We start from the raw sequence: 115,343 nt of genomic DNA, 5'->3' as shown, positions 1-115,343 counted from the left end.
GAACTTCTTATTCTTCTTCAGAATCCGAGTCATCCTTAGCTTCTTCAGTATCTACTTCTGTTTCAGCCAGTTCTTGAGTTTCTTCACCTGTCTTCATGATCTTGGTAATAGAACTTACCTTAGCTCCATCATCTAGACGAATCATTTTGACCCCAAGGGTAGCGCGTGAAGTAACAGAGATGCTAGCAATATTGAAGCGGATTACAACCCCTTGATCGGTCATCACCATGAGGTCTTCATCACCTTCAGTCGCTACAATACCAGCAAGCTGACCAGATTTAGCAGAAATATTAGAGGTCTTAATCCCTTTACCTCCTCGGTTCTTAACAGCATACTCGCTAGCTGGGGTTTGCTTACCATAACCACGCTCGGTTACAACTAAGACATTAGATTCAGGGTTTAAGACGGCCGCCCCAACAACATAGTCACCCTCACGCAGTTTCATTCCACGTACCCCGGTCGCTGTCCGGCCCATGATACGGGCATCTGTTTCTGCGAAAGTCATAGCATAACCATTGTGACTTCCGATAATAATATTTTGCTGACCATTCGTCACTAGGACGTTGATTAATTCATCGTCTTCGCGCATGTTAAGGGCAATCAAACCATTATTGCGGATGTTAGCGTAGGCGTTAACGTCAGAACGCTTCACAATCCCATTTTTAGTGACGAAGAAGAGGTATTGATTTTCCTCACTTGGATGAAGAGCAATGATTTCCTTAACGTATTCTTCCTTCTCGATATTGAGGAGGTTGACCACTGGAATCCCCTTGGCAGTCCGACCATACTCAGGAATATCATAACCTTTACTTTGATAGACTTTCCCTTTATTGGTGAAGAAGAGTAGGCTGTCGTGAGTCGAGCAGGAAACGAGGGTTTGGATATTGTCGTTATCGCTCATCCCCATGCCTTTAACCCCACGGCCACCACGGTTTTGAACTTGGAATTCATCCTGAGTCATCCGTTTGATATACCCATTAGAAGTCAAGGCAATCAAGACGTCTTCTTCTTCAATCAAGTCCTCATCTTCGATGCTGGTCAATTCACCAACACGTAATTCCGTCCGACGTTGGCCTGGGAAACGATTCTTGATATCTGCCAATTCGTCTTCAATAATGGCCATAATGTTGGCTTCTGAACTTAAAATTTCAGTTAAACGACGAATTAATTCCATCAAATCGTTATATTCTGCTTCAATCTTCTCACGTTCCAAACCAGTCAAGCGAGCCAGACGCATGTCTAAGATTGCTTGGGCCTGAATTGGCGAGAATTCAAAACGTTCAATTAACTGAACCTTGGCTACTTCTGTATCGTGAGAGCCACGAATAATGGCAATAATCTCATCAATAAAGTCTAATGCCTTACGTAAACCTTCTAAGATGTGAGCCCGGTCTTCGGCCTTACGTTTTTCAAATTCAGTCCGTCGACGAATGACTTCGATTTGGTACTCCAAATACTTGGTCAAGATTTCCTTGAGGCTCATGATCTTCGGAACGCCCTTGTCGATAGCTAACATATTGAAGCCAAAAGTAACTTGAAGGGCGGTGTATTTATAGAGATTGTTGAGCACGACATTGGCACTGGTGTCGCGTCGTACTTCTACAACAATTCGCATACCTTCACGACCAGATTCATCGGCCACATAGGTAATCCCTTCAATTTTTTTCTCCCGAGCTAATTCGGCAATCCGTTCTACTAACTTAGCCTTGTTGACCCCATAGGGAATCTCGGTCACAACAATTCGTTCCTTGTCATGAGCCATTTGCTCGATTTCAACGCGGCTTCGAACAATGATTTTGCCTTTACCAGTTTGATAGGCCTTGCGGATACCTGATTTCCCCATGACAATCCCACCTGTTGGGAAGTCTGGCCCAGGTAAAGCTTCCATTAGCTCATTAACGGACACATCTGGATTTTTCATCAAGAGGCTGAGGGCATCAATGGTTTCACCTAAGTTATGAGGCGGAATATTGGTTGCCATCCCAACCGCAATCCCGGCAGCCCCGTTAACTAAGACGTTAGGGAAACGAGAGGGGAGGGTTACAGGTTCTTTTTCTTCTTGAGAATAGTTATCCTTGAAATCAACTGTATCCTTATTGATATCCTTGAGCATTTCCATGGCAATCTTAGACATACGCGCCTCAGTATACCGCATTGCTGCTGCCCCGTCGCCATCGACAGAACCAAAGTTACCGTGCCCATCGACTAGTAGTTCCCGATAACTAAAAGGTTGGGCCATCCGGACCATGGCTTCATAAATCGCCGAGTCCCCGTGTGGGTGATATTTACCCATAACGTCCCCGACGATACGAGCCGATTTCTTATAAGGTTTATCCGGAGTAACTCCCATTTCATTCATCCCGTAGAGAATACGGCGGTGAACTGGCTTAAGTCCGTCACGTACATCAGGCAAGGCCCTAGAAACAATGACGCTCATAGCATAATCTAGGAAGGAAGTCCGCATCTCGTTAGAGAGATTGACGACCTCATAATTATGCGGTGTATGATCAAAGCTTTCACTCATACTATTAGTTCCTTTCTCCTTGTCGCAGCCTGCTAGATATCAAGGTTTTCGACATAGACAGCATTATCTTCAATGAAGGCCCGCCGTGGTTCTACATCGTCACCCATCAACATTTCCAGGACGGCTTCTGCTTCAATAGCATCTTCCACCGTCACCTGTAACATACGGCGATTTTCTGGATTCATGGTTGTTTCCCATAATTGGTCTTCGTTCATTTCCCCGAGACCCTTATAGCGCTGAATGGTGTAACGCGCGTTAGGATTTTCTTCTTGCCACTCCTTGAGTTCCACATCAGTATCTAGGTAAATAGCACGCTTACCTTGTTTAACTTGATAAAGAGGTGGTTTAGCAATATAAACATAACCTGCATCTAAAAGTGGACGCATATAGCGATAAATCAAGGTTAGGAGTAAGGTTCTGATGTGAGCCCCATCGACGTCCGCATCGGTCATCAGAATAAGTTTATGATAACGAGCTTTGGACACATCGAATTCCCCACCAAAGCCTGTCCCCATGGCAGTAAAGAGGGAACGGATTTCTTCGTTATTGAGAATCTTATCCATGGACGCTTTTTCAACGTTGAGGATTTTACCACGAATAGGCAAAATGGCTTGGTACATACGCGAACGACCCTGCTTGGCTGAACCGCCGGCTGAGTCCCCCTCGACGATAAATAATTCGCAGAGTTCCGCTTCACGGCTAGAACAGTCAGCTAATTTACCAGGTAGGTTACTAATTTCCATGACTGACTTACGTCTTGTCATTTCCCGCGCACGTTTGGCTGCCATACGAGCCTTAGCCGCTAAAATCCCTTTATCGACAATAATGCGTGCCACTTTAGGATTTTCCATAAGGTAAACATCAAACCCATTGGAGAAGAGTCGGTCTGTGATGGCCCGTACTTCGGAGTTACCTAATTTTGTCTTGGTTTGCCCCTCAAATTGAGGATCTGGGTGTTTGATAGAGAGAACCAAGGTTAAACCTTCACGGACATCTTCACCGGTTAGATTCTCGTCATTATCCTTGATTAAGTTCATCTTACGGGCATAATCATTGATAACCCGCGTTAAACCAGTCTTAAAGCCGGCTTCGTGAGACCCACCCTCATGGGTGTGAATATTGTTGGCAAAGGACAGAATAGTTGTATGATAACTATCCGTATACTGCATGGAAATTTCGACTTGGATATCATCGACTTCGCCTTCAATATAAATTGGTTCTTCAAAAATTGGCGTCTTATGTTGATTGAGATGTTGTACATAGCTCTTAATCCCACCTTCATAGTGGAAGCTATCTTTTTCTTCTTGATCCAGACGCTTATCTTCAATGGTAATCCGTAAACCCTTGTTAAGGAAGGCTAACTCGCGAATCCGTTTCTTCAAACGATCATATTCAAAGACCGTTGTTTCAGTAAAGATAGCAGGGTCTGGTAAGAAGTTGACCTTAGTCCCTGTTTCTGTGGCTTGACCGATCACTTCGAGGTCGCCTTCAACAGCTCCACGATGGTAACGTTGTTGATAGAGTTTCCCGTCACGCGAAACTTGCACGGTTAATTCAGTAGACAAGGCGTTTACGACAGATGCCCCCACACCGTGGAGACCCCCAGATACCTTATAACCGCCACCGCCAAATTTACCACCGGCATGGAGGACCGTAAAGACAGTCTCAACCGCTGGACGGCCTGTTTGAGGTTGAATATCAACAGGAATCCCCCGTCCATTATCTTGAACGGTAATACTATTATTGGCTTCAATGGTTACTTCGATATGGTCACAATAACCAGCCAAAGCTTCGTCGATTGAGTTATCCACAATTTCCCAAACTAAATGGTGTAAACCAACAATCGAGGTAGACCCAATATACATACCGGGACGCTTGCGGACGGCTTCTAAACCTTCTAAGACCTGAATCTGACCCGCATCATACTGTTGGGGTGCTTGCATTTGTTCCGTCATAGTGTTCTCCTTTACTGATGTTACCTGCTGAGATATAGAAAATCTCGGCATGAGGCAACTGATGTAGTTTAAGGCCCTTAATCGTTGCAGTCGTCAGGATGGTCTGGACCTTATCTTTAATATAAGACATCAAAATATGTTGGCGATCATCATCTAGCTCTGATAAGACATCATCTAAGAGTAGAACGGGATATTCGCCTCTTGCTTGTTTAATAAGCTCAATTTCAGCAAGTTTTAAACTCAAGACAATGGTACGTTGCTGACCCTGAGACCCGAAAAATTGGGCTTTTTTATCATTTACATAGGTCATAAAATCATCGCGGTGAGGCCCAAACAAGGTCGTTCCTTGATCACGCTCACGACTGGCATAAGTGCTAGCTTGATCGAGGAGTTGCTTGATTCTTTCCTCTAAGGATAAAGATTGATATACTTGGCTACCATTGACATATTCAAGATGCAACTGGTCACGACCATTGGATAGATTCTGATGGATAGGACTAGCGATTTGCCCTAATTTTTCAAGAAATTCCATGCGATATTGAATCAAATGTGCACCTTCTTGGCATAGTTGTTCAGTCAAAATTTCAAAGAAGACTTGATCGAATTTCTTGCCCCGTCCCTCCTGCTTGAGGTAGCTATTGCGCTGTTTAAGCAAACGCTGATAGGTTAAGAGGTGATTAAGATAAATGGGATTGGCCTGACCTAACTCGATGTCTAGGAAACGACGCCGTAAATTAGGTGCCCCCTTGATTAGTTGCATATCTTCTGGCGCAAATAGCACCGTATTGAATTGCCCCACAAAATGGCTAAGCTTCGATTGATCTAGGTAATTAACCTGAGCTACCTTGCCTTTTTTGGTCAAGGTTAAAGCCAGGGGAATTTCATAGTTTTTGGTCTCGATGACCGCTTCAATCCTTGCTTGTTCTTGGTCCCACTCAATCATTTCACTATCATGATTCGTTCGGTGACTTTTAGCCAAAGACAAGAGAAAAATCGATTCTAAGAGGTTGGTCTTGCCCTGGGCATTTTCACCTGTCAGAATAGTTAAACCCGGTCCTAGGCAAAGCTCAATCCCTTGGTAATTACGAAAATGGCTTAACTTTAAGATCTTAAGCTTCATCTGCAACCATCAAGGCATCAAAATCCAAAGCCGGAATGGTGACTTGATCCCCTGGATAGAGCTTACGCCCTCGGCGTGTTTCCTGCTCCTGATTTACCAAGACCTTTTCTTCTGACAGAAACCATTTGGCTTGGCCACCTGTTGCAATGATGCCTTCATTTTTCAATACCTGTCCTAGGGTAATGAAATCTGACTCAATGCTTATTTCTTGTCTTGCCATTTTATCACCTTAACCTATCTTGATTTTAGACCTTTACCCTCTAATTATACTCTTTTTTGTCGATTTAAGCAATTTTTCTGGCAAATAAGCCCCATAGTTAGCTAAATAAAAAAACGCCTAAAAAGGCGCTTTTTTTTAGTTTTAGATTTTTAAACGTGGTGAGTACGGATTGGCGTTAAAAGTTGGATCAAGTCATTATGACCTTCTTCAACTTTATCTTCGCGAAGCAATAATGGCCGTTCACCTGAGATAAAGCCTAATTTAATGGTGGTATCACCAAATGATTTGACGGCATCACGCATATAATCAGGGTTGAAGGCAATGGTTAAGTCGTCCCCTTCCAAGCTATCATAGCTTAACTCTTCAGTAGACTGACCAATTGAAATACCTTGTACTAGAAGCGCCACACTTCCTTGACTCATTTTAAGTTGAACCACATTAGACTTAGCCACATGAACTAAGAGCGCTGCCCGCTCCAAAGCTTGGTTGAAGGATTGGGTGTTGACGGTTAATTCTGTATTGTAAGTAGTTGGAATTAAGCGGCTAGTATCTGGGAAAGTTCCTTCTAGTAAACGAGAGTAAATGACTAGATTATCAAAATGGAAAACTAATTGCTGAGCCATAACATAGAAAGTCACGTTGGTTTCGTCATCTAAGATACGAGTCAACTCAATCACTGTTTTCTTAGGAATGGTAATATTAAGTCCCTTGAGACTTGGATTGAGATCCTTAATTGGAATATCGCGTTTACTCAAGCGATGACTATCAGTTGCAACCCCAGTCAAGTAACCATCATGGAAAGAAAGGTTCAAACCAGTTAAAATTGGACGGTTTTCTTGGTTGGAGGCAGAGAAGATGGTTTGGTTGATTAACTTCTTAAATAGTAGACCTGGTAAGGTGACAGGCTTATCTTCATCTGTTTCCGGTAAGACAGGGTATTGGCTACTGTCTACCCCTTGAATGGTAAAGACCGCTTTACCTGATGTTAATTGAACATTATAGTGGTCTTGCACTTCAATCTCTACCTGATTAGTTGGTAGCTTGCGCACAATATCAATGAAGAGACGTGCTGATAAGACAATACTACCTGGTCTAGTAACTTGAAGTTGAGCTGCCTCTTGACTTGTTTCAATGACACTTTCAATGGAAATGCTAGCGTCACTACCAGTTAAAATCAATCGATCTGATTTAAGCTCTAATTTCATACCAGTTAAAACAGGAATAGCTGCTTTACCTGGAATAGCCCGTGCTACATGGTTGAGTTGATTAATGAAGTAATCACGGTTAATCGAAAAATGCATGGGGGGTCGACTCCTTTTATTCATAAATATAATAAGATAAATATATATAGTCTTCTTCATCATAAGGCTTGTGGATTCTGTGGAAGACTGTCTTGAGTGGGAAGATAAAGGGATTTTCTCATGTGGAAAACCCTGTGCATAATTATCCACAAGTGTTTAGACTTATCAACAAGCTTACTGACCTAGTTTTTGTTTGAGCTCACTGAGCTCCTGTTTGAGTCGAGCATTATGTTGTAATTCGTCATTGATTTTCTCATAGGCATGGATAATGGTGGTGTGATTACGCTTGCCGAAGGCTTCGCCAATTTTTGGGAAGGAGACATCCGTTAATTCACGACAGAGATACATGGCAACTTGACGGGGATGAACGATTTCCTTGGTCCGTTTCTTGCCCTTTAATTCATCTATTTCGACATTATAGTAGCGTCCAACCTGGGTGACAATCTCATCAATGGATAGCTTATCGCTCATAGTTGGAGTTCCATTGAGGAGACTAGATAGGGCTTCGGCCGCTAAATTAGTGGTAATTTCACGGTTGTGGATAGTCGCATAGGCTGTGACCCGCGTCAAGGCACCTTCTAGTTCCCGGATATTGGTATTCACGTGGCTGGCGATATATTGCAGGGTATCGGCCGAGAATTCATTACTTGCTTTCTTACGTAAGATGGCAATCCGCGTTTCAAAGTCTGGCGGCGTAATATCAATCTGTAAGCCCCAAGCAAAGCGACTAATCAGTCGATCTTCTAAGCCACTTAAGGAACTTGGCAAGCGGTCACAGGTCATAACAATCTGTTTGCCGTGATTATAAAGCTCATTAAAGGTATGGAAGAATTCTTCGCGCGTCTTGTTTTTATTACTTAAAAACTGAATATCATCAATCAAGAGCACATCAATCTTTCGGTACATATGGCGGAATTCTTCGATTGTATTTTTCTCTAAAGCGGTAATAAAGTCATTAGTAAAGGATTCAGTCGTGGCATACTTAATCTTAGCATGTGGTTGGCGACTAAGGATTTCGTTCCCAATAGCCTGCATGAGGTGGGTTTTACCTAGCCCCACGCCCCCATAAATCAAGTAAGGGTTGTAAGTCTCTCCCGGGGCGTCACAGACGGTCAAGGCTGCTGCATGGGCCATTTTATTGGCCTCCCCGATGACAAAATTAGAGAAGGTATAGTTAGGATTTAATTGGGAGCGACTGTAAGAACTCGGTTCATTGGGTTCCATCTCCAAGGGAGAAATATGGACTGGTGTCTGGACTACTGGAGTATTTACCTGCTGCTTAGAAGGAGATACCACATATTTGGCTTGGTACTGACGTCCAAAGGTAGATAAGGAAAAATCTACTACGACATTCTTAAGCTTCCCCTGTTCCCAGAAGTTCCGAATAAGACTATTGGGAACGCGCAGTTTAAAGGAGTTTTCTGTTAATTCCATGATATCAGCACTAGAAACAAAAGCTTCAAAAGTCTTTTCGTCTAAACCACCATAATGGCGTATATATTCTAGGAGTTCTTGCCAAAAGAGCTCTTTCTCTTCCATTGACGGGGTCACCTCTTTCATAAGCAGAATCAATCACTTCTATTATAGCATAATCAGCTTGCTATCTCTAGTTTCTGTGGATAAGTCCCTCTATCCACATATGAACGGAAACTTATCCACAGGTGAATGAAAAGTGTGGATAAAGTCCATTTAGAGAGAAAATAACAGTTAGGTGTGCATAAGTGAAAGTCATACGAACCTTATTATATAAGCTTTTAGGGTAATTATCAACTTATTTCTGTGCATAAGTCGCTAAAATGTGCATAAGTTTAAAAATGTGGATAAGTTTAAAATAACTTGTGGATATAGTTGAGACTTATGCACAGTTTATTCTACTTATCCACATATTTGTGCACAGTAAGTCGGATTCAGTGCCCACTTGAGACAGAGAAAGTTTAGCAAAAGTTACAAAAATCCTTGACTTTCAGCTCTAACTTCATTAAACTAATCTAGTACTCTACACAAGAATGCAGCAGGAGGTGGATCGCATGAAGAGAACTTACCAACCAAAGAAACGTACACGTAAAAAAGTGCATGGTTTCCGTAAACGTATGAGCACTAAAAACGGCCGTAACGTCTTAAAACGTCGCCGCCAAAAAGGACGCAAACGTCTAGCTCAATAATTCTGAGACCTTAACAGGCCGCTTCTAAACCAGAAGCGGCCTTTCTTCTTAATATACAGTAAGCTACCTAAAGAAAGGACCCTATCATGACCCCAGAAGCTATTCGAGATTTACTTAAGCGACGTTATGCTTGTCGCGACTATGATCCCAATCGTAAGATTTCTGACCAGGATTTCCACTTGATTTTAGAAGCTGGCCAATTAGCCCCTAGTTCTTATGGGTTTGAGCCTTGGCACTTTTTAGTCATTGAATCGGAGTCACTCAAGCAAGCCTTGGCACCTATCGCCCTAGGTGCTCAGAAAGCTTTAGCATCAGCTAGCCATTTTGTCATCATTTTATCGCGCACGCAGGATAGTTTACGCTATGATGCGCCTTATATTGATTACATGATGCGGGAAATTCAAGGACTGCCAGAAGACCTCTGTGAATTTAAGCAACAACGCTTCGAGACCTTCCAGAAGGAAGATTTCGACTTATTGAGTTCTGAACGGGCCACCTTCGATTGGGCTAGCAAGCAGTCCTACCTAGCACTATCTCAGATGATGCAAGTTGCAGCCTTGAGAGGCATTGATTCTCTGGCTATGGAAGGCTTCAATCGCCAGGCAGTGACTGATTTGTTAACTGAACGTGGTCTATTAGAATCTAGTGAATGGGGTGTCTCTGTCATGGTGGCTTTCGGCTATGGACTTGGGTCAGTCCCTCAAAAAACTCGTCAGCCACTAAATCAATTAGTGACTTGGGTTAAATAAATGATGAACTTTTAAGGAGGGATGATAGTGGCTGGAATTTGGCTTTTGCTGCTATTCTTAATAGTAAGATTCGGATTATTAGCAATCATAAAGAGGGAAGCGATACAGCGAGCTACATATTTTGCTCCACTACAAAAATCAGAAAAAATAGCATATTACATTTATCAGATATCCAATATTGGATTGTTCATATGCTTAATGGTCTCATCAGTAAAAATTGATGATTCACTTTTATTTTATTGCGGAACTGTCTTTTTTATAGTAGGTATCCTATTATGTGCAATTTCTCTTGTATGCTTCGCATTGCCAGATGTTAATGGGTTAAATATTAACGGAATCTATAAAATTTCAAGAAATCCGATGTATGTGTCCTATTTTATTTGTTTCTTAGGAATGTCTTTCTTAACACAGTCTGTACCAATGTTGATAATAGTCTTAATCTTCCAGATTTCAGCACATTGGATTATTCTTTCTGAAGAAAGATGGTGTCTAGCAAAATTTGGAAAAAGCTATAAGGACTACATGAAAAGGGTCCGACGTTATATTTAAATAATTATGTATTATCTAATTTTAAAAAAGCCAGACTAGGGGGTTTATCCCTCCAAGTCTGGCTTTTTAAATTAATGGTGGGCAATCATTTCATTGATGATTTCATAGACATCAAGATTGCTTGGATAGTAGGTTGGCCAATTTTCCATCTCTTCCAACACTGGATCAATTAGTGACTTGGGTTAAATAAATGATATACAAAAACCTTATTCCTATCGATTTACTTGGGAATAAGGTTCTTTTTCGTATTAGACAATTATTATTCGAATTAGCCATATTTTAAAATATCAACCACGTGGAGGATATACTAGTGTCATATCAAGGTGATCGAATTTAAAAATCACTTATCTATTCATTGTGATTTCTAGTCTCACCTAATATATTGGAAGGAGGAAACCACAGTGAAGATTCGAGTGAAGTTAGAATTAGAAATCGGGTAATGAATAAAAGCTGTGAATGCAGTCATTCACAGCTTTTATTTTCTTCATAGAATTTCCGAAATTGATGACTAGTCTCCTCGAGCCCATATAGACTAAGGGAATCAATGATGCGTTCAATTTTGTCTGCATGTAAATAATGTGGTCTAGATCGGTAGGATAATAGTTCTTGGTAAAATAGCGCGTGTATTTTTTCTGGAAGATTTTCGTATAAAGTAACTTCTTTATCTATGATTGTTAGACAGTAGCAAGCTAATTCATCTTCATTCTCTCTGATACAAGTATAAATAAAATTATTAAGAATTGCTAATATCATCCTGCGTTGTTTACTTGTATAAGCATCAAGATTTTTTCGAAGTATAGAAAAAATCATTTGACGGTTAGCTTCTAGGTCATATAAATCCATAATATTAGTATATAAAGATAATTTATAGCTATCCCAGTTTTCAGCGCTGAAAAGCTTATCTTGCAGAAAATGTTTGGTATTTTCTGCAACCATGGATATATCATCGTTTAAGTCGGCCAGATAGACATCAACAATTGCCGTAAGTAAATCTTTTTCAAGTTGATTAAGACTCTTATCACCTTGAAATTGACTTTTCAACTGAGTTAGATTTTGACTTTGATAGCGTGTATAGTATTGAAGAATTTGATGCTGAGCGCGATCAAAACCAAGTGAATCGCTTGAAATATTAACAGACCTTACAAACTGCGTGATATCAATGCCATGTGTATTAAGAATATTAAATAAATCCTCAGCTGAAATACGGTGGATACCTTTTTCTACCTTCGAGTAAAAAGAAGGAGTCACGATACCGACGGTCATTTCTTCCATTGTTAGGCCCAATTTTTTACGATAATGATATAGAGCTTCACCAATTTCCATCTGTAATTCCCCTTTATGTCGTATACGACATTTTTATCTACGATTATAGTTTAAGCGATAGAATTAATAATGTAAATAAGGATTAGAGGTGATGATACTATGCGAAGACCTATTATTTTTGAATTTGAATCTGATTACTATTAGAAAATGTCATAACAGAAAGTAGGTAAAAATCAATGAAACAGCTCATCAAACATTTTTGGAAGGAAAATCTCCTGATGGTAATCATCTTGTTAGGCAATGCGCTCGCGCTAACGGCAACTAGCTTGATGCAAATTTTTATTTTAGATGCGCTCATTAGCTTAAATCTTATCAATTTTTTGCAGGCGATGGGCTATTTATTGATGGCCTATTTGATAATGTTAGGAATGACTTATTTAAAAATAAGATATCAGAGCAAATTAATTCAGCAGCAAACAACGTTTTTACGAATTAAAGTACTGAAAAAATTGAGCCAAATTGACTATGAAGATTTCAAGTCTAGGGAATCTCAATCATATGTTTCTTGGTTCACCAATGATATGGACTTAATCGAAAAACAGTCTTTGGTTCCCCTGTATGCCTTGATAGGAGGAATTATTAATGCCATTACATCTGGAATTGCTCTCCTAACCATGCATTGGTCATTAATTGCTTTAACGGCGAGTCTAGTTCTAGTGTTGCTTTTTATCCCCAAATTATTTTCCGGAAGGATGGAGCGTACTACTCGTCAAGTGGCTCAAGCAAATGAGGAATTCATACAGAAGATTGGCAACTATTTAATGGCCTATGATACAATTTTTTCTTATCGGAAGTTTTCTTATATTATCAAGAAGACAGAACAGGCATCAGATCATCTAGCTCAAGAAAAAAATAATTATCAGAAAGAGATTGGTTGGGTTACTGTTATAAGCGGTCTAGGAAATATATTGAGTCAGTTCTCTCTTTATGCTTTGACTGGTTATTTAGCAGTTCAACAAATCGTCACAATTGGTTCTTTATCAGCAACTGCTTCTTTAGCGGGTGATATTTTTAACACAGTAAGTAACATTAGCCAGTATCTTGCCATTATCAAGAGTAGCAAGCCTATTTTCGATAAATTTGAGGCATTAGAATCAGCTCATTATATTTCTCAAAATCTAACACCTATAGATGAATTAAGCTTAGAAAATATTAGTTTTGCATATCAAGAGAATCCATTATTTAATGGTTTATCATATCGGTTTAAGATGGGAGGAAAGTACGCCATTACTGGAAATAGTGGTTCAGGTAAATCTACTTTGTTGAATCTATTAGCAGGTAAAAATAGGCACTATCAAGGGACTATACGCTATGGAGAAAATAGTATTTTAGATGTAGATTATGATTCAATTTATCAAAATATTATTTATATTAATCAATACGATAGTCAAATTGAGGGTACTATTTTAGAAAATTTGACTTTTGGAGAAGAATTATCGGACGACTACATATATAAAATTTTAGAGGCTCTTGATCTAAAACAAGTAATCAATCAGCTTCCAGATGGATTAAATACAAAGATAGGTGACAAAGGCAGTCTATTATCTGGGGGACAACTCCAACGACTTTCTATTGCCCGTGCACTGTTACATAATAAACCTATTCTTTTATTGGATGAAAGTACATCTGGATTAGACCAAGAAACTATGCTAAAAATAGAAAATTTACTTATCCAACAAAAGGATAAAATGCTTATCATGGTTACACATCACTTACATCCAGAAATCCTTCAACAGCTTGATGGAGTTCTTCAACTAACTTAAAAAATAAACTAGGCTACGAGATGAATAAATCTCGTAGCCTAGTTTTATAATATTAATGGTGGGCAATCATTTCATCGATGATTTGATAGACATCAAGATCACTTGGGTAGTAGGTTGGCCAATTTTCCATTTCTTCCAATAATTTTTCGTGGTCTTGGTCACCAGCAAAAATATGGAAGTGTTCGGCTTTGGTAGGTCCAATCTCATGATCAGAGAATTGAATGTGTTTAGGTGCTCCTTGGCTATCGCCTTCGGCCGTGAAGAGATAACGGACCCCTTTCTTACCAGATTTATAGGTTAGAATCTTATAGCCATCGTAGCGGTAGGTTGCCGTGCTAGCTTGGTCACCTTTATAAAAGGTAATTTTGCCGCTATCGCCGTCAATCACGATTCGAGTGACATCTGTCTTGTAACCCGCTAGATAGTATTCCTTATATTCTTCGAAAGTTTTGGTTGCACCTTCTGCCTTAGATTTGTAGCGCATGACCATATCTAGTTCTCCGCTTTCCATATAAGGATAGACAGATTGCCAGTCACCACTATAGTCGCTTAAGGTCCGGTCAGAGACTTGGCTGTCTTCAAAAACCCCTTTCTGATGCGGTTTTACTTCGTGGTGGGAGTGGTTGCCATGGGCAAAAGCAGAGATGGGGCTCACTGCTAGAGCAAAGAGACTCAGTAATAAAAATAAAGTACGCTTCATATTCTTCTCCTTTATAAAAGTAATGATTACTTTTTATAGTATAAAGGATGAGGTTATAAAAAGCAACCATTACGTTTTATAAACTTAAGCAAATCGCCATAAGCTTACAAAAGATGAAAAGAAAAACCGCTCCAAAACACAATTATAGATGTAAAAGCTTGCAAAATACGGTATAATAGTAGGGAAATACTTTGCACTTGAGGCAGAATAAGGAGAGACCATGAAGAAAGCTTATCGAATCAAGAAAGAACGTGAATTTCAACATGTGTATCACCATGCCCAGACTTACGCCAACCGGCAGTTAGTGCTTTATGTCTATCCGAAACCTGAACAAGCACATTTTCGCGTCGGATTATCGGTTGGAAAACGTATCGGGAATGCTGTCATGCGCAATAAGGTCAAACGTTATCTCCGTCAATCCTTGCAGGATTTAGAGCATGAGATCCCCCACGAATATGATTATCTTCTCATTGCTCGACCTGATATTAAAGACAAGGATCAAGCTACGGTGCGTCAATCCCTGCGTCATGTCATGACCGTTGCAAAGTTATTATCATCCCATTCATAGGAGGTTTCAATGAAAAATTTATCGCGATGGATGAAAGCAGCTATGCTCTTGGCCTTGCCAATCTTCTTAGCGGGTTGCGGTGCCACATCAAATGTCGACGCCAACAGTAGTGGTGTCTGGGATGGCTACATCATCTACCCCCTCTCTCAATTCATTATTTGGTTATCCAATTTACTGGGAGGCAGTTACGGCTTAGGTATTATTCTCTTTACCATTATTATTTTGGTTGCGCTAACCCCTCTGACTAAGATGCAGATGGATTCGCAATTCCAAATGGCTGAAATCCAACCTGAAATTGAAGAACTGAAAAAACAATTCCCTAACCGAGATCGTGCGTCCATGGAAGCCCTCCAGCAGGCTCAACAGGATTTGATGAAGGAACGCGGTGTTAACCAATTTGCAGGATGTTTACCGCTTCTCATTCAATTGCCAGTAATGTTCGCCCTCTATCAGGTAATTGCTCGAACTGAAGTTTTACGGGATGGCCACTTCCTCTGGCTAGCCTTGGGTAAGGCAGACCCTTACTTCATCTTACCAATTTTAGCCGCAGTACTAACCTGGTATAGCTCATACCTAACAGTCAAGGCTAATCCTATCCAAAATGGCGCCAGCAAAGCCATGACTTATGTGGCACCTGCCATGATTCTCTTGGTATCCTTCAACTTCCCAGCAGCGGTTACCCTCTATTGGGTGGTGTCCAATGCAGTACGGGTTGTCCAAACCTTTATCTTCTATAACCCATACAAGATTATTGCCCAAAGAGAAGCAAAACGCCAAGAAGAAAAAGCCCGTCAGCGTCGTTTACGTAAAGCGCTGAAGAAGGTTAAATAGTTAGTATAAGTAAAGGAGCGTTCTTTTATGTTAGATAACAGTGTTACGATTAAAGCACCTAGCGTGGAACAAGCAGTCAAAATCGGCTTATCCAAACTTAATATCACTGAAGATCAAGCGGTGGTAACGGTCATTAATGAAGGTAAGAAGGGTCTCTTCGGCTTTGGTAAACAAGATGCCATTGTGGAAATTAGTGCCAAAACTAAAATCTCGCTCAACGACTTAGCTGAAGAAACCACAGAAGTTGAAGAAGTGGCAGCAGCTGTAGCGGTCGAAAGTCAAGTAGTCGCGGAGCCAGTTGTGCCAAGCCAAGAAGTGAGTCCACTTGTTGAAGAAGCTGCTCTTGTGGAAGAAACAGAAGAAGTGGTCGAGTCCGAAGATAAAGCCGAAGCTTCAGTTAGCCTCGAAGCAGTGGCGCGTTACCTTGAAGATGTCATTAAGGCTTTTGGCGCTGAAGCAAAGGTTAGTGTAGAAGCAAGTTCTCGCGAAGTTCATTTCAATATTGAAACAGACAAATCTGGTTTGATTATCGGGAAACATGGTAAAATCATTGATGCCTTGCAATCCTTAGCTCAAGTCATGGTTCACCGCGGACATCACCGTCGTGTAGCAGTTCTACTTAATGTGGGAGACTACCGCGATCGTCGCGCAGGAATTTTAGAAAGCATTGCAGAACGTACGGCTCGCCAAGTCCTTAAGACTAAGCAAGCTGTGATTTTAGATCCTCTACCAGCTTTCGAGCGTAAGCAAATTCACTCTCATCTTAGCCAAATCGAACATGTTAAGACCCACTCTGAAGGGGTCGAACCTAACCGATATTTAGTGGTTGAGTATGAAAACTAAATGAAAATAACAAAGTAAAATCAGCTGTAATTGACCCATAAGTCAGTTACAGCTGATTTATTGTGGAAGTATGTTTTCAAAACAAGAAAACTCTTACAAAAAAGGCTTGCATTCACTGTGATAAGTGATACAATGAGATTATAAATTTGTACAGACAAGTTTAAAAGGAGGAAAAAGGATGTCAAACTTCAAACAAGATGCGACGCAATTATTGTCCTTAATTGGTGGCAAGGAAAACATCTCAGCAGTGACCCACTGTGCAACACGGATGCGTTTTGCCTTGGTCGACCCTAGCCAGGCAGATGTCAAGGCAATCGAGGCGCTACCATCTGTCAAAGGTAGCTTTACTCAAGCGGGCCAATTTCAGGTCATTATTGGTAATGCAGTCTCTGAATTCTACAAAGAATTCCAAGCAGTTTCTGGTGTAGGTGAGGCTAGTAAGGATGAAGTCAAGGCTGCTGCTAAGAAGAACCAAAGTCTCTTACAACGTGCTATGACCACTATGGCAGAGATTTTCGCTCCAATCATTCCAGCTATTATCGTAGGGGGCTTGATTTTAGGGTTCCGTAACATCTTAGAAGGGGTACCGTTTGAGGCCTTAGGGCAAAAATTTGTTGAAGGCCAAGCTCAATTTAATCCAGATGGCACCATACTTTATAACTCAATTGTAGACGTTTCTCAGTTCTGGAGAGGGGTTAACGCCTTCTTATGGCTACCAGGTGAAGCCATCTTCCACTTCTTACCAGTAGGGATTGTCTGGTCGGTTACACGTAAGATGGGCACCACCCAAATTCTAGGGATTGTACTGGGTATTACTCTGGTATCTGGTCAGTTAACGAATGCTTATGGCTTTGCTGAGGCAGTTGAAAAAGGAACGCTTAAGTTCTGGGATTTTGGTTACTTCCGCCTCAATGCTATTGGTTATCAAGCTCAAGTCATTCCGGCTATTTTAGCAGGTTTGGCCCTGTCATACCTTGAAATCTTCTGGCGTAAAGTGGTGCCTGAAGTTCTGTCCATGATTCTAGTGCCATTTTTAGCTCTAGTTCCAGCTGTTATTTTAGCTCATACAGTTTTAGGTCCAATTGGCTGGACAATTGGTTCCTGGATTGCAGCGGTTGTTAAAGCAGGTTTGACCGGTACTTTTTCTTGGCTCTTTGGTGCTGTCTTTGGTGCCTTCTATGCGCCACTAGTTATCACCGGTCTCCATCACATGACCAACGCGATTGACTCTGAACTCATTGCTAATTTCAATGGGACAGGTCTTTGGCCAATGATTGCTCTCTCTAACATTGCCCAAGGTTCAGCTGTTTTAGCTGTCTGGTGGTTGACACGTAAGGATGAAGAGCAAAACCAAATTACAGTACCATCTGCTATTTCATGTTACCTAGGGGTTACTGAGCCGGCCCTCTTTGGGGTGAACCTTAAATATATTTACCCATTCCTAGCCGGAATGATTGGCTCTAGCTTGGCGGGCTTGATTGCGACAACTTATAAGGTGACCTCTAACGCCATTGGGGTCGGGGGGCTACCAGGCTTTATCGTCATTCAACCGGGCTCGATGGCGATGTTCTTCGTCTGCATGGCAGTCGCTTTAGTGGTACCATTTGTTGTAACACTTTTCTTCAATCGTCAATTCAAGTTCTTGGATAACAAGGCTGTTGACTTTGATATTCCATTCTTTAACAAGTAAAAGTAGAGGCTATGGGGCTAGGATGATTGTCTTAGTCCTTTTGAAAGGAGGTTCTTATGCGCTTATCGAAAAAGGTTGTCTATCAACTCTATCCTAAATCTTTCAAAGACACGACAGGGAATGGGATGGGAGACTTACGTGGTATCATCGAAAAACTAGACTACTTAGCGGGTCTAGGTATTGATTTAATATGGTTGAACCCTTTTTACCCTTCCCCACAACATGATAATGGCTATGATATTTCGGATTATTGTGCCATCGACCCGGCCTTTGGGACTATGGAAGATTTCGAAGAATTAGTGGCTGAAGCCGACAAACGAGGTATCGGCCTCATGCTCGACATGGTCTTGAACCATGTTTCGACAGAACATGAATGGTTCAAGAAGGCCTTGGCAGGGGACCCTAAGTATCAAGCTTACTTCTATTTAAGACCTGCTAAGGCTGACGGTAGTTTGCCAACCAACTGGGAGTCTAAATTTGGCGGACCTGCCTGGGAAAGGTTTGGCAAGACCGACTTATATTATTTACATCTTTATGATGTGACGCAGGCAGATTTAGATTGGCACAATCCTCAGGTTCGGCAAGAACTCCACCAAGTGGTGAATTTCTGGCGTCAAAAAGGGGTCAAAGGTTTCCGCTTCGATGTTTTGAATGTTATTGGCAAGTCAGAAGAATTGGTTGATAGCCAAGCACCCGGCTCTAGTCAGGAGAAGTCCCTCTATACAGATACGCCTATTGTGCATACTTGGATTCGGGAATTGAACCAAGCTACTTTTGGGCAGGATCAAGAAATCATCACAGTTGGGGAGATGTCTTCTACTACAATTGAAAATGGGATTAGCTATACCAACCCTAAAGATCAAGAACTATCTATGATTTTCTCCTTCCATCATCTCAAGGTTGACTATGAGAATGGGAAAAAATGGTCCAATCCAGCTTTTGATTTCTTAGAGCTCAAGCGGATTTTAGATGAGTGGCAAACAGGCATGTCTGACGGACAGGGATGGAATGCCCTCTTCTTCAATAATCACGACCAACCTCGATCTAACAACCGTTTTGGAGATGTGGTAAATTATCCTTATCAAACACAAACCTTGCTTGCAACAGTTACCCATTTATTGCGTGGGACGCCTTATATCTACCAAGGCGAAGAAATTGGCATGACTAACCCGGGCTACCAAGAATTGGCTCAATATAATGATGTGGAGACGCACAACAACTATCAGATTATGAGGGATAAGGGTTATTCCCATGAAAAAGCCATGGACATCATTCAGGCCAAATCCCGCGACAACAGCCGCACACCTATGCAATGGGATGGAACATCCCATGCAGGCTTTACCAAGGCCACGCCATGGCTAGAAGTTGCAGCTAACTATCCTACTATTAATGTTGAGAAGGAATTGGCGGAAGGTAAGATTTATACTTATTATCAAGAGCTCATTCGCTTGCGCAAGGACTATGATGTGATTTCGGATGGGACTTACGGTGGTTTATTCTTGGATCATCCTAGCATCATGGCCTTTGTAAGAGAATATGAAGGGCAACAATTACTGGTTCTAGGACATTTTTATGATGGAAATGTAGAAATTGAATTACCTCAGGCCTTTCGTGGTCGAATAGCGACTAAGTTGATTGGCAATGGACCAGTCCAATATGCTGATAGATTGACTTTAGGGGCTTATGAAGCCGTTGCTTTCTTATTTGAGACAGAATAGATTATGTGATATAGGGCAAATTCTTAGGAATTTGCCCTATTTATAGGCTTACTAATGGTAGATATAAATTGAAGCATGGTAAAATTATGGCGAGCATGGTAAAATAAGACGAATATGCTAGAGAAGAACACAAAAGAAAGGGGCAGCAGCATGAAAAGAGGGATTCTTCTTGTTGGATTTGTATTGCTATTAAGTGCTTGCAAGCAAGAACCTATGATTCACATTAGTCCAGATGTTCAGGCATCAATAGACAAGAAGGCTGCTGACCGGCAAGGAACAGCAACGAACGGATCGTCTGAAACTAGCTCTACTGTTGCAGAGAACACAGGAGAATACGACACGTCATCATGGCAAAAAGCACCGGATGGAACACAATATGAGATAAGTCATTATGTGCCTAATGGTATCAATCAACTTAAAGAGTTTGATACGCATGATGGTTTACAAATAGTGTACACAGATTATGTAGACACTAACCGTCAACTATGGCAAGTGCGGACCCTCTTACCTAATGGTCGGGCCAACGTGTCAGTTTATCAGCTGACAAAGGAAGGTTGGCAGATATCTTGGCAAGCTCAGGATACTTTGGATACTAGCAACCATCTAGAACAAATTAGTCACACCCACCGTATCCCTTATTTGATGGCTCCCCTTCAAGTGGGAACAATGTGGCAAGATAGCCAAGGAAGTCGTTCCACTATTACGAACCTCTACCAATCAGCCACAATAGGTTCTAGCAATTATGAAGATGTTATTGAGGTAACGACCTTTCAATCTGACCAAGAGTTACATACCTACTATGCCAAGAATCAAGGTTTGATTATGTCTAGTCAGAAAGCCATTAATAGTGGTGGGGAAAATATTACGCTCACACTTAAGTCTAACCAGCATCAGGTTAGCATCACGCAACCTATCAATATAGCTAAGCCAAGTAATCAGATGAATCCAATTTTGACCAAGGGGACGGGGCACTTAACTTGGCAGACTAATCAGAATCCAGGTAAAACTTTTACAGAATTGTTCCGCAAAGAAGGATGGATTAATTCATCTGTTGAAGTCAAAGATGTAAAAATTGAATCGCAAACTGCCCTCGTAGATTTCACTCCTGGTATAGTAGCAGCCATGAATCAGCATACAGCACGAGAAACGGCTGTTTTACCGGCTATTGTCCAGACAATCGCTGATTATTATGGGGTCAAACAGGTGAAGCTGACTGTAGGCGGACTTATTTTAACGCCAGATACCTTGCCAATGCCTGATAATGGTATTTGGGAAGTAAATTCGAACTGGTTAGGGACAAATCCTTAAAAAAATGCGAAAAAAAACTGGATAAACTCTTTCACAAAGTAACAGATTATGCTAGAATACGTATCGAGGTGTAAAAATGAATAAATTTGAAAGAGTCTATCTAGACATCAAACAAAAAATTGAAAATGGGACCTACCCCATTGGTGAACTAATCCCTACAGAACATGAACTAGCAGAAACCTATGATGTATCCCGTGAAACCATTCGTAAGGCGCAAAAACTCCTATTGGAAAACGGCTTTATTCATAAGAAACAAGGTCGTGGTTCTACCGTTTTAGATTTTAACCGTTTTGTCTTTCCATTTTCGGGTTTGGTCAGCTTCAAAGAGTTACAAGCTGATCAAAATATGAAAGCTGAAACCCGAGTAATCCGTAATGAAATCGTGAAGGCACCAGACTTTCTCATTGGTAAAGAAGGTGTAACTGAAAATGAACGCTTTATTTACTTATTGCGTACGCGAATTATCGCGGGCGAAGTCATGATTATTGATGAAGACTGGTTCCGTTGCAGCGTGGTGCCATCTATCCCGAGCCGTGTAGCTAAAAACTCCGTCTATGAGTACTTAGAAGGTCAGTTAGACTTAGATATTAGCTATGCTACCAAGGATATGCGGGCTGAGATTGTGTCTGAGCTAGGCTTGGAACTCATGAAGTTAACGCCTATGGACTATGTCATTAAGACAGACAGCTTTGTTTACTTAGAAGATACTACCTTCTTCCAATACAGTATTTCTCATACGCGACTGGAGAAGTTTCACTTCCAAGAATTCGCACGTCGTAGACACTCAATTAAATAATGAAAAAATGAGACAGGGTTTTAAGCCCTGTCTTTTTACTATATTATATAGAAGAAGAAAAGCCCCTTTAAGGGGCTTTTCTTTTAGTCTTGGGCTTGACGATCTTGCAGGCGGGCAATTTTGCCTTGTTGGATGTAGACTGACAAGATGGCAATGTCTGCTGGGTTAACACCACTGACCCGACTAGCTTGCGCTAAGGTAGTTGGCTGAATTAATTTCAGGCGGTCACGCGCCTCGTTAGCCAAATTCAAGATAGCGTCGTAGTCAATATCTTCAGGAATACGTTTTTCTTCCATAGCTTTGACTTTTTCAACTTTCTCGATGGCTTTTTGGATATAACCTTCATACTTAATCTGGATTTCAACTTGTTCAGCTTCCTGGCGTTCCAATGGCCCTTCTGGTCGCGGAATGATAGTCACTAAATCTAAATAGCGAATCTCTGGTCGCTTGAGCAGATTGAAGGCGCTGATTCCGTCTAAGAGGGACGAAGAGCCTACACGCTCAAAGAGTTCCTGAAGGCCAGGTGTCTTAGGTGTCAAGGTGATTTTCTTCAAACGTTTGATTTCGGCGTCAACCAGAGCTTTCTTAGCTAGATAGGTTGCATAGCGTTGGTCATCGACTAAGCCAATTTGGTGGCCAATTTCCGTCAGACGCAAGTCAGCATTATCGTGGCGTAGCAAGAGACGATACTCTGCCCGGGAAGTTAAGAGACGATAAGGCTCTGTGGTTCCTTTGGTAACTAAGTCGTCAATCATGACGCCAATATAGCCGTCACTCCGTTTGATGATGAGTGGGTCTTGCCCTTGGACTTGACGCGCTGCGTTAATCCCAGCAATGAGGCCTTGGCCGGCCGCTTCTTCATAGCCGCTAGTCCCGTTCATTTGGCCAGCTGTATAGAGGCCACGTACTAATTTGGTTTCTAAGCTAGCACGCAATTGATGCGGGATGACCACGTCGTATTCAATTGCGTATCCTGGTCGCATGAGTTTAGCATTTTCTAAGCCAGCTACGGAATGGAGCATCTGAAGCTGCACATCTTCTGGCATAGAGGTGGATAGGCCTTGAATATACATTTCATCGGTTGTGAGCCCTTCTGGCTCCACAAAAATCTGATGGCGAGGCTTATCGCTAAAGCGCACAATCTTGTCTTCGATAGAAGGACAATAACGTGCCCCTACCCCCTCCACGATGCCGGTAAACATAGGGGCGCGATGGAGGTTAGCCTTAATGACCTCATGCGTATCTTGGCTAGTATGTGTCAGCCAACATGGGACAAAGTCAGGTCGGTAGTCAGCATCTGGTGTTAAGAAGGAAAAATGGTTGGGTTGGCTATCACCAGGTTGAATCTCCATGGCGTCATAGTTAATGCTAGATTTATGGATACGCATAGGTGTTCCAGTTTTGAAACGAGCTAATTCAAAACCCAATTCCAAAAGGTGTTCAGAGAGTTTTTGAGATGGTAGGGTATTGTTGGGACCAGATGAATACTTGAGCTCACCAATAATGATTTGGCCGCGTGAAGAGGTACCAGCAGTTAGGACAACGGCATCTGCACTATAGCGGGCGCCAGTCGACGTGACAACGCCACGGACTTGTCCTTCTTCTACTACTAGTCGGTCAACTAGGCCTTGTTTAAGGTCTAGGTTAGGGCAAGCTTCAATGGTTTGTTTCATAGCGGTCGCATAAGCATGTTTGTCTGCCTGGGCGCGTAGAGCTTGGACGGCTGGTCCCTTCCCAGTGTTGAGCATGCGCATTTGGATGTAGGTCTTATCAATATTGCGGCCCATTTCGCCACCGAGGGCATCGATTTCGCGAACGACAACGCCCTTGGCAGGGCCCCCTACAGAAGGGTTACAGGGCATAAAGGCTACCATCTCTAAGCTAATGGTTAAGAGCAGAGTGCGACAGCCCATACGAGCTGCCGCCAATGCGGCTTCTGAACCGGCATGGCCAGCGCCGACAACAATGACTTCATAGTGGCCAGCAGAGAATTCTTGCATGGTTTTGACTCCTTTGCGATTTATGGATGAGTGTAAAAAATAACTTCGTGATCAAGTAGGCGATTATCAGAAGAATAGCTGAATTTGGCTGAAAAGAAGGGTTTCTGCTCTAAAATCCAGCTTAAGAAGATATGATCCCCTTCCCAACTAGGCCGGCTAAGGACTTGGTCATAGGGTACCCACTCTAGGGTGCCTTCATTGCAATCAATGACTTGACCCTCAAAATGGCGGGCCCGAAAGACATAGGTGTACCAGTCATTGCCGGGAGTAAATTCCGGAAAGACGATAATGCCTACCAATTGCGGCTGATGCAGGGTCAGGCCGGTTTCTTCTTTGGCTTCGCGAATGACACATTCCTCTGGGCTTTCGCCGGCTTCTAATTTACCGCCGACGCCAATCCATTTGCCTTCATGGACGTCATTGGGCTTCTTGTTGCGGTGAAGCAATAGCAGAGAATGGCCATTATCGATGTAACAGATAGTGGCGAGTTTTGGCATGATGTATCCTCCTTATTTACCTAAGCAGAATTGGCTGAAGAGCTTGGTTAAGAGATCATCTTGAACACTGTCGCCTGTGATTTCGCCCAGGGCATCCCAGGCACGGGTATAGTCTATCTGAATGAGATCCACTGGTAGGCTCATGGCACAAGACTGGATGACTTCATCTAAACTGGCTAGGGCTTGGTTGAGCAGATGGGTGTGGCGACTGTTCAAGAGATAGTTGAGGTCGGTAGACTGGAGATTACCGGATAAGAAGCGTGCCGAAATAGCATCTTCCAGGGCAGTTAAGCCGTCCTCAGTTAGGACAGAGGTTTTAATAATATCCGAATCATCTTGCAGATAACTTGCTAAGTCTTCAATGGTCCATTGGTTAGGTAAATCTTGCTTATTTAAGAGGATGATGCGGGCCTTATTTTGTGTCAGCTCTAAAAGTTCCAAATCCATAGGATCCAGGGCTTGGGCTTGATTCAAGATAAGGAGAATCAGGTCTGCCGATTCAATCATGGCGCGACTCTTTTCTACCCCGATTTGCTCGACTACTTCATCTGTATGGCGAATGCCGGCGGTATCAATAATATGGAGGGGGACACCTTTAATAGAAATATATTCTTCGATGGTGTCACGAGTCGTACCGGCAATATCGGTGACAATGGCCTTGTCTTCGCCAATTAAGTAATTAAGAAGACTGGATTTACCAACATTAGGGCGGCCAATGATAGCAGTTTTAATCCCTTCACGGAAAAGCTTGCCTTGGGTGGCCTGACGTAAAATTGCCCGGACTTCGCTTTGCACCAATTCTGCTGTGGAGGCAAGTTGCTGGAGAGAAAGTTCTTCAACATCATCGTATTCTGGATAATCGATAGTGACTTCGACCTGTGCCAAGGTGTTAAGCATGGTGTCTCGCAACTGGCGAATTTTGTGTTTGAGGCTTCCTTGGAGTTGGCTCATGGCCGCATCTTTGGCACGACTAGTCTTGGCGCTGATTAAATCCATGATGGCTTCAGCCTGAGATAGGTCAATCCGGCCATTGAGGAAGGCGCGCTGGGTAAATTCCCCAGCTTCAGCCAGGCGAGCTCCTTGGGCTAAGCAAGCATTGAGGATGGATTGAATGGCAACAATCCCGCCGTGGCCGTTGATTTCGACGACATCTTCTGTCGTATAAGAACGTGGGGCTTTCATGACGCTGGTCATGACTTCATCCAAGACTTGGCCTGACTGGGGATCTTGGATATGGCCATAGTGAATGGTGTGGCTAGCCACTTGGCTGAGGTCCTTTTCTGGAAAGAGCCGGTTGGCGATGGCGATGGCTTCTGGTCCAGATAGGCGAACTAGGCCAATAGCGCCCTCGCCTAGGGCAGTTGAGATGGCGACAATGGTATCTTGGGTGTACATGGCGGGCTCCTTTCTCTTGTCACAAAAAAAGTGCCTAGACTACCCCCTTGGATATGGCCAGTTGGGGTAGTAAGCACTTTGACTGCTACTATCAATTCATCTGTATTATATAGAATTTAAGGGGATTTTGCAAGGGCATATCACCCTACTTGAAAAGGGCTAAGACATTTAGTAAACTACATATGAGTAGAAAGAAGGGAACCTAGTGACAGAATTAAATCTTAATGAGCAACGAATAATGCCTCATAATATTGAAGCTGAACGTGCGGTACTAGGTGCTTTATTCCTAGATCCACGTAAAATCGGGACCGTCCAGGCCATTATCAGTGAAGATGACTTCTATAAACGATCCCACCAATTAATCTTTAATGCCATTGATGTGGTCTTCGACCGCAACGGGGCTTTGGACTTCGTCATGGTGGTCAATCAACTGGAAGCCTATGATGCCTTAGAAAACGCCGGAGGCGCTAGCTATCTGGCAGAATTAATCGAAGCGACGCCAACGGCAGAACACGTGGAGTATTATGCCAATATCGTCAAACAAAAATCAACCTTGCGACGTCTGATTGCGGCCACTACAACCATTAGTTCGGAAGCCTATGATGAGTCTGATAGCGTTGAAAATATTGTAGATCGCAGTGAGAAGCTGATTCTCTCAATCGGGGAAGGTAGCCAAGTCAATAAGCCAAAAGAAATGCGCCACCTAGTAGTGGAAGCCTATGACCGTGTGGTTAAGCTTTCTGAGGAAAAACGCGACATTACGGGACTAGCTACAGGCTATCATGATTTGGATAAGATGACTTCAGGCTTCCAAGGAGATCAGTTAATTATTATTGCGGCCCGTCCTTCCGTAGGTAAGACGGCCTTTGCCCTCAATATTGCCCAGAACGTGGCTACCAAATCCAAGGTGCCAGTTGCCATCTTCTCCCTAGAAATGGGGGCGATTGACTTAGTCTATCGGATGGTCTGCGCAGAGGGAAATATCTTTGCATCCAACATGAAGACGGGTCAACTAACCGAAGATGAGTGGTCTAGCTTCACTATTGCGACCGATACCCTTAAGAATGCCAAGATTTTCATCGATGATTCAGCGGGGATTAAGGTCTCCGAAATTCGGGCCAAATGTCGCCGACTCAAGCAGGAAAATCCTGACTTGGGCTTGATTGTCATCGACTACCTGCAATTGATTGAAGGCAATGGTCGTGAAAACCGCCAACAAGAAGTTTCTGAGATTTCACGCCAACTCAAAAAATTAGCCAAGGAATTGCATGTGCCAGTTATTGCCTTGTCTCAGCTTTCACGGGGCTTGGAACAACGCCAAAACAAGCGACCAATTTTAAGTGACATCCGGGAATCCGGGTCTATCGAGCAAGATGCGGATATCGTGGCCTTCCTCTATCGTCACGATTATCACCGCCATGACGAACCGGGCGACGAGCCAGACCATGACGATTCCTTGCCAGATAACACGATTGAAGTGATTCTGGCCAAGAACCGGTCAGGGGCCCGAGACACCGTTAACTTACTCTTTAAGAAAGAGTATAACAAGTTTTCTAACTTGTCTTATCGCCCAGAAGATCAAGTAAATTATCAATAAAAATAAGGCTGAGACTCAAGTCTCAGCCTTTTGCTTTCCCATTATATCATATATGATATAATGGGAAATTTATCTACTATTAATTGCTTAATCTGCTAAAATCCAGGCAGAGACAGATCCCCCGTGAACAGGGAAATCAGCCCAACCGTCTTCTTCGATAGTGATGCTGGCTTCATGATGTTCTAAGCCATCACGGAAAGTACGGCTAGCCCACTCAGGGCCCAAGAAGAGGCGCTTACTAGCATCGTCTTTGTTGGAGAGAATAACTGCCAATGGACGGCCATCATTTTCTTCATTACCAGCCCGCGTCCAAGCAATACAGTTAGGATCATCGAGATAGTCAGTTTCTTGACCATAGGCATGGTAAAGTCGTAGGTTGAGCAATTTATCGATGACTTCCTGGAAGGATTCTTGGGCAAAGTCCCCTTGGATACCCATGTAGTCGCCATAGAAGACACAAGGTAAACCGGATTGGCGCAAGAGAATCATGGCATAAGCCAGAGGCTTGAACCATTCTGCTACGGTCGATTCAAGGGCTTGACCCCGTTGGGTATCGTGGTTATCAACGAAGGTAACCGCCGATTCTGGGTAGTTTTGCATGAGCGTTTGGTCGAAAATCTTACTCAAGTCGTAATCTGCCCCGGCTTGACCCGCATCGAAAAAGTTCTGGTGGAGCTTGACGTCTACCAAGTCATAGTGGAAGTCAGTTTTCTCCAAATACTGGCTATTGGCTTCTTCGTCACCATTCCAGAATTCACCGAAGACATAGAAATCATCGCCATAGCGTTCGGTTAAGTCCCGGATAAAGTTCTTCATGAAGAAGGAATCGATGTGTTTAACGGCATCTAGGCGGAAGCCGCGAACTCCGGTTGTTTCAATAAACCAATGGGCCCAATCATAGAGATGTTGGACCACTTCCGGATGCTTGAAGTCGATGTCATCATACATAAGATAATCATAGTTACCGTTCTCGTCGTCAACGAGCGTGTCGTCAGCCCAACCCTTATTATCCCCTTGAATCAGATAAATACCGGATCGGTTACGGCCAGCGTCATAGTCGGTACCTGTAAAGTGATACCAGTGCCAGGTGAAATCATTGTAGGCTTTCTGGCGACCATCAAAGGTGAAGCAAGTCCAACCTTCAATTTCAAAGGGTTCAGAGATTGCCTCTTGACGATTATTAGGATTCATCTCAATGACCGTAAAGCGTTCCTTGTGGTCGGCGCCGGCCTTGTGGTTGAGGACGATATCAGCGATGGGGTCAATCCCATTAGCTTTCAAAGTTTCAATCAGAGCGAGATAGTCGTCTTTAGTTCCGTATTTAGTAGGAATAGTTCCCTTCTGGTCGAATTCTCCCAAGTCGAACAAGTCATAGACGCCATAGCCGACGTCGTCTTTGTTGGTGCCTTTGAAGGCAGGCGGGAGCCAGATTTTGCGAATGCCCTTGGCAGCTAATTCTGGAGCTAGTTGGGCAAGTCGATTCCAGTGCTGGTGGTCACTCGGCAGATACCATTCAAAAGCTTGCATTAAAGTCTGGTTTTGCATGGTGCGAGCCTCCTTTTACAATTTGTATGGCTCTATTCTAGGACGATGGCAGGCAAAAAGCAACTGATACCGGTCCCTAAATGACGGATGTTAGGGACTTGTCACAGATTTGAGGTGCAATTGTCGTCAGTTAGACGCTAAAAACCCTCCTCGGATGAGGAGGGTCGGAGTGGTAGACTAGTTAAGCTTAAGCTTCTTCTCGAATTACTAATTCGGTTTCTGGATCGAAGAAGTGAGCCTTGTTCATGTTGAAGCCGAGTTCTACGGTTTCACCTGGGTTGTGGTAGTCACGTGCATCCACACGAGCGATGAATTCAGTGTCCCCAACTTTAGAGTAAAGCATAGTTTCTGCCCCTAATAATTCAGATACGACAACTTCTGAACGAACTACTGATTTTGGATAGGAGTCTAAGAAGATTTGTTCAGATTGGATGTCTTCTGGACGAATACCAAAGATGACTTCCTTGCCTTCGTAACCACGTTCTACTAAGTAGCGACGTTGTGGATCTGTTACTTCTAAGGTTAAGTCGCGGCCATTGCTAATCATGCCGTTTTCGAATTTAACTTTGAAGAAGTTCATGGCAGGAGAGCCGATAAAGCCAGCAACGAAGACGTTGTTTGGAGTATCGTAAACTTCTTGTGGGCTACCGATTTGTTGGATAATCCCATCTTTCATGATGACAATCCGGCTAGCCATGGTCATAGCTTCGGTTTGGTCGTGGGTTACGTAGATGGTAGTGGTGTTCAAGCGTTGGTGTAATTTTGCAATTTCAGCACGCATTTGGACACGGAGTTTAGCATCCAAGTTAGAGAGCGGTTCGTCCATGAGGAAGACTTTAGCATCGCGGACAATAGCACGACCCAAGGCAACACGTTGACGTTGACCACCAGACAAAGCAGCTGGCTTGCGATCTAAGTATTGAGATAAGCCTAAGATTTCAGCTGCGTTCTCTACACGTTGTTTGATTTCTTCTTTTGGATATTTACGGAGTTTCAACCCGAAAGCCATGTTGTCGAAGACAGTCATATGTGGGTAGAGGGCGTAGTTTTGGAATACCATGGCGATGTCGCGGTCTTTAGGCGCTACGTCGTTCATGAGGCGGTCGCCAATCCATAATTCCCCTTCAGAAATATCTTCCAAACCGGCAATCATACGCAATGTAGTAGACTTACCACAACCAGAAGGACCAACGAAGACGATGAATTCGCGGTCTGCGATGTCTAAGTTAAAGTCAGTAACGGAATAGAAATCGGCATTATCATATTTTTTGTGGATGCCTTTTAATTTCATTTCTACCATAGGAAAATTCGCTCCTTATTGATTGATTTTATTTACAACTATAGTGTAATTGAAAACGGTTTACATTTCCATTGACAAACTGCACAAATTTCTTCGGCAGATTGTACAAAAAGTAAAAGGTTTTCTAAAAAGAGCAAGAAAGTGTGATTTTTCAAGCACTTTTATTGCTTTTATTACCCTATTAGCCTGGAAATTTGGTAAAATAGAGATGATTCAGTAGAAAAGGGGTGTCCTATGACCCAGGAAAGAAAACGTGGCTTCGAAGTCATCACTAGCTACCAAGATAAAGCCATCCAACTGCCACAGCGAGCGACCCATCATGCCGCTGGTTATGATTTGGAAGCAGCAGAAACCATTGTAGTTCCGTCCTACTGGCGACAAGTCTTCCGCTATTTAGCGATGGAAATGAAACAATGGATTCATGCCAAACCAACCCAAAAGGAGCCGGCAGAGGATCCTCAGCGTTTGTTGAAACCAACCCTTGTGCCAACTGGGCTTAAGGTTTATATGCAGGAAGACGAATACTTACAAATCGTTAACCGCTCTAGTAACCCGCTCAAGCGTTTCTTACAAGTGCCTAACGGGGTGGGCGTTATTGATGCAGACTACTATAATAATCCTAGTAATGAAGGGCATGTCTACGTTCAACTTAGCAACTTTGGGCTCTTTGACCAAACCATCCAAAAAGGTGAGCGCATTGCCCAAGCCATCTTCTTGCCTTTCTTGAAGGCAGATGGCGACCATGGTGGGCAGGCTGCCCGCGAAGGAGGCTTCGGCTCCTCTGGTCATCACCAACAATAGGCTCTAAGGACTAGAGCCAAAGAAAGAAGGAAAGCTATGGCCAAGAAAAAAGTAAGCTACGAATGTATGGCCTGCGGCTACGAATCGGCCAAGTATCTAGGCAAGTGCCCTAACTGCGGCGCTTGGAATCAGATGGAAGAGCAAATTGTCCAATCGACCATTAAGACCGAGAAAAGCCAGTTTAAAGTTTTGACCCAGCGTGGCGAAGACGCCAACCGGGCTCAACGTCTAGAAGAAATCACCTACAAGGCTGAAACGCGGACCCATACCAATTTCCAAGAGTTCGACCGGGTATTGGGTGGCGGGGTGGTAGCTGGCAGCTTGGTTCTGATTGGGGGCGACCCTGGGATTGGTAAGTCTACCCTCTTGCTCCAGGTCTCGATTCAACTGGCTAATCTAGGCCAGACCGTTCTCTATGTTTCTGGGGAAGAGAGTCTCTCCCAAATTAAAATGCGGGCGGAACGCCTATCACTCAAGGACAGTCATTTCTATCTCTTATCGGAGACGGACCTAGCAGTTATTGCTGGCGAAGTTCAGCGTATTGCTCCAGACATTTTGATTATTGACTCTATCCAGACCATGCAACTGGCAGATCATACTGGGGTGGCGGGAAGTGTTTCCCAATTGCGGGAAGCCACCGCTATCTTAATGCGGATTGCTAAGGATAATAATATTGCGACCTTTATTGTCGGTCACGTGACCAAGGAGGGCAATATTGCGGGGCCTCGGATGTTGGAACACATGGTGGATACGGTGCTCTACTTTGAGGGCGAGCGCCATAATCGTTTCCGGGTCTTGCGAGCCGTAAAAAACCGGTTTGGCTCCACACATGAGTTAGGGGTCTTTGAAATGCTGGAAGCAGGTTTGGAAGAAGTAACCAACCCTTCAGAGCTCTTCTTGGAAGAGCGTTTGGCTGGCGCGACGGGTTCGACTGTCGTGGCCTCCATTGAAGGGACGCGACCGATTTTGGCGGAAATCCAGTCCCTGATGACTCCAACTGTCTATGGGACAGCCAAACGCACCTCGTCGGGGATTGACTATCAACGCGTGTCACTGCTCTTGGCAGTTATGGAAAAGCATTGCGGTCTGCTGGTGCAAAATCAGGATGCCTTCTTCAAAATTACTGGCGGCGTTAAATTAGACGAGCCGGCAATTGATTTGGCCATTGCAGTCAGCATCGCGTCTAGTTATTGGAATCAGGCCACTAAGATTGAAGATTGCTTTATCGGCGAAATTGGTCTGACGGGGGAAATCCGACGGGTTAGCCAAATCAAGGAGCGCCTCAAGGAAGCTGCCAAACTGGGCTTTAAGCGAGCCTATATTCCCAAAAATAATCTAGCAGGCCTGGATCAGACACTAGCAATCGAAATTGTGCCAGTGGCCACTATCCAGGAAGCCATTCATAAGGTCTTCCCCCGCCAATAGGGGGAGGCCATCATTATAAAAAAACAGGAAAGGAGGAAGGTTTATGTTTAAACGTATTGTCTTAATGGTTTCAGCCATTATCGGACTGAGTTTTGGCGTGTCCTTTGGGGCTTCTATCTGGCCGTGGTTACATTTAACGCAAGATTTCTTGCAGAACACCTACTTTAACGGTTTATTATTCGCAATTATTTTCGCCCTCTTGGGAAATCTCGCCTCACCTTTGTTGGCTCGTTGGATTCGCAAGACACAAGAAATCTTAAACAAACAAACCGCCTCAACCATCTTCTTCGGGACTATTGGTGGGGTTGTCGGTCTGATTATCGGCTATCTCATCTCACTCCCCTTCTCTAATTTGCAAATTCCCTTTATCTCTAACGCCCTGCCCTTGGTCTTATCGGTCATCCTATCCATTGTTGGCTACCAGACCGCAACCAGTCGGCAGGATGAATGGCGGACGATTTTTAGTCGTTCTGCTAGCAAGCGGGAGAAACAGGAAAGCCGCATCTTAGAGCGCAAGGCGGGTGAGAATTTCCACCGCTACAAACTTTTAGATACTAGCGTCATCATTGATGGTCGGATTGCCGACATTGCCAAGACTCACTTCTTAGAAGGGGTACTCGTGATTCCTAACTTTGTGCTCAAGGAATTGCAATTCATCGCGGATTCAGCAGATTCGCTCAAGCGTGCTCGTGGCCGGCGGGGGCTGGATATTCTCAACAGTTTACAAAAAGAATCGCTCATCCCAATCGAATTTTATGATGGGGATTTTGACGATGTGCCAGAGGTTGACAGCAAGCTAATTCGTTTGGCAAAATTAATTGATGCAGCCGTCGTCACAAACGATTATAATTTAAATAAGGTCTGTGAATTTCAAAATGTCACCGTCTTTAACATTAATGCCTTGGCCCTAGCGGTCAAACCGGTCGTGATTCCTGGCGAAATCATGGAAGTCACGGTAGTTAAGTCCGGGACCGAGCGCAAACAAGGGGTTGCCTATTTAGATGACGGGACCATGATTGTGGTCGAAGACGGGCAACATTATATGAATGAGCGACTGAAAGTCATTGTCACCAGTGCCCTGCAAACTAGCGCTGGACGTATGATTTTCGCTAAGCCCGCTCACTCGCAAGATAAAATCGAAACCAAGCAGTCACATTACTAAGGAAAGAGGAAACTACATGACTTCAAAAGTACGTGTGCGTTATGCACCAAGCCCAACAGGAGAATTACACATCGGGAATGCGCGGACTGCGCTCTTCAACTATTTGTTTGCCCGTCACTATGGTGGTGACTTCGTCATTCGGATTGAAGATACCGATTTAAAACGTAACCTGGAGCACGGTGAGAAGAGCCAGCTAGATAACTTAACCTGGTTAGGGATGGACTGGGATGAAGCGCCTAATAAGCCAGGCCAAGTGGGTCCATACCGTCAGTCAGAGCGTCTGCATATTTACAACCCACTGATTGACCAACTATTGGCAGAAGGCAAGGCCTACAAGTGCTACATGACGGAAGAAGAATTAGAGGCAGAACGTGAAGCCCAACAAGCCCGTGGCGAAATGCCACACTATGGTGGCCAACACGCTCATCTAACGCCTGAAGAAGAGGCTGCCTTTGAAGCAGAAGGTCGTGTACCGGTTATTCGTTTCCGCGTGCCAGAAGATGTGACCTATGAATTTGAAGATTTGGTCAAGGGTCCGATTACCTTCGAATCACGCAGTGTCTCTGGTGACTGGGTTATTCGCAAACGTGACGGCATGCCAACTTATAACTTTGCGGTAACGGTCGACGACCACCTTATGGGCATTACTCACGTACTGCGGGGGGATGACCACATCGCTAATACACCTAAGCAAATGATGATTTATGATGCTTTCGGTTGGGACTACCCACGTTTTGGTCACATGACCTTAATCGTTAATGCTGAGACTCATAAGAAACTCAGCAAACGTGACGGTGCTATCCTACAATTTATCGAACAATACCGTAACCTGGGCTATTTACCAGAAGCGATCTTCAACTTTATCGCCCTTTTGGGTTGGTCTCCAGTCGGGGAAGAGGAAATTTTTGGTCGTGACCAGTTGATTGAACTCTTCGACTATGAACGTTTGTCCACCTCACCTGCTTCCTTCGACACCAAGAAATTGGAATGGATTAACAATACCTATATGAAGCAAGCGAGTCTTGAAGACGTGACGGCTCTAGCCTTGCCACATCTGATTGAGGCAGGTCGTGTATCGGCTAATCCATCGGAAGAAGAGTTAGCTTGGGTGACTAAGGTTGTCTCCCTCTTCCACGAGCAAATGTCTTACGGGGCAGAAATCGTCTCTCTGTCTAGCCTCTTCTTCAACGATAGTTTGACGATTGACGAAGAAAGTCGTGAGGTTTTAGCAGGCGAACAAGTGCCGGCTGTCTTGGCGGCGGTTCGCGAGAAGTTAGCGAACTTAGAAGACTTTGAGGCTGCAAACATTAAAGCTTGCATCAAGGAAGTGCAGAAGGAAACAGGCGCCAAAGGGCGTGGCCTCTTCATGCCAATCCGGATTGCTGTGAGTGGCCAAATGCATGGGCCAGAATTACCAGCATTAATCGAAGTCTTAGGCAAAGAAAAAGTTCTATCCCATATTGACCAAGTAGCAGCGCTCTTGGCATAAAATTCAAGATGACTAAAAGAGGCTGGGGCACTTGCCTCAACCTCTTTTGTTTTTAGGCATCTGCTATCTAAGGAGGCTCCCTATATGTCACACTCTGCCTGGCATCAAGCCATTAAGGATGAACTACCCCTAGGTTATTTCAGCAAAATTAATCATTTCATGGACCAAGTTTACGGCCAAGGAAGGATCTATCCGCCGCGTGACCGGGTCTTTAATGCTATCCAAACGACTGCCTTAGAGGATGTCAAGGTTGTTATTCTGGGGCAAGATCCCTACCACGGACCAGGCCAGGCACAAGGCCTCAGTTTTTCTGTGCCCAATGATTTGCCTGCCCCCCCTTCTCTCCAGAATATTCTTAAAGAATTAGCGGATGACATTGGCGTTAAGCCCAACCATGACCTAACGGCTTGGGCCCAACAAGGTGTCTTATTGCTTAATGCCTGCCTGACCGTACCAGCAGGTATGGCTAACGGCCATGCGGGACAGATTTGGGAGCCATTTACGGACGCGATTATTCGGGTCGTCAATCAACAGGAGCAGCCGGTTGTCTTCATCCTGTGGGGGGCCTATGCCCGCAAGAAGAAGGCTTTGATTAGCGCTAGCCAGCACTTGGTAATTGAATCGGCGCACCCTAGTCCCCTATCTGCCTATCGTGGTTTCTTTGGCAGTCGGCCTTTTTCACGAGCTAATGCCTTTTTAGAGGCTCAGGGGCAGACCCCAATTGATTGGCTTGCTTAGAGCTATTTACTTATTTTAATGAAAAGGAGCAATACTATGGCAATACAAGTCTATAATACCTTGACACGGCAGAAGGAAGTCTTCCGTCCCATTAAAGAAGGGCAAGTGGCTTTCTATGTCTGCGGTCCGACCGTCTATAACTATATCCATATCGGCAACGCCCGTAGCGCGGTAGCCTTTGACACTATTCGGCGTTACTTCCAGTATCGAGGTTATCAAGTCAATTATGTCAGCAACTTCACCGACGTTGACGATAAAATTATCAAGGCAGCGATTGCTGAAGGTTCAACTCCTGAAGCCATTGCTGACAAGTATATTGCGGCCTTCAAGGAAGATACTGGCCAGCTCAATATTCAACCGGCGACCGTCCACCCACGGGTTATGGAAAATATTGAGGAGATTATTGCCTTCGTCCAGACCTTAATCGAAAAGGGCCATGCCTATGAATCAGAAGGCGATGTTTACTTCAAGACGGATTCCTTCAAGGACTATGGCCATTTATCTGACCAATCGCTAGAAGATCTATTGGTTGGCGCTAGCGAACGTTTGGATCAGGTAGTTGCAGAACGCAAGGCTAATCCTCTGGACTTTGCCCTCTGGAAGACTGCCAAGCCTGGGGAGATTGCCTGGGATTCGCCGTGGGGGCCGGGCCGTCCTGGTTGGCATATTGAATGTTCAGTTATGGCCACTAAGTACCTAGGTGATACGATTGATATTCACGGGGGCGGGCAAGACCTCACCTTCCCTCACCATGAGAATGAGATTGCCCAGTCTGAAGCTTGCACCGGCCATACTTTTGCCCATTACTGGCTCCACAATGGCTTTGTGACCATTGGGAAGCAAGATGAGAAAATGAGTAAATCCCTGGGGAACTTTGTCCTTTTGCGCGACTTGTTAGGAGCCTACGACCCTATGGTCATTCGCTACATGTTGGCGACAACCCACTACCGTCGCCCTTTGCGCTATGATGAGGCTGTGATTACGGAAGCTCAAGCCAATGTTAACAAATTACGGGAGGCAATTCGTCGACTTAAGCACCGTCAGGAGCAAGCTAGCGCAGACCTTGAAGGTCATGAGGCTTGGTTAGCAGAGATTAGTGGCATTCAAGAGCAATTTGTGACCGCTATGGATGATGACTTCAATGCTTCTAATGGGATTACGGCTCTATTTGATTTGGTCAAGTCCCTGAATCGATACTTGGACCTAGAATTAGTCAGCCAAGCTGTTCTGTCACTTTATGACAAAGTTCTACATGACTTATTAGCAGTATTTGGCTTGGATTTAGAAGATAAAAGCAATAGTATTGATCAGGAAATTGAGGCGCTGATTGAAGAGCGACGTCAGGCTCGGGCCAATAAGGATTTTGCCCGTAGCGATGCGATTCGTGATCAACTCAAGGAGCAAGGCATTCTCTTAGATGACACGCCACAAGGTACGGTTTGGAAGCGAGTGAATCGATGAATCAAGTAGATCAATTAAATGGGGCTGCCCTGGCCTATATTGGGGATGCAATCTATGAACTTTATGTCAGACAGCATGTCATTGCCTCTGGTTTGACCCAGCCCAATCGTCTGCATCGGGCAGCGACCCGCTATGTAGAGGCCAAGGGCCAGGCCTATGCCATGCAGTGTCTGCGGGACCAAGAGACCTTAAATGAAGAGGAATTAACCATCTATAAGCGGGGGCGCAATCATAAGGCTAATACCAAGGCTAAGAATGCTAGCATTGGCGATTACCGCCAGGCAACAGGCTTTGAAGCCCTACTTGGCTGGCTTCATCTCTCCGGACAAAGTCAGCGTTTGGAGGAGTTGATCGCCCAGTCTCTAGCCCTGATCGATCAGAGAGGACAATAGAATGAAATATGATACAAGTCGGTCGCGCAAATCAACTAGCAAGCGACAAACGTATAAAAAGAAATATGATGAAACAACAGACAAGAAAATAGAAAATAATCCGGAAGTGTCTTCCCAAGAGGAAATTATCTTTGGCAAACACGCGGTAATGGAAACCCTTAAAAAAAATAAGGGGATAAATAAACTTTTTTATCAAAAAGGGCTGGCAGATTCTAAAATAAGTAGTATAATAGAATTAGTAAAAAACCACGGCGGAATTTTTCAAGAAGTTCCGAAAAGTAAACTGGATGAATTGACCCAAGGTGCTAATCACCAAGGGTTGGTTCTCACCGTGCCTCCTTTTGATTATCAGACCATAGAAGACTGTCTTGCCTTGGCCGAAAGCAAAGGTCAGCCTCCTTTCCTACTGATTCTTGATGGGATTGAAGATCCTCATAATTTGGGGTCCATTCTACGCACGGCGGATGCTTTTGGTGTCCACGGAATCATCATTCCTAAGCGTCGCGCAGTCGGTTTAACAGGCATTGTTGCCAAGACATCCACAGGGGCTATCGAACATGTGCCCGTTGTTCGTGTTGCAAATATCGCTCAGACCATTGAACTGCTACAAAATCAAGGGATCTGGGTCTTCGCCACGGATATGGCGGGAGAAGATGTGCGCCAGTGGAATAGTCAAGGGCCTTTAGCGATTGTCATTGGGAATGAAGGTCAAGGGGTCTCTCCTCTTGTGAAGCAAAAAGCAGACGGCATTGTCACCATCCCAATGGTGGGACATGTCCAAAGTCTTAATGCTAGCGTGGCAGCAGGCGTATTGGTTTATGAAGTTGCCCGGCATCGGATAAATTAGGGGAATCACTGATGAAAAGACAGGCCTACCTTTTGGTGGATGGCTACAATATGATTGGTGCGTGGCCACACCTGTCGCGTCTTCAAGTGGTTAATATCCAAGAAGCGCGGGATCGACTAATAGCTGAACTGGCCAGTTATGCCAGGGTGAGACAGGTCCAGGTGATTGTGGTCTTTGATGCCCAATTAGTGCCTGGACGAGCGACAAGGCTTGAGCAGTCTGGAGTGCAAGTGGTTTTTACCGAGGAGAACGAAACGGCAGACTCGTATATTGAGAGGGGAGTAGGAGCCTATATTCATCCGTTGAACCGCGTAACGGTGGCAACGAGTGATATGGCTGAGCAATGGACTATTTTTCAACAGGGAGCCCTTCGTATGTCGGCTCAAGAATTATGGCTTGATTTGAAGTTAGCCAAGGAAGAAATGACTGCAGATGTCGAACGTTACTATAGTAGACGGCTCCGCCGGCACAGCCCGTGGAGCGCAAGACAATTGGCGAAACTCGATCAATTGCGCAAAACACTTTAAACATATGGGATAAACCTTTTCCTTCTCCCCTATATTAACCTTTATAGAGGAGGAAACACCCATGGATTTTCATCAGTACGAAGACACGGAGTTGCCAGCACTAGATCAAGCAGTTGCAGCACTCAAGGCAGATTTTGATGGCCAAGAATTTGAACAATTGTTGCGCCAGTTCAGTCCTTTGATTAGAAGTTGTTATTTGATGAGTAAGTCTGCCTATCTTGATTATGCAGACTTCCAACAAGAAGCTAGAGTTACTTTGTGGAAGGCCATCTTCACTTATAATGGTGGAATTCCCTTCAAGAGTTACTTTAAAATTGTCCTTATCCGACATTTTAGCCATTTATATCGGTATGAATCGGCTCATAAACGCGTTCAAGCATCCGATTGTGTTTCTCTGGATGTGGATGACTATGTGAGAGAACAACTAGAGGCACATTTCGATCCTCTGAGTCCCCTAGCTCAAGGTCACGATATGGCACCAGAAGACTGGTGTCTAGCACGTGAGGCCTCCGATGGTTATTTTTCAAGTTTGTCTGATTGGGAAAAAGAGGTTCTCTTAGCTTGCCTAGATGGCATGAGTGTCGAGGAGATGTCTCAAGTCAAGGGCAAGTCCCAACGTTCTTGTCAAAGTGCCCTAAGCCGCTGTCGTAAAAAACTAGAAGATTTCTGCAAGAGGCTTGACAAATAGCCGAGAACTGCCTATCATTAAAAGATGATATAGCATCAAAAGGAGGTAGTTGCCTTGGCTCAAAAGAAAGGTGCCTTAGCCTGTAGTGAATGTGGTCAACGTAATTACCACATGACACCCACGCAGATGGGACAGTCGCAACGCTTAGAAATCAAGAAATTCTGCAAGTATTGCAACAAGCATACCTTGCATAAAGAAACTAAATAGAAGGGTATTAGAGCATGGGATACATTAAGAACGTCGGAAAAGAAATGAAACGCGTGACTTGGCCAAGCTTAGGCGAAGTCAACAAATACACATGGACAGTCATCATTATGGTCGTTTTATTAGGCCTCTACTTCGGTGGCATCGACTTTGGCTTGTCCAACTTACTCAACTACTTCTACGCCCTCTAAGCGAGCGAGAGGTAGGCACTTAGATAGAAAACCTCAATCCGCTTGGAGAATCTCTCTAGGCGGATTGATTTACTTTAGTGAAAAGGATGGTGGCTTCATGACACACGATGAACACTTAGAACAGCATATGTATGATCTCTTAAGCCAACGAGGCGTGACCATTAAGGATATTGCCCACATTGTCTACGACTTACAAGTGGATTATGCGCCCCATATTACGATTGAGCAGTGTCAATCTCACGTTCAAGAAGTCCTCAAAAAGCGCGAGGTTCAACACGCAGTGGTCACCGGCATTGAGTTAGATATGGCAGTTGAAGCGGGCCACTTCTCGCCTATTTTGCGAGACATTATTGCCCGGGATGCAGGGCTTTATGGCATTGATGAGATTCTGGCCCTGTCCATTGTTAATGTCTACGGATCGATTGGCCTGACCAACTTCGGCTATGTAGACAAAATGAAGACCGGCATCGTCAAAGAGTTGGATTCCAAGACACCTGGCCGTGTCAATACTTTCATTGATGACTTGGTAGGTGCCATTGCCGCGGCAGCAGCTGCCCGGATTGCCCATGCAGGTTTAGAGAGAAATCAAGACTAGCCACTAGGCCAAAAGCCCAGGGAAATTCCTTGGGCCGGGTCTTGTCTCAGTGGCCGCCCTTATGTTATACTAAGGCTAACGATAGCGACCTACCCAATGTAGGTTTTTTATTTTGCCGGTTCAAATAAAAGGAGTAGACAGATGAGTAAAGAATGGTATGTATTACACACGTACTCAGGGTACGAAAACAAGGTCAAAGAAAATATCGAGATGCGGACGGAAAGCATGAACATGCAAGACCATATCTTCCGCATTGCGGTACCTGAAGAAGAAGTGGTTGAGAAAACCGATGGCGTAGAGAAGAAGAAAGTCGAAAAGACCTTTCCTGGCTATGTCCTAGTAGAGATGGAAATGTCGGATGAGGCTTGGTTTATCGTCCGGAACACGCCAGGTGTGACTGGTTTTGTTGGCTCCCATGGGGCCGGCTCAAAACCATCCCCACTCTTGCCAGAAGAAATTGCGGCTATCTTGGGTGATGCGCCAATGCCAAGTCAACGTGTAGAACTCAATGTAGCAGAAGGCGACTATGTGTCCATTATCGATGGGGCTTTCTCCGGCCTATCTGGCCAAATTGAAGAAATCGACCGTGATCATGACAAACTCAAAGTAGTGATTGAGATGTTTGGTCGTGAGACAGTGGCGGAATTAGACTTCATGCAAGTTAAAAAAGAAGATATTTAATCTAGATAGAGACTAGGGCATAGGCTTCCTAGTCTCTTTTTTTGTGGGGGAGTGATGAGGTCTTAACAAAAATGGCTAAATGCCCAGCTTAGACTCGTCAAAGTTCTTAACTTGTGCTATACTATCTCCCAATAAGGGCTTTTAATTCCATCCCGTGAGGTGGAGAAGGCTAAATCATTTTACCGAGCCCTTGGAATAAAATCAGAGGGCTCTTTGTCATGTCTTGGAGTCCGGAAAAGAGGTTATGATGGAACTACAAACGTCCAAAGTGCGCATGCTGCTTGATGTCGAGCAGAAGCCGCCTTTCCTACAAGGGCTCTTATTGAGCGCCCAGCACGTCTTTGCCATGTTTGGGGCGACCATTCTGGTGCCCCTGATTCTGGGCATGCCGGTTTCGGTGGCGCTCTTTGCCTCAGGGATTGGGACCCTCATCTACATGGTCTCGACCCAGTTCAAGGTGCCGGTCTACCTAGGGTCGTCCTTCGCCTTTATCCAGGCCATGGCCTTCGCTAATAGTCAGATGAATGGCGATGTCTCTGCTGCCCAAACCGGGGTGGTGCTAGTTGGGCTAGTCTATGTTGGGGTGGCACTCTTGATTCGAGCAATTGGAACCACCTGGATTGATCGCTTATTGCCACCTATTGTGATTGGGCCCATGATTATGGTGATTGGCTTGGGCTTAGCCAACTCAGCGGTTAAGAATGCCGGTTTTATTGAGGGGGGCGATATCAAGCATATCGTGGTCGCCATTGTTACCTTCTTAATTACGGCCTTCATTAATACCAAAGCCAAGGGTTTTCTCAAAATCATTCCCTTCCTCTTCGGGATTATTGGGGGTTACTTGGTGGCCGTTGGCTTTGGCTTGGTAGACTTTAAGCCAGTCCTAGAGGCAGCTTGGTTTGAAGTGCCACATCTCTATTTGCCATTTGAAACCGGTGGCTTCTTCAGTCACTATCAACTCTACTTCGGGCCAGAGACTTGGGTGATTTTGCCGGTAGCGGTCGTGACCATTGCCGAACATATTGGGGACCATACAGTGTTAGGGCAAATCTGCGGCCGTAAGTTCTTGGAAAAACCAGGCCTCCATCGGACCTTGATTGGGGATGGGGTGGCGACTGCTGTGTCAGCCTTTATCGGTGGCCCGGCCAATACCACTTATGGCGAGAACACTGGGGTGGTAGGGATGACCCGTATTGCTTCCGTCTCTGTCATTCGCAATGCTGCCTTCTTTGCTATCGGACTCAGCTTTATGGGCAAATTCACTGCTATCATCTCCACTATTCCGAAGCCCGTCTTGGGCGGTATGGCCATCCTACTTTATGGGGTCATTGCTTCTAACGGTCTAAAAGTTCTGATTGAGAAGCAAGTCGACTTCCACCAAGTCCGCAACTTGATTATCGCCAGTTCCATGTTGGTGCTAGGCTTGGGCGGTGCGGTTCTCAAATTGGGGCCGGTGACCTTATCTGGGACTGCCCTCTGCGCCTTGGCTGGCGTCGTGCTCAACTTAATCTTGCCACACGAAGAAAAATTTCAAGACCAGAAGGTTGAAGAATTACTTGGTGAAGCCTAAATAAGGAGCTCCCTTTCCAGGGGGCTTTTCTTGTATGGAAAAAACAAAGCATGGGCAGAATCTTGCAGAGCAAAAAAATCTCTGAAAATCAGGCCTTAAGGCATTGCATATTTGCTGGAGTATGCTATAATAGTACGGTGCGCAAAGTACGCACACTGAGTGGGAGGAGGCTTAGGCTTCCATGAACCACATCACGAACCAAAAATTAAGGAGGAATGTTTCGTGGCTAAAAAAGTCGTAAAACAAGTTAAATTACAAATCCCAGCCGGCAAAGCAAGCCCTGCTCCACCAGTAGGTCCAGCGCTCGGTCAAGCACAAGTAAACATCATGGGGTTCTGTAAAGAGTTCAACGCTCGTACACAAGATCAAGCAGGCTTGATTATTCCTGTTGTTATCTCTGTATACGAAGACCGTTCATTTACTTTCATCACCAAAACTCCACCAGCTCCAGTATTGTTACTGAAAGCTGCTAAAGTTGACAAAGGTTCAGGTGTACCTAACAAAACTAAGGTTGCCACTGTAACCAAAGATCAAGTACGAGAAATCGCAGAAACTAAAATGCCAGACTTAAATGCAGCCAATGTTGAAGCTGCAATGCGCATGGTTGAAGGTACTGCTCGCTCAATGGGGATTACAGTCCAAGACTAAGCACAATGTAGCTTCTCAACCCGAATTCTATCGGGTGTGGGAGGTCAAACCGTTATAACCACAACATAGGAGGAAGAAAAATGGCTAAAAAGAGCAAAAACTTACAAGCGGCTCTTGCAAAAGTAGACCGCAACAAAAAATACGAAGCTAACGAAGCTGTTACCTTAGCAAAAGAAATCGACTTCGCTAAGTTCGACGCTACCGTTGAAGTTTCTTACAACTTAAACATCGACGTTAAGAAAGCTGACCAACAAATCCGTGGCGCAATGGTATTGCCACACGGGACTGGTAAAACCAGCCGTGTAGTTGTAATCGCGCGTGGCGAAAAAGCTAAAGAAGCGGAAGCAGCAGGTGCTGACTTCGTTGGTGAAGCAGACTTAATCCAAAAGATTTCTGACGGTTGGTTAGAATTCGACGTGATGGTCGCTACCCCTGACATGATGGGTCAAGTGGGTCGCCTTGGTCGTGTCTTAGGGCCAAAAGGCTTGATGCCAAACCCTAAAACCGGGACTGTTACCATGGACGTAACCAAAGCAGTTAACGACATCAAAGCTGGTCAAGTAACTTACCGTGCTGACAAAGCTGGTATCGTGAACGTGCCAATCGGTAAAGTATCTTTTGAAGACAACAAATTGGTTGAAAACCTCAAGGCGCTCCACGAGCAAATCTTGCGTGTGAAACCAGCCGCTGCTAAAGGTACTTACATCAACAACTTGACTTTGAGCACTACTTTTGGTCCTGGGATCAAGTTGGATGTTACTTCTCTCTAATTTTTAGCGAGAAATCCGCGAAGAGGCTTGACATGATGGCCCTTCTTCGCTACAATAACATACGTTAATATAACGACCGAAGACAGTAAGTGGCGCAGGCCTTAATTTCTTACCGAGGAAGTTCCACGAATGGAAGCTATCTCTATGTCTAAGGTGACATAGAGATTTTTTATGGCAACATAAAAATCTCTATATCAAACTAGCGGAGGTGAAATTATGACAAAAGCAATTCTCTTGAAAAAGCAAGAAGAAGTTTCAAAAGTTGCTGAAGAACTCAAATCTGCAGCATCTGTAGTCGTTGTTGACTACTTAGGCTTAACCGTTGAAGAAGTGACTAACTTACGTAAAGAGTTACGTGATAACGGCGTGCAAATGAAGGTTGTGAAAAACACCATCTTACGTCGTGCTGCTGCTCAAGCTGAAATCGAAGGTTTGGATGCTCACTTTGTAGGTCCAACTGCTATCGTGTTCAGCGAATCAGAAGTTGTAGCGCCAGCAAAAGTTATCGCAGAATTCGCGAAGAAAGCTGAAAAGCTTGAAATCAAAGGTGGCTTAATCGAAGGGAAAGCAGCTTCAGCAGAAGACGTGAAGGCTCTCGCAGCTCTTCCAGACCGCGACGGCATGCTCTCTATGCTCCTTTCTGTACTGCAAGCCCCAGTACGCAACACTGCATTGGCTATTAAAGCTGTTGCAGAAGCAAAAGAAAGTGCAGCTTAATTACATAATACTAAACTTAATGGAGGAAATTAATCATGGCATTAAACATTGAAAACATTATTGCTGAAATCAAAGAAGCAACAATCATCGAATTAAACGATTTAGTAAAAGCAATCGAAGAAGAATTTGGCGTAACTGCAGCAGCTCCTGTAGCAGTAGCAGCAGGTCCAGCAGCAGCAGCTGAAGAGAAAACTGAATTTGACGTTGAATTAACTAACGCAGGTGCAGGTAAGATCAAAGTTATCAAGGTTGTCCGTGAAGCAACTGGCTTAGGCTTGAAAGAAGCTAAAGAATTAGTTGACGGCGCACCATCTGTAGTTAAGGAAGGCGCTTCTAAAGAAGACGCAGAAGCTTTGAAAGCTGCCTTGGAAGAAGTTGGCGCAACTGTAACCTTGAAGTAATTTTCAAGCTAAGAAATAAAGCTAGAAACTCCGTTTTATCGGAGTCTCTAGCTTTTTTGTTTTGTCCGTGAATACGTTAATGAATAGCTTGCCCCTGGTTACATACGCTTAAGAGAGTTTATGAATTCAAAATGAGCCCTTTACTATCCTTTTATGGATATTGACAAACGGGAGTTTTAAGGATAAAATGCAAAACAAGATATCGCACTGAATATATATGGGCCTTATTAGGAAAGGGCGGGGTGACAGATGGGGAAAATAAGTAAATTGTTTGTTGGAAAGTTTAATTTAGTTCTGGCTTGCATCCTATTTTCTATTTTACTTTCCTTCGATGGTATCGGGGGACCATACTTTTTAGGGCGTTTTACCGACTTTCTGACAGTGGGAGATTACGTTTCCGGGACTTGGACAACAGTGCAGTGGCTTGCTTTTCTCATGCTAATTGCTCTTTCGCAGGCCTTACAGCGTTACTTCCTAGCTAAAATTCGGACCCAAGTTAGGATTGAGTTAAAAGCACAAGAATTGACTAAGGCCAGTGCTAGACCGCGATTGGGCGCTGCTAGTGGCTATCTGGCTAGTATTACGACCGAGGTGACGCAGATTGATGAGCGGATAGTCGCCAGCCTCTTGACATTTGTCTATTGTCTTTTGCAGACGGCGGTTACTTTTAGCTTCTTAATGATGCTTGATGTACCGGTAGGACTAATTTTTGTAGGGCTAGGATTTATACCTGTCTTGGTACCGCGCCTCAGCGCCAAGTGGCTCAAAGAGGCCACTCTAAACTGGCAAGGAGAAAACCAGCGTTTCATCAATCAATTGGATGATTTTCTTAAAGGGCGCAAGCTCCTAAGCCGTTTTCAAGCGCTGTTGCCGGGACAAACGCGTGTTATGTCCCAATTGAATCATTCAGAGGCAGCCTATCTCCAAATGGAGCTCAAGCAACAAATAGCCAATACCTTGGTTAGTTTACTCTATGTTGGTGCCCTTTTGGTGGGTTTACTACTTGGCATTCAATCTGTCATGGCAGGCCGTCTAACGGTGGGGGCGTTGATTACTATTTACATGGCGGCAGATCGGGTGATTTCTCCCCTAATGACCTGCATTCAACTTTATAATAATATGTCCGCAACACAGCCACTCCTAGACAAGATAATGCAACCAGTCCAAGCCGAAAAGTCGCATCTAGAGTTAGTGCGTGGTGAAAAGCAAACATTGATTCAGGTGCAGGATGGGACAGTTGGTTATCCAAATCGTCCTTTGATTAAAGGCTTGAATCTCCAGTTGAACTTGGGAGAAAAAATCCTCTTGCAGGCTCCATCAGGTTCGGGCAAGTCAACCCTTATCCAGACTCTGATGGGCGAAATTCCACTACTGGAAGGCAAAGTGAGTCTGAATCGAGATGCATTACCATCGGATGAAGAATCTTGGTTTGGTATGGTGGAACAAGCGCCTTTTGTTTTTAATCTGACTTTAGGGGAAAATTTAAGTTTAGGACTAGATTACAGGTCAGAGCAAATGGAGAGGGTCTTACAAGCTGTAGGATTGGCCAAGTTTGCTAATCCAGAATCTTTGGCTAGAGTTTTGGGTGGTGACCAACAAATTTTATCAGGCGGTGAACTCAAGCGATTAGAGGTTGCGCGTGCGCTTCTCTTCAAAAAGCCTATTTTACTAGTGGATGAGGCTCTTTCAGGACTTGATGCTCAGGCTGCAAAAGCCTTAAACCAAGTTTTACGTCAGTATCCCGGCTTGGTTATTGACATTGAGCACCATATTACGCCAGACCTCATTTCCCTATACGACCGCGTCCTTACTATACGCGATGGATACTTAGAAGAAATTAGCGCATAAAAAAATCCCATTATATCATATATGATATAATGGGATTTTTGTGTATGGATTATTTTTTGTATTGTGAGAGGCTAGCTTTTAGCATTGAAGCCAGGTGAATAACTGTAGTCGCGTCAAACATCCTGCCATTGGAAGGTTGAGGATGGCAGGCGTATGAGAAGCGCTTGGAGCGTCGCGACTTAGCGATTCCATAGCCTGACAAGGCGGAAGACTGGCGGATAGCCAGGCTAAAGCCGGTCCCCTTCCATGGGCATGACGTTTGCCTGAGCGACTAAAGTTATTCACCGTTGGAAAAGCTAGTATCTATTTCTAATCCTTAGAACAGTCGTTGTTGAATATTCTGGGTAACGTCGTTGCGCTCATTGTAATAAGCCGCCAGCAAGGTGGTCTGGTTCTCATTGACCTGGTCGGCTGCCGTATCCTCGGCTGTGGTCAAAATTTCTTTAGGGAAGTAGAGACGCAAATCGCCGCGCTGCTTGCCGGCTAGGGAATTGACTAGGGGACTAACTTGAGATAGCTCAACAATCTGCCCCATCTTGGTAATGAGCTCAATCTGGGTGCGTTTGCTAATCTGACCTACACGATAATAGTCATAAGGCAGGTCAAAACTAGAATTCTCCGCGAAATAATAGTAAGGGTCATAGCCCAGACGGACCAACTCTTGGTCGATGGCAATGGTCAGCTCAGTCTTCTCTTCTGGGCTAGTCAGGACGGATTTGAAGGGTTTGCGGGTCAGGAAGCGATTAGCCAAGTCTGCCAGCAAGACGTCCTCTTCGTCTAGCCAGTGGTTGAAGTAGCTGCTGAGGATGTGGTCGTCCAACCGCAAGTAATCAGATAGGAGCCAGTCCCCTCGTAGGAAGGGCTCTAGGAAGCTGATTTGGGTCTTCATCTGGTCCGCTTTTTCCAGATAACAGGTCTTAGCGCGGGTCAGTAGGCTGTGGAGGACCATTTCCATGCCGCGGGAGACGGAGTGGAAGTAGACCTGCATATACATTTGATAGCGACTGACGATATAGTCTTCGATGGCGTGCATACCCGAAAAGTCGAAGACAATGCCGTTTTTGAAGGGGCGAATCACCCGCAAAATCCGCGTCAAATCGAAAGTACCGTAAGAGACGCCAGCATAGTAGGCATCGCGAAGCAGATAGTCCATGCGGTCGGCATCAATCTGACTACTAATCAGTTGGACCACCTGTTGGTTAGGGTAGGTCTTATTAATGACACTGGCGACCTTAGCTGGGAATTCTGGGCCAAGTTGTAACAGGACCTGATGAATTTCAGTTTCAGGCGAGGTGATAATGCGTTGAGTAATCTCCTCGTGGTTGGTATGGAAGATCCCTTCAAAGGCATGGGAGAAGGGACCGTGGCCAATATCATGGAGTAAGGCAGCGCAGAGGGCGACCAAGCGCTCAGAGGCCTGCCATAGGCCGTCACCCGGCGTTTGGGACAGGTATTGGCGCTCGAATTTGTCGACTATGAGACGTGTGATTTCATAGACGCCTAGAGAATGACCGAAGCGAGAATGTTCGGCCCCGTGGAAGGTGTAGACGGAACCGCCCAATTGCTTAATACGGCGCAGGCGTTGGAATTCTCGCGTGTTAATCAGATCTAAGATAATCTGGTCTTGGATATGGATATAGCCATGTACCGGGTCGCGGAAGACCTTCTCACGGCTGAGTTTTTGGGCCGCAACGGCCCCATCAAAGTTAAACATGGCATAACCTCCTTAGCTATCTGGCTTGCTATTGACTTCTGGTTTTAGTGATTGGGTGCGGGCCAAGGATACTTGGCGCATTTTGGTAAAGATAGGAACTAGGGCAGGGTCTTGATAGTCGCCTGGGACTAGTTTTTGATAGTGGCTAATCAGCTGGATCAGCTCTTCTTGGTAGGTCTGGCGGTCAAGTGGTCGGCCACAAGCATGAGCCAGGGTCGTCATGACCGCTGGGTCTACCTTGGGATAGCTGTCGTCCGCCCCAGCTGCCTGGTAAAAGCCCGCCATGAGTTGGGCGCGAGCCGCTTGGTCGCCCGCTACACTGATATAAGCCGCAGTTGTCAGACCGGTCTTAAAGCGACGTTGGGCAATGCCCCCGATTTTCTGGCCCCCCACGACCAAGTCATAGGTACCAGGGCAGTAGGATTGGGCGATTTCATAGGCTTCAAGCTCAAGGCCATAAGACATCAGGGACAGTCCAATCAGGGCCACCATCTGTTCATAGGCGGCATCAATGGATAGAGGGAAGTGGGTCAGATCACTGGCCAGACCAATATTCAGGATGCCTGGATCACAGACCACGCCCAAACCACCATGGGGCCGGAGGGCATAGTCGAAGCCTTGCTCTTCTAGGTAGGCCAAACCAGCCGCTAAGTTAGGCAGACGGCTATCTTTGGCGCCTAGGAGGACAGTGGGCCGATCAATGGAATAGAAGTGAACGAGGCCTTGAGGCTGGTCCCCTTGTAAATGAGGGAGCCAACGAATGAAGCTGTCCTGATAGGCCAAACTATCGCTTGCCGCTAGCGCCGGAACATGGCTAGCATCGTCGAAGTAACGCCATTCATGCTGTGATAAATACGGAAATTGCGGCAATGCCATTCTGCCCTCCCCCTTTCTTATCAAAGTTGCGCTCCTAAATGCAGATGAGAGCGATTGCTATGGTGTTATTATAGCACGATTTGCGGTATAATGACTATATAGAACCATTCGAGAGGCCCATCTTGTGACAGAAAGTGAACAAATGGCCAGAAAGGACCTTCATGAGACGTGTAAGCATTGACCTTCAGGTCGAACAACAAATTATTTATCCAGATAGCCAGCAGGTAGAACGTTATGACCACAAGACCCAGGCAGTCCTCTTAGAGCTAGAATCTTTTACCAAGCTGACCTATCAAAATCTCAATCAGGAACCTGTTGAAGTCAAATGGCTACCCCAAGCAGATGGAAGCACCCAGATTCAAGTCAGTCAGGCCCAGGGGGTGCTACTCTTTGTGCCAGACCAAGAAACCATGACCAGCTACCAGACCCCTCAGGGCAGTTGGCCTTTGAGTGTCCATACTCAGCATTTGCACTGGCATTTTGAGCCGGCGGATCAAGCAGGAAAAATCCGCTATGCCTTGACCGTTGACTATCAATTAAAAAATGACCAAGAATTGCTAGGAAACTATCGTTTTCGATTGATTTATGTCGCTTAAATAGGTAATATATAAGAGTATACTAGGGAGGGTGTGTCAAACCATGATTTTGAAACAATTTGAAGGACAAGACCGCAAAGATTTATCCATGATTGAAGTTGCTCACGCAATTTTAGAACAAAAAGGTGATGTGGTAGACTTTACGGAATTACTGATTGAAATCCAAAACTACTTGGAATTATCAGAGTTAGAGCTAGAAAGCCGTATGGTCCGCTTCTACACCGACTTAAATATCGATGGCCGTTTTATCTCCTTAGGGGAGAATCGTTGGGGCTTGCGTGGCTGGTACCCAATCGATGCAATCGATGAAGAAATTATCTCTAGCGCTGAAGCTGAAGATGATCGTCCAGTTAGCCGTCGTAAGAAACGTAAATACAATGCCTTCTCTGAAGGAGACGACATGATCGACTACAACGATGATGATCCAGAAGATGCAGATGATATCTACGATACTGATTTAGACGATTACGGTGATGTAGATGAGGATGATGAGGATGACGACGATACTCGTGGTCTAACCCTCATTGAAGACGACGCCGTTGGTTTAGATGACGACGAAAATCAAGAGCTGGGCGAATACGCTTCTGACCTCTCTGATTTCGGCGACGATGACTTAGACTTAGACGGTGATGCTTCCTTCGAGGCTGAAGATGATGAAGCCGAAGACTTCGAGTCAGAAGACGAAGAATACGAAGAAGAATTACTTGACGAAGAAGAATAAACTTGACGCGGTCAGAGCTTTAGCGTAATATTTTATGTGGGCCCCCTAAAGCTTTTTAGGGGCAACTGACCGAGTGAGCGCTCCCTGTTCCTAGAACGGGGAGCGATTTTCATTTATTAAATAAGCAAGGAAAAGGAGTAGTGACATGACAAAGTATATTTTTGTAACGGGTGGAGTAGTTTCCTCAATTGGTAAAGGGATTGTAGCGGCTTCCTTAGGCCGTCTGCTCAAGAATCGTGGTCTCAAAGTAGCTATCCAAAAATTCGATCCTTATATCAATGTGGACCCTGGCACCATGAGCCCTTACCAGCACGGGGAAGTCTTTGTCACCGATGACGGGACTGAGACAGACTTGGACTTAGGTCACTATGAACGTTTCATTGACATTAACTTGAACCAATATTCCAATGTCACTACTGGTAAGGTCTATTCCGAAGTGCTCAAGAAAGAACGTCGGGGTGACTATCTCGGGGCAACGGTTCAGGTGATTCCGCACATCACTAACGAAATCAAGGATAAAATCCGTCGTGCTGGTGAATTAACCGATGCCGATATTGTCATCACGGAAGTAGGGGGGACAGTAGGGGATATTGAGTCCCTACCATTCCTCGAAGCCTTACGTCAAATGAAGGCCGACATGGGCGCCAACAATGTACTTTATATTCACACTACCCTCATTCCTTACCTCAAGGCAGCAGGCGAGCTCAAGACCAAGCCAACTCAACACAGTGTCAAGGAACTGCGTAGCTTGGGGATTCAGCCTAATATCTTGGTAGTCCGTACTGAAGAGGAGTTACCAAGTGGTATTAAGGACAAGCTAGCCCTCTTCTGTGACGTTAAACCTAATGCTGTAATTGAGTCTCGCGACGTCGAGACCCTTTATACGATTCCGCTCAACCTCCAAGCTCAAGGCATGGATGATTTGGTGCTGGACCACTTTGGTATCCAACGTCCGGAAGCAGATATGACCGAGTGGCGGGCGCTAGAAAACAAGGTGCTTAATCTTAAGGGCAAGGTCAGGGTCGGTCTAGTTGGTAAATATGTGTCCTTGCCAGATGCTTACCTATCCATTGTGGAAGCACTCAAGCATGCAGGTTATGCACACGATACTGAGATTGACATTCGTTGGATTGATGCCGAAGAAGTGGATGATCAGAATGTCGCTGACTACTTGGCTGATGTCGATGGTGTCTTAGTACCAGGTGGCTTCGGTAGCCGAGGCCTAATTGGGAAAATCGCAGCCATTCGCTATGCTCGCGAACACAAGTTACCATTCTTTGGGATTTGCTTGGGTATGCAATTGGCCTGCATCGAGTTCGCCCGCAATGTGGTAGGCATCCATGATGCGGATACAGGTGAAGAAAATCCAGCTTGCCCTCACAAAATTATCGATCTCTTGCCTGACCAAGAGGTAGAAGGCGACTTGGGCGGCACACTGCGTTTGGGTCTCTACCCTTGCCGTTTGGTGGAAGGAAGCTTGGCTCATCAGCTTTATGGCCAAGACTTGGTTCAAGAACGCCACCGCCACCGTTATGAGTTTAATAATGCCTACCGTGAGCGTTTAGCAGCAGCAGGTTTGACCTTCTCAGGCCTGAGCCCAGATGGACGTTTGGTGGAAATTGTCGAAATTAAAGACCATCCATTCTTTATTGCAGCGCAATTCCATCCGGAATTTATTTCTCGTCCTAACCGGCCACAAGCTATTTTTGATGGTTTTGTGGCAGCCTGCCAAGCTCATCAAGCATAATCAAGGACCGCACAAGTTTTCAGGGCTTGTGCGGTTTTTGTCTGAAGATGCGCGGTGCCTGACTAGACAAGAGGCGAACTTGTGAAGAAAGCGCTATGGCGCAGTTTCTGGCCAGAGCTAGAGGGAAAGACTAGCCAAGGCAGTGAAAATGGAGTATAATAAAAACATAAAATAATCCAATTCAAGGAGGCATAAACATGAGTCGTTTAGTAAGTATGACGGAAATGTTGAAGAAAGCAAAAGAAGGTCATTACGCTGTTGGTCAATTCAACATCAACAACTTAGAATGGACCCAAGCGGTATTACAAGCTGCTGTAGAAAACAATTCACCAATTATCTTAGGGGTTTCTGAAGGTGCTGGTAAGTACATGGGTGGCCCTGTTGCTGTTGTCGGCATGGTAAATGGTTTGTTGGAAGCAATGGATGTAAAAGTACCAGTTGCTTTGCACTTAGACCATGGTTCATCTGTTGATGTATGTAAACAATACATCGACGCAGGTTTCTCTTCCGTAATGTTCGACCACTCTCACTACCCAATCGATGAAAACATCGCTTTAACCAAAGAAGTAGTGGCTTATGCTCATCCTAAGAATGTTTCTGTAGAAGCAGAAGTTGGGACCGTTGGTGGTACTGAAGATGGCGTAACAGGCGGGATCAAATACGCTGACTTAGAAGAATGCAAACGCATGGTTTCTGAAGGTCAAATCGACGCTTTAGCAGCTGCTTTAGGTTCAGTTCACGGGACTTACGCAGGCGAACCTGTATTAGGTTTCGACGAAATGCTTGCTATTTCTGAAGCAACTGGTGCTCCACTTGTACTCCACGGTGGTTCAGGGATTCCAGAATTCCAAATCAAGAAAGCAATCGAACGTGGTCACGCTAAAATCAACGTGAACACTGAATTGCAACAACAATGGACAGCAGCTGTTCGTGCTAAATTAGCAGCTGACTCAGAAGTCTATGACCCACGTAAAGTCATCGCACCTGGTAAAGAAGCCATTGTGAAGACAACTAAAGAAATCATGGACATGTTTGGTTCAACAGGCAAAGCCTAAGACCAGTAAGTATCATGCAGGGACTGGGATTTCGATTCCAGTCTCTTTTTTGCTGATAGGGCATGGAGACACGAGTTCGTTTGTTGCCGGAAAGCCCAGAGAACGTAACCTGATTGTTACGGTATAGGGCTAAGATTTCCCTTATAATAATAAAATAACAAGTACAAGTAGGTGGCAAGATGAAAGGACAACATATACGAGGCCTGAATGGCATAAAGGGTTTGGCTATTCTGATGGTCATTAGCTATCACCTCTTTCCGAGCGTGACCAGCGGTGGCTTTCTCTGGGTCAATAGTTTCTTTGTCCTAGGGGGCTTCTTCCTTGCGCGAAGCATGGAGAAAATTCAAGAAGGCAATCGGCCACATGCCCTAAGAAACTATGTCTTAAAAACAGTCCAGCGGCTTTGGTGGCCGCTCTTGGTCTTTATCTTAATCCTATTGGCCTATCTGCTGGCCTTTGATCGACGGGAGCTGAGTTATGACCGAAGCGACATTCTATCTAGTCTCTTCTTCTTCAATAATTACTTCCAGATTAGCGCCGGCCGCTCCTACTTTATTCAGATGGCTGGGACCTCGCCGTTTACCCACCTCTGGTATAATTCGCTTTATGTCCAGTCTTTCCTAGTCGGAGTGGCTGGTATCTGGGTGACCCAGAAAGCCTACTTTTCGGCCTACTATAAGGCAGCCTTTTGGCTGGCTCTGATGAGTCTCAGCCACACATTGACCTTCTATCTCTACCAACCATCAGGGGACCCCTCTCTGGTTTATTATGGTTTGGTGACCCGCTTTGCTAGTGTAGCGGGTGGGATTGCCCTGGCTTACTTATTGCCAATTTTCCTCAACGCCTGCTATCGCTATCAGCGCAAGCAGGTCATGCTCAATATTCTGGCCTTAGTGTCAATCGCTCTCATGCTAGTCCTAAGTTTTACTGCATCAGATCAGTCAGGCATTACCTACTATCTCTGGTTGCCAGCCTTCAACATCCTGACCATGTTACTAGTGCTGGCCTTAGTGGGGGGGGCAACCCTAGGGCGTTTAGTCTTTGATTGGGGCTTTTTGACCCATTTTGGTCGTCGCTCCTATTCCTTCTACCTCTGGTACTATCCGCTCTTGACCGGCCTGCTCAAGGCACTGCCTCATACGGCTTGGACAGCCGTCTTAGTGCTAGTGGTTATCCTACTAGCTAGCGAAATCTTCTACTGGCTAGTTGAAGGCCGTGCCCCTCAGCCTGTCTGGACTTGGGGTCGTCATATTAAGACCGCCTGGACGCGTTTGAGACAAGGCGCCTGGCGCTGGCCAGACTGGCGTAAGGCTAGCCTAGGGCTAGTGGGAGCCATTGTTTTAGTAGTCGGCCTCTTGCTAGCAGCTGACTACCAACGCTTTGCCTTGTTTGAATTGGAGTACTTGGCCTTTACTAACAAGACCCATGTTCAAAAAGCCGTTTATCCTGGGACTGAAGCTATGGATGCCCTACAGACCGATCTCAAGGCAGTGGACACGACCTTTAAAACCGACTATGTAACGCCACAGTCTCACCAAACCATCCTTGATAAGGCCATTAAAGCCAGTCAGGTTAATGCCGAAATGCAAGCCTTTTTTGAGGAGAACAAGGAAGTCTTAGAGCAAGCCGCCGCCCTTAATCCGGAGCTTGTGGCTATGCTGTCACCAGTTGAAGTCATCTATGCGACCACTCAAGAAGTATCGCTCTTTGGTGACTCGGTGGCCTTGCTTAACTCATCGACTTTCTCTGATATCTTCTGGCAAGGCAATACCTACGGCAAGGTCAGCCTGTCAGTCTATAACGGAGCGCAAGAAATTCTACAGGACCGTGTCTGGTCAGGTCTCGTTAAACCTAAAGTGGTCATCCAACTTGGAGTTAACGGGGGCTTAGATACTGATTCCATGGATCAGCTTATGGCGATTTTACAGGGTAGAGAAGTCTATTTCGTAACGGTCCATAATGCCGATGGTGAGGACACGGAAGTGAATAGCTATATTAAAGACACTGCCCGTCGCTATCCAAATGCCCATGTAATTGATTGGCAAGCCTATCAAGTGGGACATCCGGAATGGTATGTGTCGGATGGTGTCCATCACAACGAGGTAGGAACCTTGCACTATGTGGCCTTTATCGCTCGTAGTCTCTATCAACAACGTTAAGACTCATCTAACCAAGCTGTCTTCAGTACAGCTTGGTTTTTTTATGTGAGCCAGGGTAAAATGGCTAAGACTAGATAGTAGGCGAGGGCAATGGCTGGGACAAAGGGAATAGGTTGGTGCCAACGCCTAGGCCGACTGCCAACCATCAAAAGACCAAGCCCGGCTGCCAGTCCCAAGAGCCAAGCTAGCGCCCTGAGTGGAAGAGCCAGCCAGAGCAGACCCAGTAATTTGATATCAGCTCCGCCAAGCCAATGGGGATGCAAAATTTGGAGTAAGACGAGAAAGCCCAAGGCAAGGACAATCACTAGCATCTTCCATCCATCCCAAGTTTGGTAAAAGGCAAGAAAGAAACTGAAGGGCAGGCAAGCAAGTTGTAAGATATCCGGCACCCAGTAAGCCCAGAGATCGCAAGCAGCCATCACAGCAAGCAAGACGAGTAAGATACTATATAAGCAGATTCGAGTAGGAGACCAGGCCTGATAAGATGCCATCAAGACGACGCCCATAGCTAAGCTGCCTCCCACCAACTCGCTTTGCCAGTAAATCGAGGAGATGACTTGGTGACAGTAAGGGCAACGGGAATGGAGGCGGGCTTGGGAAATCAGGGGGATGAGCTCTTTCCAGGAGAGAGGATGATGGCAATAATCGCAAGAGGAACGAGCCCGCCAATCAAAATGGTCAAAAACCAGTTGGTGGGCCAAACATGGCACGAAAGAACCTAGGCAAGCCCCCAAACAAAAGGCTAAGATAAATAGCATATAGAGCACCTCCTTATATACTATATAGACTGAAAATGGAATGAAACACTAAAAGTCAGCAAAAAATCTGAAAAAATTTAGGCTATGACTTGACTAAAAAGTAAATCTAAGCTATGATATATGAGTCGTTACAAGAGTCATTAGCTCAGTTGGTAGAGCATCTGACTTTTAATCAGAGGGTCACAGGTTCGAGCCCTGTATCACTCATAGCCGGCTTAGCTCAGTTGGTAGAGCATCTGATTTGTAATCAGAGGGTCGAGGGTTCAAGTCCTTTAGCCGGCACCACGCGGAAATAGTTCAGAGGTAGAACATCACCTTGCCAAGGTGGGGGTCGCGGGTTCGAATCCCGTTTTCCGCTTATGATAAGGCTAGAATATTCTAGCAAAGCCCAGAGTACCGTCCTGTATGGTGCTCTGTTTTTTTGTTTGTTGGATTAGGGTATAGGGAAAGGAGCCAAGTGACTAGCAGTTCATAGCCCGTGCCAGTCAAGAAGTTGCGATTAAGCTTTAGTTTGTCCATCTTGCATTTTGAGTCAGCTTTTGCTAGAATAAGAGTAGGCAATGGCGGCGTCATGAATCGAGTCAGGACCGGAAGGTAGCAGCTATAAGTGACAAAGCCATGTGCTTATTTTTTTATTTATCGAATACTATATAAAACTGCCCATTATATCATATATGATATAATGGTTTTTTCTTATAGCGCGGTGTATACTAAAGGTAGAATGATAAAAACACATGAATCGGTTGGTAGTCCGGTCCTAGCTTTGGCTAGCAGTAACCTGCCCCTCCTGGGTTGTCCCTTCATTTGAATTCAAAAAAGGGGGGACTGTTATGACGGAAAGCATCTGTCTCACAGTATATTTCGACGGGAGTTTTTGGCTAGGACGCTTGGAATGGCGCGAGGCCAAGCGCATGTGGGTGGCGACATATACCTTTGGCCAAGAACCGACTAATCCTCAGCTCTTGGCCAATCTACCCCGTATCTGGCAAGACTTGACTTGGAGTCCGGCGGTGGACCAAGCAAAGCTAAACCCGCACAAAAGGCTCAATCCAAAACGTCTTTTGCGCCAAGCCAAACGCGCCTTAATAGAGGCGCCAGTAGCCAGTACAAAGGCCCAGCTTGCTTTGAAGGCCCAGCAAGAGACCCGACAGCAAAAGGGCAAGCGCCAAAAAAGCGCCAATAAACGCGAGCACCAAGCGCGCCAATTTGCCCTTAAGCAGGCCAAACGTCGAGAAAAACATCGTGGCCATTAGGGCCAATCTGCCTCCTATTTGGAGGCATTTTTTTGATTGACAGAGCCAAATATTGGCGCTATACTAAAGTTGCAATTCGGTAGGTGAGACTACCATAGGGATACGGATGACTACCGCAAAGAAGTGGAGACACTTCGCGTTGGTTAGCAGTTGCTGTCGAGAAGGCGGCGACTAACGTCATTTCATCGCCCTATGATGTTAAAGCTTGGACGATGAATGAGAAAGTGAGACGACTTTATCTTGTCATGGTCTAAGCCATCACGAGGTAAAGTCTTTTTTGGTGCCTACTGCGCAAAATTCCACTAAGAAAGGAGTGTTCAGTATGCCAAATGCCGATAGTGAACCAATACTGAGGCCAAAACCTGAATATCGAAACCTAGGCGCTGAACACGCCCTGGTTTGGCTATTCGGGTAACCTATAAATTAGAGAGGTGAACCCATGTTAACAGCAAAAGAACGTTTAGAATTAGCGATGATGCAACCTACGGCTGAACTCCTGACCCAAGTAGGGAGCTCTCCCCGTGGCTTGAGTCCAGAGCAAGTTGAAGCCAATCGTGAAACTTATGGCGAGAATGTCATTACCAAAGCCAACCAGGCTACTCTCTGGCAAAAAATTTATGAATCCATTATTAACCCCTTTACCGTCATTCTTCTGATTATTGCCCTAGTCTCCCTAGTGACCAATGTCATTTTAGCCGAACCTGGTGAGCAAGATCCGACTACCCCTATTATCATTATTATTTTAGTCATAGTATCGGGTGCCATTCGCTTCTTCCAAGAGCTCAAGAGTGACCAAGCTGCTAGCAATTTATCCAGCTTGATTGTTAACACTGCTACTGTCATCCGAGATGGGCAAGAGAGTGAGGTGCCGATTGATGAACTGGTTGTAGGGGACCTGGTTAAATTAAGTGCCGGTGACATGCTACCGGCAGACGTCCTACTATTAGAATCACGCGACTTTTTCGCCCAACAATCTAGCTTGACAGGTGAAAGTGATTCCGTCGAAAAGAAGGCTTACCCCCTACCCGGTGATAGCCAAGCTAACAAGAGTCCATTAGAGGCGGAGCAACTCGTCTTTATGGGCTCCAACGTAGTGAGCGGTAGTGCTACTGCCTTAGTCTTGGTGACTGGGAACCATACCTTGATTGGGCGGATTGAGAAGACGCTGAACACCTATGACGAGCCGACTTCTTTTGAGAAGGAGATGAACAGCATCTCTTGGTTGCTCATACGCCTGATGCTAGTCTTAGTACCGGTGGTCTTCGTTATTAATGGGCTGACCGATTCAGACTGGCTAGAGGCAGGGGTCTTTGCCCTAAGTGTAGCGGTTGGGTTGACACCCGAGATGCTCCCGATGATTATCACGGCCAGTCTAGCCAAAGGCTCCGTCATCATGGCCAAAGAAAAAGTCGTGATTAAGAAGTTGAACGCCATTCAGGATTTAGGCGCCATTGACATTCTCTGTACAGACAAGACCGGTACACTAACTCAGGACGAAATTATCCTAGAGTATCCCTTGGACATTCGTGCGCAGTTAGACCTAGGTGTTCTTAAGGTTGCCTATCTTAATTCCTACTTCCAGACAGGGCTTAAGAATCTTCTGGATCGGGCCATTATTGGGCGAACAGAGAAAGAAGCCGTCGAACACGAGGACCTACGGGACCTAGCCAGTCGTTACAAAAAAATTGACGAACTTCCCTTTGACTTTGAACGTCGTCGCATGAGTGTCATTGTTCAAGAAGGAAGCCAAGTCCGCATGGTGACCAAAGGTGCCTTAGAAGAGATGCTGTCAATTTCCAATTATGTCCAAGATGAAGGTCAGATTATAGCGCTGACGGATGAGATTCGTGCTAATGTCCTACAAGCCGTGAGTGATCTTAATGACCAAGGGTTACGTGTTCTAGGGGTCTGCTACAAGAATTATGACAATCCTGACCATGCCTTCACAGTTGAAGATGAATCGGACATGATTCTTATGGGTTACCTAGCCTTCCTAGACCCACCTAAGCCTTCGGCAGCTCCAGCTATCCAAGCTTTACGCGAGCATGGCGTGGCAACTAAGATTCTGACTGGGGACAACGAGAAGGTTGCCCGGACAGTCTGTGAAAAGGTTGGACTAGATGTTAATCATATTCTGCTAGGGACAGAAATTGACACGATGACCGATGAGGTATTGGGTGAACTTGTCGAAGATATTACAATCTTCGCGAAACTATCACCGGACCAAAAGGCCCGCATTATCCGCTTGCTCAAAGCTAAGGGCCACAAGGTCGGTTATATGGGGGATGGCATTAATGATGCGCCATCTTTACGTGTGTCAGATGTGGGTATTTCAGTAGATACAGCGGTTGATATTGCCAAGGAAGTGGCCGATGTTATCCTATTAGACAAGGACCTCTTAGTCTTAGAGAAGGGCTTGATTGAAGGGCGTAAGGTCTATGCCAACATGACCAAATATATCAAGATGACGGTCAGCTCCAACTTTGGTAATATCTTCTCTCTCTTGTTTGCGTCTGTATTCCTGCCATTCTTACCGATGGCACCTGTGCATCTGATTGTACTCAATCTGGTCTATGACTTATCTTGTATTGCCTTACCTTTTGACAATGTAGATCCTGAATTTCTCAGGGAGCCACGGGCATGGTCAGCAAAATCCATTACACGCTTTATGGCGTGGATGGGGCCAACTTCTTCTCTCTTTGATATCATTACCTTTATGGTGATGTTCTTCCTGATTGGGCCCATGATTACGGGAACAAGCTATTTTGAGTCGGTTAATCCAGCCTACTTCCTCATGGTATTCCAAACAGGTTGGTTCATCCAGTCCATGTGGTCACAAACTATGGTTATCTATATGTTGCGCTCACCAAAATTGCCTTTTGTGCAGTCTCTACCAGCTTTCTCCTTAGTGGTAACCTCACTTTTCGCAGTTTTCGCCGTAACCATCTTACCTTATACGCCATTAGCTGGAGCACTTAAGTTGGCACCACTGAATGCGCCGTACTTTTTAGCCCTACTACTGATTATTGTAGCCTACATGGCCTTGGTGACAGTAGTGAAATCGGCTTATATTAAACGGTATAATGAATGGCTCTAGAACCTATGGCTGGGATGAAAATCCCAGCTTTTTTGTTTGCCAGAATCGAAGAAGCTATCTCTGGGTAAGGGACCCATAAAGAGCTAGATTTGAAAATATGTTAAGAAAAATAACCGTAGATTTGTTAACTTCAACCCTATTTATCTATAGAATAGATAAATAGGGGAAGGAGTTTTAGTGCTAGGCAGATTTAAGCAAGTCGCCTTGATTTTCCAGGGCCATGCCTAGCGAATCAAGGGCTACTTATGCTATAATAGATGGGAAATATCTGTGCCCAAAAAGGAGGGTGGACAATGAGTTATCAAGCCTTATATCGGGTCTGGCGGCCCCAAAGTTTTGACGAGTTAGTGGGGCAACCCCTAATTGCCGAAACCCTAAAAAATGCGGTCAAGAACCAGCAATTAAGTCACGCCTATTTGTTCACCGGGCCACGGGGAACAGGGAAGACCTCTGCAGCCAAAATTCTGGCCAAGGCGGTCAACTGCCCACATCAGACGGATGGCAATCCCTGCAACCAGTGTGAACTTTGCCAGGCCATTACAGCTGGCCAATTGAGCGACGTCATTGAAATTGACGCGGCTTCCAACAACGGGGTCGAGGAAATCCGCGACCTAAGGGATAAGGTGCGCTATGCGCCGAGTCAAGCGACCTACAAGGTCTATATCATCGACGAGGTCCATATGCTGACCACCGGAGCCTTTAATGCTCTGCTCAAAACCCTGGAAGAGCCACCGGCTCAGGTTCTTTTCATCCTAGCGACAACGGAACCGCATAAGATTCCCGCCACTATTATCTCGCGGACTCAACGCTTCGACTTTGGGCGGATTAGTCAGGCTGATTTAGTCGGCCGCATGCAGTATATTCTGGAACAAGATGGGATTGACTTTGAAGCCGAAGCCCTGGCAGTGATTGCGCGGGCAGCCAATGGTGGGATGCGGGATAGCCTGAGTTTGCTGGACCAAGCCCTATCCTATAACCGTTCAGCGGTGACTGTTCAATCGGCCTTGGAAGTGACAGGGTCCTTGTCTCAGCTGGTCTATATCGATTATCTGACTGCCCTGCAAGCCCACGATGGGCCTAAGGCCTTGAGTATTTTGCAGGCCAGTCTTCAAGAAGGCAAGCAGGCCAATCGCTTCGTGGAAGAGTTAATCCTCTTCTGCCGGGACCTCTTGTTGACCTTGAATTCCAAAGACAACTTCACCCTCTTGACCCAAGCAGAGCTCAAGCCTTTGCGTCAAGCTGGGGACAACCGCTTCTATTACAGTCTGATTGAAAGACTTAATCAGGCCTTAAACCAAATGCGTTTTGCTACGCAAGCCGACCTCTTCGTAGAAGTAGCCACTATTGAATTGGCCCAAGAGGTCGCCAATCAGCCGGTAGCTGCTGGTCCTGAGTCGGGTGCCCTAGCCGACCTTGTGCGTCAGGTGCAAGCCCTAGAGGCCAAGGTCAGCCAACTGGAAGCCCAGTTGCGGGCAGGCGCACCTGCTCAAGTAGCAGCTCCTAGCCTGCAAGCGCCAGCAGTGGATGACCAACCACGGGTACCGCGCGAGCGTCCTGCTGGACAGCGTCAAGCCTATCGTTTGGACACGGATGCCGTCTATGCCGTCCTCAATGAGGCCACACGTCAAGATGTCAGCCAGCTCAAAAGTGGCTGGGCTGCTTGGCTAGAATCCTTGCCACCACAAGACCGCGTGCGCTTGACGGGAGCAGAGGTACAGGCAGCAGGTCCTGAACGCATTCTCTTATCCTTCAAGAGCCAGGATTTCTGTGGTCGGGTCCAACAAGATGCGGACTTGGTCCAAGAACTAAGTCGCCAACTGGCCCGCCACTTTGACCGGCCAGTCGCCTTGGCCTTTGTCTTACAGAGTGAATGGAGTCAGGTGCGCCAGACCTATAAGGTCCTCTATGACCAAGCGGGCGGCCCAATCAAAATTGGTGCCGTGGCAGAACCTATTAGGCTAGCCCCTGAATCAGAGTCTATAGAAGCTGAACAAGCCAAGCCACAGTCAGACGACTTCCAAAGCCTAGAGCAAGTCATGAAGGACTTGCCAGAGGCGCCAGAGGCAAGTGAGCCAGGCACCGATTTGTTTGGCCTGCCAATGGAAGCGCCAGAGCCCGCTCAGCCACTAGCGGACCAGGAGGATTTGCCGACGGTTGACCCTGTCTTCGCACAGGCACCAGATCAGGACAGCCTCCCACCTGTTGTCAGCCAAGCCTTGGCCCTCTTTGGTCAAGATGTGGTCGACATCGATTACGAAAAATAAAGCAAGCATTAAAGGAGATATAAATATGCGTGGAATGGGAAATATGGGCAACATGCAAGGCATGATGCAAAAAATCCAAAAAATGCAAAAGGAAATGACCAAGGAGCAAGCGGCCATTGAAGCTACTATCTTCCAAGCCCAAGACCTTAACCAACTAGTAACGGTTAAAGTCAACGGCAAGAAGGAATTGGTAGAATTGGACCTAGCGCCAGACTTGGTAGATCCAGATGATATCGAGATGTTACAAGATCTAGTGATTGCAACAGTTAACGATGCTTTGAAGCAAGTAGACCAAGCAACGGAATCTCGCCTGGGTAAGTACACCCAAGGCATGAACCTACCCTTCTAGCCTATAAACCATCAAAGGAGGTGGCCACCCAGTGCAATACCCTGCACCTATCGCGAAGTTAATCAATAGTTTTACCAAATTACCGGGTATTGGAGCCAAGACAGCGGCTCGGTTGGCCTTCTATGTCCTTGACATGAAAGAATCCGACGTGACCGAGTTCGCCCAAGCCTTGATTCAAGTCAAACGTGACTTGCGCTTCTGCCCGACTTGCGGCAATATCACGGACAGCGAGCTCTGCGTCATCTGTTCCGATCAAAGTCGTGACAGTAAGACGGTCCTAGTGGTAGAAGATGCCCGGGATGTCATGTCCATGGAGCGAATGCATGAATATCATGGCCTCTACCATGTCCTTCACGGGGTCTTATCACCCATGGAAGGAACGGGGCCAGAAGATTTGAATATTCCCTCGCTCCTGCGTCGTTTGCAGGAGACGGAGATTGAAGAAGTCATTGTGGCCACCAATGCCACGGCTGAAGGGGAAGCGACTGCCATGTACTTGGCCCGCTTGCTTAAACCAGCTGGCATTAAGGTAACCCGCCTAGCTCATGGTTTGGCGGTAGGCAGTGACATTGAATACGCCGATGAGATGACCCTCTTCCGGGCCATTGAAGGGCGACGTGAATTATAGTGGAAAGACAAAGTGAGGAGAAGGCATGTTTCCAGGAAAGTTTATAACCCTTGAAGGTCCTGATGGGGCCGGCAAGAGCAGTGTGATTGCGGAGTTGACCGCCTATTTAGAGGGCCAGGGCCATCAAGTCCTGACCACTCGTGAGCCGGGGGGCGTGCCCATTGCGGAAGAGATTAGACGGGTCATTCTAGATGTGGATCACACTGCCATGGACCCACGGACAGAGGCCCTCTTGTTTGCGGCAGCCCGTCGCCAACACTTGGTCGAAGTGATTCTACCGGCCTTGCGTCAAGGCAAAATCGTCCTCTGCGACCGCTTCGTGGATTCGTCCTTGGCTTACCAAGGTATGGCTCGCGACATTCCAGTGGATCTAATCTGGTCCATTAACCAATTTGCGGTAGAAGACCAACTGCCGGCTCTGACCCTCTTAATCGATGTGCCAGCTGAGGTGGGCCTAGCCCGCATTCATCAGGCCCGCGGTCAGCGCCAGTATGATCGCCTAGACCAAGAATCCCTGGACTTCCATAACCGGGTCCGCCAGGCCTTTCTAGATTTGGCCCAAGCCTCGCCAGAGCGCATTAAGGTCATTGACGGCCAAGCGCCACTAGACCAGGTCGTGGCTGCTTGTATTGACGTTCTACATCAACATGCCCTCTAGAGACAGAGAGGAGAAGGAGTATCATGATGAAATTAATTATTGCCATTGTTCAAGATCAAGACCAAAACGAATTGAGTCGCGCTTTCTATGATGCCAATGTCCGTGCCACCAAGTTATCTACCACCGGTAGTTTCTTACGGGCCGGTAATACCACCTTTATGATTGGGATTGAGGAAGAACGGATTGAGGAAGTCTTGAAAATTATTGACCAATGTTCTAAGGCGCGTGAGCAATATGTCAGCGCTCCGCTCCACTTGGATATGGGGCTAGACTCAGCTGTTAACCTACCTGTTAAAGTTGAAGTAGGGGGCGCAACCGTCTTCGTCTTGCCAATCGAAAGCTTCCACCAATTCTAGGCGGCGACTGGCATGGCTACCTATAGCGTCGAAGCCCTCAAGGCTTATTTTGCCCAGCAGGTTCAGGAAGGCCACCTAGCCCATGCCTACCTGCTGACAGGTGGGGACATGACTAGCAAGCGAGCCGTCATGACGGCCCTAGCCCAAGATTATTTCTCTAGGGATAGTGCTGGCAACCCAGCGACCATCCGCCAACGGATTGCCGATAATCAGTACGCAGATGTCTATTACTTAGAGGCTCAAGGCCAGACCCTCAAGGTCGACCAGGTCCGCGAGCTCAAGGAATGGTTGGGGCAGAGCCCGCTAGAAGGGCGTGGTAAGTTTGCTATTATTGAGCAGGCCGAGCGCCTCAATGCCTCTTCGGCCAATGCCCTCTTGACCGTCTTGGAGGAGCCGGTGGACAATGTTTATCTCTTCCTCTGGAGTCCAAGTGCTAACTTGCTCCTGCCGACTATTTTGTCACGGGTTCAAGTCCTGCATCTGGAGGTGCCAGACCGCCAAGCCCAGGCAGCGGACTGGGAGGCTCACGGCGTCTTGCCCGTTCACGCCCAGATTCTGGCGGGCTTCAGAGAGGAAACGGTGGCCCGCTGGACGAGCGACTATGAGGCGACCCAGTTTGAGCAGGCTATCAAGACCTGGAACGGCTGGTATCGCCAGCTAGTGCTGGGCGACCCTATGGCCTTTGTTGCTTTACAGACTCGACTCAAAGGAGACCTGACCCAGCAGGGTGGCTTGGACCTGGCGGATTATTGCCTGCGTCTGACCCATCAGCTCTTAACCAAGGCAGCAGCCTATGATTTCCAAGAGCATTTCTTGACCGAATTGGCCAAACAAGGCCTGCCTAGCCAGGCTGACCTCCTGCGGCTTAATCAGCACTTGCTAGAGGCTAAGCAGCGGATTTTGGCTAATGTGTCTCCCCACTTGGCTTTAGAGCAGTGCGTCTTACGCTTTAAGGCGGGGCGCTAAGCAAGCCAATTCACTCTTATTGATAATGAAAGGATGTTGTGCTAATGGATGAGTCAAACTTGACCCAGATTCTGGCCCTAATGGACAGTCAGTTTAGCCAATTAAGTGATACCATGGCGCAACTCAAGCACCAGGTAACAGAACTTTCCCATGAAAATAACCGTCTTCGCATGGCCAATGCCCAGTTAGCATCGGTCGTCAGCGAAGCCAGCCCGCCCCTGACGGATTTGCCTCCAGAGCAAGAAGACAAGCATCAGGAGGAGACCAGTCAAGTGGCGCCAGCCAAACGGCAACAGGCGGGGCGCGAGCGCCTGCAGACCTTCTACCAGGAAGGCATCCATATCTGCCATACCTTCTATGGGATGAAGCGAGAGCCAGGGGAAGAGTGTATTTTCTGTCAGAATCTCCTGGATAGTTTCCAGCGAGACAACCACTAGGAGGTCCCTATGACAGACGCGACTGACTTACTTAAGCCCGGCGAGCGCCTAGACTATCTCGCTCGCGAGAACTTGTCGATTATTCAAAATCCAGACTACTTTGCCTTCTCAGTCGATGCCATTCTCTTGGCCCATTTTGCCAAGGTACCACGACGCCAGACGGCCAGAATTCTGGATCTCTGTAGTGGGACAGGGGTCATTCCCTTCCTACTCAGTGCCAAAACAGCCGGTCACATAGATGCCATTGAACTGCAAGAGGCCCTAGTCGATATGGCCCAGCGCTCTTGCCAGCTCAATGATTTGACGGACCGGCTGACTTTTCGCCAAGGGGATGTCAAAAGCATGGAGGCGGCGCGTCCCCTCTATGATGTTGTGACTTGCAATCCCCCTTATTTCTCGGTCACTAACAAACAGACCCAACACCACCTGACCTCCCATGCCATTGCCCGGCATGAGGTCTATCTAACCTTGGAGCAATGGGTGGCCCAGGCCAAGCGCCAGCTCAAGACCCGGGGCAAGCTCTTCTGTGTCTATCGGCCAGATCGCCTAGATGACTTGATGGAGACCTTGCTAGGGGTGGGCTTCAGTGTTCATCGCCTGCAATTTGCCTATGGCAAGGCCGACCAGGTGGCCAAGGTGGTGCTGGTCGAAGCCATTTACGCAGGGGGACGCCAAGGCTTGAAGGTGGAGCCGCCGATTGTCATTTATGGGCCTAATCAGCAATATACCCCAGAAATGAAGGCAATTTATTATGGCGACTAAACAGTATTTTTTCTATGTGCTCTACTGCGCAGACCATACTCTCTATACCGGCTATACGGTGGACTTAGAGGCGCGGACTGCCAGTCATAATGCTGGCAAGGGCGCCAAATATACCCAACAGGCCAAGCGCCGGCCGGTTCGCCTGCTCTATGCTGAAGAGCGGCCTAGTAGGTCTCTGGCCATGCGGGCGGAGGCGCGATTTAAGCGACTGACCCGGGCCCAGAAAGAAGACTATCTCTTCCGCCATGGCTTGACGTCCTTATCGGCCAGCCAACCCTTAATTATTCCCTTGGAGGTGCAAGATGGAACAACGGAGCTTTGAGTCCCGGGCGGGGGGCACCCTCTACTTGGTGCCAACGCCTATCGGTAACTTAGAAGACATGACCTTCCGGGCCATTCGCCACCTCAAGGAAGCGGATTTGATTCTGGCGGAAGATACCCGCAACACCATTAAACTCTTAAACCATTTTGAGATTGAGACGCCTATGCAGAGCTTCCATGAGCATAGCCAGGCCGACCGTCTCCAGCCCTTGTTAGAACGTTTGGCGCAAGGTCAGGATTTGGCCTTGGTATCAGATGCCGGCATGCCTCTGATTAATGACCCGGGTCATCCCTTGGTGGATGCCGCTCTTAGCCAGGGACTAGCAGTGGTGGCTCTGCCGGGCGCCAATGCAGCCCTGACGGCCTTGATTGCTTCGGGCTTATCCTGCCAGACCTTCACCTATTACGGCTTCTTCCCAAGGGATAAGAAAGGCCAGGTCGCTGTCTTAGACCTAGTGGCAGGCCAGGAGGCAACGGCCATTTTCTACGAGTCGCCCCACCGAATCAAGCAGGCTTTGCAGGCCGTTCGCCAGGAATTGGGGCCGGACCGGGCCGTGGTCATAGCTCGGGAGCTGACCAAGCGTTATGAGACCTATATTCGGGGTAGTGTACATCAAGTGCTCATGGGCCTAGCTGACCAGGAAATCAAGGGCGAATGTGTCCTCTTGGTAGCTGGCGGGGGCAAGGTCGAGACGGGACCTGAGCTGACCGCAGAGACGGATCTCAAGGCCTTGGTCCAAGACCTCATGGCTCAAGAAGGGCTCAATGCCATGCAAGCTATTAAACAAGTGGCCAAGACTTACGGACTGAAAAAACAAAGCGTCTATCAGGCCTATCACGACCTGACCGAATAATTAAGGAGGAAGATTTATGGCATTAAAAGATGAAGATTTCTTATTGAAAAATGATAAAGACTTGGAGGCTGCCATGGCCAAATTAGGCTTAGTCCTAGATGAAGAAGAGAAGGAATTCGTCGATCCTACCGACCAATTCTCCTTTGACCCAAGCGCCTTAGAAGATGACCAAGACCAGGATGACCAAGCCAAAGGCAAGGGCCATGGACGCAAGTAAAAAACGTTGCGCCTGGGCCACCAATATGCCGGATTATTATCAGGCCTACCATGATCAGGTTTGGGGCGTGCCCCAGCATCAGGATTTGGACCTCTTCAAATGGCTAGTCCTAGAATCCTTCCATGTGGGCTTGTCCTGGCGCTTGGTCCTATCCAAGGAGGATAACTTTGCCCGTGCCTTGGAAGGCTATGACTATCACCGTATCGCCCAGTATCAGGAAGAGGATGTCGATCGCCTAGCCCAGGACGCGGGCATTATCCGCCATCGGGGCAAGATTCGAGCGACCATTGCCAACGCCCAGGCCTTTCTCAAGGTGCAGGCCGAATGGGGCAGCTTTGACACCTATATCTGGCACTTTACGGATGGCCAGGTGGTCTTTCCGCCCCCAGGGGAGCGGCCAACCCGAAGTGAACTAAGCGACCGCATAACCAAAGACCTCAAGAAGCGGGACTTTAAATTCCTAGGCAGTGTGACGGTCTATTCCTATCTACAAGCCATCGGCATGGTCAATGACCACGAGCCAGAATGTTTCTGTTATCAAGCAGTGCGCTAGCCCTTGAGGGTGAGCGCTTTTTTTGCGAACAAATTTTCGCACCTAGGAGACTAAGTGTGCTATAATGGGTAAGGTAAGATTCAACCAGAGGAGAAAGACAATGGCCAAAGATAAAATCGTAATCAAAGGGGCACGGTCCCATAACTTAAAAAATATTAACCTAGAAATTCCTCGTGACCAGCTAGTTGTAGTGACGGGTCTATCCGGGTCAGGCAAGAGCTCCCTGGCCTTTGACACCCTCTATGCAGAGGGCCAACGCCGCTATGTGGAGAGCCTGTCGGCCTATGCCCGCCAGTTCCTAGGACAAATGGATAAGCCAGATGTGGACTCTATCGAAGGCCTGAGCCCGGCCATTTCCATCGACCAGAAGACAACCAGCCACAACCCGCGGTCAACGGTCGGAACCGTAACGGAAATTAACGACTACCTGCGTTTGCTCTATGCTCGTGTGGGGGTACCTTACTGTCCCCATCACCATATTCCCATTCAACGTCAATCTGTTGAGCAGATGGTCAACCAGGTCTTAGACCTACCTGAGCGTACACGTATCCAAATTCTGTCCCCTCTGATTCGTAATCAAAAAGGCCAGCATCAGAAGACCCTGGAGAAGATTAATAAGGACGGTTTTGTCCGGGTGCGAGTGGATGGTCAGATTTATGATGTCACCGAAGTGCCTGAACTAGCTAAGAATAACAAGCATAATATCGACGTCGTGGTGGACCGGGTCGTCATCAAGGATGGCGTTCGCTCCCGCCTCTTCGATTCTATGGAGACCGCCCTCAAACTATCTGAAGGTTATGTCATCATCGATGTCATTGATGGTCAGGAATTACGTTTCAATGAACACTTTGCCTGCCCGCACGGCGACTTCCAGATGGGCGAGTTGGAGCCTCGTCTCTTCTCCTTCAATGCGCCTTTTGGTGCCTGCTCAAGCTGTGATGGGTTGGGTTCCCGTCTAGTAGTGGACGAAGCCTTGGCTATTCCCGATGAAAATCTCACCTTGGAAGAAGGAGCCTTTGTCGCCTGGAATCCGATCAGTTCCAACTACTATATGTCCATGATGCGCCAATTCTGTGAACAGGAAGGGATTCCCATGGATGTTCCTTATAAGAAGCTCAAAAAGTCCCAGCAAGCAGACCTTAAGTATGGGGTCAAAGACGGTCGCAGCTTCAAATTCACCTACACCCCAATGTCGGGCACCGGTACGAGGACGGTCGATACGGTCTTCGAAGGGGTCATTACCAATATGGAGCGCCGCTACAACGATACAGGTTCCGACTATACCAAGGAAGTCATGCGCCAATACATGGTCGAGCATATCTGCCCAGCCTGCCAGGGCCAACGTCTCAACCCAACGGCCTTATCAGTTCGGGTAGGGGACCTCAATATCGCCCAGGCCACCGAATTGTCTATTAGTGATGCCTTGGCTCACTTCAAGAGCTTGACCTTTGGCCCGGCAGATGAAGTCATTGCCAAGCCCATTATCAAGGAAGTGACCGATCGCTTGACCTTCCTCAATAATGTGGGGTTGGATTACTTGACCCTAAGCCGGGTGGCCGGTTCCTTGTCAGGTGGGGAAGCGCAACGTATTCGTCTGGCTACCCAAATTGGTTCCAACCTCAGCGGGGTCCTCTATATCTTGGATGAACCGTCTATCGGCCTCCACCAACGCGATAACTCCCGTCTGATTCAGTCTCTGACTCAGATGCGGGACTTGGGCAACACCCTAATTGTGGTGGAACACGACGAAGAAACCATGATGACGGCCGACTATATTATAGATATTGGGCCGGGTGCCGGCGAGCACGGTGGCCAAGTGGTGGCATGTGGGACGCCGGAAGAGGTCATGAAGAACCCTAATTCCTTAACGGGTAAATACCTGTCAGGTCAGGAGAAAATCGCCTTGCCAGCCAGCCGTCGTCAGGAAGACAAGGGTTGGGTAACCGTTACGGGAGCTAGCGAAAATAACCTGCAGAATGTTACCGCCAAATTCCCCTTAGGCCGTTTTGTCGCAGTGACGGGGGTTTCGGGTTCAGGTAAATCCAGTTTGGTCAACGCCATCCTTAAGCAAGCTTTGCTCAAGGAGCTGACTAAGGCTAAGACCCGTCCAGGTAAGTTCAAGTCGATCAAGGGTTACGAAAGTTTAGACAAGATCATCGACATTGACCAGAGTCCGATTGGCCGGACGCCACGTAGTAACCCGGCTACCTATACGGGGGTCTTCGACGATATACGGGATCTCTTTGCCCAGACCAATGAAGCTAAGTTGCGCGGTTATAACAAGGGGCGTTTCAGCTTCAATATCAAGGGCGGGCGTTGTGAAGCCTGTGCCGGCGGCGGGATTAACAAGATTGAGATGCACTTCCTGCCAGACGTCTATGTGCCTTGTGAGGTCTGTGGTGGCCGTCGCTATAACTCTGAAACCTTGGAAATCAAGTACAAGGGCCTTAATATCACCGAAGTGCTAGACCTAACCGTTGAAGAAGCGGTGGAATTCTTCGCCGCGATTCCGAAGATTAAGCGCAAACTCCAAACCTTGCTAGATGTTGGTTTAGGCTACATTAGCCTGGGTCAGTCTGCTACTACCCTGTCAGGTGGGGAAGCTCAACGCATGAAGTTGGCTGCCGAATTGCAGCGGGTTTCGACCGGTAACACCTTCTATGTCTTGGATGAACCAACGACCGGGCTTCACGCCCACGACATCCGCAAGTTGCTAGAGGTCATCGACCGCCTAGTCCAATCCGGCAATACCGTAGTGGTCATTGAACATAATCTGGATGTCATTAAGACCGCCGACTATGTCATCGACCTTGGGCCAGAAGGTGGGGTTCGCGGTGGTCAGATTATCGCCACCGGGACACCGGAAGAAGTAGCCAAAGTCAAGGGCTCCTTCACCGGCCAGTACCTCAAACCATTATTGAAAAAATAAAATAAGACTGGGACATTTGTCCCAGTCTTATTTGTTTATCTACTCTTCCCTATTTATTAGTGTTACACTAATAAATAGGGTTTAGCGCCATGATTTTTACGGTCTTACTTAGCCGCTTTTCACAAAGTCAGGCGAATTTCACAAGAACGTTCGTCTTTTGGTTGGAAAAGCCTGATTTAATAGGCTTTTTCTTGGCGGGCTCGTCATATCTTCAATATATAATAATTTATATTTTTCCTTATAACTTAGAATAAGTCATGCGCTTAAAGCGGCTGAGAACTGTCAGCCGCTCTTTTCATCCCTAGGTCCGAGCAAATATCGGTCCTAGGCCCTATGTCAAACGAGTGGAAAACTGGCATAATAAGGGTGTAGTTAAGAAACAAGCCCTCATTTAAGGAGTGAGAGATATGAATGAGAAAGAAAGAATCATTGAATTAGTCAAACAACAAGTCATTACCATGGATGAAGCCCTTCGCCTCCTCGAGGCTTCGGCCCAAGCAAAATCAGCTGACCAAGCAGAGGAGCCAGCCGACGCTCAAGATCAAGCCCAAGTGACGGACCAGGAAGCTCCAAGCAAGCAAGAAGCGCCAGCTGACCAAGAGCCTGAGCAGGACAAGAAGGCGGGCTTCGACCCAGAACAACTCAAGGCTACCGTCCAAGAAGCCATCGACAAGAGCCTCAAATTTGGCCAAGAAATTATCTATAGCGTCCAACAAAGTCTTGATGATAAGCCAGAAGATAAGCAAGAAGCCAGCAAGCCAGCAGAGCCAGCCCCCGAAGCCTCTCAACCAGAAGCTTCCATCAGCCAAGAAGAGGAAGAAGCAGCGGCGGCCAAGCGCCAAGAATTAGAAGCTAGCTTAGAAAAAGAAGGTCAAGCCCTTCTAATCGCTAAGCAACGCCTAAGAGAGTTCGAGATTCTAGCAGAATTAGACGAGCTCAGCGAAGAGCTCCAAGCCCAAAAAGACCAAGTGGCAGCAGAAGTTCTGGAGCGAGGCCAAAAGATTGACCAACTCCAAGAAGAACTCAAGGCCTACAAGCCAGCAAGTCCTACTTCAGAGCCTTTCAGCCAACGACTCAACGACTTCGTTCGGCAAGTCAATGAAGGCGGCCAACGGGCAGCAGACCACGTCAGTCGGGCAGCGGATCAATTCGGTCAGAAAGCCGACCGCGCCGGCCAACGTATCGATAACGAAGCCAACCGCTTAGGCCGTGTCATTGGTCAGGTGGTGAGCACAGCCTTTAAGGCGGCGCGTGAAGGCATTCGCGTAGGTGTGAGAGCCTACGGCCGTTTGGGCAATGAATGGGAGCATACCTTTAACTTTGACGCTAAGGACCTAAAGGTGTTAGACTTTAAGTTATCACGAGGCGATGTCACAGTAACTCGCGCCCATGTAGATCAAGTTTCAGTCAATGTCAAGGCAAGCTTCTTCGGCAAGATTCCAAATCCTAACCTAGAAGATTTCCAAGCCCACAGTATCCTCTCCCTAGACGACGGCAGCTTGCTCTTGCAAGTAACCGACGACCACATGTCAGCGGATATTGAAGTGACCCTGCCAGACCAAGACCTAGAGACCGTTCGGATTGAGACCACCCAAGGGGATATCGAACTAGACGGTATCCAAGCTAAGGAAATCTATCTGACGACTGTCAATGGGGATGTCGATCTGTCCGATGTGACAGCAGACTTATTAGACTACCATTCAACCAATGGGGATCTAGACTACCGCCTAGCAGAGGTTAAACGCCTCAACCTAGAGACAACTAACGGCGACTGCCGTGTGGTAGGTGCTATTGGCGATGTAGCGGCCAGCCTGATTAGTGGCGACTTGCTCTTAACCAAACGCGATGAGACGCCCGCTTCTATGAAGGTCAGCACGGTAAGTGGCGATGTAAAAATCGCTATTCCGGCCAACTTAAGCCTAGAAGGCAGTGCCCAATCTAGCTCAGGCGACGTGGAACACCGTATCGGCCACCTAGACGTGGAAACTCACCGTCATCACAGCCTAGAATTCCAACGGCTGATGACCAACCAAGAAAGACCTGTTCATTTAGAAATTAACACCGTATCAGGCGACATCCGCCTCAAAGATACCGATTTATAGGAGGAATTTATCATGAAACGATTAACTCGTAATAGCCGTGAAGGGATGTTTTTAGGCGTTTGTGCCGGTATTGCTGATTATTTTGGCATAGACCCAACGCTTGTACGTGTGGCCTGGGTGGTTTCCGGCCTTTTAGGTGGCGTAGGCTTGTTCGGCTACTTGATTGCAGCCTTCATCATGCCAGAAGCCTAAGCTTAAGAGAGATAGAAAGAAGGAACGACCATGAAACGACTATATAAATCTACCCGTGACCGTAAAGTAATGGGGGTCTGCGGGGGACTAGGAGAATATCTAGGGGTTGATCCTACCCTGCTTCGCCTAGTTTGGTTTGTCCTTATCTGGATAGGTTGGGGGACACCCTTACTCATTTATCTAGCCTTGGGGATTATCCTGCCAAGTGACTATACGGTTGCCAATGGCCGTGCCAATCGATCTAGCTACCGCGAGCAGGAAAGAGATCGTTATCGCCAACGAGCTCGTCGAGCGACTGAGGAACTCAACGACTTCCTGCGTCGCTATCAAGAAGGCCGAGCAGGTCATGACGCTAAAACAGAGACTAAGCGACGTGATGTGACGCCTAAAGACGACTGGAGTGATTTCTAATGCGTCGGATTTTATTGAATACCCTACTCTTTATGGGCTTGGCCCATGTTATGCCGGGTGTCAACGTTACGGGCTTTGGCGGGGCCTTAATATCAGCCTTTGTCTTCGCCCTATTAAGCGTAACGGTAAAGCCAGTCCTAGAATTCTTTGCCTGGCCCCTCAACTTCTTGAGTTTGGGGCTGGTCAACTGGTTGATTGCCGGCTTTATCCTACTTTTAGCTAGCTGGTTGCCAGGTGGCCTCACTATCAGCTCTATCTGGAGCGCTATGTTGGTGGCTGTTGCCCTTTCCCTAGGCCAAAGCCTAGTTGGCTTGGACAGTCCCTATCATGATTAAGACTAATAAAAGACCGCAGACCAGATGGCTGCGGTCTTCTGCTTAGGCTGGCAAATTCAGTCTTTCCAAGCCCTATCTGGGCAAACGAAAAGATAGGAATTCTCCGTCGTCTATGTTAAGATTAGGAGGTAAAAGTCAATGAGGAGGCAATATTTTCATGTCCAGCAGTGTAACCGTCAATGAACTCGTAAAAACCTTAAAAATTCAATATGCCTTTGGGGAAGATTATGGTTCTCGTCAAATATATACGAGTGACGTATCCCGGCCAGGTTTGGCCCTAACAGGTTTTGTGGAGGACTATCCTTTCGAGCGAATCCAGTTGATTGGGCGGACAGAGCTTCTCTACCTAGCAAGTTTGCCAGAAAAGGAGCGGCTTTTGGCCTATGAATCTCTCTGTAACGAGGAAACGCCAGCGATTATCTTCGCAAGGGACATGTCGGTGCCGGAAGATTTGATTACGGTCGCGGATAAGTATCATATTCCAATCTTGGTGGCACGTTCTAAGACCACCCGGGTCCTAGCCAACTTGACTAACTTCTTAGAGGGTCGCTTGGCTGAGCGCTTGGCTAAGCACGGTGTCTTCGTTGAAGTATTCGGGATGGGGGTTCTCTTGACAGGGGGTAGCGGTGTCGGTAAGTCTGAAACGGCCCTAGAATTGGTCCAACGTGGCCACCGTCTGATTGCTGATGACCGGGTCGAGCTCTTCATGATTGATGAATTGACCCTAGTTGGTGAAGCCCCTGAAATCCTCCAAAACCTCTTGGAAATCCGCGGCTTAGGGATTATCGATGTCATGAGTCTCTACGGGGTAGCGGCCATCCGTCGCTCTAAACGTTTGGAATTGATTATTAACCTAGTGCTAGATGACGGCAAGACCGAATACGACCGTCTGGGCTCACAACGTGAATATGAACAAATCTTTGAAGTCAACGTGCCACGTATCCGCATTCCGGTTAAGACTGGGCGGAACTTGTCGGCCATTGTCGAATCAGCTGCCATGAACTTCCGGGCTAACCAAATGGGTTATGATGCGACGACTACTTTCAACCGTAAACTAGACGCCCTTATCAAGAAGAATCGGGTTGATAACTAGATGCCAGTTTTAGCCATTGATCCTATTGCCTTCCGCTTGCTAGGTTGGCCCGTCCACTGGTATGGCCTCTTGATTGGCTTAGGTATGGTCCTATCCTATCTCTTAGTCATGCGCGAGGGGCGCCGTAAGGGCCTGTCGGAAGACTATTTGTCGGATGCCTACTTCTGGACCATTATCTTAGGCCTACTGGGGGCGCGTGCCTACTATGTGCTCTTCCGTTTGGACTACTACCTAGCCCATCCCGACCAAATCATTCAGATTTGGCACGGTGGGGGCGCCATCTATGGGGCCATCTTGCTAGGGACAGCCACCATTATCTATGTGGCACGACGCTATCAGCAAGACCTCATCCTGACCTTGGATGTGGCAGCGCCAGGCATTATGCTGGCCCAAGCCATCGGGCGTTGGGGCAACTTCGTCAACCAAGAGGCCTATGGGCCAGAAACCAGCCGCGCCTTTCTAGAAGGCTTGCATTTGCCGGCTTGGCTCATTGATCAAATGCAGATTCAAGGCCATTATTACCAGCCGACCTTCCTTTATGAGTCCTTGTGGAACTTACTTGGTTTGGCCCTGATCTTCATCTTGCGACGACAAAAAGGTTTAGTCAAACGTGGTGAATTAGCGGCCGGCTACTTCGTCTGGTATGGCCTAGGTCGCTTCTTTATTGAAGGTCTACGGACTGACAGTTTATACTTGGGTCCCTTGCGCATTTCGCAGGGGGTGTCCGCCGTCATGGTAGTGCTGGGCTTGGCCTGGATTGTCGTCAGACGGCGAGGGGGTCACAGTGTGGCCTATTCAGATTTCCAATTAGAAAAGAGGTAAGGACATGAAAATTGCGGTATTAGGTTCAGGTTCCTGGGGAACTGCCCTAGGCCAAGTCTTGGCTGAAAATGGTCATGAGGTGGTCTTATGGGGACGTGAAGACCACATCGCGGACGAAATTAACCAAGCCCATACCAATAGCCACTTCCTGCCAGGCATTAACTTGCCGACGACCATTGTGGCAACAACGGACTTGAAAGCAGCCTTGGATCAAGCCGCTGTCGTGCTCTTCGTCTTACCAACTAAGGCTATTCGCTCGGTTGCCCGTCAGGTAGCTAGCTATCTCAGTCAGTCAGACGCCCAACCCCTCCTGGTGCATGCCACTAAGGGTCTGGAGCAGGGGACTCATTTGCGGGTCAGCCAGATGATTGAAGCGGAAATTCCGCGCCAAGACTATCAAGACCTGGTAGTCTTGTCAGGCCCAAGCCATGCCGAGGAAGTAGCCCGTCATGACCTGACAACTGTAACGGCCGCTTGTCCCAATTTACAAGCAGCTGAGAAGGTGCAGGCCCTCTTTAAGAATCACTACTTCCGTATCTATACCAATACCGATGTGGTAGGTGTGGAAATGGGCGCGGCCCTCAAGAATATTATTGCCTTAGGTGCCGGTGTCCTAGCGGGTGCAGGCTACGGCGACAATGCAAAGGCTGCGCTAGTAACGCGTGGTCTGGCTGAAATTTCCCGTATGGGCATTAAGTTGGGGGCGGACCCATTGACTTTCGTTGGTTTGAGCGGGGTTGGCGACCTAGTGGTCACCTGTACCAGTCCCCACTCCCGTAACTGGCGGGCAGGGAATCTGCTAGCCAAAGGTTACAGCAAGGAAGCCATCGAAGAAGAAATTCAAATGGTGGTCGAAGGGATTGCTACCTGCCAGTCAGCCTATGAACTGGCCAAGGAAACCGGTATCGAAATGCCAATTACTGAGGCCCTCTATGGTCTTATTTATGAAGGTGCGCAGGTCAAAGAAGGCCTGCTTCGCTTGATGACGCGTGATGGCAAGCAAGAAGCCTCCCTGTCTCAGGCGCATTACTAAGAGAGTGAATGATAGAATGGAAAAAGAATTAATTGTAACAGATGTTGTCGTGATTGGCGCTGGGCCGGCTGGTATGACCGCTGCCCTCTACGCTTCACGAGCTAATCTCAAGACACATATGATTGAAAAAGGCGTTCCCGGTGGGGAAGTCAACAACACGGCAGATGTGGAAAACTATCCTGGTTTTTCACTGGTTTCTGGCCCAGAATTGGCCCAACACATGTACCAAGGGGCTATGCGATTTGACGCGGTCCATGACTACGGCGATGTGAGCCATATTGAAGTAGCAGGTGCTCTTAAGCGAGTACATACCAGCTCTAAGGTCTATGAGGCTAAGGCAGTCATTGTAGCGACCGGTTCTTTCCACCGCCATCTTGGCGTGCCTGGTGAAGAAGAGTTGGCTGGCCGTGGCGTGTCCTACTGTGCGGTCTGTGATGGCTTCTTCTTCCGCGATAAGGAAATTATCGTCGTCGGCGGGGGTGACTCGGCCGTTGAAGAAGCCCATTACCTGACTCAATTTGCTAGCAAGGTCACAGTTATTCACCGTCGTGACGAGCTCCGAGCGCAGAAAGTCCTGCAAGACCGGGCCTTTGCCAATCCTAAGATTGAATTCATCTGGGATAGCGTGGTGGAAGAGATTCTAGGGACAGATGCGGTTGAAGGCGTGCAAATTAAGAACGTCAAGACTGGCCAGACCAGCCGCGTGGATGCCCAAGGGGTCTTTATCTATGTTGGTTTAGTGCCTAACTCAGAAGCAGTCAAAGATTTGGGAGTTACCGACGAAGAAGGCTGGATTATCACGGATGATCACATGGCTACTAGCCTGCCAGGTATTTTTGCGGCCGGCGACGTGCGTCAAAAGCACCTGCGTCAGATCGTAACAGCCACCGGTGATGGCGGTACGGCTGGTTTCCAAGCCTACCAATACATCGAAAGCCTTAAAGACTAAGCTAAAAAGCCCTGCACTAATAGTTAGTGCAGGGCTTTTGAATTGAGCTAGTGGTCCACTCCGGAAAGTGGACCACTAGCTCGGCCAAAATGCCGAGCTTAGGGCAGATTTCGTGGGATTCTGAGGTAGCCAGTGGACCACTCCGGAAAGTGGACCACTGGCTCAGCCAAAAGATAGGGTTTGGGGCAGATTTCATTATATTCCGAGCTAGCTAAGCCAAAAACCTAGAACTAGAGCCGCTAGCTCTCCATTAACCAAACCACACAAAAAGGACTGGGCGTCAATCCCAGTCCTTTTGCCTTAGTCTTAGGCGGTTAATTTAGCGATGTCTGCTTCAATCTTAGCAGCCTTAGCTTCTACTTCTTCATGCGAAGCGCCTTGGGTGCCCAGATAAAGTTTGATTTTTGGCTCGGTACCACTTGGACGGAAAGCCACCCAGCTGCCGTCTTCCAAGACATACTTGAGGGCATCAGATGGTGGGAAGGTCAAGGTTTCAACCGTGCCGTCAGCCAGAGTTCGTGTGCCGGCTAAGTAGTCAGCTGCGCTCACCACTTTGAGGCCGCCCATTTCCTTAATCCCTTCGGTCCGGATTTGTTGCATGATGGCAGCCATCTTAGCTTGCCCAGAGAGACCTGGGAAGTCCACTGCGATGGTTTTTTCATAGAAGTAGCCGTATTTTTCGTACATGCTTTCTAAGACATCCGCCAAGGTACGGCCCGCTTTCTTGTGATAGGCGGTCAATTCAGCCAAGACTACCAAGGCTTGGATGGCATCCTTGTCGCGAACAAATGGCTTAATGAGATAACCGTAAGATTCTTCAAAGCCCATGAGGAAGGTCTTAGAGCCTGTTTCTTCATATTCTTGGATCTTCTCAGCGATAAACTTGAAGCCAGTCAGTACTTCGACCGCTTCTAAGCCATAGTGAGATAAAATAGCGTTAGCAAAGTTAGTCGATACGATAGACTTAACCGCTACCCCGTTCTTAGGCAGTTGGTTGAGTTCTAACTTAGCGTTCAAGATGTAATCCAACATGAGAGAAGCGATTTGGTTCCCGGTCAAGAGTTGGTAGTCCCCCTTGCTAGTGCGAACCTTAGCCCCGAGACGGTCAGCGTCTGGGTCAGTCCCTAAGAGGATATCCGCTTCTACCTTCTTAGCTAATTGCTCAGCTAGGTCAAAGGCAGCGGCAGATTCAGGGTTAGGAGACTTAACCGTTGGGAAGTCACCGTCTGCTTTAGCTTGTTCTTCTACCACGTGAATGGTGTTGAAGCCTGCTTGGTTGAGGGCTTTGAGACCTAGATACATACCAGTCCCGTGAAGTGGAGTGAAGACGATGCTGACTTGCTCCGCCATTTCCTTAACCAATTCAGGGTTGATGGTGACAGCCTTCATTTCTTCTAGGTAGGCTTGGTCCACACGGTCGCCGATGATTTCCACAAGGCCGCTACCTAATAATTCGGTCTTGTCGCCTACTTCAACCGTTAGTGGATTTTCTACTGCGCGAACAAATTCTGTTAATTTATCTGCATCTTCTGGTGGCATTTGCCCGCCATCTTCGCCGTAAACCTTGTAGCCGTTGTAGGCTGCGGGGTTGTGGCTGGCAGTAATCATAATCCCAGCGTAGGTATTGAGGTAACGTACTGCAAAGGATAATTCAGGCGTTGGCCGTAGGCTCTCAAAGACATAGCTCTTGATGCCGTGACGACCCAAGACCAAGGCAGCTTCCATGGCAAATTCAGGAGAATAATGCCGTGAGTCATAGGAAATCGCAACCCCACGGTCTTTAGCCGCTTGGCCTGCTTCTTCAATTAATTGGGCTAAGCCTTCCGTTGCTTGGCGAACGGTGTAGACGTTCATACGGTTAGGACCTGCCCCTAAGACCCCACGCATACCTGCCGTCCCGAAACTGAGATTAGCGCCAAAGGCATCCTTTAAGGCTTCCTCGTCTTGATTGTTGGCTAACTCTTCCTTGAGAACGGGATCAAGGGCGTCGTAATTTTTCCAGAGGTTTAATGTTTCTTGCCATGTCATAGCATTACCACCTTTCAGTATTGCGTCATAAGAGAAATGAAACCCAGTGAGAGGCTCCTCACTTTATGCTAATATTCTACCATGAAATGTAGACGGTTACTAGTAGGGGTAGAAATTTGAAACGAAAATATAGCGACAGCACTAAGGTAAATGTCCGGGTCTAGCAGGAGGCTAGCGTCCAGAAAGTTTAGTAAATCTTCCTAAAGGCTCCAAGACTGGCAGAGTGGAGCGCCTGGCTCCCAGGTCGCTTTTCCCGCTTAAGCGTGGTATACTAAGATGGAATATAGCGATGAGTCCACAAAGAAAGAGGCGATGATATGGCAGACACACTCGAACTAGTCATTATTACAGGGATGAGCGGCGCCGGTAAGACGGTTGCGGTCCAAAGTTTTGAAGATTTAGGCTATTTCTGTATCGATAATATGCCCCCAACCCTGCTCCCAACCTTCTGGGAACTGGTTAAGGAATCGGGCAAAATCAGCCGGATTGCACTTGTCATCGACTTGCGGAGCCGGGATTTCTTTAAGGAAGTCGACAGCCTGATTGCAACTTTAGATAATACCCAGCTAGTGACAACCCGCATTATTTTCTTAGATTCTAGCGATTCGGTCTTAGTATCTCGCTATAAGGAGACCCGCCGGAATCACCCACTGGCCCCAGACGGCCGCGTATCAGAAGGGATTGCCAAGGAACGTGAGTTGCTCATGGACTTGCGCACCCGCGCCCAAATTATCATTGATACTTCCGATATTTCCCCGCGTCAGCTACGTGAGCGCCTGATTAAGGACTTTGCCACTAAGGATTATCAGACCTTCCATGTGGAAGTCATGTCCTTTGGCTTCAAATATGGGGTGCCGATTGATGCTGATATTATCTGGGATGTGCGCTTCCTACCTAACCCGCACTATATTCCGGAATTGCGTCCGCAGACCGGGATGGATGCGCCAGTTTATGACTATGTCATGAAGCAACCCGAAACTCAGGCCTTCTACAGTAAACTCATTGATGTCATTGAGTTCTGCTTACCAGGCTACAAGAAGGAAGGCAAATCCAGCGTGACCATTGCCATTGGCTGTACTGGCGGTAAACACCGGTCCGTGGCCATTGCTGAACGGATTGCCAACCACCTTAAGACTGATAACTATGCGGTTAATGTTTCCCACCGTGATTACATGAAGAAGAAAGAGACCGTGAACCGGTCATGAGCGAGACCAAATCGCACCGCTATAAGGTAGCAGTCATCGGTGGTGGGACCGGACTGCCTGTTATCTTGCGGGGTCTTAAGCGAATTGATGCCGATATTACGGCCATCGTCACCGTTGCGGATGATGGTGGTAGCTCAGGCGCCATTCGCGACTATATTGATGTCGTCCCTCCGGGCGATATTCGTAACTGTATGGTAGCCCTATCCGATGCCGACGAGCTACTGTTGGACGTCTTCCAGTATCGTTTTAACACGGATGATGACTTCCTAGCCGGCCACGCTATCGGCAACTTATTGATTGCTGCCCTGAAAGAAATGCGAGGCTCCTTGACCGAGTCCTTAGACATTCTGTCCAACTATATGAAGGTTCAGGGCCAGATTCTGCCGGCAGCGACCGAGCCCTTGGTCTTACACGCCCTCTTCGAGGACGGGACCATCGCGGTTGGCGAGTCTAAGATTGCCCGTCATCGGAAGAAGATTCAACAAGTCTTGGTGACCACCATGCAAGGGGAGCCAGCCATTCAGGCGACACCCCATGTCGTGGAAGCCATCGAGCAGGCGGACTTGATTGTCCTAGGGCCAGGGAGTCTCTATTCTAGCATCCTGCCTAACCTCATGATTGAAGAAATCGGCCAAGCCATCAAACGGACCCAGGCTGAAGTCGTCTATATTTGTAACATCATGACCCAGTTGGGCGAGACCGAGCAATTCTCGGATGCTGACCATGTTCGGGTCCTGCATGAACATTTAGGCCAGGCCTTTATTGACACGGTCCTAGTGAACATTGCCGAGGTGCCTCAGGATTACATTGACAGTCAGCCTAATGAAGAGTATCTGCTTCAAGTCCGGCATGACTTTGAAGGCATGCGTAATCTGGGCTGCCGAGTCATTTCCAACAGCTTCCTCAGCATGAAAAATGGCGGTGCCTACCATGACACCGAATTAGTGGTGGAAGAACTCCGCCATCTCATGGAAACGATTAAGCTTAACCGTCGCCTCAAATATCAGGCGGCACAAGTCTAAGCTAAGTCCAAGCAGAAAGGAGGGTTCTCATGACCTTCGCATCAGAAGTTAAGAAGGAATGTACCCTCTTAGAGGTCCACAAGGAACACGCTAAGGCGGAGCTTGCGGCCCTGATTAGGATGAATGGGGCAGTCAGCCTCTACCAACAGAAGTTTATCCTCAATGTTCAGAGCGAAAATGCGGCCATTGCCCGCCGCCTCTACAGTCTACTCAAGCAGTTCTATCACACTGAGAGTGAACTTATGGTTAGACGTAAGATGAAGCTTAAGAAGAATAATGTCTATATCGTCCGTTGTCGCCAGAATGTGCGGGATATCTTAGAGGACTTAGGCATCTTCGACGGGCTCATGATTAACCACCATATCGCGCCTGACATTATGAATAATGAACAGAAGGAGCGGTCCTATCTACGGGGTGCCTTCCTAGCAGCTGGTTCCGTCAACAATCCGGAGAATAGTCGCTATCACTTGGAAATCTATTCCAACTACGAGGAGCACAATGAAGACATCTGCAAGATGATGAATCATTTCCACCTCAATGCTCGGACCATCGTCCGTCGCAATGGCTATATCACCTACCTTAAGGAAGCCGAGAAAATCGCTGAGTTCCTGGCGATTATCGGGGCCAACCGGGCCATGTTGCGCTTCGAAGACATTCGGATTGTCCGTGACATGCGTAACTCCGTTAACCGACTGGTCAACTGCGAGACGGCCAACCTCAACAAGCAAATCGATGCCTCACAACGGCAGATTGAAGCTATTCGTTACCTAGCCGACACGCGGGGACTAGATAGCTTGCCTGATAAGTTACGAATTATGGCGGAGTTCCGTCTGGATCATCCCGACCTCAGTTTGGGTGAGTTAGGCCAACTAATCCCTGGTGGCCCCATTTCCAAGTCGGGTGTCAATCACCGTCTCCGCAAGTTAGTGGAACTAGCGGAAAGTCATGCTCTATAGAAATCTACCCCTATCCTAGCGATAGGGGCTTTTCTTTTGTGGACTAGCTGAGACTAGTCTGTTTTTATATATAAAATCCTATATATGCCCTTTGCAAGGTAAGTCCGCTAAATCTACGCTAGTTTGTAAGCAACATAAAATTTCAACTTTTTATCCCTAAAACCAGTAAAAAACCGAGTCCCAAAGCCTATATATCTATGAAAGGCAAATTATTTTCTGGAGGAATACCTATGAATCAATTGTTGCTTGTTGGACGTTTAACCCGTCCTGTTGAAGACCGTCAGGTGGGCGACCATCGGGTGGTCAATAATTGCCTAGCAGTCTCCCGTCGCCATCGCGACCGCAATGGCGACTTGCAGACCGACTTTATTCCCATTGTGGCCTGGGACTATCTAGCGGACTTACTAGTCAAATATGCCCAAAAGGGTCACCGAATTGGGGTAGTAGGGCGAATGGAATCGCGTCACTACACTAATAATCAAGACCAAAAAGTCTACATCCTGGAATGCCATGTCCAAGATATTACCCTCCTTGAGAGCAAGAATGGCAGTGCGGGCAAGGCTAGTGGCCAGAATCATAGCACACCTAAGGGCCAGGAAGACTACGACACCATCCGGCGTCAGTATGAAGTGCCCAGCCAAGAACAATTGGATATGCGCCAGCTAGCGGGTTTTAAGGCTTAAGGCCTCAGATTAGGCCAGTCTTTATGACAATTTTGCGACTAGGTAAGCTCTACCATTACATTTGCTAACTTTTGGTATATAATAGAAGTGAAACCAAGAGTTAGGAGGTCGTCGAATGAACGTATTAATGATTGAAGATAACGAATCTGTCTGCGAAATGATGTCCATGTTTTTCGAGAAGGAGCAATTCCAAGGCCACTTCTACCATGATGGCTTAGAAGGTTACAATGCCTATGCGGAGTCTCCAAGCAAGTGGGACATTGTCTTGCTAGACATTAACTTGCCGTCTATGGACGGGATTACCATTTGCCGGAATATTCGCAAAATTTCTAAGGAAACGCCGATTATTATGCTGACTGCTCAAGATTCAGAGAGTGACCAAGTCATTGGCTTGGAAATGGGGGCTGACGATTATGTCACCAAGCCTTTTAGCCCCTTGACCTTGATGGCCCGTATGAAGGCCCTCTACCGTCGTAGCCAAATTCCGGCTGCTGATCACAGTCAAGCTCAGGAAGAAGAAGGCTTCGATGTAGTGACCAAGAGTGTCAAGATTAATACCGTGACCCGGGAAGCCTACTATAATAACCAGCTGATTGAGAACCTGACACCTAAGGAATTTGATTTGTTGCTGACCTTTGTACGCTCGCCTAAGCGAGTCTTCAACCGCGAGCAGTTGCTCAAGCAACTCTGGGAAGACCCATTCTATGGCGACGAGCGGACAGTCGATGCCCACATTAAGAAATTACGGCAGAAGATTGAAGTGGTCGGTCCGCAAATTATTCAGACTGTCTGGGGCGTCGGCTACAAGTACGAAGATCCAGGTGAGCATTAATGCGATTTAGATTTCTCTGGCAATTAATTGCCGGATTTCTGCTGGTCATGCTGGTGACCTTGGCCTTATCGGCCTCACGGATTAGCAACTATATGAATCAGCAAATCCACAGTGAAGTCGAGACGCGCCTACTGAATTACGGTAGCAACATTGTCAGCAATAACTTCTCCCGTGAAGATATTAAGAAAGTAGACCAACTGCTGGCCTCGGACAATATCTCCATTCAGGTCTACCTGGCCAATGGGAGCATTATCTACCCAACCTATCGCCAGGAGTACCGGGCCAATCTGACAGATAGTGAGTTGCGGGCCATTCGCCAAGGGCAGAACCTGCCTATGCGTGTGACCTATCGCCCAGACCAAGGGAAAATCACGCGTCTGGCCACCGTCTATCTGCCGCTTAATCGCCAGGCTAGCGATAGTGCCCAATTTCCGGCCGGCTTTATCAGCCTAAGCGAGCCGATTGAGAACCTGGAGACCCGTCAGCAAGAAGTCTACAACAATATTATCTTCTCCTTCGGGATTGCAACCGCCATTGGTTTGGGAATCAGTGTGGCCTATGCCCTCTTCCAGACTCGTAAGATTCGGCGCTTGCAACAAGCCACTCGCCAGATTACGGCGGGCAACTATGATGTTCAGCTTAATATTAGTAATAAGAGCCGAGACGAGTTCGGTGACTTGGCCCATGATTTCCAAGTCATGACGGATTCCTTGGCAAAATCTCGCGAAGAGATTAAGCGCCAAGAAACCTTAAGACGCCAATTCATGATGGATGCGGCCCATGAGATGCGGACGCCACTGACCACCATGAGTGGGGTGATTGAAGGGCTCCAGTACGATATTTTCCCTGAGCCCCAACGCAAACGTAGCTTAGAAATGCTAGCCACCGAGACCCAACGTCTCATTCGTCTGGTTAACGAGAACCTGGACTACGAGAAAATTCGGACCAACCAGATTAGCCTTAACAAGCAGACGCTCAAGGCCTATGATTTGCTCTGCCAGATTCGGACCCAGCTAACCGCTAAGGCCCAAGAAAAGGGCGACCGAATAGTACTGGATGCGCCTGAGGATCTTCTGATTTACGGGGACCGAGACCGATTGGTTCAGATTATCATTAATCTGGTGACCAATGCCATCCAGTTCTCAGAGAATAGTGATATCACCCTCTGGGGGCGCCAAGACGGAGGCTTTACCGAGCTCCGCATTATGGACCAGGGGATTGGGATTGATGCCAAGCAAATTGAAGACATCTGGGAGCGATTCTACAAGGTGGACATTTCCCGTAAGAATACCAAGTTCGGTGAATCCGGGATTGGTTTAGCAGTCGTTAAGTCCCTAGTCGAAGCCCACGGCGGCACCATTCGGGTCGAAAGTGAGCTAGGTCAGGGTTCGACCTTCATTATTCGCCTACCGCTAGAAGCAGCGGAATCCGGAGAACAGGCCCAAGAGCCAGCTCCAAGCAAAGTCAAGAAAAATCTGGGGAGCTTCCTGATTGGTAACAAGAAGGCCAAGTCAGAAGACAAATAAGTTCCCTACAGAAAGGAAGCCTGTCGTGACTAAGACCATCGTCTATTTGGCCCACCCTGATGTGGCCGGCTCTAGCAGCCAACAATTTTTACATCAATCAGGTTTGGCCTTGACGGAGGTCAGCTATGTCGATTTGCAGGCGGAATATGAGGCCAATGGCCAGCAATTTGATGCCAGTATGGAATTGGATCGCCTCTGTCGATATGACCGAGTGATTTTCCAGTTCCAACTCTACTGGTACCAGGCGCCAGCCATCCTCAAAATCTGGCTGGATAGCGTCTTCGATATGTCCAAGGCCATGCAGGCCGCCATACCTCGCCTCGCTCAGATGGAAATGGGCTTGGTGGTCATCGCAGGTGTTAAGGCTAGCCGCTATCAAGTCGGGGGCCGGGAAGGCTTTAGCCTGTCTTCGCTCTTGTCGCCTTATTATGCCTGGGCTAAGCATTTTGGCTTAGCGCCCTTGGCCTATTTCCCGGTTCATCAGTTCCATTATCTGACCGAGCCCCAGAAGAAGCAGCTGCTAGTTCACTACGCCTGCTATCTTGAGACGGGTAAGGTGGATGACTTCGAAGCCTTGCAGACCTTTGTCTTGGATCGACTAGCCAACTTGGACTTGTCCCTGTCGCTTGAAAGCCAGGCAGTCTATGACCAGTTCCGTGAGGACTTGAGTCAAAATCGTGATGAAATCCAGGAGCTCCAAGCCCTGAATAAGGAGGATTAGCTTCTTATGAATCCCTATCAAGACTATATCCAGGACTGGCAGGCACAGGCTCCTGACTATCCCAGTCAAGCCTTGCTGCAAGTCGCCAGCGACCTCTATCAACAACAAGAAGACCGTCTGCGCCAGCTAGAAGGCCAGTTAGACGGTAGCATGTGGAGTCCTAAGGACTGGCAAAATTAAGTTAAGATTCAACCCCGCCCCCTGACGAAAAGGAGGCGGGGTTTTGTTATAGACCTAAGCATCAGGAGGCTGAGTGCTGACCTGATCACAAGTTGTTGCTCCTGACCTGAGAACCTTTCCTCAAGACTTGCGACAGTGGGGCTTTTGGTGGTATGATGGACTGTGGCACAAAATGCAGTGAAGGAGACAGACAACATGACACAACCAATCACGACCCAGGTAAGATTTTGGGGAGGACTTGATACCATAGGTGGTAATATTGTCAGTCTAGAAGCGGGTAACTACCGTATTCTGACAGATTTTGGCGCCTTATTTGGAGCAAACTTGGATGAATTGAAGCAAGTCGACTTGACCCCAAGCCTGCTAGAAAAGGGGCACCTGCCGGCCATTGACGGCCTCTACACCCGCCAACAACTAGGCGCAAGTGACCTAGCAAGCTATGAGGAGACCGATATTAAGACCATCGTCTGCCTATCACATCTCCATCTAGACCATATTGGGGGCTTCGGTCAGTTGCCTGAGGACCTACCCATCTATGCCCTAGAAGAGAGTGTTTCCTTCTACCAACGTCTAGCAAGCGACGACTTGTTGCCTGACTTCAAGGTTAATTGGCAGGCCGTTCAATCAGAGATGCCTTTTCAATTTGGGCCTTTCACCATTGAGTTTGTGGTCAGCGACCATGATACCATTGGGGCAGCTAGCATCTTCATTACCGGGCCAGACCTTAAGGTAGTCAACTCTGGTGACTTCCGCTTAACTGGTTTCCATCCAGAACGCGTCTTACACTGGGCGCAAAAAGCCCGTGATTTCCAGCCTGACCTCTTCCTAGTTGAAGGGACGACCTTCAGCTTTGACCAAGAGTCACGCGATGCCCGGATGCAACTATCAGAGGACCTGGCTTCCCACGTATCTTCAATCTCTGCGGGCAACGAAAGTAAGTTCCTCAAGGATTTTACCCAAGTCGTAGAGCAAGCTGGCAACCAGCTAATTGCCCTCAATGTCTATCCACAAAATATTGAGCGTCTAGTTTATATGGCGCAAGCGCTCAATCGCGTAGGACGGACTCTGGTCTTAGAGCCTAACTACTACCGTCTCTTGCGGCCCTACATGGCACCAGAGGCAGCCTTGGCAACCATCAACTGGGATGGCGACAGCAAGCTGCCAGCTCAAGATATCTTGACTTGGGACCAAGTGCAGGCTGCACCAGGGCAATACGCTGTTCAAGTTGATTATGAGCAACACCATGATTATATCTTCAGCCTATCGGAAGGTATCTACATCCACTCCAATGGGGTACCGTTAGGTGCCTATGATGCGCGTTACCAACCTTGGTTGGAAGGCATCGTCAAAGCAGGCTGGCAATTCTATCATGGCCATGTATCTGGCCACGCCTCTACCCAAGACCTCTGCTTGGTCAACTATGTGGTAGGTGCTAAGCTAGTGGTGCCATGGCACAGCTTTAAGCCAGAACGTTATGCGGAAGCCTTAATCGATTTAGGGCTGACCCCATGGTTGCCAAGCCTAGATACCACTTATTCAGCTGACCAGATTAAGAGCCTAGCTGACTAAAAAAGCTTTTATTAGAATAGCATGAAAAACGCAGAAATTGAGGGAAATATGATGCGATTTATGCTATAATTTACGCTAGAGCATTAAGCTCCCTAGCACTTATTAAGACTGATAAAAAATGAGGAGAATCAACGTGCAAGTTAGATTTGAAGACGTGACCATGCAGTTCGAACAGAAGACTGTTTTGGACCGGATTAATTTTACATTGCCTAGCCAGCAACTTATTTCCTTCTTAGGGCCTTCTGGCTGTGGTAAATCTACAACATTATACTTAATTTCAGGGTTACTGAACGCAACATCAGGTAAGATTTTCTTCGACGATAAAGATGTAACTAAATTAGACCCAGTTAAGCGTCGGGTAGGCTTAGTCTTCCAATCCTATGCCCTCTATCCGCACTTGACGGTCTTGGAAAACATCATGTTCCCGCTCAAAATGGAAAAAATGCCAAAAGCTGAGCGCCGCGAACGTGCCATCGAAATGGCAAAATTAACGCAAATTCAAGACCAACTAGATAAGTACCCACGCCAGTTGTCAGGGGGACAACAGCAACGGGTGGCCATCAGCCGGGCTATGGCTAAATCACCTTCCATCCTACTTATGGACGAGCCTTTATCTAACTTAGACGCTCGCCTCCGGATTGAGATGCGTGAAGAAATTCGCCGTATCCAACAAGAGACAGGGGTTACCACCGTCTTCGTTACCCACGACCAAGAAGAAGCTTTGTCTATTGCGGACAGCGTCATGGTCTTGGAAAAAGGCGAGATTCAACAAGTAGCTGACCCAGTCAGCCTCTACCAAACACCTAGCAACCTCTTCGTGGCACGCTTCATCGGGTCACCAATTATCAACACCTTTGCTAAGGGCTCTGCGGCTCTTAACCCTAACAGTGCCTTTGCAGAATTGAACTGGGCAACTATCGGGGTCCGTTCCGAGCACTTCCGTCCAGGGACAGCCGATAACTACTTAGTCCGCGGGAAAGCAGTCCGCGTGGAAGCAGTAGGTAAGGATATTACCGTTCACTTGGAATGGGAAGGTGAACGCTTCGTCGTTTCCAACTTAGACGGCGATTTAGAAGTGGGCCAAGAAGTGTACTTGCAAGTGCCTGCTGAACGCCTACTCTTCTTCCAAGAAGACCAACGTCGCATTCTGTCAGAAAGCGAGCGTGAGGGCTAGATGAACCGCAAACCTACTCTCAAGAGTAGCCTCCAGGCCCTACTCTATTTAGCGCCGGCCTTGGTGTTCATGACAACCTTCACCATTATTCCGATTATCCGCTCCTTCATGATGAGTTTCTATGAAAACTACAAGTTGCGGAATATTACTAAGAACAAGCCAGTGGTCTGGTCTCTGGATAACTTCCAGAAGATTCTGGCGGATCCTAAGTTCTACCTAGCGCTACAAAATACGGCAACCTATGTTTTCTGGGTGGTGCTCTGTTCCATCACAATCTCAGTTACAGTAGCGGTCTTACTCAATCAGATTCCGTTCCTCAAAGGCCTCTTCCGAACCGCCTACTTCTTGCCATTCGTTACCTCAACGGTGGCTATCTCCGTGGTCTGGTCTTGGCTCTATCACTCAGAGTACGGGCTACTCAACTACCTCTTAGGTTTAGTAGGGATTGACCGTATCAACTGGCTCAATGATCCTAAGACAGCCATGACGGCCGTCATTATCATGGCCATCTGGAAGAGCCTGGGCTTCAATATCCTGCTGACCCTGGTCGGCTTGGGTAACATCAACGAGACCTACTACAAGGCGGCTCAAGTTGATGGGGCCAACGCCTGGAAGAGATTCACTAATATTACCTTACCGCTCTTACGACCAACCCTCTTCCTCTTGTCAACAGTCGGCATCATCAACGGCTTCAAGGTCTTCGATGAAGTCTTCGCCCTCTTCAATGGGCGTCCTGGACCAGGTGGTTCAGCCATGACCGTTGTCTACTATCTCTTCGATCAGTTCTATGTTCAATTTAACTACGGGATGGCAGCTGCGACCGGGATTATCCTCTTCGCCATTGTCCTCGTTATTACCGTCTTCCAGAACATAGGCAACAAATACTTCGAGAAGCGGGGAGGTTAAGACATGGCACGCACAAAACGTATTCAAACAATTCTGCTCTATGTCATCTTGACCTTGGGCGCGCTGGTCATGATTCTGCCATTCTACTGGATGGTGGCGACCAGTCTGAAGTCAGGGTCCGAAGCAATCTCCGTACCGCCAACTTGGCTACCACGGAACTGGCTCTTCTCTAACTATGGCCAAGCCCTGGAGAAAGCCCCATTCGGCCGCTACTTCCTTAACTCGGTCTTTGTTACAACTGTGACGACCGCCGGGGAACTCTTCACCTCAATCCTAGCAGCTTATGCCTTCGCTAAGCTCAAATTCTGGGGTAAAGACATCCTCTTCTTACTCTTATTGGCAACCATGATGGTGCCAGGGGAATTGATGACCATTCCAAACTTCGTGACCTTGTCAAGTTGGAAATTAGTCAACACCTACTGGGCCTTGATTATTCCTTGGTTCGCCTCTGTCTTCTCGGTTTTCACCTTGAAGCAAAACATTCAGACGATTCCAGACGAGCTCTACTATGCTGCCAAGACGGATGGCGCCAGCGACTGGCAATTCCTCTGGGAAATGGTTGTGCCACTGTCTAAATCGTCCATTATCGCCGTGATGATTCTCAAGGTCATCGGTTCCTGGAACTCCTTCCTCTGGCCAATGATCGTAACCAACTCGGCGCCTGACTTACGGACTTTACCTGTTGGACTTCAAGCCTTTACCACTGAAGCCGGCACCCAATTCGAACTCTTGATGGCGGCGTCGACCCTGGTAATCTTGCCAATGGTGATTATTTACTTATTGTTGCAGAAATACATTATTCAAGGTATTTCGCGTTCAGGCTTGAAGGGCTAGTCCCTCAATGCTTTCCCATTAACTATTTGGAGGTAACATCTAGTGAAAAAAATCAAAGTGCTTTTCGCATTATTACTCACAGTAGTCTTAGCATTCAGTGCTTACGCACCATCTGCTCAGGCTGCTGACAAGGTTAAAGTAACTTTCTGGCATGCAATGAACGGTCCTCATGCTGAGGAATTAACCAAACTCGTTAAGGCCTTCAACGAATCTCAAGACAAGTATGAAGTTGAAGAAACTAGCCAAGGGAACTACAAAGCCCTACAACAAGGGGTGATGGCTGCGGCTGCCTCTGGCGACCTACCAACTATGACTCAATTAACTGCATCTAGCTTCTCTGGCTTCAAGTCAGAAGGCCTCTTAGCTCCATTAGATGAATTCTTAACTGCTGACAATGGCTTCACTGAAGAACTTAAGAAGGACATCTACCCAGGTTTCTTAAAAGGCGTAACCGTTGAAGACAAGATCTACGCATTACCATTTTCTAAATCTGTACGTCTCATGTTCGTTAACCAAGACATGCTCAAACAAGCAGGTAAAGAAGTACCTAAGACTTGGGCTGAAGTCAAAGAATTAGCAGCTGCCCTCAAAGAAAAAGGCGTTGATAAGCCAGCCTTAGGTTTGGAAAATGGTCTATCTATTGAAGTGGAAACCATGGCTCGCCAAAACGGCGCAACTTGGGTTTCTGACGACTTGAAGACAGTTGACCTCACTTCTGACAAAGCCATCGAACCTATCCAATTCATCAAAGACATGGTCAAAGACGGTTCAGCACGTTTGGCCGGTGAAGACAAGTACATGTCAGGCCCATTCGCAGCTGGCGGTTCTGCAATCTACATTGGCTCATCTGCGGGCTTACCTTACGTAGTCAAGGGTGTGCAAGAATCAGGTATCAACATTACCACTGCGCCAGTTCCAACTTTCGGTCAAGGCAAGCAAATGACCCTCTTAGCAGGGAACGACTTAGGGGTCTTCGAAGATGCTTCTGATGAAGAAAAAGCAGGGGCTGTAGCCTTCATGTCCTTCCTCCTCAAGGCGGAGAACACTGCAACTTGGGCATCTAAGACTGGTTACCTACCAATCACTAAGTCTGGGACTAACTCAGAAATCTGGACTAACTATGTCAAAGAAAACCCACTTGTTAAGGCAGCATCTGACGAATTAGAGTACGGCTTTACGGCTCCAATCTATGAAGGTTCTGCTAAAGTCTTCGCTGACTCAGAATTAGCCTTGGAAAACATCGTCGTTAACGATGCGGACATCAAGACTGAAATGAAGAAGTTAGAAGATCTAATCAAGGGCTACTTACACCTATAATCAGAACTATACAATAAGTAAATAAGTCAAACGAGAGACTGGGACTTGCTCCTGGTCTCTTTTTTATGTGTTACTGGCAGTATCATCCCAGGTAGAGATTTGCATATTATAATAGTAGAAAGAAATAATGACAGCATCTTCCATCAATGGCCTGGGGCTAGCTAGAGGGTTTGCGGGATTAAGTAGCTTGCTAGTCATGGGAATCGTCTTATATTGCTTCATATATGGTAGAACTGGTCGTCAGTCCTAAGTGACTTTTTTTTAGAGGTCTATGTAAGTCAGATACTAGATGTCAAAGACTATGAAAACCGCTAGGAATAGGCGTTGGCATGCTTAGTATGTCATAAAAAAAAAGACATGACGTGACATTGTTAACAATATGCGAATGATTCTGAAAATATCGTAATTTCCTCTATACAAATCACATTGACTTTGATAGAATATACTTGGTACTAAATGCCATAAAACATCCTAAAAAAGCATTGTCTTCCCTTGAGTAAGTAGCGTCTAGAGGGAGGGTGTGATTTAGGGGATAGGAGTGATAAATTGAATAAACGTAAGCTACATAATCTTCTGATTGTCTTACTGATGGTTCTACAAGTCTTTGTTAGCCCACTTTCTGCTTTTGCGCAAGATGCGGCAACACCAGTAGCACCAGCGGCAACAGAAGCAGTCCAACCGGCAACAGAGAACGGGGAGGAAAAACAGGAGGCGCCTGCCAAAGAAACGGAACCAGCTGCAACAGCTGATCCAGAGGCAGAGCCGGAACAACATTTCCCACAAGCACAAGTTCAACCAGCTCAATATGAGTTGACTACTGGCTTTACCATTAACACTAACCCGGTTAAAAATGACGCTAAATACGGGGAAGGTAAATTCTATATTGCCCCAAGTTACAAAATTCCAAACAGCGTAACCTTGAAGAATGGCGACACCATTGTTTATACAGTGCCAAGTACCTTCAAAGTTGAGCAAACTGGCCCAACTAACATTACCGCTGGGGGCGAAGTTGTAGGGACTTTGGTAACAGATCCAGCTACCAATACTGCAACTATCACTATCACTAACGAAGCTTATTACGCAAAACTCAACGAAGACAAGACAATTGCTGTCCAATTCACGGCAGTTTGGGCGGATAGCGTGCCAAAAGATGTTCCACAAACCTTTGAAATGCCAGGGGCTGGGACTTACACCTTGACACGTATCGTTGTCGATGAAGACCCAACTGGTTACACCAAGTGGGGCGTACAAAACGCAGCCAACCCAGAATTAATTGACTGGCGCATTCGTATTAACCGCTACGCTAAACCAGGCGTAACTAACGCGGTTATCAAAGACACTATCCCTGAAGGTCAAGAATTTGTTGGCCCAATGACTGGTTACTACTTCAGCGACTGGAACAATGGGGTTCGGGTAGACTCCTTTGACGGGACTACGATTACAAATGAAGATGACAACCACTTCACAGTTATTCCTAACAAGTCAGGTAGCTTGGATGGCCGTGGTCTCTTCTTAATCTACCAAACTCGTGTTACGGAACCAGTTGACCCAGTAACCAAGCGTGCTAAAAACCATGTAAGTTTCTCTTCTGATACAGATAAGGAAGAATTCGACGGTTTTGCACCATTAACAACTACTGATGGTATCGGTACTGGTGCTCGTTCTGACGAAGTAATCTTCCAAGTTAACAAGAAATTGGAAGGTCGTGCTCTGAAAGCTGAAGAATTCGAATTCGAATTAGTAAACTCAGCAGACAACTCAGTAGTTGCAAAAGCTAAGAACGACGAAAACGGTCTTGTTAAATTCAAGAAAGTTAAGTTCAAGGCAGCAGGTGACTACACTTACAAGATTCGCGAAGTAAAAGGCGCTTTGGCAGGTGTCACTTATGACCAAAACCCAATCACAGCAACTGTTAAGGTAGTTGATAATGCAGGTGCTAAGACAGCAACCGTTACTTACGACCGTGAAGCCTTCACTAACACTTATAAAGCAGCAGCAGCAAGCCTAGTAGTGAAAGCTACTAAGACATTGACTGGCGGCACTTTAGCAGCTGATCAATTCACCTTCGAATTAGTAGACAAAGCTACTGGTTCAGTAGTTCAAACCGCTAAGAACAAAGCAGATGGTACTGTTGAGTTCCCAGCAGTAAGCTTCGACGCAGCAGGTAACTACACTTACACTATTCGTGAGAAGAATGAAGGTGCAGCAGGTTACACCTACGACGCTAAAGAAGTAGAAGTGGCTGTATCAGTTGTTGATAATGGTCAAGCTCAATTAGAAGCAACCGCAACTTACACACCAGAAGCAAGCTTCAGCAACACTTACAAGGCGGCAGCAGCAAGCGTTGTATTGAAAGCAAGCAAGACATTGACTGGCGGCACTTTAGCAGCTGATCAATTCACTTTCGAATTAGTAGACCAAAACGGTAAAGTTGTTGGCACTGCTAAGAACAAGGCAGACGGGACTGTTGAATTCGCAGCAGTAAACTTCGACGCAGCAGGCAACTACAACTTCAAGATTCGTGAGAAGAATGAAGGCGCAGCAGGCTACACTTATGACTCAACCGAATTTGATGTAGCAGTAGCAGTTACAGACAACGGTAAAGGTCAATTAGAAGCAAAAGCAACTTACGCTAAAGAAGCAGCCTTCTCTAACACTTACAAGGCAGCTCCAACTAGCGTTGTTGTAGATGCAACTTCAGTCCTCAAAAAAGGCGACAAAGTTCAAGAAATCAAAGCAGGTGATTTCACTATTGAATTACTTGATAAAGATGGCAAAGTCCTCAGCGAACTTAAAACTGATGCAGAAGGTAAAGTATCCTTCCCAGCATTGACATACGATGCGCCAGGTACTTACACTTACACTCTTCGTCAGAAGAAAGGTGATAAGACAGAGATCACTTACGATGAAAAGACTTACCCAGTAACGGTAGAAGTTACTGACAACGGTCAAGGTCAATTAGAAGTTTCTAAGAAAGAAAATGTAAGTGGCGTGGTCTTCGTTAACACCCTTGCAGACAATACTCCAAACCAACAAGGCCCAGGCAAGCCAGAAGAGAAGAAAGAAGAGAAGAAATTACCAAAAACTGGTGAATCTAGCTCAATCTTATTAATCGGCTTAGGTTTTGTATTGGTAATCGCAGCAGTTGTTGTGTTGTTTACTCGCAAGAATGCTAGAAACTAATCAAACCACTGATGTGAAATAGATGAAATATGCGATCGAGTTTTCTCGATCGCATATTTTTATGCAGAAAATCAGTAGTAACGTTCGCCTTTTATTCCCTTATGTCTAGGCAATTCTTTTAGTTTGATGTCCAAACAATCATGCAAAATATGTATTTAAATAATATATCGGAGGATATCACATGATTTACAAAAAAACATGTGAATTTTGCGCAATTAGATTGACTTTCGCCTATAAATCTAGTTAAATAGACAATGGACAAATATTGAAAGGAATTACCGACATGCGTCACAAAACCCAAAGAGCCCTTGCGCTCAGCGCTATCTTCTGTTTAGCGTTCCCCACACAAATATTACAAGTCTTTTCTCAGGGAGAACAGACCACTGTAAATTATCATTTCGTCAATCAGGCGGATCTTACACCTGAACAACTCCAGCAAGTGGTGAAAGAGAATCCGACTGGTACGGCGACAACTGATGTGGCGGATTATCAATTGGTCTATGAGCAAGATGCAAGCTCAAAACCTCAACCACCAAGTCAATCCGATGAATCTTCAGCATCATCGGAAGAGTCCTCTGAATCTGAGAGTTCTTCCTCTTCAGAGTCCGAGAGCTCCTCTTCCTCAGAATCTGAGTCTTCCAGCTCGTCAGATTCTGAGAGTTCTGAATCGTCTAGCTCGTCAGAGTCCGATTCCGAGAGTTCGAGTTCCAGTTCATCAGAATCTTCTTCTGTACCTGGAGACCCAGAACCATCCAAACCTCAAGACCCAGGCTCACTTCCTAAGACGGGTGAGTTGAATGCGGTCATCCTGCAGTGGCTCATTAGTGCACTCCTATTGATTCTAGGGACACTGCTTGCATGGTCTTTCCGTAAGCAAAACGGCTCTTGGAAATTCTGGTTGCTATTAGTTATCGGCTTATCCGGTTTAGGCGCTGGTCGTGCTGCTCTGGCGCAAATGAATTATTTGCGCGCTAGCGAGACCCAGACGGTAACCAAGGGGCAAACTTATCAATATACGCCGCCTAAAATCGATGGTTTCACTTATGTCGGTTATATCCACACAAGTTCTAACAAGCCAAAAGTAGAAGGTACCGTAACAGCTCGTTATCTAACCGAGAAGCTAGACAAATTAGCAGATGATCTCGTAACAACTGGTACCGTGGGAAGTGACTTTACATTAGAAGAGAAAACTTTCCAAGGTTACGAGCTTGCACGTATTGAAGGGAAGATTTCTGGTCAGTACCAAACTGAACCACAAGTCACGACCTTCATCTATACACCGAAAGAATCACAATCGTCAGCTAAGGAGTCTGGACGCGTCCAAGTAACTTACGTTGATGAGCAAGATGCTCAGTTGGCAGACCCAGTTACCTTAGAAGGCGAAGTGGATGCAAGTTATACAGCTGAGAAGAAAGAAATCACAGGCTATAACTTCCTACGAGTGGAAGGCCCAGAAACGGGTACCTTCAAGACAGAAGTTCAAAACGTGAAATACATCTATCAAGCAATTCCGAAACCACGCGGAACAGTGAACGTAACTTACGTCGACGAGCAAGATGCTCAGTTGGCAGATCCAGTCATATTGGAAGGTGAAGTGGATGCAAGTTATGCAACTGAGAAGAAAGAAATCACAGGCTACAACTTCCTGCGAGTAGAGGGCCCAGAAACGGGAACCTTCAAAGCAGAAGTCCAAAACGTCAAATACATCTACCAAGCAATTCCAAAGCCACGCGGAACAGTGAATGTGACCTATGTTGATGAGCAAGACGCAAAATTGGCAGATCCAGTTACCTTAGAAGGTGAAGTGGATGCAAGTTATGCAACTGAGAAGAAAGAAATCGCAGGCTACAACTTCTTGCGAGTGGATGGCCCAGAAACTGGCACCTTCAAGACAGAAGTTCAGAATGTTAAGTACATCTACCAAGCTATTCCGAAACCACGTGGTACAGTGAATGTAACCTACGTAGATGAACAAGATGCTAAATTGTCCGATTCAGTTACCTTAGAAGGTGAAGTGGACGCAAGTTATACCGCCGAGAAGAAAGAAATCACGGGCTATAACTTCCTGCGAGTGGAAGGCCAAGAGACAGGTACTTTCAAAGCAGAAGTCCAAAACGTTAAGTACATCTATCAAGCAATTCCAAAGCCACGCGGAACAGTCAATGTAACCTACGTTGACGAGCAAGACGCCAAATTGGCAGATCCAGTTACCTTGGAAGGCGAAGTGGACGCAAGTTATACCACCGAGAAGAAAGAAATCACAGGTTATAACTTCTTGCGAGTGGAGGGTTCAGAAACTGGCACTTTCAAAGCAGAAGTCCAAAATGTTAAGTACATCTACCAAGCAATTCCAAAGCCACGTGGTACAGTAAATGTCACTTACGTGGACGAACAAGACGCTAAATTGTCCGATCCAGTTACCTTAGAAGGTGAAGTGGATGCAAGTTATGCAGCTGAGAAGAAAGAAATCACAGGCTACAACTTCCTGCGAGTAGAGGGCCCAGCTACTGGCACCTTCAAGTCCGAAGTTCAGAATGTTAAGTACATCTACCAAGCAATTCCAAAACCACGTGGTACAGTGAATGTGACTTACGTGGATGAGCAGGACGCTAAATTGGCAGATCCCGAAACTTTGGAGGGCGAAGTAGACGCAGCCTACACGGCGCAGAAGAAGGAAGTAACAGGTTACAACTTCCTACGAGTAGAAGGCCCAGAGACCGGGACCTTCAAGTCCGAAGTTCAGAATGTTAAGTATATCTACCGAGCAATTCCGAAACCACGTGGTACAGTCAATGTGACCTACGTGGACGAACAAGACGCCAAATTGGCAGATCCCGTTACCTTAGAAGGTGAAGTGGATGCAAATTATACAACTGAGAAGAAAGAAATTACAGGTTATAACTTCTTGCGAGTAGAGGGTGCAGAGACCGGCACCTTCAAGACAGAAATCCAAAATGTTAAGTACATCTACCAAGCCATTCCGAAACCACGCGGGACAGTGAATGTGACTTACGTAGACGATCAAGACGCTAAGTTGGCAGATCCAGCTACCTTAGAAGGTGAAGTGGATGCCGCCTACGCAACTGAGAAGAAAGAAATCACAGGTTATAACTTCTTGCGTGTAGAGGGCCCTGCTACTGGCGTCTTCAAGACAGAAGTCCAAAATGTCAAGTACATCTACCAAGCCATTCCAAAGCCACGTGGAATGGTAAACGTAACTTACGTGGACGAGCAAGACGCCAAATTGGCAGATCCGGTCACTTTAGAGGGTGAAGTGGATGCAACTTATGTTGCTGAGAAGAAAGAAATCACAGGTTACAACTTCCTACGAGTAGAAGGCCCAGCTACTGGCACCTTCAAGACAGAAGTTCAGAATGTTAAGTACATCTATCAAGCTATTCCGAAGCCGCGTGGTACAGTTCTTGTGACTTACGTGGATGAGCAAGATGCGCAAGTAGCAGATCCTGAGACTTTGGAAGGTGAAGTGGACGCAGCCTACACGGCGCAGAAGAAGGAAGTAACAGGTTATAACTTCTTGCGAGTAGAAGGCTCAGAGACAGGCACTTTCAAAGCAGAAGTCCAAAAAGTCAAGTACATCTACCAAGCCATTCCAAAACCACGCGGAACAGTCAATGTCTTATATGTGGACGAAGCGGATCAGCCTGTGGCTGATGCCGAGACCTTAGAAGGCGAAGTAGACACTGCCTATACAGCTACTCAGAAAGAAGTGAGAGAATATAACTTCTTGAGAGTTGAGGGAGATCGCCAAGGGACATTCACAACGGATACCAAGACTGTTAAATTTGTCTATCAACCAGCCAATTTGCCGCCAAATAATGGTGCAGTAAATGTTCGCTATGTTGATGAGACAAACGATGATTTGCTTCCTCCAGTGGATATGGCAGGGTTACTGGGAGATAGCTACCAGACTGAAGAGAAGGCAGTTGAAGGCTATCGCCTATCTTATGTGTCTGGGGAGACCCAAGGGACCTATGCTAGCCAAAAACACTACGTCACTTATGTCTATGCTAGTCCTCGAACCAAGGCACGAGGGAAAGTCGTTGTACGATATAAGACCGTCAAGGGTGAAACCTTACATCCTGATGTCGTGACAACAGGATATGTGGGGACTGATGCTCCGATCGAGATCAAAAAATTTGAAAACTACTTCTATCAAGGTCGAGAAGAATATCCTCCTCGTGTCACTTACCAAGAAGGGACACAGGTCGTCATTCTCTTATACTCAACTAAAGAATATAAGAAGGAAGAAAGTGGCTGGGGGGATGCTTATGCAAGATATGTCGATGAAAATGGCAAGGAGATTAATCCAAGTGTTTACACTCACGGACGACCAGGAGCATCCTATGAATTCGATGTATTAGATATTGAAAACTATATTCTCGTTCGTACCGAAGGTGAGAAAAAAGGGAAGTATATCTCAGGCCGGACTCAAAGGGTTGACTTTGTTTATCGCCGAATTGCGAGAGTCGTGACCTCTAAAGTAATTGTCTATTATCGCAACGAGGCTGATGTTGACTTAGGACCAGCTGAAGAAATCAAAGGGGCCGTTGGAGATTACTATACTACCACTCAGAAACACTTTGTAAATCATCGTTTTACTAGAGTTGAAGGTGAAACAGAGGGACAAATAACCGAAGAGCCTCAGAAGGTTACCTACTATTATGAAAGACTTCGAGGAGATTTGACTGTCAAGTATGAAGATGAAGCGGGTGAAGAACTTGCACAGACGAAGTATCTGACAGACTATGTGGGACTACCTTATCAAGAAAAGGCGAGAAGCTTTGACAACTATGAACTCGTTCGAGTTGATGGGCCAGAGATGGGCTTCTATACAGAAGAGGCACAAACGATTACCTATGTCTATCGGAAGTCAATTGGCTATGTTAAGGTGAATTACCAAGATACGGATGGGCATAGCCTCTGGCCAACTATTAATCTCTCTGGTCAGATAGATACTGCCTATAGCACAGAGAAAAAGGAACTCGAAGGTTATGTCTTTGATCATGTCGATGGTTCTGAGACAGGTAACTATAGCCTAGAAACGCAAACGGTGACTTATGTCTATCGCAAAGGTACTGACCAGGAGTTGCCAGGGATTGTGCGGGTACGTTATCAGGATGAAGAGGGAATGCTACTCATCCCGGAAATTGTGATGAAAGGCGAGCTCGGCAAGAACTACTATACTCGTAAAAAAGAATTCCGCAATTACATATTCCGAAAGGTTGAAGGTGAAGAATTCGGGCAATATAGTGAGCAAGAGCAAGTCATTACTTATATTTATGAAGGATTACGTGATTCACGAAGTAATGAGGGTATACTAGTAGTACGTTATGTTGATGAGGCTAACGAGGACTTAGCCCCACCAATTCGCAGCTATAAACCTTTTGGTACGCCATATCAGACAGAGCAGAAGCAGTTTGATAACTTTACTTTCCTCACTGTCCTAGGGAATACGACTGGGACTTATCAACCAGAAGAGCAGGTTGTCACTTATGTCTATCGCTCTGTTTATCCCGATCCGGGTAAGGTAATTGTAGATTATGTAGATAACAGAGGAAACTATCTGGCTGAGCGTGTCATTTTACGCGGAACTGTCGGGACGCAATATGTGACGGAGAAGAAGAATATTGAAAACTATCAATATGTCGGTGTCCAAGGCGAGGTAACAGGCAAATATGCTGGCTATGAAAAACACGTTATCTATTACTATCAGCCAATAGCCCCAGGACTTGAGTTATATGGTATAGTAGGAAATAATATTCCAGAAGACCCTCGGCAAACAGAGAGACAGTTTACTATTGGGGGGACAGTGGGCTTACCTATTTCTACTTTGATACCTCGGAATCCTTATCCTGACCTCTATGATTTCTTAGGTCATGATGTGAGTTATAACAATTTGAGGTCGCAACCTAATGTATTTGAAATTAGAAATTCTAGGGATGAACGTGGAGAAGTGTGGGTTTACTATCGTCGTCGGATTCTGCCAGGTATCATCCGAGTTAACTTCTTGGACGAGGCTGGCGAAAAGCTCGAAGTTAGTGAGATACACGATGGTTTAATTGGGGAGACTTATGATCTAAGTTCCAAGCACTACATCTCTAAGGACGACAAAAAATACGAACTTGCTAGTGATGAAAGTGAGTTCAAAGGTCAATTTGAGGACAGTCCAAAAGTTGTCAATTTGAGGTATAAACGAACTACCGCAACCGTCACCTTGAAGTATGTAGATGAGTCAGGGCAAGAACTTGACCAGTATGTTGCTGAATATCAGAAACACATTGAAGTACCTAAGGGAGTAGAGACTACCATCCGACCAGCGGATCTTTCTCAACAACAGTATGCTCTGAAGAGAACAGGACAGTCTTTGTTTGCTGCATTCAATGAAGATACCACCATTACTCTAACCTATCATCATTTTGATAAGTTCCATACGGCGACAGCACGCTATGTCGACGAAGAGGGGCATGAGATTGGGAGCGAAACAGTGAAAGGGCATGCTGAGACCCCTTACTACTTAGTGCCTGAGCCAGTCCCTGGCTATGTCTACAGTCACACCCAAGGACAACCGTCTGGCTTCTTAGAGGCAGAAGAAACGATTGTAACCTTCGTCTATAAGTCTAATCCTAAGCATCGAGTTATCCAGCGGCATTTCAATAATGAAACGAAAGAACTCATGCTGTCTATTGAGAAGGTGGCCTTAGAAGGCAAGAAGTTCACATTTAGATATGAAAAAGCTGTTAGAGTAGAAGGAGACTACTTTGAACACGAGGATTATCGAAATGTAGAGCGTGATTATAATTATGAAGACTACACCTTCAGCAGTGAAGATCCCGAAACGGTTTATATGGATTACTACTACAATCCAATTCATCGAGTGACAAAAACTGTTAAACATATAACGACGTCAGGTGAAGAGTTGTCAGAGACAAGAACAGAAAAAGTTGAGGTTGGAACAGAGTATGAGAAGGTAACTCAGGGTGACTTTCCTGGCTATGAACTGACGTCCGTTCCAGAAAATGCTCAGGGCACGGTACCTAATCATGACTTTGAAATAGTCTTTGTCTATCGCCGAGTAACGAAGCTGTACATTGAATACTATAACGATGATTCTATCGAAGGCTTCCCAGTGCGAGTTCATCTAGAGGAACGTACCGTCACCCAAGGTGAGCCATACACGGTAACACCTGAAGAGAATTTATGGAGCTGGCTTGTGTACGACTACAGTGATGATCCGCTATCTGGGACAGTTGGCGATAAACCAATCGTCGTAAAATTACATTACCGAGTTCCAAGTTATGAAGAGAAGACGGTTATCACCTTACGGCATGTCACGGAGGATGGCCAGGAGATTCACGAGCCAACGACTTTAAGTGCGTGGCCAAATCGTTACGTCATTCCAAAACCAGTGACGGTTGCTAACTACAAGTATAGCTACCTACGCAAGAATGGGGAGACGCTAGACGGTATTAACGTTTATGAAGAAGCGGAGACTTACGAGTTGGTTTACACCAGAGAAGAGACGGTCGTGCCAGTGATGCCAGCGGAGGCTGCCAATCAGGCTTCGTCAGTATCGAGTGCTCAGGGAACAGAATCAACAGCTAGTCGCAAAGATGAGACGCATGACTAAGCATGCACATATACATACCTAAGTTGGTCCCTGATTCACTAGGACCAGAATAGGGTATATATAATAGAAGGAAACGTGTGAGTTTCGCCAGATATAGGCGATTCTCACGCGTTTTTCTTATGTTAGGGTAGGGGTGGGTGTTATCGATTTGTAATGACATTTCGATTTTATGAGATAGAGAGGAAATGAAACTTTTCTTTTGTGATTGAGTGTGATAAAATAGTCTTGGTATAGTAATATACACAATATCAAGCGTTAAGAAAGTCAGGGCTTATGTAGCGGTAGGCCCGGCTTTTGTAGCGTGAGAGAGGGGAAGCAAAGTGAAAAAGCAGAAGCTAGCGAACTTGCTAATCGCACTCTTATTAGTGCTGCAAGTTTTTATTAGCCCGCTATCTACCTTTGCGCAAGAAGCGAATGCTGGTGTAGCAACACCTGCTACTGAGCAAACGCAAGAAGCCAAAGAGACAGAGGGACAAGAAGCTAATGGTGGGCAAGCGGCCCAGCCGGCAGCAGAGGGGGATCAGGCGGCTAAGCCCAATGCGGATGGCCAAGACTCAGCAAAGACTGATGAAGCTGAGGCAACCCAACACTATCCACAAGCGCCAATTCAAGAAGCGCAATATACCATGACAACGGACTTCAAGATTAATAACAACCCCGTCCAAAATCCTGGTAAATATGGGGAAGGGAAATTCTACATTATCCCAACCTATAAATTTGCGGATAACGCTACGCTCCAAAATGGCGACACCTTGACCTATACGGTACCAAGTGTCTTCCGAGTGGAGCAAAGTGGTCCAGTTGAAATTAAAGCAGGGGATAACGTCACAACAGTTGCGTCTTTAACAACTAACCCAGCTAATAATACAGCCACTATCACGATTACCAACGCAGAGTACTATGCTCGTTTGAATGAGAACAAGTCATTGACAGCACTCTTCACGGCGGTATGGGCTGATAGCACACCTAAGAACATTGAGCAGACTTTCGATTTGCCAGGTGCTGGGGAATACAAGTTAATGCGTATCGTACCTGACGTAGACCCAACGGGTTATACTAAATGGGGGAACCAAGACCGGGACAACCCTGAGTTAGTTAACTGGCGTATTCGTATTAACCGTTATGCTAAACCAGGTATAGTCAACGCTATGGTGAAAGATACTATTCCAGAGGGTCAAGAAGTTGTACCTGATTCATTTAGTGGTTACTACTTTACTGACTGGGAAGCGGCTCAAAACGGTGGGACAGCCGGTGGCCGTGTGGCTTATACAGGTGGCGAAGTTAACATTGAAGATGACAACCACTTCACCATTACGCCAAGCAATGGTGGGAGCCTAGATGGGCGTGGTTTGTTAATCATGTTCCAAACCCGTATCACTGCGCCTGTTGACTTAGTAACTAAAAAAGTCTTCAACAATTATAGATTTACTTCCGCTACACATTCTGAAGACGTTGAAGGATTTGCTGCCTTGACTACCACTGATGGGGTCGGGACAGGGGCTCGTCCTGATGAGATTATCTTCGAAGTGAACAAGACATTAAATGGACGTTCATTGAATCAAGGTGAGTTCAGCTTTGAATTAGTTGACAGTACCAATCAGGTAGTAGCGACTGCTACTAACGATGAGAACGGTGTTGTTAAGTTCAAGAAAATGAAGTTCCGTACAGCGGGGAACTTTACTTATAAGATTCGCGAAGTCAACAACAACTTGCCAGGTGTTACCTATGACAAGAACATCATTACAGCGACTGTTACAGTAACCGATAATGGTGGTGCTAAGACTGCAGCCGTTACCTATACTAAGCCTGGCTTTACCAACACTTATAAGGCAGCTTCAGTCACTAAGGTCTTGAAGGCAACTAAAGCCTTGGTAGGTAAAAACTTAGTAGACGACCAATTCACTTTCGAGTTGGTAAACAAGGAAACAGGTCAAGTTGCCCAAACTGCTAAGAGCAAGGCAGACGGGACCGTCACCTTCCCAGCTGAAACCTATACAGCTGTAGGTAACTACACTTATATTATTCGTGAGAAGAATGACGGCTCTAAGGGTTATACCTACGATACCAAGGCACCAGAAGTAACCGTGGCAGTTACCGACAATGGCCAAGGTCAATTGGTAGCGACTGAAACTTATGCTACGCCAGCTGAGTTTACTAACAACTACCAAGCTTTATCAACGACTGCAGCCTTCAGCTTCACTAAGAAGTTGACCGGTCGTGCGCAAAAAGCAGGTGAGTTCAGCTTTGACTTAACTGCTCCAGAAGCAAAAGACAACCAAACTAAAGCAACTGCGGATGAGAACGGGACCGTTAATTTCGATCCAATTACTTATACGCAAGTAGGTGTCTATGAATACACTGTTAAAGAACAAAATGGTAAGCTTGGTGGGATTACTTACGATGAGAAGGCCTACAAGGTTAAAGTTACTGTCACAGACAACGCAGGTCAATTAGAAGCTGCGGTAGAATACCCAGATGGTCAAGAGATTACTAACGCTTACCAAGCGGGATCAGTAAGCAAAGTCTTGAAAGCAACTAAAGCCTTGACAGGTGCTAAGTTAACAGATAATCAATTCACCTTCGAGTTGGTTAATAAGGAAACTGGCAAAGTCGTGCAAACTGCTAAGAACGATGAGAACGGGACCGTCACCTTCCCAGCTGAAACCTATACAGCTGTAGGTAACTACACTTACACCATCCGTGAGAAGAATGATGGTTCTAAGGGGTATACCTATGACGCTAAGGAAGTTGAAGTCACCGTAGCGGTAACTGACAACGGCCAAGGTCAATTGGTAGCGACTGAAACTTATGCTGCGCCAGCTGAGTTTACTAACAACTATCAAGCTTTATCAACAAGTGCAGTCATTAGTGTGACAAAAGCCTTAACTGGCCGTCCACTAAAGGCAGGCGAATTCAGCTTCGACTTAATCGAAGAAGGTGCTACCAGCGCAGCGCAAACAAAAATGAACGCTGAGAACGGTAGTGTGGCCTTCAACGCGATTACTTACACTAAACCAGGTACTTATAAGTATACGGTTAAGGAGCAAGCGGGGACTGTTGCTGGGGTGACTTACAGCACTCAAGTATTGAACGTAACCGTAAAAGTAACTGACAATGCCGGCCAATTAGAAGCTACGGTAGAATACCCAGACGGGCAAACCATTACCAACGCTTATAAAGCAGCCGCTGCTGATGTCACCATCAAAGCTAAGAAAGTCTTGAAAGGTAAAGCCTTAGTAGCTAATGCCTTCACCTTCGAATTAGTAGATGCTTCAACCAACAAAGTTGTTGACACTGCTAAGAACGATGCAAATGGGGATGTTACCTTTAAGGCACAAAGCCTCTCAAGTGCTGGTGCCTACACTTACTCTGTTCGTGAAAAACTAGACGCTAATGATAAAGGGATGACCTATGACTCAAGCAATATCTTGGTACACGTCCGTGTAACAGATAACCTTGCGGGTCAATTAGAAGCAACTGTAACGCCAGATAAGGAATTGACATTCACCAACAGCTACAAGCCATTGGATCAAAATGTTACCCTTATGGCAACTAAACGCATGGAAGGTCGCGCGCTTCAAGCTAACGAATTTAACTTCGTCTTGAAAGACGCTGACGGCAAAGAACTACAACGTGTTGCTAACGATGCGACAGGTAAAGTAAGCTTTGAACCAATTACTTACTCAGCAGTTGGGACTTACACTTACACTATCGCAGAAGTTTCAGGCGATGCTAAAGGTGTTACTTATGACGCTAAAGAAGTGAAAGTAACTGTTGAGGTCAAAGACGACAATGGCCAATTAGTAGCGACACCAAGCTATGAACAAGAGCCAGTCTTTACTAACCGTTACGCAGCAGCTTCAACCAAGCAAGCATTAAGCGTTAAGAAAGTTTTAGAAGGTCGTGCTTTAGAAGCAGGCGAGTTCGAGTTCGAATTATTAGACGAACAAGGCACTAAGTTGGCAAGTGCTAAGAACGACGCAGAGGGCAATGTAACCTTCGAAGAACAAACTTATAGCAAAGTAGGGACTAGCAAGTATCGTATTCAAGAAGTAAATAACGGCTTGAAGAACGTTACTTACGATACCAAAGTAGTTGAAGCAACTGTTGAAGTGGTTGATAACCAAGCGCAATTAACCCCTTCAGTTACTTACACTAACGATGCTACCTTCACTAACACCTATAAGGCAGTGGATCCAGGGCAACCAAGCTTCAGCGTAGACGCTATGAAAGAATTGGAAGGCCGTGAAATGAAGGCAGATGAATTCCAATTTAATCTCCTCGATTCAAATGGCAACCTGGTTGCTACCGCTAAAAACGATGCATCAGGTAAGATTCATTTGGAACATACCATCACAAACCCAAGTGAAGGTACCTTTACTTACAAAGTCGTGGAAAAAGACTTGGGCGACAAAGAAATCACTTATGACAAGACTGTTCATGAGGTTTCTGTAACTGTAAGTAAGGACAGCGAAGGCAAGTTCCAAGCAAAAGTGGATAGTGCCAAATCTATTGTCTTTAAGAACACTTACAAACCAGTGAAAGAAGAGAAGAAATTACCTAAGACAGGTGAAGCCCAAGTTATTTGGTTGACTGCTTTGGCTAGCATGATGGTAATGGGCGCAATTGCGGTTCTCCTTCTTGACAAAAAAGCAAGATCTTAGGCTACTTTATTAGTAGTTGGCAAAGCCTAGAGTATGCAGAAAAACCCCAGAGTTTATCAACTCTGGGGTTTTTCTCTATTAAAAAAAGAGGCTGAATGGTAGAATTCAGTCTCTTTGTCCTAGGGAGCATTAAGTAGCGGCTAGCTCCCTAGCCAGATCCTATAAAAAATAGGATGGACGACTATTACTATATTATCCAGAAAATAGTAGGCCGTCAGAGTTATTTTCTAAATATAGAGGGGAAGTCTAATTTGAAAATAAATCAGTAAGCTCTAGGAAAATTACTAATTATCCTAGCGGAGGTCCGACCTCCAGACTATAGTATACAATATTCATCTGAAATTGTCACTACAAAAAAACGATATTATGGGCTTTTTTGGGCAAATGACTGGTCAAATCCAATCAATAGTATCAATAATTAGCAAAAATTATCTTCAATTAAGTTTGGAAATTAGGTGTTAAACTTGATTCCACTAAAAGAACTGTACAAATAGTAAGTGGTGTGATATACTATATATGGTATTAAATTGCCGATATCCAGAAAATTAGGGTGCTATTTAGTAGCGCAAAAGATAGTGGCACCCGAAACTAAGGAGGGGAAATTTTTATGGATAAGCGTAAGTTTTTTAACTTGCTTATTTCACTCTTAATGGTTCTGAGCATTTTTGTCGGACCGATCAATGCATTAGCTCAAGAAGCGCCTGCAGGCGCAGAGCCAGCGACAGCGGCACCCGCGGTTGCATCAGAATCAAGTACTAGTGACAACGCAGGTGGGGTAGCAGCACCAGCAAGTCCTAGCGAGAACCAGCCGGCAGCTAATCCAGAAGCAGCCGCAGCGTCAGCTAGTCAAGCAGCCCAGTTGGTATCAACTGAGTTCTTGATTAATAACAACCCGGTTGTTGACGGGGCTAAATATGGTGAGGGTAAATTCTATATTAAACCAACTTACCAAATTCCGGATTCAGCAACAGTAAAAAATGGGGATACATTTGTCTACCAAGTGCCAGCACAATTGGCGGTAGAGAAAACAGAACCAAGAGAAATCAAAGCAGCTAACGGTAAGACAGTAGCGACATTGACTACTGACCCAACTTCTAACACCGCAACCATTACAATCACTAACGAAGACTACTATCGCTTCATGAACGAAAGTCGTACTGTCAGTGCTTTGTTCACCGCAGTATGGGCTGACTCTGTTGCGGTTGATGAGACAGTAACTATGATGTTACCTGGCGCAGGCTCTTATACACTTACCCGTATTGTACCGATGGAAGACTCCACTGGGTACTTCAAGTGGGGCGTTCAAGATAAAGACGACCCAAGCATGATCAGATGGCAAGTGTTGGTTAACCGTTTGGCCGCTAAGGACGTAACGGGCGTAAGCATTGCTGACACTATTCCAGAAGGTCAAGAATTAGTTGGCGAAGTAACAGGCTACTACTTTACTGAATGGGGTAAGGAAGAAGGCCATCCAGCACTTGATAGTGCAGGTGTCAAAGTAACAGACAAAAACCACTTCACGGTTACGCCAGAAAATGGTGATTTGAGTGGTCGTGGTTTGTACTTGCGTTATTCTACAAAATTAACAAGTCCTGTTGACAACGCAACTAAAAAAGTATTCAACGCTATCGTTGTAAAAACTGCTAAAGAAGTTCATAATGTTGATGGTTTTGCTCCACTAACCACTACTGAGGGTGGCGCATCAGCTAGCCGTTCAGACGAAGTGATTTTCAAAGTGACCAAGAAATTAGATGGCCGTGCTTTGAAAGCTGGCGAATTCCAATTCCAATTAATCAACACAGCTGATAACTCTGTTGTCCAAACTGTAAGTAACGATGCTCAAGGCAATGTAACTTTTGCTAAAGTTAAGTTCTCGCAAGCCGGCGACTATGTCTACAAGATTAAAGAAGTAAACAATGCTGTGCCAGGTGTTACTTACGATGAAGCAGAGCTAACTGCTAACGTTAAAGTAGTAGACGAGAACGGTGAGAAGAAAGCAACTGTTACCTATGATCAAGCTCAGTTTGCTAACAGCTATAAAGCTGCTAAAACTAGCCAAGAAATCGTAGTGAAGAAGCAATTAGAAGGCCGTGCGCTTAAGGCGGATGAGTTTGAGTTCCAATTGCAAGATGCACAAGGTAAAGTATTGCAAACCGTGAAGAATGCCGAAGATGGAACTGTTAAGTTCGCTTCAGTTGAATTCGAACAAGCCGGCACTTACAACTATAAAGTTGTAGAAAAAGCAGGTAGCGATGAAACCGTAACCTACGATACCAAAGCGGTTGATGTAGTGGTAACTGTTGTGGACAATGGCGCAGGCCAATTAGAAGCAAGCGCTAGTTACACTAACCAAGCGACCTTTGTTAACAAAGCAGCGACTAACTTACCAAACTCTTCTGACCCTGCACCTGCTGCAGTTGACTTCACAGTAGCAGCTAAGAAAGTATTAGTTGGTCGTCAACTCAAAGATAAAGAGTTCAAATTTGAATTAGTAGACAGCATGGGAAAAGTCTTAGCAACTGCAAGCAATGACGCTTCAGGTGCGATTAGCTTAACTTCTTCTTATGCACAAGAAGGGACCTATAAGTTAACCGTACGCGAAGTTGCTGGGCAAGATTCAGCTATCAGCTACGACAAGACTAAGTTCAACGTAACGGTTGCTGTAACCAAGGATGCTAATGGCAAGCTTAAAGCAGAAGTTGCGACAGAGAAGGAACTTGTATTCTACAATGCCTTCAATGCTAAGAATCCATCTTTACCAAGCACTGGTGAAATGAACTTCATCTGGTTGGCTCTTGTCTTAGCCTTAATTTCTGTAGTACTACTCTTGGCTAACAAGCCACATCATGTAGACTAATTTAGTTTTACACCTCAAAAATAGACTGGTGCTAGCCTCTGGCTGGCGCCAGTTTTTTCTATCTTGTGCACCTTGCTTAACAAGTTTGCCATTCCTACTGTCAGGGGCCTACAATTATGTTATAATAGAAGTAATTTGAAGAAATAGAAAGGGGCACTCATTCGTGACCACGCAAAAACCTACCTATTATATTACAACGCCGATCTACTACCCAAGTGGTAAGCTACATATCGGGAACTCTTACTCTACCCTGGCCTGCGACGCTATGACGCGCTATAAGCGTCTGCAGGGCTTCGATGCTTTCTTCCTAACCGGGACTGATGAGCACGGTCAGAAGATTGAACGAACAGCAGAGGGTCTAGGAGTGAGTCCTAAGCAATATGTCGACGAGATGGCCGACATCATTAAGAAGCTCTGGGACTTATTAGATATCGACTATTCACACTTTATCCGGACTACGGATGACTACCATGAGAAGGCTGTGCAAGATGCCTTTGAGCAACTCCTAGCCCAAGATGACATCTATCTAGGCGAGTATAGCGGATGGTACTCTGTCAGTGACGAAGAATTCTTCACCGAGAGTCAATTGGTTGAAGTTTACCGCGATGCGGATGGTAATGTAACCGGTGGGGTTGCCCCAACTGGCAACGAAGTAACCTTGGTTAAGGAAGAGTCTTACTTCTTCCGTATGAGCAAGTATGCAGACCGTCTAGTGCAATACTATGAAGATCACGCTGACTTCTTAGAGCCAGCCTTCCGTAAGACCGAAATGATTAATAACTTCATCAAACCAGGTTTGGAAGATTTGGCGGTGTCTCGGACAACCTTCACCTGGGGTGTGCCGGTTAAGTCCAATCCTAAGCATGTCATCTATGTCTGGATTGACGCCTTACTCAACTATATTACGGCTCTTGGCTACGGTTCTGATGATACCAGTCGCTACAACAAGTACTGGCCAGCAGATGCCCATGTCATCGGTAAGGACATTTCCCGTTTCCACATGATTTACTGGCCAACCATTCTCATGGCCCTAGGCTTACCATTGCCTAAGAAGATTTTCGCCCATGGCTGGTATCTCATGAAAGAAGGTAAGATGTCTAAGTCCAAGGGTAATGTCATCTACCCAGAGACCTTGGTAGAACGTTATGGCTTGGATGCGACTCGCTTCTATCTCTTGCATGAAATGGGCGTCGGTAACGATGCGGTCTTCACGCCGGAAGGCTTTGTCCAATTAGTTAACTCAGAATTGGCTAATGACTTGGGTAACTTGCTCAACCGGACCGTTGCCATGATGAACAAGTATTTCCAAGGCCAAGTGCCAACCGAAGACTTAGAGGCGACTGCAGTGGATGCTGACTATGATGCTTATGTTAAGGAGCAAATGGCGGCCTACTATCAAGCCATGGATGCCATGAGCCTAAGCGCAGCCTTGAGCCATGTTATGGCCATTGTTTCCCGTACCAACAAGTACATCGATGAAACCATGCCTTGGGTCTTAGTTAAAGAAGAAGCGACCCTAGGTCAACTACGGTCTGTCATGAACCATTTGGCTGAGGCTTTACGCCTTGTGGCTCATCTGTCACGTCCATTCATGACCCAAGCGCCAGCTAAGATTTTCGAGCAACTAGGGCTGAATGATCAAATGGACCTAGACTTCACTCAATTAGTCTATGGGGCCTTCCCAGCAGGCGCAAGCGTAGTGGCTAAGGGGACCCCAATCTTTCCACGTTTGGATGCAGAGCTAGAAGTGACCTATATTCAAGAAGCTATGGCAGCAGGCAAACCAGGTGCTAGCCAAGCCAAGGTTGACGACCCTAACTGGGATCCAGAAGCCACTGAATTGGTTCACCGTGAAGTAGCCGAAGTCGAATTCGATGACTTCCTGAAGATTGAGATGAAGGTGGCAGAAGTCCTAGATGTTCAACCAGTCAAGGGCTCTAATAAGTTGCTACGCTTCCGTCTGGATGCAGGTGATAAGGGCCACCGTCAAATTCTGTCCGGGATTGCTAAATTCTATCCGAATCCAGAAGAATTAATCGGCCGTAAGGTCTGCATCGTCTCTAACCTCAAGCCGCGTAAGATGATGGGCTATGTCAGCCAGGGGATGATTTTATCCTCTGAACACGACGGCCAACTCCATCTCTTAGCAGCAGATCCAAATGCAGCAAATGGCGCTTGGATTGGCTAGACGAGGTGACCAGCATGCCTTTATTTGATACGCA

97 protein-coding genes, 3 tRNA genes, 1 other RNA gene, 1 riboswitch and 1 other annotated feature (1 of these 103 cut by a window edge) are annotated in these 115,343 nt (G+C 46.2%); of the genes, 83 read left to right on the top strand and 18 right to left on the bottom strand.

Going from position 1 to position 115,343, the window contains the following annotated elements; genetic code table 11:
* Positions 1-7: 7 nt before the first annotated feature.
* From gyrA to dnaA, 6 genes are all read right to left on the bottom strand, one after another.
* Entirely contained in the window at positions 8-2,524 is a 2,517-nt protein-coding gene (gene gyrA, locus Q0339_RS07180; protein ID WP_298078115.1) for a DNA gyrase subunit A, read from the bottom strand.
* 32 nt (positions 2,525-2,556) lie between these two features.
* Positions 2,557-4,479 (bottom strand): DNA topoisomerase (ATP-hydrolyzing) subunit B, encoded by a 1,923-nt coding sequence (gyrB, locus tag Q0339_RS07175; RefSeq protein WP_298078114.1) that lies wholly within the window; start codon positions 4,477-4,479, stop codon positions 2,557-2,559.
* Positions 4,445-5,599 carry a DNA replication/repair protein RecF gene (recF, locus tag Q0339_RS07170; protein WP_298078112.1) on the bottom strand — a complete coding sequence of 385 codons (1,155 nt, stop codon included), beginning with the start codon at positions 5,597-5,599 and terminating at the stop codon, positions 4,445-4,447. Before recF ends, gyrB begins: the two co-directional genes overlap by 35 nt.
* Positions 5,589-5,819: a S4 domain-containing protein YaaA gene (gene yaaA, locus Q0339_RS07165; RefSeq protein ID WP_023392577.1), complete on the bottom strand. Its 231-nt coding sequence runs from the start codon at positions 5,817-5,819 to the stop codon at positions 5,589-5,591. Before yaaA ends, recF begins: the two co-directional genes overlap by 11 nt.
* Positions 5,820-5,968: 149 nt before the next feature.
* On the bottom strand, positions 5,969-7,120 hold the full coding sequence (dnaN, locus tag Q0339_RS07160; RefSeq protein WP_298078111.1) for a DNA polymerase III subunit beta: 1,152 nt from the start codon (positions 7,118-7,120) through the stop codon (positions 5,969-5,971).
* Positions 7,121-7,294: 174 nt separating this feature from the next.
* Positions 7,295-8,659, bottom strand: coding sequence for a chromosomal replication initiator protein DnaA (gene dnaA / locus Q0339_RS07155; RefSeq protein ID WP_298078110.1), 1,365 nt, complete (start codon positions 8,657-8,659; stop codon positions 7,295-7,297).
* Positions 8,660-9,147: 488 nt separating this feature from the next.
* On the opposite strand from dnaA, the gene rpmH reads away from it, so the two are divergent.
* From rpmH to Q0339_RS07140, 3 genes are all read left to right on the top strand, one after another.
* Positions 9,148-9,282: a 50S ribosomal protein L34 gene (gene rpmH / locus Q0339_RS07150; protein WP_023392574.1), complete on the top strand. Its 135-nt coding sequence runs from the start codon at positions 9,148-9,150 to the stop codon at positions 9,280-9,282.
* 86 nt (positions 9,283-9,368) lie between these two features.
* Entirely contained in the window at positions 9,369-10,031 is a 663-nt protein-coding gene (locus Q0339_RS07145) for an NAD(P)H-dependent oxidoreductase (protein WP_298078107.1), read from the top strand.
* Between the two features lie 21 nt (positions 10,032-10,052).
* On the top strand, positions 10,053-10,580 hold the full coding sequence (locus tag Q0339_RS07140; protein ID WP_366517273.1) for an isoprenylcysteine carboxylmethyltransferase family protein: 528 nt from the start codon (positions 10,053-10,055) through the stop codon (positions 10,578-10,580).
* A 71-nt stretch (positions 10,581-10,651) separates the two neighbouring features.
* On the opposite strand, the gene Q0339_RS07135 is transcribed toward Q0339_RS07140, so the two are convergent.
* Together Q0339_RS07135 and Q0339_RS07130 are read right to left on the bottom strand one after the other, a co-directional pair.
* The gene (locus tag Q0339_RS07135; RefSeq protein WP_298078105.1) at positions 10,652-10,741 is read right to left on the bottom strand and encodes a ZinT/AdcA family metal-binding protein; all 90 of its coding nucleotides are present in this window, start codon (positions 10,739-10,741) and stop codon (positions 10,652-10,654) included.
* Between the two features lie 301 nt (positions 10,742-11,042).
* Complete coding sequence (locus Q0339_RS07130; protein ID WP_298078104.1) at positions 11,043-11,903, bottom strand: Rgg/GadR/MutR family transcriptional regulator; 861 nt, start codon at positions 11,901-11,903, stop codon at positions 11,043-11,045.
* Positions 11,904-12,079: 176 nt separating this feature from the next.
* On the opposite strand from Q0339_RS07130, the gene Q0339_RS07125 reads away from it, so the two are divergent.
* The gene (locus Q0339_RS07125) at positions 12,080-13,666 is read left to right on the top strand and encodes an ABC transporter ATP-binding protein (protein WP_298078102.1); all 1,587 of its coding nucleotides are present in this window, start codon (positions 12,080-12,082) and stop codon (positions 13,664-13,666) included.
* Positions 13,667-13,718: 52 nt separating this feature from the next.
* Here Q0339_RS07125 and Q0339_RS07120 read toward each other — a convergent pair whose 3' ends face one another.
* A complete protein-coding gene (locus tag Q0339_RS07120; RefSeq protein WP_298078101.1) occupies positions 13,719-14,366 on the bottom strand; it encodes a metal-binding protein ZinT in 648 nt (215 codons plus the stop codon).
* 220 nt (positions 14,367-14,586) lie between these two features.
* On the opposite strand from Q0339_RS07120, the gene rnpA reads away from it, so the two are divergent.
* The 7 genes from rnpA to treR all read left to right on the top strand — a co-directional run bounded on the left by rnpA (position 14,587) and on the right by treR (position 22,120).
* A complete protein-coding gene (gene rnpA / locus Q0339_RS07115) occupies positions 14,587-14,934 on the top strand; it encodes a ribonuclease P protein component (protein ID WP_023392569.1) in 348 nt (115 codons plus the stop codon).
* Positions 14,935-14,943: 9 nt separating this feature from the next.
* Positions 14,944-15,765, top strand: a complete 822-nt coding sequence (locus tag Q0339_RS07110; protein WP_070756461.1) for a YidC/Oxa1 family membrane protein insertase — start codon at positions 14,944-14,946, stop codon at positions 15,763-15,765.
* 27 nt (positions 15,766-15,792) lie between these two features.
* Complete coding sequence (gene jag / locus Q0339_RS07105) at positions 15,793-16,608, top strand: RNA-binding cell elongation regulator Jag/EloR (protein ID WP_298078099.1); 816 nt, start codon at positions 15,793-15,795, stop codon at positions 16,606-16,608.
* 178 nt (positions 16,609-16,786) lie between these two features.
* Positions 16,787-18,298, top strand: coding sequence for a PTS system trehalose-specific EIIBC component (treP, locus tag Q0339_RS07100; protein ID WP_298078098.1), 1,512 nt, complete (start codon positions 16,787-16,789; stop codon positions 18,296-18,298).
* A 56-nt stretch (positions 18,299-18,354) separates the two neighbouring features.
* Positions 18,355-20,016 carry an alpha,alpha-phosphotrehalase gene (gene treC / locus Q0339_RS07095; protein ID WP_298078097.1) on the top strand — a complete coding sequence of 554 codons (1,662 nt, stop codon included), beginning with the start codon at positions 18,355-18,357 and terminating at the stop codon, positions 20,014-20,016.
* A gap of 213 nt (positions 20,017-20,229) precedes the next feature.
* A complete protein-coding gene (locus Q0339_RS07090) occupies positions 20,230-21,324 on the top strand; it encodes a GerMN domain-containing protein (protein ID WP_298078095.1) in 1,095 nt (364 codons plus the stop codon).
* Positions 21,325-21,400: 76 nt separating this feature from the next.
* Complete coding sequence (treR, locus tag Q0339_RS07085; RefSeq protein ID WP_070756456.1) at positions 21,401-22,120, top strand: trehalose operon repressor; 720 nt, start codon at positions 21,401-21,403, stop codon at positions 22,118-22,120.
* A gap of 83 nt (positions 22,121-22,203) precedes the next feature.
* Here the strand turns inward: treR and mnmG are convergent, their stop codons facing one another.
* Genes mnmG through mnmE form a run of 3 tightly spaced genes read right to left on the bottom strand, consistent with a single transcriptional unit; the run spans position 22,204 to position 26,012 of the window.
* Complete coding sequence (mnmG, locus tag Q0339_RS07080) at positions 22,204-24,120, bottom strand: tRNA uridine-5-carboxymethylaminomethyl(34) synthesis enzyme MnmG (RefSeq protein WP_298078093.1); 1,917 nt, start codon at positions 24,118-24,120, stop codon at positions 22,204-22,206.
* Positions 24,121-24,140: 20 nt separating this feature from the next.
* Positions 24,141-24,617: an 8-oxo-dGTP diphosphatase gene (locus tag Q0339_RS07075; RefSeq protein ID WP_298078091.1), complete on the bottom strand. Its 477-nt coding sequence runs from the start codon at positions 24,615-24,617 to the stop codon at positions 24,141-24,143.
* A gap of 12 nt (positions 24,618-24,629) precedes the next feature.
* Positions 24,630-26,012: a tRNA uridine-5-carboxymethylaminomethyl(34) synthesis GTPase MnmE gene (gene mnmE, locus Q0339_RS07070; RefSeq protein WP_298078089.1), complete on the bottom strand. Its 1,383-nt coding sequence runs from the start codon at positions 26,010-26,012 to the stop codon at positions 24,630-24,632.
* Between the two features lie 205 nt (positions 26,013-26,217).
* Here mnmE and dnaB point away from each other — a divergent pair, with 205 nt between their 5' ends.
* A complete protein-coding gene (dnaB, locus tag Q0339_RS07065; protein ID WP_268443481.1) occupies positions 26,218-27,609 on the top strand; it encodes a replicative DNA helicase in 1,392 nt (463 codons plus the stop codon).
* An 87-nt stretch (positions 27,610-27,696) separates the two neighbouring features.
* Here dnaB and Q0339_RS07060 read toward each other — a convergent pair whose 3' ends face one another.
* Together Q0339_RS07060 and ugpC are read right to left on the bottom strand one after the other, a co-directional pair.
* Complete coding sequence (locus Q0339_RS07060; protein ID WP_298078088.1) at positions 27,697-29,154, bottom strand: alpha-amylase; 1,458 nt, start codon at positions 29,152-29,154, stop codon at positions 27,697-27,699.
* Positions 29,155-29,341: 187 nt separating this feature from the next.
* On the bottom strand, positions 29,342-30,454 hold the full coding sequence (gene ugpC / locus Q0339_RS07055) for a sn-glycerol-3-phosphate ABC transporter ATP-binding protein UgpC (protein WP_298078087.1): 1,113 nt from the start codon (positions 30,452-30,454) through the stop codon (positions 29,342-29,344).
* A 234-nt stretch (positions 30,455-30,688) separates the two neighbouring features.
* Here ugpC and Q0339_RS07050 point away from each other — a divergent pair, with 234 nt between their 5' ends.
* From Q0339_RS07050 to Q0339_RS06955, 20 genes are all read left to right on the top strand, one after another.
* Positions 30,689-31,255, top strand: coding sequence for a dUTP diphosphatase (locus Q0339_RS07050; protein ID WP_070756449.1), 567 nt, complete (start codon positions 30,689-30,691; stop codon positions 31,253-31,255).
* Positions 31,256-31,291: 36 nt separating this feature from the next.
* Entirely contained in the window at positions 31,292-32,680 is a 1,389-nt protein-coding gene (radA, locus tag Q0339_RS07045) for a DNA repair protein RadA (RefSeq protein ID WP_298078086.1), read from the top strand.
* 43 nt (positions 32,681-32,723) lie between these two features.
* Positions 32,724-33,842, top strand: a complete 1,119-nt coding sequence (locus tag Q0339_RS07040; RefSeq protein WP_298078085.1) for a PIN/TRAM domain-containing protein — start codon at positions 32,724-32,726, stop codon at positions 33,840-33,842.
* A 16-nt stretch (positions 33,843-33,858) separates the two neighbouring features.
* The gene (gene gltX, locus Q0339_RS07035; RefSeq protein WP_298078083.1) at positions 33,859-35,331 is read left to right on the top strand and encodes a glutamate--tRNA ligase; all 1,473 of its coding nucleotides are present in this window, start codon (positions 33,859-33,861) and stop codon (positions 35,329-35,331) included.
* Between the two features lie 84 nt (positions 35,332-35,415).
* Positions 35,416-36,069 carry a uracil-DNA glycosylase gene (locus tag Q0339_RS07030; protein ID WP_298078082.1) on the top strand — a complete coding sequence of 218 codons (654 nt, stop codon included), beginning with the start codon at positions 35,416-35,418 and terminating at the stop codon, positions 36,067-36,069.
* Between the two features lie 36 nt (positions 36,070-36,105).
* Entirely contained in the window at positions 36,106-37,530 is a 1,425-nt protein-coding gene (cysS, locus tag Q0339_RS07025) for a cysteine--tRNA ligase (RefSeq protein ID WP_298078081.1), read from the top strand.
* A complete protein-coding gene (locus tag Q0339_RS07020) occupies positions 37,527-37,922 on the top strand; it encodes a ribonuclease III domain-containing protein (protein WP_298078080.1) in 396 nt (131 codons plus the stop codon). Before cysS ends, Q0339_RS07020 begins: the two co-directional genes overlap by 4 nt.
* 1 nt (position 37,923) lies before the next feature.
* Complete coding sequence (rlmB, locus tag Q0339_RS07015; protein ID WP_298078079.1) at positions 37,924-38,769, top strand: 23S rRNA (guanosine(2251)-2'-O)-methyltransferase RlmB; 846 nt, start codon at positions 37,924-37,926, stop codon at positions 38,767-38,769.
* A gap of 11 nt (positions 38,770-38,780) precedes the next feature.
* A complete protein-coding gene (locus tag Q0339_RS07010) occupies positions 38,781-39,296 on the top strand; it encodes an NYN domain-containing protein (protein WP_298078078.1) in 516 nt (171 codons plus the stop codon).
* A 61-nt stretch (positions 39,297-39,357) separates the two neighbouring features.
* On the top strand, positions 39,358-39,984 hold the full coding sequence (locus Q0339_RS07005) for a sigma-70 family RNA polymerase sigma factor (protein WP_298078076.1): 627 nt from the start codon (positions 39,358-39,360) through the stop codon (positions 39,982-39,984).
* A 54-nt stretch (positions 39,985-40,038) separates the two neighbouring features.
* Positions 40,039-40,191 carry a 50S ribosomal protein L33 gene (gene rpmG, locus Q0339_RS07000; protein ID WP_070756439.1) on the top strand — a complete coding sequence of 51 codons (153 nt, stop codon included), beginning with the start codon at positions 40,039-40,041 and terminating at the stop codon, positions 40,189-40,191.
* A gap of 14 nt (positions 40,192-40,205) precedes the next feature.
* Positions 40,206-40,379 carry a preprotein translocase subunit SecE gene (secE, locus tag Q0339_RS06995; RefSeq protein WP_023392543.1) on the top strand — a complete coding sequence of 58 codons (174 nt, stop codon included), beginning with the start codon at positions 40,206-40,208 and terminating at the stop codon, positions 40,377-40,379.
* 97 nt (positions 40,380-40,476) lie between these two features.
* The gene (locus Q0339_RS06990; protein WP_298078073.1) at positions 40,477-40,974 is read left to right on the top strand and encodes a phosphatidylglycerophosphatase A; all 498 of its coding nucleotides are present in this window, start codon (positions 40,477-40,479) and stop codon (positions 40,972-40,974) included.
* Positions 40,975-41,115: 141 nt separating this feature from the next.
* Positions 41,116-41,655, top strand: coding sequence for a transcription termination/antitermination protein NusG (gene nusG, locus Q0339_RS06985; protein WP_298078071.1), 540 nt, complete (start codon positions 41,116-41,118; stop codon positions 41,653-41,655).
* 247 nt (positions 41,656-41,902) lie between these two features.
* The gene (locus Q0339_RS06980; protein ID WP_298078069.1) at positions 41,903-43,225 is read left to right on the top strand and encodes a solute carrier family 23 protein; all 1,323 of its coding nucleotides are present in this window, start codon (positions 41,903-41,905) and stop codon (positions 43,223-43,225) included.
* 222 nt (positions 43,226-43,447) lie between these two features.
* Positions 43,448-43,873: a 50S ribosomal protein L11 gene (gene rplK, locus Q0339_RS06975; protein ID WP_035364969.1), complete on the top strand. Its 426-nt coding sequence runs from the start codon at positions 43,448-43,450 to the stop codon at positions 43,871-43,873.
* An 80-nt stretch (positions 43,874-43,953) separates the two neighbouring features.
* Complete coding sequence (rplA, locus tag Q0339_RS06970) at positions 43,954-44,643, top strand: 50S ribosomal protein L1 (protein WP_070756436.1); 690 nt, start codon at positions 43,954-43,956, stop codon at positions 44,641-44,643.
* 58 nt (positions 44,644-44,701) lie between these two features.
* Positions 44,702-44,823, top strand: a sequence feature (ribosomal protein L10 leader region).
* 36 nt (positions 44,824-44,859) lie between these two features.
* Positions 44,860-45,360 carry a 50S ribosomal protein L10 gene (gene rplJ / locus Q0339_RS06965; RefSeq protein ID WP_291430439.1) on the top strand — a complete coding sequence of 167 codons (501 nt, stop codon included), beginning with the start codon at positions 44,860-44,862 and terminating at the stop codon, positions 45,358-45,360.
* Between the two features lie 35 nt (positions 45,361-45,395).
* The gene (gene rplL, locus Q0339_RS06960) at positions 45,396-45,761 is read left to right on the top strand and encodes a 50S ribosomal protein L7/L12 (protein WP_023392535.1); all 366 of its coding nucleotides are present in this window, start codon (positions 45,396-45,398) and stop codon (positions 45,759-45,761) included.
* A gap of 249 nt (positions 45,762-46,010) precedes the next feature.
* Positions 46,011-47,609 carry an ABC transporter ATP-binding protein gene (locus Q0339_RS06955; protein WP_298078068.1) on the top strand — a complete coding sequence of 533 codons (1,599 nt, stop codon included), beginning with the start codon at positions 46,011-46,013 and terminating at the stop codon, positions 47,607-47,609.
* A gap of 316 nt (positions 47,610-47,925) precedes the next feature.
* On the opposite strand, the gene Q0339_RS06950 is transcribed toward Q0339_RS06955, so the two are convergent.
* Both Q0339_RS06950 and Q0339_RS06945 read right to left on the bottom strand, forming a co-directional pair.
* On the bottom strand, positions 47,926-49,323 hold the full coding sequence (locus Q0339_RS06950; RefSeq protein WP_298078067.1) for an HD domain-containing protein: 1,398 nt from the start codon (positions 49,321-49,323) through the stop codon (positions 47,926-47,928).
* 12 nt (positions 49,324-49,335) lie between these two features.
* The gene (locus tag Q0339_RS06945) at positions 49,336-50,199 is read right to left on the bottom strand and encodes a hypothetical protein (protein ID WP_298078065.1); all 864 of its coding nucleotides are present in this window, start codon (positions 50,197-50,199) and stop codon (positions 49,336-49,338) included.
* Positions 50,200-50,360: 161 nt separating this feature from the next.
* Between Q0339_RS06945 and Q0339_RS06940 the strand changes: the two genes are divergently transcribed.
* The 5 genes from Q0339_RS06940 (at position 50,361) to Q0339_RS06920 (ending at position 56,477) form a co-directional block, all read left to right on the top strand.
* Positions 50,361-50,795: a DUF1934 domain-containing protein gene (locus Q0339_RS06940; protein ID WP_291427638.1), complete on the top strand. Its 435-nt coding sequence runs from the start codon at positions 50,361-50,363 to the stop codon at positions 50,793-50,795.
* A gap of 43 nt (positions 50,796-50,838) precedes the next feature.
* Complete coding sequence (rpoE, locus tag Q0339_RS06935; RefSeq protein WP_298078064.1) at positions 50,839-51,516, top strand: DNA-directed RNA polymerase subunit delta; 678 nt, start codon at positions 50,839-50,841, stop codon at positions 51,514-51,516.
* A 145-nt stretch (positions 51,517-51,661) separates the two neighbouring features.
* Positions 51,662-53,263 carry a CTP synthase gene (locus tag Q0339_RS06930; RefSeq protein WP_298078063.1) on the top strand — a complete coding sequence of 534 codons (1,602 nt, stop codon included), beginning with the start codon at positions 51,662-51,664 and terminating at the stop codon, positions 53,261-53,263.
* A gap of 197 nt (positions 53,264-53,460) precedes the next feature.
* Complete coding sequence (fba, locus tag Q0339_RS06925; RefSeq protein WP_070756429.1) at positions 53,461-54,318, top strand: class II fructose-1,6-bisphosphate aldolase; 858 nt, start codon at positions 53,461-53,463, stop codon at positions 54,316-54,318.
* A 179-nt stretch (positions 54,319-54,497) separates the two neighbouring features.
* The gene (locus tag Q0339_RS06920) at positions 54,498-56,477 is read left to right on the top strand and encodes an acyltransferase family protein (RefSeq protein WP_298078062.1); all 1,980 of its coding nucleotides are present in this window, start codon (positions 54,498-54,500) and stop codon (positions 56,475-56,477) included.
* A 41-nt stretch (positions 56,478-56,518) separates the two neighbouring features.
* Here the strand turns inward: Q0339_RS06920 and Q0339_RS06915 are convergent, their stop codons facing one another.
* The gene (locus tag Q0339_RS06915; RefSeq protein WP_298078061.1) at positions 56,519-57,235 is read right to left on the bottom strand and encodes an A24 family peptidase; all 717 of its coding nucleotides are present in this window, start codon (positions 57,233-57,235) and stop codon (positions 56,519-56,521) included.
* A gap of 134 nt (positions 57,236-57,369) precedes the next feature.
* On the opposite strand from Q0339_RS06915, the gene Q0339_RS06910 reads away from it, so the two are divergent.
* From Q0339_RS06910 to trxB, 27 genes are all read left to right on the top strand, one after another.
* A tRNA-Lys gene (locus Q0339_RS06910) sits at positions 57,370-57,442 on the top strand.
* A gap of 2 nt (positions 57,443-57,444) precedes the next feature.
* Positions 57,445-57,520, top strand: a tRNA-Thr gene (locus tag Q0339_RS06905).
* 1 nt (position 57,521) lies between these two features.
* Positions 57,522-57,593: transfer RNA gene (locus Q0339_RS06900), tRNA-Gly, on the top strand.
* A 189-nt stretch (positions 57,594-57,782) separates the two neighbouring features.
* An RNA gene (gene ffs / locus Q0339_RS06895) (signal recognition particle sRNA small type) lies at positions 57,783-57,872 on the top strand.
* A gap of 193 nt (positions 57,873-58,065) precedes the next feature.
* The gene (locus tag Q0339_RS06890) at positions 58,066-58,488 is read left to right on the top strand and encodes a YjdF family protein (RefSeq protein WP_298078060.1); all 423 of its coding nucleotides are present in this window, start codon (positions 58,066-58,068) and stop codon (positions 58,486-58,488) included.
* A gap of 68 nt (positions 58,489-58,556) precedes the next feature.
* A riboswitch (M-box (ykoK) riboswitch) is annotated at positions 58,557-58,712 on the top strand.
* Positions 58,713-58,927: 215 nt separating this feature from the next.
* Complete coding sequence (gene mgtA / locus Q0339_RS06885) at positions 58,928-61,585, top strand: magnesium-translocating P-type ATPase (protein ID WP_298078059.1); 2,658 nt, start codon at positions 58,928-58,930, stop codon at positions 61,583-61,585.
* 293 nt (positions 61,586-61,878) lie between these two features.
* A complete protein-coding gene (gene dnaX, locus Q0339_RS06880) occupies positions 61,879-63,849 on the top strand; it encodes a DNA polymerase III subunit gamma/tau (protein WP_298078058.1) in 1,971 nt (656 codons plus the stop codon).
* Positions 63,850-63,874: 25 nt separating this feature from the next.
* Entirely contained in the window at positions 63,875-64,198 is a 324-nt protein-coding gene (locus tag Q0339_RS06875) for a YbaB/EbfC family nucleoid-associated protein (protein WP_291454407.1), read from the top strand.
* A 31-nt stretch (positions 64,199-64,229) separates the two neighbouring features.
* Positions 64,230-64,826 (top strand): recombination mediator RecR, encoded by a 597-nt coding sequence (gene recR, locus Q0339_RS06870; protein WP_070756424.1) that lies wholly within the window; start codon positions 64,230-64,232, stop codon positions 64,824-64,826.
* A gap of 25 nt (positions 64,827-64,851) precedes the next feature.
* On the top strand, positions 64,852-65,484 hold the full coding sequence (gene tmk / locus Q0339_RS06865) for a dTMP kinase (protein WP_070756423.1): 633 nt from the start codon (positions 64,852-64,854) through the stop codon (positions 65,482-65,484).
* Between the two features lie 26 nt (positions 65,485-65,510).
* Positions 65,511-65,840: a cyclic-di-AMP receptor gene (locus Q0339_RS06860; RefSeq protein ID WP_070756422.1), complete on the top strand. Its 330-nt coding sequence runs from the start codon at positions 65,511-65,513 to the stop codon at positions 65,838-65,840.
* Between the two features lie 12 nt (positions 65,841-65,852).
* Positions 65,853-66,806 (top strand): hypothetical protein, encoded by a 954-nt coding sequence (locus Q0339_RS06855; RefSeq protein ID WP_298078056.1) that lies wholly within the window; start codon positions 65,853-65,855, stop codon positions 66,804-66,806.
* 44 nt (positions 66,807-66,850) lie between these two features.
* A complete protein-coding gene (locus Q0339_RS06850) occupies positions 66,851-67,243 on the top strand; it encodes an initiation control protein YabA (RefSeq protein WP_298078055.1) in 393 nt (130 codons plus the stop codon).
* 9 nt (positions 67,244-67,252) lie between these two features.
* A complete protein-coding gene (locus tag Q0339_RS06845) occupies positions 67,253-68,005 on the top strand; it encodes a tRNA1(Val) (adenine(37)-N6)-methyltransferase (protein WP_298078054.1) in 753 nt (250 codons plus the stop codon).
* Positions 67,995-68,327 carry a GIY-YIG nuclease family protein gene (locus tag Q0339_RS06840; RefSeq protein WP_023391524.1) on the top strand — a complete coding sequence of 111 codons (333 nt, stop codon included), beginning with the start codon at positions 67,995-67,997 and terminating at the stop codon, positions 68,325-68,327. The genes Q0339_RS06845 and Q0339_RS06840 overlap by 11 nt, the downstream gene beginning before the upstream one ends.
* Positions 68,308-69,180 (top strand): 16S rRNA (cytidine(1402)-2'-O)-methyltransferase, encoded by an 873-nt coding sequence (gene rsmI, locus Q0339_RS06835; RefSeq protein ID WP_298078053.1) that lies wholly within the window; start codon positions 68,308-68,310, stop codon positions 69,178-69,180. Before Q0339_RS06840 ends, rsmI begins: the two co-directional genes overlap by 20 nt.
* Positions 69,181-69,196: 16 nt before the next feature.
* Positions 69,197-69,397: a hypothetical protein gene (locus Q0339_RS06830; protein WP_298078052.1), complete on the top strand. Its 201-nt coding sequence runs from the start codon at positions 69,197-69,199 to the stop codon at positions 69,395-69,397.
* Positions 69,360-69,950, top strand: a complete 591-nt coding sequence (locus Q0339_RS06825; RefSeq protein WP_298078051.1) for a DNA-3-methyladenine glycosylase I — start codon at positions 69,360-69,362, stop codon at positions 69,948-69,950. The genes Q0339_RS06830 and Q0339_RS06825 overlap by 38 nt, the downstream gene beginning before the upstream one ends.
* A gap of 100 nt (positions 69,951-70,050) precedes the next feature.
* On the top strand, positions 70,051-72,879 hold the full coding sequence (gene uvrA, locus Q0339_RS06820; protein WP_298078050.1) for an excinuclease ABC subunit UvrA: 2,829 nt from the start codon (positions 70,051-70,053) through the stop codon (positions 72,877-72,879).
* 407 nt (positions 72,880-73,286) lie between these two features.
* Positions 73,287-74,981, top strand: a complete 1,695-nt coding sequence (locus tag Q0339_RS06815) for a DUF4097 family beta strand repeat-containing protein (protein WP_298078048.1) — start codon at positions 73,287-73,289, stop codon at positions 74,979-74,981.
* Positions 74,982-74,990: 9 nt separating this feature from the next.
* Positions 74,991-75,173 (top strand): PspC domain-containing protein, encoded by a 183-nt coding sequence (locus tag Q0339_RS06810; protein ID WP_298078143.1) that lies wholly within the window; start codon positions 74,991-74,993, stop codon positions 75,171-75,173.
* A 30-nt stretch (positions 75,174-75,203) separates the two neighbouring features.
* Positions 75,204-75,584, top strand: coding sequence for a PspC domain-containing protein (locus Q0339_RS06805; RefSeq protein ID WP_298078046.1), 381 nt, complete (start codon positions 75,204-75,206; stop codon positions 75,582-75,584).
* The gene (locus Q0339_RS06800) at positions 75,584-75,919 is read left to right on the top strand and encodes a phage holin family protein (RefSeq protein ID WP_023391516.1); all 336 of its coding nucleotides are present in this window, start codon (positions 75,584-75,586) and stop codon (positions 75,917-75,919) included. The genes Q0339_RS06805 and Q0339_RS06800 overlap by 1 nt, the downstream gene beginning before the upstream one ends.
* 157 nt (positions 75,920-76,076) lie before the next feature.
* Positions 76,077-77,012: an HPr(Ser) kinase/phosphatase gene (hprK, locus tag Q0339_RS06795; RefSeq protein ID WP_298078045.1), complete on the top strand. Its 936-nt coding sequence runs from the start codon at positions 76,077-76,079 to the stop codon at positions 77,010-77,012.
* A complete protein-coding gene (lgt, locus tag Q0339_RS06790) occupies positions 77,013-77,834 on the top strand; it encodes a prolipoprotein diacylglyceryl transferase (RefSeq protein WP_298078044.1) in 822 nt (273 codons plus the stop codon). It begins immediately after the preceding gene.
* A gap of 4 nt (positions 77,835-77,838) precedes the next feature.
* Positions 77,839-78,867 carry an NAD(P)H-dependent glycerol-3-phosphate dehydrogenase gene (locus tag Q0339_RS06785; RefSeq protein WP_298078043.1) on the top strand — a complete coding sequence of 343 codons (1,029 nt, stop codon included), beginning with the start codon at positions 77,839-77,841 and terminating at the stop codon, positions 78,865-78,867.
* A gap of 16 nt (positions 78,868-78,883) precedes the next feature.
* A complete protein-coding gene (trxB, locus tag Q0339_RS06780; protein WP_298078042.1) occupies positions 78,884-79,816 on the top strand; it encodes a thioredoxin-disulfide reductase in 933 nt (310 codons plus the stop codon).
* A gap of 306 nt (positions 79,817-80,122) precedes the next feature.
* Here trxB and Q0339_RS06775 read toward each other — a convergent pair whose 3' ends face one another.
* Complete coding sequence (locus Q0339_RS06775) at positions 80,123-81,844, bottom strand: phospho-sugar mutase (RefSeq protein ID WP_298078041.1); 1,722 nt, start codon at positions 81,842-81,844, stop codon at positions 80,123-80,125.
* 317 nt (positions 81,845-82,161) lie between these two features.
* On the opposite strand from Q0339_RS06775, the gene rapZ reads away from it, so the two are divergent.
* The 19 genes from rapZ to Q0339_RS06680 form a co-directional block, all read left to right on the top strand.
* Entirely contained in the window at positions 82,162-83,049 is an 888-nt protein-coding gene (gene rapZ / locus Q0339_RS06770) for an RNase adapter RapZ (RefSeq protein WP_291432156.1), read from the top strand.
* Positions 83,046-84,071 (top strand): YvcK family protein, encoded by a 1,026-nt coding sequence (locus tag Q0339_RS06765; RefSeq protein WP_298078040.1) that lies wholly within the window; start codon positions 83,046-83,048, stop codon positions 84,069-84,071. The genes rapZ and Q0339_RS06765 overlap by 4 nt, the downstream gene beginning before the upstream one ends.
* A gap of 29 nt (positions 84,072-84,100) precedes the next feature.
* A complete protein-coding gene (whiA, locus tag Q0339_RS06760; RefSeq protein WP_268442500.1) occupies positions 84,101-85,027 on the top strand; it encodes a DNA-binding protein WhiA in 927 nt (308 codons plus the stop codon).
* A gap of 230 nt (positions 85,028-85,257) precedes the next feature.
* Entirely contained in the window at positions 85,258-85,710 is a 453-nt protein-coding gene (locus tag Q0339_RS06755; protein WP_291432161.1) for a single-stranded DNA-binding protein, read from the top strand.
* A gap of 115 nt (positions 85,711-85,825) precedes the next feature.
* On the top strand, positions 85,826-86,542 hold the full coding sequence (locus Q0339_RS06750; RefSeq protein WP_298078038.1) for a response regulator transcription factor: 717 nt from the start codon (positions 85,826-85,828) through the stop codon (positions 86,540-86,542).
* Entirely contained in the window at positions 86,542-88,068 is a 1,527-nt protein-coding gene (locus Q0339_RS06745) for a HAMP domain-containing sensor histidine kinase (protein ID WP_298078037.1), read from the top strand. Before Q0339_RS06750 ends, Q0339_RS06745 begins: the two co-directional genes overlap by 1 nt.
* Positions 88,069-88,093: 25 nt before the next feature.
* Entirely contained in the window at positions 88,094-88,789 is a 696-nt protein-coding gene (locus Q0339_RS06740; RefSeq protein ID WP_298078036.1) for an NAD(P)H-dependent oxidoreductase, read from the top strand.
* A 6-nt stretch (positions 88,790-88,795) separates the two neighbouring features.
* Positions 88,796-88,969, top strand: coding sequence for a hypothetical protein (locus Q0339_RS06735; protein ID WP_180363290.1), 174 nt, complete (start codon positions 88,796-88,798; stop codon positions 88,967-88,969).
* Between the two features lie 195 nt (positions 88,970-89,164).
* Positions 89,165-90,538 (top strand): MBL fold metallo-hydrolase, encoded by a 1,374-nt coding sequence (locus Q0339_RS06730; RefSeq protein WP_298078035.1) that lies wholly within the window; start codon positions 89,165-89,167, stop codon positions 90,536-90,538.
* Between the two features lie 133 nt (positions 90,539-90,671).
* On the top strand, positions 90,672-91,712 hold the full coding sequence (locus Q0339_RS06725; RefSeq protein WP_298078034.1) for an ABC transporter ATP-binding protein: 1,041 nt from the start codon (positions 90,672-90,674) through the stop codon (positions 91,710-91,712).
* Positions 91,713-92,618 (top strand): sugar ABC transporter permease, encoded by a 906-nt coding sequence (locus Q0339_RS06720; protein ID WP_298078032.1) that lies wholly within the window; start codon positions 91,713-91,715, stop codon positions 92,616-92,618.
* Between the two features lie 3 nt (positions 92,619-92,621).
* Positions 92,622-93,452, top strand: a complete 831-nt coding sequence (locus Q0339_RS06715) for a carbohydrate ABC transporter permease (protein ID WP_070756394.1) — start codon at positions 92,622-92,624, stop codon at positions 93,450-93,452.
* A 42-nt stretch (positions 93,453-93,494) separates the two neighbouring features.
* The gene (locus Q0339_RS06710) at positions 93,495-94,769 is read left to right on the top strand and encodes an ABC transporter substrate-binding protein (RefSeq protein WP_298078031.1); all 1,275 of its coding nucleotides are present in this window, start codon (positions 93,495-93,497) and stop codon (positions 94,767-94,769) included.
* A 546-nt stretch (positions 94,770-95,315) separates the two neighbouring features.
* Positions 95,316-97,952, top strand: coding sequence for an FctA domain-containing protein (locus tag Q0339_RS06705; RefSeq protein WP_298078030.1), 2,637 nt, complete (start codon positions 95,316-95,318; stop codon positions 97,950-97,952).
* Positions 97,953-98,235: 283 nt separating this feature from the next.
* A complete protein-coding gene (locus tag Q0339_RS06700) occupies positions 98,236-105,600 on the top strand; it encodes a MucBP domain-containing protein (protein ID WP_298078029.1) in 7,365 nt (2,454 codons plus the stop codon).
* A 320-nt stretch (positions 105,601-105,920) separates the two neighbouring features.
* Positions 105,921-110,264, top strand: a complete 4,344-nt coding sequence (locus tag Q0339_RS06695) for an FctA domain-containing protein (RefSeq protein ID WP_298078027.1) — start codon at positions 105,921-105,923, stop codon at positions 110,262-110,264.
* A 607-nt stretch (positions 110,265-110,871) separates the two neighbouring features.
* Positions 110,872-113,121 carry an FctA domain-containing protein gene (locus Q0339_RS06690; RefSeq protein WP_298078025.1) on the top strand — a complete coding sequence of 750 codons (2,250 nt, stop codon included), beginning with the start codon at positions 110,872-110,874 and terminating at the stop codon, positions 113,119-113,121.
* A 163-nt stretch (positions 113,122-113,284) separates the two neighbouring features.
* A complete protein-coding gene (metG, locus tag Q0339_RS06685) occupies positions 113,285-115,309 on the top strand; it encodes a methionine--tRNA ligase (RefSeq protein WP_298078023.1) in 2,025 nt (674 codons plus the stop codon).
* A 14-nt stretch (positions 115,310-115,323) separates the two neighbouring features.
* Positions 115,324-115,343 carry the 5' end (the start) of a TatD family hydrolase gene (locus Q0339_RS06680; RefSeq protein WP_298078022.1) on the top strand. It continues 769 nt past the right edge of the window, so 20 of the gene's 789 nt are visible here — the first part of the coding sequence; the start codon lies at positions 115,324-115,326; the stop codon falls past the right edge of the window.

The sequence above is a fragment of the uncultured Abiotrophia sp. genome (assembly GCF_938010525.1).
In the GTDB taxonomy this organism is placed as follows: Bacteria; Bacillota; Bacilli; order Lactobacillales; family Aerococcaceae; genus Abiotrophia.
This window is presented reverse-complemented; position numbering and strand designations above follow the sequence as displayed.

What these genes read in the sequence shown, in the direction of transcription:
- Q0339_RS07090 (WP_298078095.1), top strand. Translation starts at nt 20,230, where the DNA reads ATGATTCACATTAGTCCAGATGTTCAGGCATCAATAGACAAGAAGGCT.
- recF (WP_298078112.1), bottom strand. Translation starts at nt 5,599, where the DNA reads ATGAAGCTTAAGATCTTAAAGTTAAGCCATTTTCGTAATTACCAAGGG.
- Q0339_RS06945 (WP_298078065.1), bottom strand. Translation starts at nt 50,199, where the DNA reads ATGGCATTGCCGCAATTTCCGTATTTATCACAGCATGAATGGCGTTAC.
- Q0339_RS06700 (WP_298078029.1), top strand. Translation starts at nt 98,236, where the DNA reads ATGCGTCACAAAACCCAAAGAGCCCTTGCGCTCAGCGCTATCTTCTGT.
- lgt (WP_298078044.1), top strand. Translation starts at nt 77,013, where the DNA reads ATGCCAGTTTTAGCCATTGATCCTATTGCCTTCCGCTTGCTAGGTTGG.
- Q0339_RS06940 (WP_291427638.1), top strand. Translation starts at nt 50,361, where the DNA reads ATGAGACGTGTAAGCATTGACCTTCAGGTCGAACAACAAATTATTTAT.
- Q0339_RS07140 (WP_366517273.1), top strand. Translation starts at nt 10,053, where the DNA reads ATGATAGTGGCTGGAATTTGGCTTTTGCTGCTATTCTTAATAGTAAGA.
- Q0339_RS06920 (WP_298078062.1), top strand. Translation starts at nt 54,498, where the DNA reads ATGAAAGGACAACATATACGAGGCCTGAATGGCATAAAGGGTTTGGCT.
- Q0339_RS07130 (WP_298078104.1), bottom strand. Translation starts at nt 11,903, where the DNA reads ATGGAAATTGGTGAAGCTCTATATCATTATCGTAAAAAATTGGGCCTA.
- Q0339_RS07125 (WP_298078102.1), top strand. Translation starts at nt 12,080, where the DNA reads ATGAAACAGCTCATCAAACATTTTTGGAAGGAAAATCTCCTGATGGTA.
- tmk (WP_070756423.1), top strand. Translation starts at nt 64,852, where the DNA reads ATGTTTCCAGGAAAGTTTATAACCCTTGAAGGTCCTGATGGGGCCGGC.
- dnaX (WP_298078058.1), top strand. Translation starts at nt 61,879, where the DNA reads ATGAGTTATCAAGCCTTATATCGGGTCTGGCGGCCCCAAAGTTTTGAC.
- uvrA (WP_298078050.1), top strand. Translation starts at nt 70,051, where the DNA reads ATGGCCAAAGATAAAATCGTAATCAAAGGGGCACGGTCCCATAACTTA.
- rplJ (WP_291430439.1), top strand. Translation starts at nt 44,860, where the DNA reads ATGACAAAAGCAATTCTCTTGAAAAAGCAAGAAGAAGTTTCAAAAGTT.
- Q0339_RS07060 (WP_298078088.1), bottom strand. Translation starts at nt 29,154, where the DNA reads ATGCAAAACCAGACTTTAATGCAAGCTTTTGAATGGTATCTGCCGAGT.
- dnaA (WP_298078110.1), bottom strand. Translation starts at nt 8,659, where the DNA reads ATGGAAGAGAAAGAGCTCTTTTGGCAAGAACTCCTAGAATATATACGC.
- rapZ (WP_291432156.1), top strand. Translation starts at nt 82,162, where the DNA reads ATGGCAGACACACTCGAACTAGTCATTATTACAGGGATGAGCGGCGCC.
- Q0339_RS06840 (WP_023391524.1), top strand. Translation starts at nt 67,995, where the DNA reads ATGGCGACTAAACAGTATTTTTTCTATGTGCTCTACTGCGCAGACCAT.
- Q0339_RS07110 (WP_070756461.1), top strand. Translation starts at nt 14,944, where the DNA reads ATGAAAAATTTATCGCGATGGATGAAAGCAGCTATGCTCTTGGCCTTG.
- Q0339_RS07010 (WP_298078078.1), top strand. Translation starts at nt 38,781, where the DNA reads ATGAAAAGACAGGCCTACCTTTTGGTGGATGGCTACAATATGATTGGT.
- fba (WP_070756429.1), top strand. Translation starts at nt 53,461, where the DNA reads ATGAGTCGTTTAGTAAGTATGACGGAAATGTTGAAGAAAGCAAAAGAA.
- Q0339_RS06805 (WP_298078046.1), top strand. Translation starts at nt 75,204, where the DNA reads ATGAAACGACTATATAAATCTACCCGTGACCGTAAAGTAATGGGGGTC.
- mnmE (WP_298078089.1), bottom strand. Translation starts at nt 26,012, where the DNA reads ATGTACACCCAAGATACCATTGTCGCCATCTCAACTGCCCTAGGCGAG.
- Q0339_RS06950 (WP_298078067.1), bottom strand. Translation starts at nt 49,323, where the DNA reads ATGTTTAACTTTGATGGGGCCGTTGCGGCCCAAAAACTCAGCCGTGAG.
- secE (WP_023392543.1), top strand. Translation starts at nt 40,206, where the DNA reads ATGGGATACATTAAGAACGTCGGAAAAGAAATGAAACGCGTGACTTGG.
- Q0339_RS06730 (WP_298078035.1), top strand. Translation starts at nt 89,165, where the DNA reads ATGACACAACCAATCACGACCCAGGTAAGATTTTGGGGAGGACTTGAT.
- hprK (WP_298078045.1), top strand. Translation starts at nt 76,077, where the DNA reads ATGTCCAGCAGTGTAACCGTCAATGAACTCGTAAAAACCTTAAAAATT.
- mnmG (WP_298078093.1), bottom strand. Translation starts at nt 24,120, where the DNA reads ATGCAAGAATTCTCTGCTGGCCACTATGAAGTCATTGTTGTCGGCGCT.
- Q0339_RS06785 (WP_298078043.1), top strand. Translation starts at nt 77,839, where the DNA reads ATGAAAATTGCGGTATTAGGTTCAGGTTCCTGGGGAACTGCCCTAGGC.
- Q0339_RS06765 (WP_298078040.1), top strand. Translation starts at nt 83,046, where the DNA reads ATGAGCGAGACCAAATCGCACCGCTATAAGGTAGCAGTCATCGGTGGT.
- Q0339_RS06890 (WP_298078060.1), top strand. Translation starts at nt 58,066, where the DNA reads ATGACGGAAAGCATCTGTCTCACAGTATATTTCGACGGGAGTTTTTGG.
- Q0339_RS06715 (WP_070756394.1), top strand. Translation starts at nt 92,622, where the DNA reads ATGGCACGCACAAAACGTATTCAAACAATTCTGCTCTATGTCATCTTG.
- gyrA (WP_298078115.1), bottom strand. Translation starts at nt 2,524, where the DNA reads ATGAGTGAAAGCTTTGATCATACACCGCATAATTATGAGGTCGTCAAT.
- rpmH (WP_023392574.1), top strand. Translation starts at nt 9,148, where the DNA reads ATGAAGAGAACTTACCAACCAAAGAAACGTACACGTAAAAAAGTGCAT.
- gyrB (WP_298078114.1), bottom strand. Translation starts at nt 4,479, where the DNA reads ATGACGGAACAAATGCAAGCACCCCAACAGTATGATGCGGGTCAGATT.
- Q0339_RS06990 (WP_298078073.1), top strand. Translation starts at nt 40,477, where the DNA reads ATGACACACGATGAACACTTAGAACAGCATATGTATGATCTCTTAAGC.
- ugpC (WP_298078087.1), bottom strand. Translation starts at nt 30,454, where the DNA reads ATGGTAGAAATGAAATTAAAAGGCATCCACAAAAAATATGATAATGCC.
- dnaN (WP_298078111.1), bottom strand. Translation starts at nt 7,120, where the DNA reads ATGCATTTTTCGATTAACCGTGATTACTTCATTAATCAACTCAACCAT.
- Q0339_RS06755 (WP_291432161.1), top strand. Translation starts at nt 85,258, where the DNA reads ATGAATCAATTGTTGCTTGTTGGACGTTTAACCCGTCCTGTTGAAGAC.
- rnpA (WP_023392569.1), top strand. Translation starts at nt 14,587, where the DNA reads ATGAAGAAAGCTTATCGAATCAAGAAAGAACGTGAATTTCAACATGTG.
- treR (WP_070756456.1), top strand. Translation starts at nt 21,401, where the DNA reads ATGAATAAATTTGAAAGAGTCTATCTAGACATCAAACAAAAAATTGAA.
- Q0339_RS07020 (WP_298078080.1), top strand. Translation starts at nt 37,527, where the DNA reads ATGAATCAAGTAGATCAATTAAATGGGGCTGCCCTGGCCTATATTGGG.
- jag (WP_298078099.1), top strand. Translation starts at nt 15,793, where the DNA reads ATGTTAGATAACAGTGTTACGATTAAAGCACCTAGCGTGGAACAAGCA.
- rpoE (WP_298078064.1), top strand. Translation starts at nt 50,839, where the DNA reads ATGATTTTGAAACAATTTGAAGGACAAGACCGCAAAGATTTATCCATG.
- cysS (WP_298078081.1), top strand. Translation starts at nt 36,106, where the DNA reads ATGGCAATACAAGTCTATAATACCTTGACACGGCAGAAGGAAGTCTTC.
- Q0339_RS07120 (WP_298078101.1), bottom strand. Translation starts at nt 14,366, where the DNA reads ATGAAGCGTACTTTATTTTTATTACTGAGTCTCTTTGCTCTAGCAGTG.
- Q0339_RS06800 (WP_023391516.1), top strand. Translation starts at nt 75,584, where the DNA reads ATGCGTCGGATTTTATTGAATACCCTACTCTTTATGGGCTTGGCCCAT.
- Q0339_RS06850 (WP_298078055.1), top strand. Translation starts at nt 66,851, where the DNA reads ATGGATGAGTCAAACTTGACCCAGATTCTGGCCCTAATGGACAGTCAG.
- gltX (WP_298078083.1), top strand. Translation starts at nt 33,859, where the DNA reads ATGACTTCAAAAGTACGTGTGCGTTATGCACCAAGCCCAACAGGAGAA.
- Q0339_RS06775 (WP_298078041.1), bottom strand. Translation starts at nt 81,844, where the DNA reads ATGACATGGCAAGAAACATTAAACCTCTGGAAAAATTACGACGCCCTT.
- rlmB (WP_298078079.1), top strand. Translation starts at nt 37,924, where the DNA reads ATGAAATATGATACAAGTCGGTCGCGCAAATCAACTAGCAAGCGACAA.
- Q0339_RS07145 (WP_298078107.1), top strand. Translation starts at nt 9,369, where the DNA reads ATGACCCCAGAAGCTATTCGAGATTTACTTAAGCGACGTTATGCTTGT.
- Q0339_RS06825 (WP_298078051.1), top strand. Translation starts at nt 69,360, where the DNA reads ATGACCAAGCCAAAGGCAAGGGCCATGGACGCAAGTAAAAAACGTTGC.
- mgtA (WP_298078059.1), top strand. Translation starts at nt 58,928, where the DNA reads ATGTTAACAGCAAAAGAACGTTTAGAATTAGCGATGATGCAACCTACG.
- trxB (WP_298078042.1), top strand. Translation starts at nt 78,884, where the DNA reads ATGGAAAAAGAATTAATTGTAACAGATGTTGTCGTGATTGGCGCTGGG.
- Q0339_RS06845 (WP_298078054.1), top strand. Translation starts at nt 67,253, where the DNA reads ATGACAGACGCGACTGACTTACTTAAGCCCGGCGAGCGCCTAGACTAT.
- Q0339_RS06720 (WP_298078032.1), top strand. Translation starts at nt 91,713, where the DNA reads ATGAACCGCAAACCTACTCTCAAGAGTAGCCTCCAGGCCCTACTCTAT.
- rplA (WP_070756436.1), top strand. Translation starts at nt 43,954, where the DNA reads ATGGCTAAAAAGAGCAAAAACTTACAAGCGGCTCTTGCAAAAGTAGAC.
- rplL (WP_023392535.1), top strand. Translation starts at nt 45,396, where the DNA reads ATGGCATTAAACATTGAAAACATTATTGCTGAAATCAAAGAAGCAACA.
- Q0339_RS06735 (WP_180363290.1), top strand. Translation starts at nt 88,796, where the DNA reads ATGAATCCCTATCAAGACTATATCCAGGACTGGCAGGCACAGGCTCCT.
- Q0339_RS06955 (WP_298078068.1), top strand. Translation starts at nt 46,011, where the DNA reads ATGGGGAAAATAAGTAAATTGTTTGTTGGAAAGTTTAATTTAGTTCTG.
- Q0339_RS06815 (WP_298078048.1), top strand. Translation starts at nt 73,287, where the DNA reads ATGAATGAGAAAGAAAGAATCATTGAATTAGTCAAACAACAAGTCATT.
- Q0339_RS06875 (WP_291454407.1), top strand. Translation starts at nt 63,875, where the DNA reads ATGCGTGGAATGGGAAATATGGGCAACATGCAAGGCATGATGCAAAAA.
- Q0339_RS06930 (WP_298078063.1), top strand. Translation starts at nt 51,662, where the DNA reads ATGACAAAGTATATTTTTGTAACGGGTGGAGTAGTTTCCTCAATTGGT.
- Q0339_RS06855 (WP_298078056.1), top strand. Translation starts at nt 65,853, where the DNA reads ATGGCTACCTATAGCGTCGAAGCCCTCAAGGCTTATTTTGCCCAGCAG.
- Q0339_RS06860 (WP_070756422.1), top strand. Translation starts at nt 65,511, where the DNA reads ATGAAATTAATTATTGCCATTGTTCAAGATCAAGACCAAAACGAATTG.
- Q0339_RS07030 (WP_298078082.1), top strand. Translation starts at nt 35,416, where the DNA reads ATGTCACACTCTGCCTGGCATCAAGCCATTAAGGATGAACTACCCCTA.
- treC (WP_298078097.1), top strand. Translation starts at nt 18,355, where the DNA reads ATGCGCTTATCGAAAAAGGTTGTCTATCAACTCTATCCTAAATCTTTC.
- treP (WP_298078098.1), top strand. Translation starts at nt 16,787, where the DNA reads ATGTCAAACTTCAAACAAGATGCGACGCAATTATTGTCCTTAATTGGT.
- Q0339_RS06980 (WP_298078069.1), top strand. Translation starts at nt 41,903, where the DNA reads ATGGAACTACAAACGTCCAAAGTGCGCATGCTGCTTGATGTCGAGCAG.
- Q0339_RS07040 (WP_298078085.1), top strand. Translation starts at nt 32,724, where the DNA reads ATGTTTAAACGTATTGTCTTAATGGTTTCAGCCATTATCGGACTGAGT.
- yaaA (WP_023392577.1), bottom strand. Translation starts at nt 5,819, where the DNA reads ATGGCAAGACAAGAAATAAGCATTGAGTCAGATTTCATTACCCTAGGA.
- radA (WP_298078086.1), top strand. Translation starts at nt 31,292, where the DNA reads ATGGCCAAGAAAAAAGTAAGCTACGAATGTATGGCCTGCGGCTACGAA.
- Q0339_RS06915 (WP_298078061.1), bottom strand. Translation starts at nt 57,235, where the DNA reads ATGCTATTTATCTTAGCCTTTTGTTTGGGGGCTTGCCTAGGTTCTTTC.
- Q0339_RS07005 (WP_298078076.1), top strand. Translation starts at nt 39,358, where the DNA reads ATGGATTTTCATCAGTACGAAGACACGGAGTTGCCAGCACTAGATCAA.
- whiA (WP_268442500.1), top strand. Translation starts at nt 84,101, where the DNA reads ATGACCTTCGCATCAGAAGTTAAGAAGGAATGTACCCTCTTAGAGGTC.
- rsmI (WP_298078053.1), top strand. Translation starts at nt 68,308, where the DNA reads ATGGAACAACGGAGCTTTGAGTCCCGGGCGGGGGGCACCCTCTACTTG.
- Q0339_RS06690 (WP_298078025.1), top strand. Translation starts at nt 110,872, where the DNA reads ATGGATAAGCGTAAGTTTTTTAACTTGCTTATTTCACTCTTAATGGTT.
- Q0339_RS06830 (WP_298078052.1), top strand. Translation starts at nt 69,197, where the DNA reads ATGGCATTAAAAGATGAAGATTTCTTATTGAAAAATGATAAAGACTTG.
- Q0339_RS06750 (WP_298078038.1), top strand. Translation starts at nt 85,826, where the DNA reads ATGAACGTATTAATGATTGAAGATAACGAATCTGTCTGCGAAATGATG.
- Q0339_RS07075 (WP_298078091.1), bottom strand. Translation starts at nt 24,617, where the DNA reads ATGCCAAAACTCGCCACTATCTGTTACATCGATAATGGCCATTCTCTG.
- Q0339_RS06745 (WP_298078037.1), top strand. Translation starts at nt 86,542, where the DNA reads ATGCGATTTAGATTTCTCTGGCAATTAATTGCCGGATTTCTGCTGGTC.
- Q0339_RS07050 (WP_070756449.1), top strand. Translation starts at nt 30,689, where the DNA reads ATGACCCAGGAAAGAAAACGTGGCTTCGAAGTCATCACTAGCTACCAA.
- nusG (WP_298078071.1), top strand. Translation starts at nt 41,116, where the DNA reads ATGAGTAAAGAATGGTATGTATTACACACGTACTCAGGGTACGAAAAC.